The 112,844-nt window shown below is 73.4% G+C and carries 92 protein-coding genes; 42 read left to right on the forward strand and 50 right to left on the reverse strand.

What is annotated here, in order from left to right; translation table 11 throughout:
• Nucleotides 1-401: 401 nt before the first annotated feature.
• Both ACFZBB_RS06640 and ptsP read left to right on the forward strand, forming a co-directional pair.
• A complete protein-coding gene (locus tag ACFZBB_RS06640) occupies nucleotides 402-851 on the forward strand; it encodes a glucose PTS transporter subunit IIA (protein WP_391118516.1) in 450 nt (149 codons plus the stop codon).
• A gap of 90 nt (nucleotides 852-941) precedes the next feature.
• Complete coding sequence (gene ptsP, locus ACFZBB_RS06645) at nucleotides 942-2,612, forward strand: phosphoenolpyruvate--protein phosphotransferase (protein WP_391118519.1); 1,671 nt, start codon at nucleotides 942-944, stop codon at nucleotides 2,610-2,612.
• A gap of 133 nt (nucleotides 2,613-2,745) precedes the next feature.
• On the opposite strand, the gene ACFZBB_RS06650 is transcribed toward ptsP, so the two are convergent.
• Both ACFZBB_RS06650 and ACFZBB_RS06655 read right to left on the reverse strand, forming a co-directional pair.
• Nucleotides 2,746-3,729: a hypothetical protein gene (locus tag ACFZBB_RS06650; RefSeq protein WP_391118521.1), complete on the reverse strand. Its 984-nt coding sequence runs from the start codon at nucleotides 3,727-3,729 to the stop codon at nucleotides 2,746-2,748.
• A gap of 38 nt (nucleotides 3,730-3,767) precedes the next feature.
• Nucleotides 3,768-5,033, reverse strand: a complete 1,266-nt coding sequence (locus ACFZBB_RS06655; RefSeq protein WP_391118523.1) for an MFS transporter — start codon at nucleotides 5,031-5,033, stop codon at nucleotides 3,768-3,770.
• A 136-nt stretch (nucleotides 5,034-5,169) separates the two neighbouring features.
• Here ACFZBB_RS06655 and ACFZBB_RS06660 point away from each other — a divergent pair, with 136 nt between their 5' ends.
• Both ACFZBB_RS06660 and ACFZBB_RS06665 read left to right on the forward strand, forming a co-directional pair.
• Complete coding sequence (locus ACFZBB_RS06660; RefSeq protein ID WP_391118525.1) at nucleotides 5,170-6,498, forward strand: aminotransferase class I/II-fold pyridoxal phosphate-dependent enzyme; 1,329 nt, start codon at nucleotides 5,170-5,172, stop codon at nucleotides 6,496-6,498.
• 118 nt (nucleotides 6,499-6,616) lie between these two features.
• Nucleotides 6,617-8,212 (forward strand): cellulose binding domain-containing protein, encoded by a 1,596-nt coding sequence (locus tag ACFZBB_RS06665; protein ID WP_391118527.1) that lies wholly within the window; start codon nucleotides 6,617-6,619, stop codon nucleotides 8,210-8,212.
• 40 nt (nucleotides 8,213-8,252) lie between these two features.
• Here ACFZBB_RS06665 and ACFZBB_RS06670 read toward each other — a convergent pair whose 3' ends face one another.
• A complete protein-coding gene (locus ACFZBB_RS06670; protein WP_391118530.1) occupies nucleotides 8,253-10,271 on the reverse strand; it encodes an acetoacetate--CoA ligase in 2,019 nt (672 codons plus the stop codon).
• Nucleotides 10,272-10,702: 431 nt separating this feature from the next.
• Here ACFZBB_RS06670 and ACFZBB_RS06675 point away from each other — a divergent pair, with 431 nt between their 5' ends.
• Nucleotides 10,703-13,063 (forward strand): TIM-barrel domain-containing protein, encoded by a 2,361-nt coding sequence (locus ACFZBB_RS06675; RefSeq protein WP_391118532.1) that lies wholly within the window; start codon nucleotides 10,703-10,705, stop codon nucleotides 13,061-13,063.
• Between the two features lie 50 nt (nucleotides 13,064-13,113).
• On the opposite strand, the gene ACFZBB_RS06680 is transcribed toward ACFZBB_RS06675, so the two are convergent.
• Genes ACFZBB_RS06680 through ACFZBB_RS06700 form a run of 5 tightly spaced genes read right to left on the reverse strand, consistent with a single transcriptional unit; the run spans nucleotide 13,114 to nucleotide 18,056 of the window.
• Nucleotides 13,114-13,638, reverse strand: coding sequence for an NUDIX domain-containing protein (locus ACFZBB_RS06680; RefSeq protein ID WP_391118534.1), 525 nt, complete (start codon nucleotides 13,636-13,638; stop codon nucleotides 13,114-13,116).
• 9 nt (nucleotides 13,639-13,647) lie between these two features.
• Entirely contained in the window at nucleotides 13,648-14,982 is a 1,335-nt protein-coding gene (locus ACFZBB_RS06685) for an adenylosuccinate synthetase (protein WP_391118536.1), read from the reverse strand.
• Entirely contained in the window at nucleotides 14,982-15,992 is a 1,011-nt protein-coding gene (locus ACFZBB_RS06690) for a hypothetical protein (RefSeq protein WP_391118538.1), read from the reverse strand. Before ACFZBB_RS06690 ends, ACFZBB_RS06685 begins: the two co-directional genes overlap by 1 nt.
• Nucleotides 15,993-16,032: 40 nt before the next feature.
• Nucleotides 16,033-17,151: a molecular chaperone DnaJ gene (locus ACFZBB_RS06695; protein ID WP_391118540.1), complete on the reverse strand. Its 1,119-nt coding sequence runs from the start codon at nucleotides 17,149-17,151 to the stop codon at nucleotides 16,033-16,035.
• Entirely contained in the window at nucleotides 17,148-18,056 is a 909-nt protein-coding gene (locus ACFZBB_RS06700) for an NUDIX domain-containing protein (RefSeq protein ID WP_391118542.1), read from the reverse strand. Before ACFZBB_RS06700 ends, ACFZBB_RS06695 begins: the two co-directional genes overlap by 4 nt.
• 122 nt (nucleotides 18,057-18,178) lie before the next feature.
• On the opposite strand from ACFZBB_RS06700, the gene ACFZBB_RS06705 reads away from it, so the two are divergent.
• The 4 genes from ACFZBB_RS06705 to glpK all read left to right on the forward strand — a co-directional run bounded on the left by ACFZBB_RS06705 (nucleotide 18,179) and on the right by glpK (nucleotide 22,144).
• Complete coding sequence (locus tag ACFZBB_RS06705; RefSeq protein ID WP_391050082.1) at nucleotides 18,179-18,544, forward strand: Mpo1-like protein; 366 nt, start codon at nucleotides 18,179-18,181, stop codon at nucleotides 18,542-18,544.
• A 101-nt stretch (nucleotides 18,545-18,645) separates the two neighbouring features.
• Nucleotides 18,646-19,122, forward strand: coding sequence for a zinc ribbon domain-containing protein (locus tag ACFZBB_RS06710; protein WP_391118544.1), 477 nt, complete (start codon nucleotides 18,646-18,648; stop codon nucleotides 19,120-19,122).
• Nucleotides 19,119-20,306, forward strand: coding sequence for a lipid-transfer protein (locus tag ACFZBB_RS06715; RefSeq protein ID WP_391118546.1), 1,188 nt, complete (start codon nucleotides 19,119-19,121; stop codon nucleotides 20,304-20,306). Before ACFZBB_RS06710 ends, ACFZBB_RS06715 begins: the two co-directional genes overlap by 4 nt.
• A 302-nt stretch (nucleotides 20,307-20,608) precedes the next feature.
• Nucleotides 20,609-22,144, forward strand: coding sequence for a glycerol kinase GlpK (glpK, locus tag ACFZBB_RS06720; protein ID WP_391118548.1), 1,536 nt, complete (start codon nucleotides 20,609-20,611; stop codon nucleotides 22,142-22,144).
• A gap of 100 nt (nucleotides 22,145-22,244) precedes the next feature.
• On the opposite strand, the gene ACFZBB_RS06725 is transcribed toward glpK, so the two are convergent.
• The 4 genes from ACFZBB_RS06725 to ACFZBB_RS06740 form a co-directional block, all read right to left on the reverse strand.
• Nucleotides 22,245-22,856, reverse strand: a complete 612-nt coding sequence (locus ACFZBB_RS06725; RefSeq protein WP_188286157.1) for an ATP/GTP-binding protein — start codon at nucleotides 22,854-22,856, stop codon at nucleotides 22,245-22,247.
• 131 nt (nucleotides 22,857-22,987) lie between these two features.
• Entirely contained in the window at nucleotides 22,988-23,383 is a 396-nt protein-coding gene (locus ACFZBB_RS06730; RefSeq protein WP_355344056.1) for a DUF742 domain-containing protein, read from the reverse strand.
• A 32-nt stretch (nucleotides 23,384-23,415) separates the two neighbouring features.
• Nucleotides 23,416-23,838, reverse strand: a complete 423-nt coding sequence (locus tag ACFZBB_RS06735; RefSeq protein WP_188286155.1) for a roadblock/LC7 domain-containing protein — start codon at nucleotides 23,836-23,838, stop codon at nucleotides 23,416-23,418.
• A complete protein-coding gene (locus ACFZBB_RS06740; RefSeq protein WP_391118551.1) occupies nucleotides 23,835-26,510 on the reverse strand; it encodes a nitrate- and nitrite sensing domain-containing protein in 2,676 nt (891 codons plus the stop codon). The genes ACFZBB_RS06735 and ACFZBB_RS06740 overlap by 4 nt, the downstream gene beginning before the upstream one ends.
• A 166-nt stretch (nucleotides 26,511-26,676) precedes the next feature.
• Here ACFZBB_RS06740 and ACFZBB_RS06745 point away from each other — a divergent pair, with 166 nt between their 5' ends.
• Nucleotides 26,677-27,084 carry a hypothetical protein gene (locus tag ACFZBB_RS06745; protein ID WP_391050091.1) on the forward strand — a complete coding sequence of 136 codons (408 nt, stop codon included), beginning with the start codon at nucleotides 26,677-26,679 and terminating at the stop codon, nucleotides 27,082-27,084.
• Nucleotides 27,085-27,204: 120 nt separating this feature from the next.
• Here the strand turns inward: ACFZBB_RS06745 and ACFZBB_RS06750 are convergent, their stop codons facing one another.
• The 3 genes from ACFZBB_RS06750 to ACFZBB_RS06760 all read right to left on the reverse strand — a co-directional run bounded on the left by ACFZBB_RS06750 (nucleotide 27,205) and on the right by ACFZBB_RS06760 (nucleotide 34,802).
• On the reverse strand, nucleotides 27,205-32,157 hold the full coding sequence (locus tag ACFZBB_RS06750) for a hypothetical protein (protein WP_391118553.1): 4,953 nt from the start codon (nucleotides 32,155-32,157) through the stop codon (nucleotides 27,205-27,207).
• A gap of 109 nt (nucleotides 32,158-32,266) precedes the next feature.
• The gene (locus ACFZBB_RS06755; RefSeq protein ID WP_391118555.1) at nucleotides 32,267-33,181 is read right to left on the reverse strand and encodes a hypothetical protein; all 915 of its coding nucleotides are present in this window, start codon (nucleotides 33,179-33,181) and stop codon (nucleotides 32,267-32,269) included.
• 109 nt (nucleotides 33,182-33,290) lie between these two features.
• Nucleotides 33,291-34,802, reverse strand: coding sequence for a hypothetical protein (locus ACFZBB_RS06760; RefSeq protein WP_391118557.1), 1,512 nt, complete (start codon nucleotides 34,800-34,802; stop codon nucleotides 33,291-33,293).
• Between the two features lie 207 nt (nucleotides 34,803-35,009).
• Between ACFZBB_RS06760 and ACFZBB_RS06765 the strand changes: the two genes are divergently transcribed.
• Genes ACFZBB_RS06765 through ACFZBB_RS06775 form a run of 3 tightly spaced genes read left to right on the forward strand, consistent with a single transcriptional unit; the run spans nucleotide 35,010 to nucleotide 37,419 of the window.
• Entirely contained in the window at nucleotides 35,010-35,843 is an 834-nt protein-coding gene (locus ACFZBB_RS06765; RefSeq protein ID WP_391118559.1) for a 5-oxoprolinase subunit PxpA, read from the forward strand.
• A 35-nt stretch (nucleotides 35,844-35,878) separates the two neighbouring features.
• On the forward strand, nucleotides 35,879-36,490 hold the full coding sequence (locus ACFZBB_RS06770) for a carboxyltransferase domain-containing protein (RefSeq protein WP_391050097.1): 612 nt from the start codon (nucleotides 35,879-35,881) through the stop codon (nucleotides 36,488-36,490).
• Entirely contained in the window at nucleotides 36,487-37,419 is a 933-nt protein-coding gene (locus tag ACFZBB_RS06775; RefSeq protein ID WP_391118561.1) for a 5-oxoprolinase/urea amidolyase family protein, read from the forward strand. Before ACFZBB_RS06770 ends, ACFZBB_RS06775 begins: the two co-directional genes overlap by 4 nt.
• Here the strand turns inward: ACFZBB_RS06775 and ACFZBB_RS06780 are convergent.
• From ACFZBB_RS06780 to ACFZBB_RS06795, 4 genes are all read right to left on the reverse strand, one after another.
• Nucleotides 37,320-38,309 (reverse strand): GDSL-type esterase/lipase family protein, encoded by a 990-nt coding sequence (locus tag ACFZBB_RS06780; protein ID WP_391118563.1) that lies wholly within the window; start codon nucleotides 38,307-38,309, stop codon nucleotides 37,320-37,322. The genes ACFZBB_RS06775 and ACFZBB_RS06780 overlap by 100 nt on opposite strands.
• A complete protein-coding gene (locus ACFZBB_RS06785; protein ID WP_391118565.1) occupies nucleotides 38,306-39,721 on the reverse strand; it encodes a glycosyltransferase in 1,416 nt (471 codons plus the stop codon). Before ACFZBB_RS06785 ends, ACFZBB_RS06780 begins: the two co-directional genes overlap by 4 nt.
• A complete protein-coding gene (locus tag ACFZBB_RS06790) occupies nucleotides 39,718-40,839 on the reverse strand; it encodes a glycosyltransferase (protein ID WP_391118567.1) in 1,122 nt (373 codons plus the stop codon). The genes ACFZBB_RS06785 and ACFZBB_RS06790 overlap by 4 nt, the downstream gene beginning before the upstream one ends.
• 191 nt (nucleotides 40,840-41,030) lie before the next feature.
• Nucleotides 41,031-42,458: a HEAT repeat domain-containing protein gene (locus ACFZBB_RS06795; RefSeq protein WP_391118569.1), complete on the reverse strand. Its 1,428-nt coding sequence runs from the start codon at nucleotides 42,456-42,458 to the stop codon at nucleotides 41,031-41,033.
• 385 nt (nucleotides 42,459-42,843) lie between these two features.
• Here ACFZBB_RS06795 and ACFZBB_RS06800 point away from each other — a divergent pair, with 385 nt between their 5' ends.
• A complete protein-coding gene (locus tag ACFZBB_RS06800) occupies nucleotides 42,844-44,313 on the forward strand; it encodes a SpoIIE family protein phosphatase (protein WP_391118571.1) in 1,470 nt (489 codons plus the stop codon).
• A gap of 215 nt (nucleotides 44,314-44,528) precedes the next feature.
• Here the strand turns inward: ACFZBB_RS06800 and ACFZBB_RS06805 are convergent, their stop codons facing one another.
• Complete coding sequence (locus ACFZBB_RS06805) at nucleotides 44,529-46,010, reverse strand: hypothetical protein (RefSeq protein ID WP_391118573.1); 1,482 nt, start codon at nucleotides 46,008-46,010, stop codon at nucleotides 44,529-44,531.
• A gap of 226 nt (nucleotides 46,011-46,236) precedes the next feature.
• Here ACFZBB_RS06805 and ACFZBB_RS06810 point away from each other — a divergent pair, with 226 nt between their 5' ends.
• Together ACFZBB_RS06810 and ACFZBB_RS06815 are read left to right on the forward strand one after the other, a co-directional pair.
• Nucleotides 46,237-47,325, forward strand: coding sequence for a phosphotransferase (locus ACFZBB_RS06810; protein WP_391118575.1), 1,089 nt, complete (start codon nucleotides 46,237-46,239; stop codon nucleotides 47,323-47,325).
• A 302-nt stretch (nucleotides 47,326-47,627) separates the two neighbouring features.
• Complete coding sequence (locus tag ACFZBB_RS06815; protein WP_391118577.1) at nucleotides 47,628-49,571, forward strand: N-acetylmuramoyl-L-alanine amidase; 1,944 nt, start codon at nucleotides 47,628-47,630, stop codon at nucleotides 49,569-49,571.
• A gap of 208 nt (nucleotides 49,572-49,779) precedes the next feature.
• Here ACFZBB_RS06815 and ACFZBB_RS06820 read toward each other — a convergent pair whose 3' ends face one another.
• The 3 genes from ACFZBB_RS06820 to ACFZBB_RS06830 form a co-directional block, all read right to left on the reverse strand.
• The gene (locus tag ACFZBB_RS06820) at nucleotides 49,780-50,280 is read right to left on the reverse strand and encodes a hypothetical protein (RefSeq protein ID WP_355344009.1); all 501 of its coding nucleotides are present in this window, start codon (nucleotides 50,278-50,280) and stop codon (nucleotides 49,780-49,782) included.
• A gap of 128 nt (nucleotides 50,281-50,408) precedes the next feature.
• On the reverse strand, nucleotides 50,409-53,351 hold the full coding sequence (locus ACFZBB_RS06825) for an AAA family ATPase (RefSeq protein WP_391118579.1): 2,943 nt from the start codon (nucleotides 53,349-53,351) through the stop codon (nucleotides 50,409-50,411).
• 564 nt (nucleotides 53,352-53,915) lie between these two features.
• Nucleotides 53,916-54,548, reverse strand: a complete 633-nt coding sequence (locus ACFZBB_RS06830) for an ABATE domain-containing protein (RefSeq protein WP_391118581.1) — start codon at nucleotides 54,546-54,548, stop codon at nucleotides 53,916-53,918.
• Between the two features lie 50 nt (nucleotides 54,549-54,598).
• Between ACFZBB_RS06830 and ACFZBB_RS06835 the strand changes: the two genes are divergently transcribed.
• Both ACFZBB_RS06835 and ACFZBB_RS06840 read left to right on the forward strand, forming a co-directional pair.
• Nucleotides 54,599-55,252 carry a pyridoxal 5'-phosphate synthase gene (locus ACFZBB_RS06835; protein ID WP_391118583.1) on the forward strand — a complete coding sequence of 218 codons (654 nt, stop codon included), beginning with the start codon at nucleotides 54,599-54,601 and terminating at the stop codon, nucleotides 55,250-55,252.
• Nucleotides 55,249-55,974, forward strand: a complete 726-nt coding sequence (locus ACFZBB_RS06840; RefSeq protein ID WP_391118585.1) for a maleylpyruvate isomerase family mycothiol-dependent enzyme — start codon at nucleotides 55,249-55,251, stop codon at nucleotides 55,972-55,974. Before ACFZBB_RS06835 ends, ACFZBB_RS06840 begins: the two co-directional genes overlap by 4 nt.
• A 99-nt stretch (nucleotides 55,975-56,073) precedes the next feature.
• On the opposite strand, the gene ACFZBB_RS06845 is transcribed toward ACFZBB_RS06840, so the two are convergent.
• The 5 genes from ACFZBB_RS06845 to ACFZBB_RS06865 form a co-directional block, all read right to left on the reverse strand.
• The gene (locus ACFZBB_RS06845; RefSeq protein ID WP_093716245.1) at nucleotides 56,074-56,313 is read right to left on the reverse strand and encodes a DUF397 domain-containing protein; all 240 of its coding nucleotides are present in this window, start codon (nucleotides 56,311-56,313) and stop codon (nucleotides 56,074-56,076) included.
• Between the two features lie 97 nt (nucleotides 56,314-56,410).
• A complete protein-coding gene (locus ACFZBB_RS06850; RefSeq protein WP_391118587.1) occupies nucleotides 56,411-57,577 on the reverse strand; it encodes a thiolase domain-containing protein in 1,167 nt (388 codons plus the stop codon).
• 3 nt (nucleotides 57,578-57,580) lie between these two features.
• Nucleotides 57,581-58,624, reverse strand: a complete 1,044-nt coding sequence (locus tag ACFZBB_RS06855; RefSeq protein ID WP_391118589.1) for a thiolase domain-containing protein — start codon at nucleotides 58,622-58,624, stop codon at nucleotides 57,581-57,583.
• A complete protein-coding gene (locus ACFZBB_RS06860) occupies nucleotides 58,625-59,596 on the reverse strand; it encodes an OB-fold domain-containing protein (RefSeq protein ID WP_391118591.1) in 972 nt (323 codons plus the stop codon).
• Nucleotides 59,597-59,723: 127 nt separating this feature from the next.
• Entirely contained in the window at nucleotides 59,724-60,527 is an 804-nt protein-coding gene (locus ACFZBB_RS06865; protein WP_391118593.1) for a crotonase/enoyl-CoA hydratase family protein, read from the reverse strand.
• Nucleotides 60,528-60,725: 198 nt separating this feature from the next.
• Between ACFZBB_RS06865 and ACFZBB_RS06870 the strand changes: the two genes are divergently transcribed.
• From ACFZBB_RS06870 to ACFZBB_RS06895, 6 genes are all read left to right on the forward strand, one after another.
• The gene (locus tag ACFZBB_RS06870) at nucleotides 60,726-62,363 is read left to right on the forward strand and encodes an AMP-binding protein (RefSeq protein ID WP_391118595.1); all 1,638 of its coding nucleotides are present in this window, start codon (nucleotides 60,726-60,728) and stop codon (nucleotides 62,361-62,363) included.
• Nucleotides 62,364-62,372: 9 nt separating this feature from the next.
• Nucleotides 62,373-62,981 carry an isochorismatase family protein gene (locus ACFZBB_RS06875; protein ID WP_391118597.1) on the forward strand — a complete coding sequence of 203 codons (609 nt, stop codon included), beginning with the start codon at nucleotides 62,373-62,375 and terminating at the stop codon, nucleotides 62,979-62,981.
• 99 nt (nucleotides 62,982-63,080) lie between these two features.
• Nucleotides 63,081-63,650, forward strand: coding sequence for a TetR/AcrR family transcriptional regulator (locus ACFZBB_RS06880; RefSeq protein WP_355343976.1), 570 nt, complete (start codon nucleotides 63,081-63,083; stop codon nucleotides 63,648-63,650).
• Between the two features lie 116 nt (nucleotides 63,651-63,766).
• Complete coding sequence (locus ACFZBB_RS06885) at nucleotides 63,767-64,354, forward strand: DUF4865 family protein (RefSeq protein ID WP_391119276.1); 588 nt, start codon at nucleotides 63,767-63,769, stop codon at nucleotides 64,352-64,354.
• Between the two features lie 59 nt (nucleotides 64,355-64,413).
• Complete coding sequence (locus ACFZBB_RS06890; protein WP_391118599.1) at nucleotides 64,414-64,914, forward strand: carboxymuconolactone decarboxylase family protein; 501 nt, start codon at nucleotides 64,414-64,416, stop codon at nucleotides 64,912-64,914.
• Nucleotides 64,911-65,882, forward strand: coding sequence for a phosphotriesterase (locus tag ACFZBB_RS06895; RefSeq protein ID WP_391118601.1), 972 nt, complete (start codon nucleotides 64,911-64,913; stop codon nucleotides 65,880-65,882). Before ACFZBB_RS06890 ends, ACFZBB_RS06895 begins: the two co-directional genes overlap by 4 nt.
• Here the strand turns inward: ACFZBB_RS06895 and ACFZBB_RS06900 are convergent.
• Nucleotides 65,865-66,707 (reverse strand): endonuclease/exonuclease/phosphatase family protein, encoded by an 843-nt coding sequence (locus ACFZBB_RS06900; RefSeq protein ID WP_391119278.1) that lies wholly within the window; start codon nucleotides 66,705-66,707, stop codon nucleotides 65,865-65,867. The two genes, ACFZBB_RS06895 and ACFZBB_RS06900, sit on opposite strands and share 18 nt — an antisense overlap.
• Nucleotides 66,708-66,811: 104 nt before the next feature.
• Between ACFZBB_RS06900 and cpt the strand changes: the two genes are divergently transcribed.
• Nucleotides 66,812-67,357, forward strand: a complete 546-nt coding sequence (gene cpt / locus ACFZBB_RS06905; protein ID WP_391118603.1) for a chloramphenicol phosphotransferase CPT — start codon at nucleotides 66,812-66,814, stop codon at nucleotides 67,355-67,357.
• A 112-nt stretch (nucleotides 67,358-67,469) separates the two neighbouring features.
• On the opposite strand, the gene ACFZBB_RS06910 is transcribed toward cpt, so the two are convergent.
• The 4 genes from ACFZBB_RS06910 to ACFZBB_RS06925 form a co-directional block, all read right to left on the reverse strand.
• The gene (locus tag ACFZBB_RS06910) at nucleotides 67,470-68,201 is read right to left on the reverse strand and encodes an alpha/beta fold hydrolase (protein WP_391118605.1); all 732 of its coding nucleotides are present in this window, start codon (nucleotides 68,199-68,201) and stop codon (nucleotides 67,470-67,472) included.
• A gap of 28 nt (nucleotides 68,202-68,229) precedes the next feature.
• Nucleotides 68,230-69,783, reverse strand: a complete 1,554-nt coding sequence (locus ACFZBB_RS06915; RefSeq protein ID WP_391118607.1) for an AMP-binding protein — start codon at nucleotides 69,781-69,783, stop codon at nucleotides 68,230-68,232.
• A 58-nt stretch (nucleotides 69,784-69,841) separates the two neighbouring features.
• Nucleotides 69,842-70,987 carry a nitronate monooxygenase gene (locus tag ACFZBB_RS06920; protein WP_391118609.1) on the reverse strand — a complete coding sequence of 382 codons (1,146 nt, stop codon included), beginning with the start codon at nucleotides 70,985-70,987 and terminating at the stop codon, nucleotides 69,842-69,844.
• A gap of 214 nt (nucleotides 70,988-71,201) precedes the next feature.
• Nucleotides 71,202-71,564: a hypothetical protein gene (locus ACFZBB_RS06925; RefSeq protein WP_391118611.1), complete on the reverse strand. Its 363-nt coding sequence runs from the start codon at nucleotides 71,562-71,564 to the stop codon at nucleotides 71,202-71,204.
• 22 nt (nucleotides 71,565-71,586) lie between these two features.
• Here ACFZBB_RS06925 and ACFZBB_RS06930 point away from each other — a divergent pair, with 22 nt between their 5' ends.
• A complete protein-coding gene (locus tag ACFZBB_RS06930; protein ID WP_391118613.1) occupies nucleotides 71,587-71,877 on the forward strand; it encodes an Lrp/AsnC ligand binding domain-containing protein in 291 nt (96 codons plus the stop codon).
• Between the two features lie 40 nt (nucleotides 71,878-71,917).
• On the opposite strand, the gene ACFZBB_RS06935 is transcribed toward ACFZBB_RS06930, so the two are convergent.
• Entirely contained in the window at nucleotides 71,918-74,209 is a 2,292-nt protein-coding gene (locus ACFZBB_RS06935) for a tetratricopeptide repeat protein (RefSeq protein ID WP_391118615.1), read from the reverse strand.
• Nucleotides 74,210-74,498: 289 nt separating this feature from the next.
• Nucleotides 74,499-75,677: an acyl-CoA dehydrogenase family protein gene (locus ACFZBB_RS06940; protein ID WP_391118617.1), complete on the reverse strand. Its 1,179-nt coding sequence runs from the start codon at nucleotides 75,675-75,677 to the stop codon at nucleotides 74,499-74,501.
• Nucleotides 75,678-75,969: 292 nt separating this feature from the next.
• Here ACFZBB_RS06940 and ACFZBB_RS06945 point away from each other — a divergent pair, with 292 nt between their 5' ends.
• The 4 genes from ACFZBB_RS06945 (at nucleotide 75,970) to ACFZBB_RS06960 (ending at nucleotide 79,796) form a co-directional block, all read left to right on the forward strand.
• Complete coding sequence (locus ACFZBB_RS06945; RefSeq protein ID WP_391118620.1) at nucleotides 75,970-77,457, forward strand: LCP family protein; 1,488 nt, start codon at nucleotides 75,970-75,972, stop codon at nucleotides 77,455-77,457.
• Nucleotides 77,458-77,654: 197 nt separating this feature from the next.
• On the forward strand, nucleotides 77,655-78,647 hold the full coding sequence (gene dhaK, locus ACFZBB_RS06950; protein WP_391050147.1) for a dihydroxyacetone kinase subunit DhaK: 993 nt from the start codon (nucleotides 77,655-77,657) through the stop codon (nucleotides 78,645-78,647).
• 73 nt (nucleotides 78,648-78,720) lie between these two features.
• Nucleotides 78,721-79,395: a dihydroxyacetone kinase subunit DhaL gene (gene dhaL, locus ACFZBB_RS06955; protein WP_355343936.1), complete on the forward strand. Its 675-nt coding sequence runs from the start codon at nucleotides 78,721-78,723 to the stop codon at nucleotides 79,393-79,395.
• Nucleotides 79,392-79,796, forward strand: a complete 405-nt coding sequence (locus ACFZBB_RS06960; protein WP_391118623.1) for a PTS-dependent dihydroxyacetone kinase phosphotransferase subunit DhaM — start codon at nucleotides 79,392-79,394, stop codon at nucleotides 79,794-79,796. Before dhaL ends, ACFZBB_RS06960 begins: the two co-directional genes overlap by 4 nt.
• A 76-nt stretch (nucleotides 79,797-79,872) precedes the next feature.
• Here the strand turns inward: ACFZBB_RS06960 and ACFZBB_RS06965 are convergent, their stop codons facing one another.
• The 5 genes from ACFZBB_RS06965 to ACFZBB_RS06985 all read right to left on the reverse strand — a co-directional run bounded on the left by ACFZBB_RS06965 (nucleotide 79,873) and on the right by ACFZBB_RS06985 (nucleotide 87,279).
• Nucleotides 79,873-80,130, reverse strand: coding sequence for a hypothetical protein (locus ACFZBB_RS06965; protein WP_355343930.1), 258 nt, complete (start codon nucleotides 80,128-80,130; stop codon nucleotides 79,873-79,875).
• Between the two features lie 243 nt (nucleotides 80,131-80,373).
• Nucleotides 80,374-81,447, reverse strand: a complete 1,074-nt coding sequence (locus tag ACFZBB_RS06970) for a hypothetical protein (protein WP_391118625.1) — start codon at nucleotides 81,445-81,447, stop codon at nucleotides 80,374-80,376.
• A gap of 161 nt (nucleotides 81,448-81,608) precedes the next feature.
• Nucleotides 81,609-83,264: a DHA2 family efflux MFS transporter permease subunit gene (locus ACFZBB_RS06975; RefSeq protein WP_391118627.1), complete on the reverse strand. Its 1,656-nt coding sequence runs from the start codon at nucleotides 83,262-83,264 to the stop codon at nucleotides 81,609-81,611.
• Between the two features lie 343 nt (nucleotides 83,265-83,607).
• Nucleotides 83,608-86,385, reverse strand: coding sequence for a BTAD domain-containing putative transcriptional regulator (locus tag ACFZBB_RS06980; RefSeq protein ID WP_391118629.1), 2,778 nt, complete (start codon nucleotides 86,383-86,385; stop codon nucleotides 83,608-83,610).
• A gap of 384 nt (nucleotides 86,386-86,769) precedes the next feature.
• On the reverse strand, nucleotides 86,770-87,279 hold the full coding sequence (locus ACFZBB_RS06985) for an NUDIX domain-containing protein (protein ID WP_391118631.1): 510 nt from the start codon (nucleotides 87,277-87,279) through the stop codon (nucleotides 86,770-86,772).
• 188 nt (nucleotides 87,280-87,467) lie between these two features.
• On the opposite strand from ACFZBB_RS06985, the gene ACFZBB_RS06990 reads away from it, so the two are divergent.
• Nucleotides 87,468-88,610, forward strand: a complete 1,143-nt coding sequence (locus ACFZBB_RS06990; protein ID WP_391118633.1) for an O-antigen ligase family protein — start codon at nucleotides 87,468-87,470, stop codon at nucleotides 88,608-88,610.
• A gap of 76 nt (nucleotides 88,611-88,686) precedes the next feature.
• Here the strand turns inward: ACFZBB_RS06990 and ACFZBB_RS06995 are convergent, their stop codons facing one another.
• Complete coding sequence (locus ACFZBB_RS06995; RefSeq protein WP_391118636.1) at nucleotides 88,687-89,232, reverse strand: hypothetical protein; 546 nt, start codon at nucleotides 89,230-89,232, stop codon at nucleotides 88,687-88,689.
• Between the two features lie 46 nt (nucleotides 89,233-89,278).
• The gene (locus tag ACFZBB_RS07000) at nucleotides 89,279-90,040 is read right to left on the reverse strand and encodes an aspartate/glutamate racemase family protein (RefSeq protein ID WP_391118638.1); all 762 of its coding nucleotides are present in this window, start codon (nucleotides 90,038-90,040) and stop codon (nucleotides 89,279-89,281) included.
• A 348-nt stretch (nucleotides 90,041-90,388) separates the two neighbouring features.
• On the opposite strand from ACFZBB_RS07000, the gene ACFZBB_RS07005 reads away from it, so the two are divergent.
• Complete coding sequence (locus ACFZBB_RS07005) at nucleotides 90,389-91,546, forward strand: glycosyltransferase (RefSeq protein WP_391119280.1); 1,158 nt, start codon at nucleotides 90,389-90,391, stop codon at nucleotides 91,544-91,546.
• A gap of 68 nt (nucleotides 91,547-91,614) precedes the next feature.
• Here the strand turns inward: ACFZBB_RS07005 and ACFZBB_RS07010 are convergent, their stop codons facing one another.
• Complete coding sequence (locus ACFZBB_RS07010; RefSeq protein ID WP_391118640.1) at nucleotides 91,615-92,940, reverse strand: TerD family protein; 1,326 nt, start codon at nucleotides 92,938-92,940, stop codon at nucleotides 91,615-91,617.
• 195 nt (nucleotides 92,941-93,135) lie between these two features.
• Here ACFZBB_RS07010 and ACFZBB_RS07015 point away from each other — a divergent pair, with 195 nt between their 5' ends.
• The 4 genes from ACFZBB_RS07015 (at nucleotide 93,136) to ACFZBB_RS07030 (ending at nucleotide 97,903) form a co-directional block, all read left to right on the forward strand.
• Nucleotides 93,136-93,768: a DUF6643 family protein gene (locus ACFZBB_RS07015; RefSeq protein ID WP_391118642.1), complete on the forward strand. Its 633-nt coding sequence runs from the start codon at nucleotides 93,136-93,138 to the stop codon at nucleotides 93,766-93,768.
• Between the two features lie 53 nt (nucleotides 93,769-93,821).
• Complete coding sequence (locus tag ACFZBB_RS07020; protein ID WP_391118644.1) at nucleotides 93,822-94,649, forward strand: MOSC N-terminal beta barrel domain-containing protein; 828 nt, start codon at nucleotides 93,822-93,824, stop codon at nucleotides 94,647-94,649.
• Between the two features lie 94 nt (nucleotides 94,650-94,743).
• A complete protein-coding gene (locus tag ACFZBB_RS07025; protein WP_391118646.1) occupies nucleotides 94,744-95,373 on the forward strand; it encodes a hypothetical protein in 630 nt (209 codons plus the stop codon).
• Between the two features lie 118 nt (nucleotides 95,374-95,491).
• Nucleotides 95,492-97,903, forward strand: coding sequence for a right-handed parallel beta-helix repeat-containing protein (locus ACFZBB_RS07030; protein WP_355343896.1), 2,412 nt, complete (start codon nucleotides 95,492-95,494; stop codon nucleotides 97,901-97,903).
• On the opposite strand, the gene ACFZBB_RS07035 is transcribed toward ACFZBB_RS07030, so the two are convergent.
• The gene (locus ACFZBB_RS07035; protein WP_391118648.1) at nucleotides 97,873-100,464 is read right to left on the reverse strand and encodes a hypothetical protein; all 2,592 of its coding nucleotides are present in this window, start codon (nucleotides 100,462-100,464) and stop codon (nucleotides 97,873-97,875) included. The genes ACFZBB_RS07030 and ACFZBB_RS07035 overlap by 31 nt on opposite strands.
• 219 nt (nucleotides 100,465-100,683) lie before the next feature.
• Between ACFZBB_RS07035 and ACFZBB_RS07040 the strand changes: the two genes are divergently transcribed.
• Nucleotides 100,684-101,529 carry a DeoR/GlpR family DNA-binding transcription regulator gene (locus ACFZBB_RS07040; protein WP_188286022.1) on the forward strand — a complete coding sequence of 282 codons (846 nt, stop codon included), beginning with the start codon at nucleotides 100,684-100,686 and terminating at the stop codon, nucleotides 101,527-101,529.
• Nucleotides 101,530-101,621: 92 nt separating this feature from the next.
• On the opposite strand, the gene ACFZBB_RS07045 is transcribed toward ACFZBB_RS07040, so the two are convergent.
• The 3 genes from ACFZBB_RS07045 to ACFZBB_RS07055 form a co-directional block, all read right to left on the reverse strand.
• Nucleotides 101,622-103,025 carry a hypothetical protein gene (locus ACFZBB_RS07045; RefSeq protein ID WP_391118650.1) on the reverse strand — a complete coding sequence of 468 codons (1,404 nt, stop codon included), beginning with the start codon at nucleotides 103,023-103,025 and terminating at the stop codon, nucleotides 101,622-101,624.
• 128 nt (nucleotides 103,026-103,153) lie between these two features.
• A complete protein-coding gene (locus ACFZBB_RS07050) occupies nucleotides 103,154-103,861 on the reverse strand; it encodes a cytochrome b/b6 domain-containing protein (protein WP_391118652.1) in 708 nt (235 codons plus the stop codon).
• Nucleotides 103,842-104,531: a molybdopterin-dependent oxidoreductase gene (locus ACFZBB_RS07055; RefSeq protein ID WP_391118654.1), complete on the reverse strand. Its 690-nt coding sequence runs from the start codon at nucleotides 104,529-104,531 to the stop codon at nucleotides 103,842-103,844. Before ACFZBB_RS07055 ends, ACFZBB_RS07050 begins: the two co-directional genes overlap by 20 nt.
• Before the next feature lie 366 nt (nucleotides 104,532-104,897).
• On the opposite strand from ACFZBB_RS07055, the gene ACFZBB_RS07060 reads away from it, so the two are divergent.
• Nucleotides 104,898-105,305, forward strand: coding sequence for a Rid family hydrolase (locus ACFZBB_RS07060; RefSeq protein ID WP_391118657.1), 408 nt, complete (start codon nucleotides 104,898-104,900; stop codon nucleotides 105,303-105,305).
• Between the two features lie 54 nt (nucleotides 105,306-105,359).
• Here ACFZBB_RS07060 and ACFZBB_RS07065 read toward each other — a convergent pair whose 3' ends face one another.
• Nucleotides 105,360-106,589, reverse strand: a complete 1,230-nt coding sequence (locus tag ACFZBB_RS07065; RefSeq protein ID WP_391118659.1) for a pyridoxal-phosphate dependent enzyme — start codon at nucleotides 106,587-106,589, stop codon at nucleotides 105,360-105,362.
• A 252-nt stretch (nucleotides 106,590-106,841) separates the two neighbouring features.
• Between ACFZBB_RS07065 and ACFZBB_RS07070 the strand changes: the two genes are divergently transcribed.
• Complete coding sequence (locus ACFZBB_RS07070) at nucleotides 106,842-107,351, forward strand: ATP-binding protein (RefSeq protein WP_391119282.1); 510 nt, start codon at nucleotides 106,842-106,844, stop codon at nucleotides 107,349-107,351.
• Nucleotides 107,352-107,615: 264 nt separating this feature from the next.
• On the opposite strand, the gene ACFZBB_RS07075 is transcribed toward ACFZBB_RS07070, so the two are convergent.
• Nucleotides 107,616-107,936, reverse strand: a complete 321-nt coding sequence (locus tag ACFZBB_RS07075; protein WP_391118661.1) for an SHOCT domain-containing protein — start codon at nucleotides 107,934-107,936, stop codon at nucleotides 107,616-107,618.
• Between the two features lie 216 nt (nucleotides 107,937-108,152).
• On the opposite strand from ACFZBB_RS07075, the gene ACFZBB_RS07080 reads away from it, so the two are divergent.
• Nucleotides 108,153-109,082, forward strand: coding sequence for a DUF2797 domain-containing protein (locus ACFZBB_RS07080; RefSeq protein ID WP_391118663.1), 930 nt, complete (start codon nucleotides 108,153-108,155; stop codon nucleotides 109,080-109,082).
• A 594-nt stretch (nucleotides 109,083-109,676) separates the two neighbouring features.
• On the opposite strand, the gene ACFZBB_RS07085 is transcribed toward ACFZBB_RS07080, so the two are convergent.
• Nucleotides 109,677-110,909, reverse strand: coding sequence for an ROK family protein (locus tag ACFZBB_RS07085; protein WP_391118665.1), 1,233 nt, complete (start codon nucleotides 110,907-110,909; stop codon nucleotides 109,677-109,679).
• A gap of 17 nt (nucleotides 110,910-110,926) precedes the next feature.
• Here ACFZBB_RS07085 and ACFZBB_RS07090 point away from each other — a divergent pair, with 17 nt between their 5' ends.
• Nucleotides 110,927-112,273, forward strand: a complete 1,347-nt coding sequence (locus tag ACFZBB_RS07090) for an MFS transporter (RefSeq protein WP_391118667.1) — start codon at nucleotides 110,927-110,929, stop codon at nucleotides 112,271-112,273.
• Nucleotides 112,274-112,430: 157 nt separating this feature from the next.
• Complete coding sequence (locus tag ACFZBB_RS07095; RefSeq protein ID WP_391118669.1) at nucleotides 112,431-112,844, forward strand: SCO4225 family membrane protein; 414 nt, start codon at nucleotides 112,431-112,433, stop codon at nucleotides 112,842-112,844.

Here is a 112,844-nt window from a genome sequence, read left to right on the forward strand (position 1 = left end):
ACGCTGTTGAGTTCTCAAGGAACGGAAGCTTCCTTCAGACCGTTTCACCGGCCCTCCGGGCTTTCCCTTCGTCGTGTCTCCGACTTTAGCAGAAGCTATTCGGTCGGAATTACCAACCCCGTTCCGAGCACACACGTTTCCGCGGGTCTCGTCGAGGCGGTTGTGCCAACGTACTGGACTCCCCCGCCCGGAGCAAATCGACCGCGGCCGTTCCGGTCGCGGTGACAGTCACGGTGGCTGAGGGTGGCCGGATGACAGACTTCCGATCGGGAAGGGTCTTCATGTGGTCGCTTCCGCTCGGGCGGAATCCATACTTGACATGACTTAGGCTGCTCTCGCGGCCTCGCCGTCCGGTGACAGGCAGTGACGGCGTCTTGAGCTCCGCATATAGGAGGCTTCCCATGACGACCGTTTCTTCTCCGCTGGCCGGACGGGCCATCGGGCTCGCGGCAGTGCCCGACCCGGTGTTCTCCGGCGCCATGGTGGGACCGGGTACGGCCATCGACCCCGTGCGCGAGTCGACGGTGGCGGTGTCCCCGGTGGACGGAGTCATCGTTTCTCTGCACCCGCACGCGTTCGTCGTCGTGGACGACGAAGGGCACGGGGTGCTGACACACCTCGGCATCGACACCGTTCAGCTCAATGGCGAGGGATTCGAGTTGCTGGTGTCCAAGGGCGACACCGTCAGCCGCGGCCAGGAGGTCGTCCGGTGGAATCCGGCGGCCGTGGAGGAGGCCGGGAAGTCGCCGGTGTGCCCCGTGGTCGCACTCGAGGCCACGGTGGAGGCGCTCGGCGAGGTCGCGGAGAGCGGCGAGATCGAAGCGGGCGGCACTCTCTTCACCTGGAAGTAGTCCCGCGCTCCGCCAGAAGCCAGGCCAGCGGGGGCACGCAACCTAAGCGGCGGCGTCATCGACCCGCCGCATCGACCGGAGACGGGTGAGATGGAGACAACGCTGCGAGGCGTCGGTGTCAGCCACGGTGTGGCGATCGGCGAGGTACGGCACATGGGCACCGCTGTTCTGGAGCCGCCCGCCAAGCAGATCCCGGCGGACGACGCTCCGCGTGAGCAGGGTCGGGCGCGGCAGGCCGTCGAGGCGGTGGCCGCCGATCTGACCGCGCGTGGTCATCTCGCGGGCGGCGAGGCGCAGGCGGTGCTCGAGGCGCAGGCGCTGATGGCGCAGGACCCGGAGCTGCTGGCCGACGCCGAGCGCCGGATCGCGGTGGGGAGTACGGCCGAGCGCGCGGTGTACGACGCTTTCGCCTCCTACCGGGCGCTGTTGGCGGGCGCTGGTGAGTATCTGGCCGGTCGGGTCGCGGATCTGGACGACGTGCGGAACCGGATCGTGGCGCGGCTGCTGGGTGTGCCGATGCCGGGTGTGCCGGACAGCGACGAGCCGTATGTGCTGATCGCGCGTGATCTGGCGCCCGCGGACACGGCGCTGCTCGACCCTGCGTTGGTGCTCGGTTTCGTCACCGAGGAGGGCGGCCCGACCAGTCACAGCGCGATTCTGGCGCGGGCGCTCGGGGTGCCGGCTGTGGTGGCGCTGCCGGGTGCGGGTGAGCTGGCCGAGGGGACGCTGATCGCGGTCGACGGCAGCACCGGTGAGGTGTTCGTCGAGCCGAACGAGGAGAAGCGGACCGCGCTGTCCGAGGCGGCCGCGGCCCGGAAGGCGGCGCTGTCGGCGTCGTCGGGTCCTGGTGCGACGTCGGATGGGCACAAGGTGCCGTTGCTGGCGAATGTCGGCGGGCCGGCCGATGTGCCCGCGGCGGTGGCGGCCGGGGCGGAGGGCGTGGGCCTGTTCCGCACGGAGTTCCTGTTCCTGGACGACTCCTCGAAGGCGCCGACGGAGGACAAGCAGGTTCAGGCGTACCGCCAGGTGCTCGAGGCCTTCCCCGAGGGCCGGGTGGTGGTGCGCGTGCTGGACGCGGGCGCTGACAAGCCGCTGGAGTTCCTGACGCCCGCGGACGAGCCCAACCCGGCGCTGGGTGTGCGGGGGCTGCGGTCGCTGCTCGACCACCCGGAGGTGCTGCGGACGCAGCTCGCCGCGCTGGCGAAGGCGTCGGAGGGGCTTCCGGTGTATCTGGAGGTCATGGCACCGATGGTGGCGGACCGTCAGGACGCGAAGGCGTTCGCGGACGCGTGCCGTGCGGCGGGGCTGCGGGCGAAGTTCGGCGCGATGGTGGAGATTCCGTCGGCGGCGCTGCGGGCGCGGTCGATTCTCCAGGAGGTCGAGTTCCTGTCGCTCGGCACCAATGACCTGGCGCAGTACACCTTCGCGGCGGACCGGCAGGTCGGTGCGGTGTCGCGGCATCAGGACCCGTGGCAGCCCGCGCTGCTCGACCTGGTGGCGGCGTCCGCGGACGCGGCTCGGGCCGAGGGCAAGAGCTGTGGTGTGTGCGGTGAGGCGGCGTCGGATCCGCTGCTCGCGTGTGTGCTGACGGGTCTGGGTGTCACCAGCCTTTCGATGGGTGCGGCGTCGATTCCTTATGTGCGGGCGACGTTGGCGAAGTACACGCTGGCGCAGTGCGAGCGTGCGGCTGCCGCGGCTCGGGCGACCGACAGCGCCGATGAGGCGCGGCGGGCGGCGCAGGGCGTGCTGTCCGGCGAGTGAGCCGACGACGGCTACGGCGGCGGTCGGGCCGGTTGGCGGAGGGCGTTCCACCCGTGCGGGGTGGGGCGCCCTCTGCCGTTCCGTCGTCGGCCCGGTGTTCCGCGCTAGCCGGTCCCGTACTTCGTCCTCTCCCTCATGTGAGGGGTCCGAACGGACCCGTCGGGCCGATGTGGTCGACGGGAGGTGGCGGGAGGGGGAGTCCCGCGTGGTAGACGACGCCGTGCTCGGGCGGTACGGGGTCGCCGGTGGCGGCGTCGGTGCAGTAGGCGTTGAAGACCTCCGCTTCGGTGAGCGGGTGGAGGTGGCCGTCGCGCAGGGACCAGCCGCGTACGGTGTCGGGCCGTTCGTCGTCGTGGGTGGTGCGCAGGACGACGCCTCCGGTCCGGCCGGTGGCGGTGCTGGCGGCCATGACGGTGCAGAGCACGAGGGCGTCGTTCTCTGCGAGTTCGATCGTGTCGTCGGTGTCGGCGTGTACGTGGACGGCGGCGAGCAGTGGGCCGTCGTCGGCGGGGAGGCTGCACACGACGTGGTGGGTGCCGGGGCCGACGGTCTCGATGAGGCGCAGCAGGGTGTCGGAGGCGCGGTCGAAGGCGCAGTGGGCGAGGTCCTGTCCGCAGTCGGGGCAGGTGCCGGCTCGGGTGAGGGCGTCGGTGGCGCTCTCCCAGGTGGCGCGGCGGTCGGCTTCGTGGGCGAGTTGGGCGCGCAGCAGGGTGAGGGACTGGCGGGTGTAGGTGACGGAGGGGCCCGCGGCGGTCGCTTCCGCGGTGTAGTGGGTGCGGGTGGTGGCGCTGTCCGGGGGCCGGCGGGTGGTGGTGCAGTAGTCGGCGTAGGCGTCGGGGTCGAAGAGTGTGACGGCGATGTGGTGGCCCTGGGCGTGCAGGTGGCGGAGGAAGGCGTCGACGGCGTGCAGATACTGTGCGTAGTTGTCGAAGGCGAAGCTGCGGTGGTCGGTCAGGGCCGCGAAGTCCTCGTCGTCCAGGAGCAGGGCGACGACGGTGGGGGCTTCGCGGCGCAGCGCCCTGCGGTGGGCCGCGCGGTGCCGGGGCGGGCGCTGTGCCTGGTCGGTGCGGGCGTGGCGGTTCTTGCGGTGGGTGGTGCGGTTCTTGGTGCTGGACATGCTTCCCCCTCGGTGTGGCACCGGGGTCCCGATGACCCCTAGTGCTCACTCACCGTAACCGGGGGCACTGACAACGGCGGTTCGGCGGCGGTCGGGTGCGGTCGGTCGAGGCGGCGCAGGACCAGGCGGCGTTGCAGGAGCGCGGCGGCGGCGAGTACGGCGCCGAGCGCGATCCAGCCGGTCGGTCCCGTGGCGATGACGACGGAGGTCATGAGCAGCGGGCCGACGCAGCGTGAGGTGGACTGGGCGAGGCCGTGCACGCCGACGTAGCTGCCCTGTGCGTCGTCGGGTGCGAGGGCGACGGACAGTTCCCAGGAGATGGCGGACTGGATCATCTCGACGACGGTGAAGGCGATGGCGGCGGCGAGGATCGCGGCGGTCGCGGCCCATCGCGTGTGGACGACGGCGACGGCCGTGGCGGCTCCGGAGAGCAGGAACCATACGGCGACCCGGCGCAGGGAGTCGGCGGCGACGCGTGGGGTCCTGCCGTGCCGGGAGAGCCGGACCTGGAAGGCGACCACGATGACGGTGTTGACGACGAAGATGGCGGCAGCGAGGCCGTGCGGGGCGTCGGTGCGGGTGATGATCCACAGCGGCATGCCGACGCTGAGCGCGCAGCCGTACAGGAACATCGCCGAGTCGAGGGCGGCGTAGAGGAGGTAACCGCGGTCCCGCCAGGGGTTCGACCGGGCGCCGACTTCGCGGGGCGGGAGGGGAGTTGTGGCCGTGGTGGCGGTCGGTGCGGTGTGGGCGGCGACGGTTCTGCTGGCCGAGGGGGGTTCGGCGCAGCGGGCGACCAGGGCGGCGACGAGGACGAAGGACAGGGCGTCGCCGAGGAGCAGGCCGCGGTAGACCTCGCTGGTGCCGATGGCCAGGGCGGCGGAGGCGCCGAGGCCGCCGATGGTGTAGCCGACGTTGACGACGGTGCGCTGTACGGCCTGGTAGCGGGCGCGGTCGGGTCCCGCGACGCGGGCGGCGAAGAGTTTGGTGAGGACGGAGGCGGAGCGTTCGCCGAAGCTGCCGAGGGCGACCAGGGGCAGCAGTTGCCAGAAGCCGTGGGCGAGCAGGAGCAGCAGGCTGGAGGCGCCGCGCAGGAGTTGGACGGCGAACAGCACGCGGGTGAGCGGCACGCGGTCGGCGAGGCGGCCCGCGACGGGCGCGCCCGCGATGCCGGCGGCGCCGCCGAGGCCGAGCAGCAGTCCGGCCTGGCCGGTGCTGAGTCCGCCGATGAGGACGAAGTAGAGGGCGGTGACGGCGACCCAGAGTCCTGAGCCGGTCTTGTCGATGAGGTTGATCCAGAGCATCCGCCGCCCGTCCGGGCCTCCTGGTATCGGCGGTATCCGCATCGTGTCCGCTCCCCCTCGTCACCGGGTTCGTTCGCCGCTCGTCCGCCACGTACTCGCTTGCCGTACGGCTTTGTATTGGTACATACTCATGTATGTGGCAACACAATATGCGATCAGCGGTGCGACGGCCAGGGAGATTGCCGCGTCGGCCGAACGGGCGGTGACCGAAGGGCGGTTGCGGCCGGAGGACGCGCTGCCGCCGGTGCGGACGCTGGCGGACGGGCTCGGCGTGAGTCCGGGGACGGTGGCGACGGCGTACAAGGAGCTGCGGCGGCGCGGGATCGTGGTGACGCGCGGGCGTGGCGGGACGGTGGTCGCGTCGGCTCCCTCGGTGACCTCGCGGCGTCCGCCCCGGGTGCCCGAGGGGCTGCGGGATCTGGCGGGCGGCCATCCGGACCCGGCCTTCCTGCCGGATCTGGTGCCGCCGGGACGGCTGTCGCCCGGCGCGCGTTCGCACCGCGCCTCGCCCCGGCTGCCGCAGTTGGAGGAGTTGGCGCGGGCGTGGTTCCGCCGGGACGGGGTGCCCGACGGGCAGGTGACCTTCGCGCACGGCGCGCTGGACTGCGTCGCGCGGCTGCTGTCGGTGGAGTTGCGGCCCGGCGACTCGGTGGCCGTCGAGGACCCCGGTTTCCACCATCTGCTCGATCTCGTACCGGCGTTGGGGCTGCGTACGCTCGCGGTGGCGGTGGACGACGAGGGGATGCGGGCCGACGCCCTGCGGTCGGCGCTGCGGGCCGGTGCGCGGGCGGTGGTGCTGTGTCCGCGCGCGCAGAATCCGTACGGCTCGCGGGTGTCGGAGGCGCGCCGGGAGGAGTTGCTCGCGGTGCTGGCCGGGTCGCCCGAGGTGCTGGTCGTCGAGGACGACCACAGCGCGGATACGGCGGGCGGTCCGCTGCACTCGCTGACCACGGCGGGGGCGGGGGGTCCGGGGCGATGGGCGCAGATCCGTACGGTCTCCAAGCATCTGGGCACCGATCTGCGGTGGACGGCGATGGCCTGCGACCCGGTCACGCTCGCCCGGCACGACGGCCGGATGCTGCTGACGTCGGGCTGGGTCAGCCATGTGCTTCAGGAGACGGTGGCCAGGCTGATGACCGATCCGGCGACGGCGGAACTGGTCGCCGCGGCGGGGACGGCGTACACCGAGCGCCGCGAAGCGCTGATCGCGGCGCTCGCGGAGCACGGGATCACCGGGGCCGGGGTGAGCGGCCTGAATGTGTGGGTACCGGTGCGTGACGAGGCCGCGGTCGTCAACGGGCTGCGGTCGCAGGGCTGGTGGGTGGCGGGCGGGTCGCGGTTCCGGATCGGTACGGGTCCGGGAGTGCGGATCACCGTCGCGGACCTGCGGGTGCCGGAAGCGGCCGTGCTGGCCGCCGACTTCGGTCGCGTACTCGGCGACTCCGCGAGCACGTACGGGGGTTGAGGCACCGCACCGTGACAGGGGTGGTCAGTGAGGTGCCAGCGGCGCTATTGACGGGGGCGGCGCCGGTCAAGTATCCAGATCCTGGGCGGCATTGGTACAGACCAAATGGGAGTCCGGCATGCGAAGATCCCTCACACTCCTCCTCGCGCTCTTCGGCACGCTCGTCCTGTTCCTCGTTCCTCCCGCCTCGGCGGCCGGCGGCGTCGGCGCGGCCTTCGCCAAGACCTCGGACTGGGGCAGCGGCTACCAGGCGCAGTACACAATCACCAACGGCAGCGGTTCCGCGATCAGTTCGTGGAAGGTCGAGTTCGACCTGGCCTCCGGCAGCAGCGTCGGCAGCTACTGGGACGCGCTGCTGACCCAGTCCGCCACGTCCGGCGGCACGCACTACACGTTCACCAACCGCGACTACAACGGGACGCTCGCGCCGGGCGCCTCGGCCGTCTTCGGCTGGGTGGGTTCGGGAACCGCCACCCCGGCCAACTGCAAGCTCAACGGGGCTTCTTGCGACGCGGGCGGCAGTGGCGGCGGTTCCGACACCACGCCTCCGACCGTGCCCGGCGGCGTCACCGTGGGCACGCCGACCAGCTCCTCGCTGACGGTGAAGTGGAACGCCTCGACCGACAACTCCGGTTCCGTGGCCGGTTACGAGGTCTCACGCAACGGCGGCACGCCGGTCGCCGTGACCGGCACCTCGTACACCGCGACGGGTCTCGCGGCGTCCACCGCGTACTCCTTCCAGGTCCGCGCCAAGGACGGGGCGGGCAACTACTCGGCGTACAGCGCGGCCGTCAGCGGCACCACGAGCGCGACCGGTGGCGGCGGGAATCCGAGCCCCGGCGTGATCCGCACCGCGCCGTACGTGGACATGGGCGCCTGGCCGACGCCGAGTCTCACGGCGATGTCCCAGGCCAGCGGCGTCAAGAGCTTCACGCTCGCCTTCGTCACCTCGGCGGGCTGCAAGGCGTCGTGGTTCAACGCCTATGACCCGCGCCAGGCGTGGGCGAAGGACCAGATCGACGCCATCAGGGCGGCCGGCGGGGACGTGAAGGTCTCCTTCGGCGGCGCGAGCGGCATCGAGCTGGCCCAGGCGTGCGGTTCGGCCAGTGCGCTGGCCACCGAGTACGGCGCCGTGGTCGACGCGTACAACCTGTCCTACGTCGACTTCGACATCGAGGGCTCGGCGGTCGCGGAACCCGCGTCGATCGCCCTGCGCTCACAGGCGTTGGCGCTGCTCCAGCAGTCCCACCCGAGTCTGCGGATCTCGCTGACCCTGCCCGTGCTGCCCAACGGTCTCGACGCGAACGGGCTGAACGTGGTCACCTCCGCGAAGAACGCCGGCGTCAACCTGGACATGGTCAATGTGATGGCCATGGACTACTACCAGAGCGTCGACTACGGCGACGCGGCGGTCCAGGCCGCCAACAGCCTGTTCGGACAGCTCAAGTCCCTCTATCCGACCAAGTCCGACGCGCAGCTCTGGGCGATGGTCGGCGTGACGCCGATGCTCGGCCAGAACGACGACGGACACGTCTACGACCAGGCCGACGCCCGTCAGCTCGTCGCCTTCGCGCAGAGCAAGCACCTGGGCATGCTCTCGTTCTGGGAGGAGGGCCGGGACGCCAACGCGTGCACCGGCGCCACCTACAAGTGCACCAACATCTCGCAGACGCCGTACGAGTTCTCGAAGATCTTCGCGGCGTACACCGGATGACGGCGGCGCTGACGTGACCGTCGGCGCCTGAAGTGACCTTCTACGAGCGGCCCTTCGCGCGTTCGGCGGCGAGCCGCTCGTAGAAGCGCAGCACCCCGAGGTCGTCCACCGAGCCCGGGTTGACGGCCTTGTCGAGCGCGGTGCCCTGGAGGAGCCGTTTGACGGGGACCTCGATGCGCTTGCCGGTGAGGGTGTGGGGGACGCCGGGGACGGCGATGACCTCGTCGGGTACGTGGCGCGGCGAGAGCTGGGCGCGGATCGCGGTGCGGATCCGGTCGCGCAGCGCGTCGTTCAGTTCCGCGCCGTCGGCGAGCTGCACGAACAGCGGCATCCAGTAGCCGCCGTCGGGCTGTTCGATCCCGATGACCAGCGACTCGCGGATCTCCGGCAGGCGTTCGACGACCTCGTAGATGTCGGAGGAACCCATGCGGACGCCCTGGCGGTTGAGGGTGGAGTCGGAGCGACCGTGGATGACGACGGTGCCGCGCGAGGTGAGGGTGATCCAGTCGCCGTGCCGCCACACGCCGGGGAACATCTCGAAGTAACTCTCGCGGTAGCGGGCGCCGTCCGGGTCGTTCCAGAACCTGATGGGCATGGACGGCATGGGGTTGGTGACGACCAGCTCGCCGACCTCGTCGACGACCGGGCGGCCCTGCGCGTCCCACGCCTGCAAGTCGGTGCCCAGGCACGGCGCTTGGAGCTCACCGATGTGCACGGGGAGGGTGGGGACACCGCCCGCGAAGCAACTGCACACATCGGTGCCGCCGCTGACCGACGCGATCCACAGGTCTTCCTTGACCTCGTCGTGCAGCCAGCGGAATCCGTCGGGCGGCAGCGGCGAGCCGGTGGTGGCCACGCACTTGACGGCCGACAGGTCGACGTCACGGCCGGGGTGGATGTCCGCCTTGCGGCAGGCGATCACATACGCGGCGGAGGTGCCGAAGACGGTGGTGCCGGTCTGTTCCGCCACCCGCCACTGGGCGGCGACGTCGGGGTAGCCGGGGCTGCCGTCGTAGAGCACGACGGTGGAACCGGCCAGGAGTCCCGAGACCAGGAAATTCCACATCATCCAGCCGGTGGAGGTGTACCAGAAGAAGCGGTCGTCCGGGCCGAGGTCCAGGTGGAGGCCGGTCTGCTTGAGATGTTCGAGCAGGATGCCGCCCTGGGACTGCACGATGGCCTTGGGCAGTCCCGTGGTGCCGGAGGAGTAGAGCACCCACAGCGGGTGGTCGAAGGGCACGGCCTCGTACCCGGGCGCGGTGTCGTCGGCGGTCAGGTCCGCCCAGTCCAGGGCGCCTTCGGGTGCGGCCGTGCCGAGCAGCGGGATGTGCACGGTGGCGCGCAACGAGGGCAGCCCTGCCCGCAGTTCGGTGACGACGTCGGTCCGTTCGTGCCGCTTGCCGCCGTAGCGGTAGCCGTCCACGGTGAACAGCACGACGGGCTCGACCTGTTGGAAGCGGTCGAGGACGCCGCGGGCGCCGAAGTCCGGGGCGCAGGAGGTCCATACGCCGCCGACGGCCGCGGTGGCGAGCAGCGCGACGACGGCCTGCGGGATGTTGGGCAGGTAGCCGCTGACGCGGTCGCCGGGGGTGACGCCGAGGCGGCGCAGGGCCGCGGCGAGCGAGGAGACCTGGCGGCTGAGTTCGGCCCAGCTCACCGTGCCGGTCTCGTGGCTCTCGTCCAGGTGCAGCAGGGCGGGGGTGTCCGCGCGGGCCGGGTCGAGGGCCGGGCGCAGCGCGTGCTCCGCGTAGTTGAGGGTCCCGCCGGGGAACCAGCGGGCGCCGGGCATCGAGGCGTCGGCGAGCACCGTCTCGTACGGGGTGCTGAAGCGGACGTCGTACCACTCCGTGATCGCGCGCCAGAAGGCGTCGGGGTCGCGGACCGACCAGGCGTGCAGCGCGTGGTAGCTCGCGGCTGGGTCACCGGGGACGGCGGCCGGGGCGCCGTACCGCTCGGCCGTCCAGTCCTGGAACCGGGTCACCTGCGCGCGGGCGATCCGCTCGGGTCCCGGCGTCCACAGGGGCGCCGGGCTGTCGGCGGGCTCGGGCGTGGTGGTCATATGGGCGGCTCCCCGGACGGTACGCGTCGTCGCGTATCTGCGGCTGGTCCCCTGCGGGCGGAATGTCCCGCCCCGGGCCTGGGCAGGACGATGCCATGTGATCGTCTTCGGCGCCAGGGCGGGGTGGCCCACGGGTCGCGCGGCGGGGGTCGGCAAGGGCTCTGACGAGGGGTTCCGAGGGGGTGGCCCGGACAGCGAGGTGGCGACGGAAGCCCTGTTTCCGGCTTCCGCCGAGGTTCCCGCCAAGATCCCTGGGAAGATCACTCACCGGGCCCGCGCGGGCCCGGCCCCGCCGCCGGAGGGCACGGGCGCGCGGGGTGCGGTCCGGGTCGGCGGCGTCGGCGACCGGCGCGGGTCACACACCGCCTCCTCCAGGTGAACGGTGGCTGAACGAGCGGCGCGACCGGCGGTTTCGATGGAAGGGTGGGGGCATGGACGCTCGGGACCTGCTGCGGTCGGTGCGGACGGCGGGTTCCGCCGAGGGCTGGCGTGCCACACGCTCGGCCTGGCGGCGGCAGCGCACGGACGCGCGGGATCTGCCGCGGCGCGGCGCCGAGCGCGCCCGGGTGCCGGGCGCCGCGCAGGAGGTGGAGCCGCTGCCCGGCGGCGGCCGGGTGCGGTTCGCGCGCTCGGTGCTGCGGGTACGGGTGGCGATCGGCGGCGCTGTCTTCTGCGGTTGGGACGGCGCGGATCCCGACCCGTCGTACGCGCTGGCCGGCGGCCGGCCCGAGGCGGATCTGCGGGCGATTCTCGAACCGGACAAGGACGGCTGGCGGGTGGTGTCCGAGCGCGTCACCGTCCTGGTGTCGCGGCACGGCGCGGTGGAGATCCGCACGCCTGGCGGCGTGCTGCTGCGCAGGGAGCTGCCGCCGCGCTGGTGGGAGCCGACCGGCGGTGAGCCGGGGGTGGGCGCGCGCTGGGTGCAGCGTTCGGAGACCCCGGCCGACGCGCGGGTGTACGGGCTCGGCGGCCGGGCCGTCGGGCCGCGGCTGCCCGCGGGCGGCTACCGGCTGTGGAACACCGACCCGGATGGCTCCTTCGAGCCGGGCGACGACCCGCTGTACATCACCATGCCGGTGCAGCTCGTGGTCGCCGACGCGGGCTGCCATCTGGTCTTCCACGACAACACGTGGGACGGCAGGGTGACGCTGCGGGACGGCGAGGAGGGCGCGGGCTCGGGCCACGACCGGCCGGGCGGCTGCGAGCTGCGGATGGACGGCGGGCCGCTGCGCTACTGGGTGATCACCGGTACGCCGTCGCGGGTACTGAACGGCTGGACGGCGCTGACCGGCAGGCCCGCGCTGCCGCCGAGTTGGGCGCTGGGACACCACCACTCGCGCTGGGGCTTCGGCAGCGAGCGGGAGGTGCGGCGGGTCGTGGCGGGCTACCGTGAGCGCGAACTGCCCCTGTCGGTGCTGCATCTGGACATCGACCACTTCGACGGCCACCAGGTCTTCACCGTCGACAAGGGCCGGTTTCCCGATCTGCCCGGTCTGGCCGCGGAGTTGGCCGAGTCCGGGATCCGGATGGTGTCGATCGTGGACCCGGCGGTGAAGGCGGAGCCCGGTGTGGCGGTCTACGACAGCGGCACCGAGGAAGGCGCGTTCGTGCGGGACGCGCGGGGCCGGGAGGTCAACGGCGTGGTCTGGCCGGGCGACGCGGCCTTCCCCGACTTCACCGACCCCCAGGTGCGGGCGTGGTGGGGCCGGTTGTACGCCGAGCGCCTCGACCAGGGCTTCTCCGGGGTCTGGCACGACATGAACGAGCCGGTGTCCTTCGTGTCCTTCGGCGAGAACACCCTGCCGCGCTCGGCGCGGCACTCTTTGGAGGGCCGCGGCGGCGACCACCGCGAGGCGCACAATGTGTACGGCCTGACGATGGCCCGCGCGGGCTACGAGGGGCTGCGCGAACTGCGCCCCGAACAGCGGCCGTTCCTCTTCTCGCGCTCCGGCTGGGCGGGCATGCAGCGGTACGGCGGCACCTGGTCGGGCGATGTGGCGACCGGCTGGTCGGGGCTGCGCGCGTCCCTGGCGCTGGTCCTCGGGCTCGGCCTGTGCGGGGTGCCGTACTCGGGCCCCGATGTGGGCGGCTTCACCGGTTCACCGTCGCCCGAGCTGTATCTGCGCTGGTTCCAACTGGCCGCGTATCTGCCGTTCTTCCGCACCCATTCGGCGATCGACGCGGGGCGGCGCGAGCCGTGGGAGTTCGGCCCCGAGGTGCTGGAGCACGCGCGGGCCGCGCTGACCGAGCGGGTGCGGCTGCTGCCGTATCTGGAGTCGCTGGCGCACATCGCGCACCGCACCGGCGCCCCGTACGTCCGCCCGCTGTGGTGGAACGCGCCGGGTGACCGGGCGTTGCGCGAATGCGGTGACGCTTTCCTGCTGGGCGACGCGCTGTTGGTGGCTCCGGTGCTCGAACCGGGTTCGCTGACGCGGGCGATACGGCTGCCGCGCGGCCTGTGGTACGACACCGCGACCGGTACGGCGCACCGCGGGCCCGGTCAGGTGCTGCTCGACGCGCCGCTGGGCCGGATTCCGGTACTGGCGCGGGCGGGTGCGATCGTGCCGGTGGCCGGGACGGACGGCGAGGTCGAACTGGAGGTGTGGGCGCCGCGACTCGGCCGTACCGGGGGCGGTGTCGTCTTCAGCGGTGACCCGGAGGGCTGGGGCACCGCGCGGATGGAACGGTTCACCTCTCGGTGGGCGGACGGCGAGGTCGTGGTGGAGCGGGACGGCGCGGACGCCGGGGAACCGGTCGGCTACCGGGTACGGATGCGCGGCACGGCGTCGTAGGGGCCGACCGGTTACCGGGTGCGCGGCGCCGTGTCGTAGAAGCGGGTCGGTTACCGGGTGCGCGGCACCGTGTCGTAAGCGCCGTCGAACCAGCGGCGGGCTGCCAGGGTGTGCAGGGGGAAGCCCAACTCGGCCGGGCGCGGCAGGATCTGGTGCCCGTCGGTCTCGTCGGTCGGTGCGGACGGCGGCAGTTCGGCCGCGCCGCGCTCCGGCAGCAGGCCGAACAGCAGCAGATATCCGCCGTCCTCGTCGGTGAGCGCGTCGGCGAGGGTGACGTCCGCCGCCGAGGCGCGGATGCCGGTCTCCTCCGACAGCTCCCGGACGACGGCCTGCTCCCAGCTCTCGCCGAAGTCGATGAAACCGCCGGGCAGGGCGAGTTGACCCAGGCGCGGCTCGATCGTCCGGCGGATCACGACGAGCCCCGTGCCGTCGGTGTGCCGTACCGGGAGCAGGGCGACGGCGACGGGCAGCGGGTTGCGGTAGCTGACGGCCCCGCAGTTTCCGCAGGTGCGCGGCCATCCGGGGTCGGCGCCGAAGGGCGCGCCGCATGACGAGCAGTGAGAGTCCTCGGCCACGGCGGGACCTTATCGGAGAGCGGTCGTGCGGGTGGGGTGACGGGCGGGTTCCGAGGCGGGCCTACGGGTCGGGCCAGCTTCGGGGCCGAGGGGCGGCTTGCGCAGGACCTGGCGGGTCGGGGACGAGGACTCCAGCAGGACGGGGGCGCCCAGGGCCGCGCCGATCGCGTCCGACCAGCGGCGCGGGTCGCGTCCGGGTGTGTCCCACAGGGCCGGGCGGGCGCGCTGGAGGCGCGCGGTGAGGGCGGCCTGGCGGGCCAGGTCGCCGGGTGGACCCGGCGCGATGCGTTCGACGAGGGTGCCGTCGATGCCGTAGGCGCGGCAGATGCGCAGGCCGCGGGCGCGGGCGGGCGCGTCGAGGTGGGTGACGGCGAGGGCGTCCACTCCCCCGCAGACCTCCACGGCGTACGCGTGCGCGACGGCGTCGAAGTGGCCGGTACGGAAGGCGCCTTGCCAGCGGCCGTGGCCGTTGTGCGGCTCGGGCAGCAGCGGTGTCAGCTCCGGGTCCTCGGTAACGAGCGGGCCCGGTCCGTGCCGGGTGGTGTAAGTGCGCACGACGCCGAGCCGCCGTGCCTCGCCTGGTGTACCCGCCTCGGCCAGCAGCGTCTGGGCGTTGGCGAAGGTGGTGGTGGACCAGGTGGTGTACGGGTGGAAGCCGTGCCACTCGTCCAGGAGGACGCCCTGGGCGCCCTCGAAGACCACCGGGCCCCGCCGCAGGAGGTCGTGCAGCGCGGCGCCGTCGGTGAGGGTGACCGTACGGGCGAAGGCGGCGAGGACTTCCGCGCAGTCCTCGACCGGCGGCGCGGGCAGCGGGCCCAGCTCGTCCGCCAACCGGTCGCGCAGCAGGCGAAGTTGACGCAGCAGCCGGGGGCGCGACGCGCAGTCGCCGACGGTCGGCGCGTCGCCGGGGTGGGCGAGCGCGTACGCGGCGGCCTCGCCCACGCCCATCCCGCAGGAGCCGTGCCGGTCGGCGCCGCGCGCCTGCTCCCGCAGCCGGTTGGCGGCGGCGTGGTACGGGGTGGCGATCGGCGCCGCGCGGTCGACGGACAGCAGGGCGTACGGGTCGGGGACGCCGACCGTGCGCAGGTGGTCGGCCTCGGCGGCCAGCGCGAGCGGGTCGACGGTCATGAACCGCGACAGGTGGGTGCGGACCCCGCGCAGCGTGCCGGAGCCGAACTGCGCGAAGGTGTGGTGGCGGCCGTCGGCGGTGACGACGTTGTGCGCGGCCTGGGCGCCGCCGTTGAACCGGACGACCGCCTGGACCGTACCGTCCTGGCAGAGCCGGTCCACGGTGGCGCCCTTGCCCGCGTCCCCGAATCCGAGGTCGACGACGATGGTGTGCACTACAGCCTCGTGGTGGTGGCGGGACCCGTGTCGCCGTCGGTGAGGGGCGCGTCGGAGACGGCGAGGGCGCTGCCGCGGGCCGCGCCGTCCCTGCCGCGGTCGAGTCCGGCGAGCGCCTTGCTGACGCTGTCGCCCGCCGCCGAGCCGACGTCGGCCAGGTCGGCCAGGCCCGCGGCGAGGTCGATCGCCTCCTCGCCGAGGCCGACGGTCAGCGCGATGGTCTCGCAGACCGCGTCGAGGTCGTCCAGCTCGATGACGTTCTGGCCGAGCAACTTCCGCCAGATGCCCAGCACTTCGGTGTTGCCGACGTAGGACGAGCCCGCCGGGAGGATGTAGTGGACGTGGTAGGTGCGCTTGAGTTCAGCGACGATGTCGGTGATCGGGATGTCCTGCGGGATGCGCTCGCCGAGGACGTCCCACACCTCGCGCGCCTTGACCTTGCCGTACGGCATCTCGTCGCCGATGAGGAACAGGTAGCCGCGCCGCCCGCGCTTCTCGTGGCAGTCCAGCGCGGTGTGCCGGGCCATGGTGTAGAGCGCGAGTTCGTACGACTCGCTCATCTGGCCGCCACCCCCGCCCTCCAGGAGGATGTTGCCGAGGTCGTCGTCCATCCGGTTGTCGGACTCGAACTGCCCGATCTGGAGGGGCACCCGGTCGCAGGTGGCGTCGCCGACCGCGCCGAACATCACCTGCGGGTGCTCGGTGTAGCCCTTGCGCAGCAGCAGGCCGAACAGTTCGGGGAGCTTGGTCTGGAGCACCTGCGGGACGGTGCGCATCGAGCCGGTGACGTCGAAGAGCACGGCGATGGCGAGCGAGGTGGGGTGTTCCGCGGAGTCGCGGCTCTCCCGCAGGGTGATGTTCTTGGGGTCGAGTGACGGGTGGGCCTTCCAACTGCTGCGCGGGGACGAGCCGGTGACGTGGTCGCTGTACGCGAAGGCGCCGGAGCCGGACGCGGCGCGGTAGCGCGCGGCGGCGTCGTAGACATTGGTGGACCAGCTTCCGCTGCCCATGGTGGTTCCCCCTTGTGTCGTGGTGGTGGTGTCGCGGTTGTCAGATGTGCGGCATGACGAACGGGCGGAAGGTGCGCGGCCCGTAGAGCCGTTCCAGCAGGTCGTCCAGCTCGCCGAGGAGCTGCCACGCGTCCTGCGGGCGGGCGTTCTGCGAGGGCAGGACGCACGCGCGCAGGAAGGCGCGCATCGGCGCCGGTGCACGGTCGCCCATGAGCTGCCGCACGCAGAGCGCGGCGAGGTGGATGTCGGTGGCCGGGGAGGCCGGTCGGCGCTCCGGGACCTCGGGCGGATAGGCGTCCCTGTGCCGGTCGACGAGGACCGGCACATGGGTGTCGAAGGCGGTCGCGTAGCACCAGTCGACCAGGACCAGGCCGTGCAACTCGGGGTGGATGAGGACGTGTTCGGGGAAGACGGCGCCGTGCACCAGCCGGGCGCGGTGGGCCCAGCCGAGCGCGGTCAGCAGGCGGCGCCACATCCAGGCCGCGTCGCGCGGGTCGAGGCCGTCCGGGTGGGCGGCGGCGACCTCGGCGAGCGTGTGGAAGCCGGTGAGCGGTACGAGCGCGTTGACGTGCCGCTCGACGCCGTCGGTGTCGCGGTGCCGGAAGCTCTCGATCAGTTGCGGGGCGTACGCGCGGTGCCGCCGTTCGCCGACGGTGTCGAGGCGGCGCAGCACGTCGGCCTCGTGCTCCAACAGGTCGTTGTCACGGGGCCGTTGCGGGATCTTCAGTACGGCCTCGCGCCGGTCGCCGTCCTCGTCGTAGTGGGCGGTCCGCAGGACGGCGAGGTCGCCGGTGGCCAGGACCGGGCCGAGGACGTAGCGGCGGTCCGCGGTGGTGACGGTGGGAGCGGTGACCCTTTCGTCGGTGTGGTGGTGGCGGGCGGACAGCCGGGCGAAGGCCGCGGCGGCCTCCGCGGTGCGGCCGGGCGGTGCGGCGTCGGGGTGCAACAGCCGGGCGAGCCGCCGGTAGTGGCGGACCGCGTCGTGGGCGTCGACCGGGAAATCGGCGTCGAGGGCGGAGAGGGCGTCCTCGAAGGTGCGTATCGGTGCGCCCGCCGGGTCATTGCCGGGGTCGCCGAGGGGTTCGCGACTCGCGCCACGCGTCGGGCCGTTGGTCCGGTCACCGGCCGGGTCACCGAGCGGATTCGTGGTGGCGGTCATCGGACGTCGTCCTCCCGGTCGGGGCGGAGCAGCGCCGGGTGCAGCAACCGGGCATCGCCTGCCCGGTAGAGACGGGCGCGCGGACCGCCCTTGCTGCCGGGGCGGCTGTCGGTCTCGCCGGTGGACTCCACGAAGCCCGGCACGGAGAGCACTTTGCGGTGGAAGTTTCCCGCGTGCAGCGGCGCGCCCCACACCGTCTCGTAGACCGCGCGCAATTCGCTGATGGTGAAGGTCTCGCCGAGGAAAGCCGTGGCCAACGGGGTGTACTCGATTTTTCCGCGGGCGCGTTCCAGACCGTCCGCGAGGATGCGGTCGTGGTCGAAGGCGAGCCGGGGAGCGCTCCCGTGAGAAGCGGGCCGGCGGCCGGTACCACCCCCGTAGATTCCGGTCCGCCGACCCTGCTCGAAGGGACGCGGCGGCGCCGTGTCCGGTTGCCCTTTCGGGAGGATTGCTTCGACGGGGATCCAGGCGGCGCCCGCGGCGTCGCTTCCCGGCGTGGCATCGGGCAGTCCCGGCGCGAAGGCGAGGTACGCGATCGAGACCACGTGCATGCGCGGGTCGCGGTCGGGGACGCCGTAGGAGCCGAGCTGTTCGAGGTGGACCCGGCCGAGCGCCGTGGCGTCCAGGCCGGTCTCCTCGGCCAACTCCCGTGCCGCCGCCTCGTCCAGGGACTCGCGTCCCGCGCGGACGAATCCGCCCGGCAGCGCCCGCTCCCCCGCGAACGGCGGTCCGCCCCGCTCGACGGCCAGTACGTGCAGCCGGTCGGCGCGCAGGGTCAGCGCGACGATGTCGACGGTCACGGCGATCGGGTCGAAGGCGCGCGGATCGTAGGAGTCGAGGAAGTCCCGCTCCCGTCGCGCCGCCGACTCCCCCGCCGTCTCCGGCGTGTTCACCGCGTCCGTCATGATCGCCCCCGTCTCGCGCCGAACCCACCCCGCATGTTGTTCTCAGGGTGAGTCATTCTCAATACGAGAAGACCATAGCACCGACCCCTGACACCGTCCAGCGGCGGCGCTACTCTGCGGCAATGACGAAGCAGACGTTCAGCACTTTCGAGGAGTTCTGGCCGTACTACGTGGCGATGCATTCGAAGGCCGCCACCCGCTGGGTGCACCTGGCGGGCACGCTCACCGGCCTCGCGGTCACCGGGTACGGCCTGGCGCGGGGCCGCAAGCGGTACGCGGCGGCGCTGCCGCTGATCGGGTACGGAACGGCGTGGCCCGCCCACTTCCTGATCGAGAAGAACAATCCGGCGACCTTCGGGCACCCGGCGTGGTCGCTGCGCGGCGACGTCAAGATGATCACCACCATGCTCGCCGGACGGGACGCCGAACTGGCCGAGACGGCGGACAAGTGGCTGGCGGAGCAGGGCGGCACGGGCGACGACGCCTGACACCGCCTCGCACCGGTCCATTCAGGCCAGCGCTGTTCCGCCGACGGGCTGCCCGTGGCACACTTCTGACGATCCGTCAGACGGCGAGTCGGGGAGGCCGCGTGGAGCAGCACAGGCGCACACCGCCGGTGGTCGAGGGCTGGTTCACCGAGGGGACGGGAGCCGACTTCCGGCTGCTCGGCACCCGGTGCCGCGACTGCGGAAGCGTGTTCTTCCCCCGTGAGGACTCCTTCTGCCGCAACCCCGCGTGCGCGGGTACCGACTTGGACGATTTCCCGCTGTCCAGGACCGGGCACGTCTGGTCGTACACCGACGCCCGCTACCGGACGCCGCCGCCGTATCCCTCGGACCCCGAGCGCGCGTGGCAGCCGTACACCCTGGTCGCCGTCGAGCTGGCGGACGAGCGGATGGTCGTGCTGGGCCAGGCGGCGCCCGGAGTGACCCCGGCCGATCTCGCGGTCGGGATGCCGGTCGAGCTGGTGCCCGGGGTGCTCGGGGAGCCGGGAGCCGACGGTACGGGCGGCGCCGACACCGGGCGCGGCACCTGGAACTGGCGGCCCGTGGGCGGTGCCCGATGACCGCCGACATCGCGGTGCTCGGCGCCGGCATGCACCCCTGGGGCAAGTGGGGGCGGCCGTTCACCGAATACGGGGTCGCCGCCGCCCGCGCGGCCCTCGCGGACGCGGGCCTCGACTGGCGCGAGGTGCGGTCGGTGGTGGGCGCCGACACCGTACGCGGCGGCTATCCCGGATACGTGGCGGGCGCGACCTTCGCGCGGGCGCTCGGCTGGCAGGGCGCCCGCGTCACCAGCGTCTACGCCGCGTGCGCCTCCGGGGCGCAGGCCATCGCGACCGCCCGCGCGCAGATCCTGGCGGGCCTCACCGACGTGGCGCTCGTGGTGGGCGCCGACTCCGCGCCCAAGGGCTTCTTCGCCCCCGCGGGGGGCGAGCGGCCCGACGACCCCGACTGGCTGCGCTTCCGGGTCCTCGGCGCCACCAACCCCGGCTACTTCGGCCTGTACGCGCGCCGCAGGATGGCCGTGCACGGTGACACGCTCGACGACTTCGCGCAGGTCAAGGTCAAGAACTCCCGTGCGGGCGCGGCCAATCCGCTGGCCCGCTACCGCGAGCCGGTCAGCGCCGAAGAGGTCGCGGGGTCCGCGGTCGTCGCCGATCCGCTGCGGCTGCTGGACATCTGCGCCACCTCGGACGGCGGCGCCGCGCTCGTGCTGTCGAGCATGGACTTCGCCCGGCGGCACACCTGCACCCCGGTACGGATCCGCGCGGTCTCCACCGTGACCCCCCAATACCCGCGCACCGTACCGGACTTGCCGGACATCGCGAGTGACTCCGCCGTCGCCGTGTCCCCGCCCGAACGGGAGCCGCGCGCCTCGATCGCGGCTGCGGCGTACGAGGAAGCCGGGATCGCGCCGGGAGACCTCGACCTGGCGGAGATCTACGACCTGTCGACCGCCCTGGAACTCCAGTGGTACGAGGACCTGGGCCTGTGCCCGGCGGGTGAGGGCGCCAAGCTGCTGCGGTCGGGGGCGACCGCGCTGGGCGGCGCCATTCCGGTCAACACCAGCGGCGGCCTGGCGTCCTTCGGCGAGGCCGTACCCGCCCAGGCCATCGCGCAGGTCTGCGAGCTGGTGCGGCAGATACGCGGCCGGGCGGACGGGCGGCAGGTCGCGGGCGCGCGGCTCGGAATCACCGCGAACCAGGGGCTGTTCGGGCACGGCTCCGCGGTGGTCGTGGTGAAGTGACCGGGCACGGGGGGACGCGGAGCGGATCGTACGGGTTGGGCGGACGCGTACCGGGTCGGACGGGCCGGGCGAACGCGCACCGGGCCGGACCGTACCGATGTGTGTCGGGTCAAACGGTCGGGATCGGTCGCGGCTCCGCCGTGAAGTGACCTGATCGGTCAGGCTTCTTGACGCTCCGTCACCGCTGGAGAACACTTCCGGGGGCGCGGAGCCGGTCGGCGGGAGGGGCGCCGGCCACCGGCGGTCCGCGCTGCCGCCCGTTCCCGACACGGTCCCGCGCGGACCGGGCAAGGGAGACCGACATGAGCGACCAGCCCGTGAGCTACGTAGCCGCCATCGACCAGGGCACCACATCCACCCGATGCATCGTCTTCGACAGCGGCGGCCGGATCGTCGCCGCCGACCAGCGCGACCACCGGCAGATCCTCCCCAGGCCCGGCTGGGTGGAGCACGACGCGACCGAGATCTGGGCGAAGACGCAGGCCGTGGCGGCGGGCGCGCTCGCAAGGGCCGGACTGCGCCCCGACCAGCTCAGCGCCCTCGGGATCGCCAACCAGCGCGAGACGACGGTGCTCTGGGACCGCTCGACCGGACGCCCGGTGCACAACGCGCTGGTCTGGCAGGACACCCGCACCTCGGCGCTGTGCGCCGAACTCGGCGGCCCCAACGGCCAGGACAGGTTCCGCGACGCCACCGGTCTGCCGCTGGCGCCGTACTTCTCCGGGCCCAAGGTGGCCTGGCTGCTCGACCATGTGCCAGGACTGCGGCGGCGCGCGGAGAACGGCGAGATCGCCTTCGGCACCGTCGACTCCTGGCTGGTGTGGAATCTGACCGGCGGCGTCCACGGCGGCCTCCACGTCACCGACGTCACCAACGCCTCGCGCACCCTGCTGATGGACCTCGACACGCTGGACTGGGACCCGGCGATCCTGGCCGCCATGGACATCCCCGAGGCCGTCCTGCCGGAGATACGGTCCTCCGCCGAGGTGTACGGCACCGCCGTAGGACGGCTCGCGGGCGTGCCGGTGGCCGCCGCGCTCGGCGACCAGCAGGCCGCGCTCTTCGGACAGACCTGCTTCGAGACCGGCGAGGCCAAGAACACCTACGGCGCGGGCAGCTTCCTGCTGATGAGCACCGGGGCACGGCCGGTGCCGTCCAAGAGCGGTCTGCTCACCACCGTCGGCTACCGGCTCGGCGGCGACCGGCCCGCGTACTGCCTGGAGGGCTCGATCGCCATCACCGGGGCCCTCGTGCACTGGCTGCGCGACCAACTCGGCCTCATCCGCGGCGTGGACGAGATCGAGCCGCTGGCCGCGAGCGTGCCCGACAACGGCGGCGCCTACGTCGTGCCGGCCTTCTCCGGGCTGTTCGCGCCCTATTGGCGGTCCGACGCGCGCGGTGTGATCACCGGGCTCACCGGATTCGTCACCAAGGCGCACCTGGCGCGGGCCGTGCTGGAGGCCACGAGCTGGCAGACCCGCGAGGTGGTCGACGCGATGCAGGAGGACTCCGGCGTACGCATCGCCGAACTGCGCGTGGACGGCGGCATGACCGTCAACAGCCTGCTGATGCAGCATCAGGCCGACGTGCTGGGCGTGCCGGTGGTCCGGCCGGTCGTCGCCGAGACCACCAGCCTCGGCGCGGCCTACGCGGCGGGTCTGGCGACCGGCGTGTGGGACGGCCTCGACACGCTCAGGGCGCAGTGGGAGCGCGACACCGAGTGGAAGCCGCGCATGGCGCAGTCGCGACGTGAACTCGGTTACCGGCGTTGGAAGATGGCCGTCGAGCGGAGCTTCGGCTGGCTGGAGGAGGACGGCGAGGAGGGCCCCGCCAGGTAGCGATCGGCTCCGAACTGCGGCCGGTGACCGCCTCTCGGAAATACCGGGCTCAGGTGGCGGCCGGTCCGAGGAAGCGTCCGACCCCAGGCAGCCGCCGGGCTCAGGTGGCTGCGGGCTCCTTGCGCCCCGTCGCCATCTGCGCCGCGTGTTCCACCACGGTGATCAGGACGTTCTTCGCCGAGTCCCGCTCGCGCGCGTCGCACATCACCACCGGCACCGAGGCGTCCAGGTCGAGGGCGTCGCGCACGATGTCCGGCGCGTGCAACTCGGCGCCGTCGAAGCAGTTGACGGCGACCGTGAAGGGGATGCCGCGCCGCTCGAAGTAGTCGACTGCCGCGAAGCAGTCCTCCAGGCGGCGGGTGTCGGCGAGCACGACCGCGCCGAGCGCGCCCTGCGCCAACTCGTCCCACAGGAACCAGAACCGGTCCTGTCCTGGCGTACCGAACAGATACAGCACCAGGTTGTCCCTGAGCGTGATCCGCCCGAAGTCCATGGCGACGGTGGTGGTGCGCTTGCCCTCCACGCCCTCGGTGTCGTCCACCGGGCGGCCCGCCTCGCTGAGCGACTCCTCGGTGCGCAGCGGCCTGATCTCGCTGACCGCGCCCACCAGCGTGGTCTTGCCCACGCCGAAGCCGCCCGCCACCAGCAGCTTGAGCGCCACCGGCTCGTCGGCGGACGGCTTGCGGCGGCGATCCGATCGCGCGAAAGCCATGTTGTGTCTACTTCCCTGCCGGCGTTGTCAGTTGTACGTCGATCTGTCCGTCGGTTGCGCTTGGTCGTACGTCTGCGGAGAGCCTAGCCCTGTTCGAACATGACCGGCACGCCGCAGTGGATCACGATCCACTACAGCGCGCGCAGCCCGTTGATGACCTCGCGCAGGATGTTCTCGTCCACCAACTCGGCCGGTGGGACCGGCTGGTGGAGTTGTACGTGCGACGCCTCCAGCAGGTCCCCGACCAGGACGCGGACCACCCCGACCGGCAGGTCGAGGTCGGCGGCCAGCTCCGCGACGGAGACGGCCTGGACCTGACAGCGTTCGACGATGTCGAGGTGCTCGGGTGACAGCGTGTGGTCGTCCTGCGCGCCTCCGTCGTCCCCGGCCTCGGTCTCCGTGATCACCAAGGCGATCAGGTCGATCTTCGTCTCAGCGGCGTTGCTGGTGCGGCCCCTTGTCATCGCATAGGGCCGCACCACCGGTCCTGCCGCGTCGTCGTACCACCGGTCCGAATCAGAAGTCATGACACCCGTCACCCCGTTGTCAGATCATCCGGTCAGCCGCTGAGTGCCGCGCCGCCGTCGTTCCGAGCCGCGGTGCCCAGGTGGGCACCGACCCGCTTGACCAGTAGCGCCATCTCGTACGCGACCTGGCCGACGTCGGACTCGGCCGCGCTGAGTACGGCCAGGCAGCTTCCGTCGCCCGCCGCCGTCACGAAGAGGAAGGCGTCGTCCAGTTCGACCATGGTCTGCCGGACGCGTCCGGCCTCGAAGTGCCGTCCTACGCCCTTGGCGAGGCTGTGGAAGCCGGATGCGACGGCGGCGAGGTGCTCGGAGTCCTCGCGGGTCAGTCCGTCCGACGCGCCGATGGCCAGGCCGTCGCCGGAGAGGACCAGGGCCTTGCGGATGCTGGCCACGCGCGAGACCAGATCGTCAAGGAGCCAGCTCAGCTCGCGTGTCGGGCTCGATGGTGCGGTCATCGACCGTTCCCCTCAGGTGTCGTTCTCGGTGCGGATGCCGATGGGTCGTCTTGCGTGCCGTCGTTCTCGGTCACTTCCCGGCCGCGCTGCCAGCCGCGCTGGAGTGCCGCCATCCGGTCGCGGACCTCGTCCGCCGACCGCTCGCGGCCGGCGCCCTCGCCGGTCGCGCCGCCGCTGTCGTGGGCGGTGGTCTCCACCCTCAACTGCGGTGCCAGATTGGCCTGCCTGACCCGGCGGGGCAGTCCGCTGCCGCTCGCGCCGGACGCGGTCGTCTTCTTCGCGGCCGTCAAAGGCTGGGACCCGGACGGGGGTTCGGGCGTGGGCCGAGACGGGGACCGGCGCGCGGGCAGCGGCTGGGGCTCGGCCGGAGTCGGTGCCTGCGCCGGGGTCTGCGCCTGCGGCTGGCCCTGTGGGTACAACTCGCCGCGGGCCTGAGCCTGCGCCACGGCCCGCTCCGCGGCCTGTTCCAGCGCTCCCCGGTCGGCCTGCGAGGTCTGCGCGGAGGGTCCGCCGACCGGTCGGCCGCGGTCGGAGACCAGTACGGGCGCGGTACGGCGGCGTCGCGGCAACGGCAGCGGCCCGTCGAGTTCCGGGTCGCCCGCCTCGCCGACCGGCGCGCCGACCGGTTCGTCCGCCGGGTGCGCCTCGTGCTCCTTCTGCGTCTCGCCGCCGATGCCGTCCAGGCCCCACTGCCGGAAGGTGTGCTCGGTGTCGGAGGGCACCCGCGCCGGGCGGGACTCCGTGAGGTCACCGATCTTGGTCGCGCCGGTGTCGTCGCCGGTCTCGGTGAGCAGATTCGCCGGGATGAGGACGACGGCGGTGGTGCCGCCGTACGGGGACTGCCGCAGCGAGACCCTGACGCCCTGGCGCTGCGCGAGCCGGCTGACCACGAACAGGCCGAGCCGGTCGGTGTCCGACAGTTCGAATTCCGGGGTCTCGGCCAGCCGGAGGTTGGACTCCAGCAGCGCGTCGGGCGTCAGGCCGAGGCCGCGGTCGTCGATCTCCAGCACGAAGCCGTTGGCGACCGGCTCGCCGTGCAGCCGTACCGCGGTGTGCGGCGGCGAGAACACGGCGGCGTTCTCGATGAGTTCGGCGAGCAGGTGGGTGACGTCGCCGACCGCGGAGCCGGTGACGGCCAGCCGGGGCAGACGCCGTACCTCGATCCGCTCGTAGTCCTCGACCTCGGCGACGGCGGCGCGGACCACGTCCATGAGCTGGACGGGCTTGCGCCACTGCCGGGAGGGGGCGACACCGGAGAGGATGACCAGGCCCTCGGCGTGCCGCCGCATGCGGGTGGTCATGTGGTCGAGGCGGAAGAGGTCGGCCAGTTCCTCGGCGTTCTCGGTGCGGCGCTCCATCGCGTCCAGCAAGGTGAGCTGGCGGTGCAGCAGGACCTGGCTGCGGCGGGCGAGGTTGACGAAGACCTCGGAGACGCCCTTGCGCATGTCGGCCTGGCGGACGGCGGCCTCGACGGCGGCCCGCTGGAGGGTGTTGAGCGCCTTGCCGACCTGTCCGATCTCGTCGTCGGAGTACTGGAGGCGCGGCACCTCGGTCTCGACGTCGACCTGTTCGCCCGCGGCCAGCCGCCGCATGACGCGGGGCAGCCGGGTGCCGGAGACCTCCTGGGCCTCGCGGCGCAGCCCGGACAGGTCGCGGATCAGGCTGCGGCCGATCCGTACCGACACGATCAGCGAGGCGATCACCGCGACCAGACCGAGGACACCGATGACGGCGGCTTCGACGACCAGCGTGGTGGACAGCGGCCTGGCCTGCTTGCTGAACTTCGCGATGGCCTCGCCGTCGAGCTTGCCGAGGTCGGTCATCACGGTGGCGGCGGTCGCGGGCCACGCCTTCTGGGCGGCCACGACCGGCGCCTCCTCCACGCCCGCGACGATGATCGCGTCCTCGGCGGCGCGCAGCGCCTTGCCGCTGGCGCTCTGCCAGTACGTGTCGAAGGGCGCGCGGGCGTCGTCGGTGAGGGTCTTGAGGTCGACCGCGTAGTAGTTGCGCTGCTCGGCGACCGCGAAGGTGAAGGAGCGCAGTTCGTCCTTGCTGGTGTGGCCGGTGCTGATCGCGGCGGCCATCAGCGCGTCCTCGCGGCTGACCTCCTCCTGCGCCCGGTAGAGGCCGATCACCGCGCGCCGCTGGCTGTCCAGCGTGACGTCGCTGAGCGGGAGGTACTCCTCGAAGAGGTCGAAGGTGGGATCGACCAGCGAGTTGTACGCCTGGTAGGCGTCGTCGCGGGTGATCCGCTGATTGTCGACCCGCTGGCGGAGCGAGGTGAGGCCCTCGACGGCGTTGAGGAGGTCGTCGAGGCGGTCGCGGGACCGCGCGTTGAGGTCGTCGCGGACGCCGGACGCGTCGATGGTCGTCCGCATCTTGGCGATGGACGCGTCGGTGGCGTGTTCCTGCTTGTCGTAGGCGATCCGCGCCTCGGAGTCACGGGTGTTGGCCAGAAAGACCAGAGCGACCCTGCGCTCCTGCTGAAGGTTCCGTACCGCGTCGTCGGCGGGATAGCCGACGTTGTCGACTATTCGCTGGATGTCCGGCCGTCCGAACACCTCGCGCCCGGTGATGGTGGCGGCGAAGGCCCAGATGAGGGTGAGGGACACCAGTGGGATCAGCAGCAGCGCCACGATCTTCCGGCGGATCGTCGTACCGCGAAAGCGCATGGCCTCCCCAACGTCTTCCCCTGTATGGGGATCGTCTGTCGCGTTTAAACGGCGTGAGCCTACTACTGCCGATGCGGTAACTCGAAAGCCAGTGCGCAGGGTTGGGCAGGTCTGGCCGGATACGTACCCCGGAATGCATCGTGAAGATTCGGGGCAGGCACCTTGTATGGACTTCGAACAAGGGCGGGTGTGGACCGAGGACCCGGTCGGCACTCCCCGAATGCCCGATCCGGTACGAGCGGCGGCGGTGCGGGCGGTGCTGATCGTGGCCGTCGCGCTGATCCTCGCGGTGATGGCCGTACTGCTGGCCGCCGGACACTCCTGGCTGTCGGCGCCCGCGCTGATCTCCGCCGTCTTCACCAGCGTCGTCGCCACGTGGGCGGTGTTGGACGTGTGGGTGACGCGACAGGTGTGGAACCAGCGCAACGGGGTGCTCTCCAGCCCGAGCAGCGCGGCCCGTGCCCTGCGCAGGGAGCGGCGCAGGAGGCACCGTGCGGCGCGGTCCGCCGCGCGCGGCCGGCCGACGCGGCGGGTGCACATACCGCGCCATCTGCCCTGGCACCTCGGGGTCTGACTCCGGCCGCCCGCGGTTTGCCGTCGGTACCTGGTGGTCCGGCGGCGGTCCGGGAGCTGATCGCGGTCCGTACCGGCGGCGGCCAGTATCAGCGGCGGCCACCGCCGGCGGCGGGCCGGACTAGCCTCTGTCCGGCTGGAGTTCCCTGCCCGGTTCGGGCACCGCGGCGCGCGCGGGCCCGGAAACGGGCACGTCCGATTCCCCGTCTTCGCCGTCCCGCTTCGGCTCGGGCGGCCGTCGGTACATCCGGGTGGCGGTGATCTCGCCGTGCACCTGCTCGCCCTGCGGGTCGGGGACCGGAAGTCCCGGCCGCAGGTGCTCCTCGACGCTGATGTATTTCAGGCCCGCCCGCAGATCCGCGTCATTGCGGAGCCTGACCACCAGCGGGAATTCGGCGAGTGCCGTGGTGTCGAACAGTCCCGTGGTGTAAATGAGCTGTACGCCCAAGGCGTCGGCCACCGCGCGCTGCAATTCCAGGAGATAGGTGGCGTTGGCGCGACCGATGGGATTGTCGAGGAACAAGGTGCCCGCGTGCCGCTGCTTGTCCCGGCCCCGGTCGTTGCTGCGCAGCGCGGCCATCGTGCAGTAGAGGGCGATGGCGGCGGTGAGGAGCTGCCCGCCGGAGAACACGTCGCCCATCTGTCCGACCGGCACCCGCTCGGCGCGCAGCACCGCGTCCGGTTTGAGGATCTCCACGGCGATGCCGCGCGGTTCGAGCGCGGACCCGACGCCGCGCAGCAGCAGGGACATCCCGTCCCGCCGCAGGTCGGAATTCTTGCGTACGGCGGCTCTGGTGGCCTCGTCGATGACCTCGCCGAGGCGTTCGGTGAGGACCGACTGGTCCGGGTCCTCGAAGCGGATCCGCAGGAATTCCTGGCCCGACCATTCGCCGAGCCCTTCCGGCAGCCGTGACAGGCGCTGCGCCGAGCGCAGGGTGGCGAGCGAGGACTCGACCAGGCCGCGCAGCCGGTCCACGATGCTGTCGCGGTTGCGCTCCAGCTGGGTCAGCTCGTCGGTCAGCACGCGCAGCCGCGGGGCGAAGGCGGTCGCCCAGGCGGCGGCGTGTTCGGGCAGCGCGGCGGCGGGCAGTTCCCTGATCTGCTGCCGCGCGGGCGTCCTGACCTGCTCGTAGCGCACCGCGTTGGCGTGCCGGACCAGGACGTCGGAGGCTTCGCGGAGCTGGGTCTCCGCGGTGGACAGGTCGGCCGCGCAGCCGCGCAGACCGCGCCGGGCCTCCGCCGCGGCCTGCCGGGCCTCCTCGGTACTGCCGGGGTACGGCTCCGGCTCGTCCTCGTCCTGCTGTCCCGGCGCGTTGTCCCGCAGCAGGTCGCGCAGCATCGCGGCGATCTCGTCGAAGCCGCCTGCCGCGTCCTCGGCGGCGCGGTGGGCGTGGACCATGTCGGCGTGGGCGGCCCTCGCCTGCTCCAACGCGTCGGTGCGGGAGGCCAGTTCGGCGTTGGCGGCGCGCAGCAGCTCCTGCGCGTGCTCGGCGTCGCGCGGCAGCAGTCCGTCGGGCAGGTCGGTGTGCCGGTCGCCGTCCGCGGGCGCGAGCCGTTCCGCCTCGCCGCGCAGCCGTCCCAACTGCTCGCTGGCGGTGGAGGCGCGCGACTCCAGGGTCTGTACGAGCTGTTCCGCGCGGGCCGCCGCGGCCTGCCGGGAGGGGCCGTCGGCGCCGTCCGGGCCTTCGAGCAACTGGGCGGCGCGGCTGCGGACCTTGTTGGTGAGCCGGTCCAGTTCGACCAGGGCCGCGTTCTCGGTGCTCTCCGCGCGGGCCTGCTCGGCGCGCAGGTCCGCGCCGACACCGACCTTCTCGTACACCTGGGAGGCCGAGTGGTACGCCTCGCGGAGCGCGGGCAGCGACTCCGTGGCCCCGGGCGCTGCTTGCCTTTCCTGCGCGCTCTCGTCGGGGGCTCCGGCGATCTCGGACCGCTCGGCGCGCAGGACGCGGGCGGTGCGGCGGGCGTCGTCGGAGGCGCGCTGGGCGGCGCGGCGGTCCTCGTCCGCGGCGCGGGCCTGCGCCAGGCAGGCCTCGGCGCGGGTCTCCGCCTCGGCCGCGTCGGCGGCCAACTCCCGTGCCCTGCGCTGCCAGTTGGCGCGCTCGCGGAGCCGGTGGGCGAGACCGGCGAGCGCGTCGGCGCGGCGCCGGGCCTGCTCGGCGGCGGCGCGGCGGGCGTCGTTGTCCCGCGCGCTCTCGGCGGCGGCGGCCTCGGCCTCCGCGCGTTCGGTGCGCAGCGCGGCCAGCTCCGCGCGGGCCTGCTCCGCGCTCTGCCGCGCGGCGGTGACCTCCGCCTCCAGCTCGGCGAGGCGGTCCGGCGGGCAGGAGGCGCGCCACGAGGCGAGGCGGGCCGACAGCGTCCGGTCGTGCGCGAGCCGGGCCGCGAGCGTCCTGATGTCCTCCTCGCGGGCGGTGGCGCGGGCCCGCAGCTCCTGGCGTTCGCCGTCGGCGGCCAGTTCGTCGTGCATCGCCGGGTTCGGCGGGACCAGGAACACGTCCTGGTCCGCGCTGCCCGCCGCCGTCGCTGGCGGCGGCGCGAGCAGCGCCGCCGCGGTGCCGACCGCGACCGTCGAGCGCGGCAGCAGGGCGGCCTGCGCCAGCACGTCCCTGGCCCGCTGGTACGAGCCGGGTTCCGTGACCACGACGCCGTCGACCAACTCGGGGCGGGAGGCCAGCACGACCGCGTGGTCCACCGGGTCCACGGCCTGTGCGAGGTAGCGCCAGCCGGGCAGCGCCGGAATGCCGTGCTCCCCCAGGAATTCGACGGTCGCCAGGACGTCGGGGCCGGGCGGCAGCAGGCCGCCGTCGCCGAGCGCGGCGAGGATGCGCGCGTCGTCGGCCGCCGCGGTCCGCAGCTCGAAGAGTTTGCGCTCGGCGGAGGCGACGGCGCTGTCCAGCAGTTCCCGCAGCGGCTCGGCGAAGCCGTCGAGCTCCGCGGCGGTGAGGGGACCGTCTGCGGACGGCCGCGCGGCGGAGGGGCGCAGGGGCGACGCGCCGGCGCCGTCCCGCTCGGAGGCTCCCGAGCCCTGGCCGGTGCGACCCGCGGCCGTATCCGCGGCGCCGGAGCCCGTACCGCCGTGCCGTCCTGCCGAGCCGTCCCGGGCGTCACGGCCCGTACCGCCGTACGGCCCGGTCGCGCTGTCACCGGCCGAGGCGTCGGAGGTTCTGCCGGCGCGGGCGCCGACCGGGTGTCCGACGTCCGGGCCCGCTGCGGAATCCGTGCCGTCGCGCGGGCCCGGCACGCTCAGGAGGGCGGCGAGGCGCGGGTCGGCGGCGAGCGCGGTGGCCGCCACGGTCGCGGCGGTTCTGGCGGCTTCCGCTGCGGTGAGGGCGTCGGCGGCGCGGGCGGCGGCCAGTTCGGCGCGGGCCTCGGCGGAGGCGGCCTCGCGGGCGCGGGCGGCGGCGCTGTGGGCGGCGTCGGTGGCGGAACGGGCCAGGGCCGCCGCGGTCTGTTCCGCGTCGGAGGCGGCGAGGGCCGCGCGGGCCGGGTCGGCGTCGGGTGCGGTGTCGTCGAGCCAGCCCGCGCTGACCGCCTCCGCGGTCTCCTGCTCGACCTCGGCGAGCCGCTGTCCGAGGTGTCCGCTCTCGCTGCGGGCGCGCTGCGCCTCGGTGGCGGCGGCGGTCGCGTCGCGGTGCGCGGCCTCGGCCTCCGCCTGGAGCGCGGCGGACCGCTCCTCCTCGGCGTCGGCCTGCTGCTCGGCGCGTCCGGCGGCGGCGTGCAGGGCGCGTACGAGATCGGCGGCGGCGCGGGTGCGGGCGGCCAGCGCCGGGGCCGCGTCGCGTTCGGCCTCGCGGATCGCGGCGGTGACGCGGGTCAGCCGGTCGCCCGCGGCGCGCTGCCGCAGTACGGTCTCGGCCGCCTGCCAGGCGGCGTGCAGCGTACGGGCGTCGCCCAGCTCGCGGCGGAGTCCCGCGGCGCTCTTGTCCGCCGCGGCCAGCGCCAACGAGGCGTGCCGGTAGGCCAGTTCGGCGGCGATCAGGGCGCTGCCGCCGCGGGCCTGGTCGGCGTCGGTGACGCTGTGCGCGGCGCGCGCCATGTGCTCGGCCAGTTCGGCGGTCCTGCCGCGCTCCTGCTGGGCGCGGGCGGACAGGCGACGGGCCAGGGCGCGGGTGCGGCGCTCGGACTGGGCGTGGACGCCGCGGGCCTGGTCGCGAGTGGCGGCGGCCTCGACGATCCGCTCCAGCAGATCGAGCGAGCCCGCGGTGAAGTCGCGTTCCGCGGTGAGTTCCGCGCGGCGGCCGAGCTTGTTGGCGAAGCCGTGCACGAGGTCGGCGAGGCCGTCTGTGTCACGGGTGTCGGTGACGGCGCGCAGCAGGAGGTCGGTGAAGTCGGAGTCCTTCTTGACGGCGAACAGGCCCGCGGCCTCGCCCTCATCGGCGTTCATCTCCCGCTGGTAGCGGAAGAGTTCGGGGTCGAGGCCGAGGTCGCCGAGGTGTTCGTTCCACCGGTCGTGGATCTCCTCCCACACCACTTCCAGGTGCGGGTACGCCTTGCCCGCCTCGGTGACCGCGTCCCGGAAACCCTTCATGGTGCGGCGCCTGCCGCGCGCGCCGGACATGCCCTCGACCGGCGGCCGTACGCTGGCGGCCTCGGCGACCGGCAGCGAGTCCAGGCTGAGGCCGGGTCCCGGCCGGAACGAATACCACGCCTCGGCGAATTTCCGCGGGTCGGTGGAGACCTGGCGGCCCCGCCACTCGCTGACCTTTCCGACCACGACCAACTCGCCGGTGACGGTGTGCTGCCACTCCAGGGCGACGTGGCCGCAGTCCTCGGCCAGCAGGAATTTCCGCAGGACGCCGGAGCTTGCGCCGCCCAGGGTGTTGCGGTGGCCGGGCAGCATGACCGAGAAGATCAGCTTGAGCAGGACCGACTTGCCGCCGCCGTTCTCCAGGAAGAGCACGCCCGCGGGCGCCGGGCGGCGCGGCGGTCCTGCGGGCTCGTCGGCGAAGAACTCGCCCTGCGCGGGGGCGGGTTGCGGCACCGGCTCGCCGACGCCCCGCAGGTCCAGGACGGTGTCGGCGTAGCGCGCGCCCGCGGGCCCGATGGAGTAGAGGCGGAGTCGGGAAAGCTCGTACATGCGGCGGACTCTCGTGGCTCGTGGTTCAGGTCGGAAGTGGACTCGGGGCCGGGGGCGAGTGGGGGGCCGGGGCAGGTGGGGCCGGGAGCGAGTGGGAGTCGGGCCCCGGTCAGGTGTGGGCGTGGAACGGCAGACCCGCGTCCGCGGCCAGGTCGAGGCCGCTGTCGTCGGCGGCGGCAGGGACGAGGCTGGCGCTGCCGTCGCCGACCGGGACGATGCCGAGGTCGAGCAGTTCGGCCATGGCGGCGCTGCCCGCCATGTCGCGGACCTGCAACTGGTAGCGGGCGGTGGTGCGGTAGGTGCCGCCCGACTCGTCCCCGGTGCGCTGGAGGAAGCCGGAGTCGACGAGGAAGGCGACGGCCTTGCCGATGATGCCGGTGGTGGAACTGGCCAGCCTGCGGGCGTCCTTGGTGGCGCCGGTCGCGCTGCGCCGGGTGTAGACCCGCCAGGCGGCTTCCAGTCCCGGTGCGTCGCTGGCCGGGTCGGTGTTCTCACCGGTCTCGTCGGCCTGTTCCTCCAGGCGGCGGCAGGCCTGGCGGATGAAGGCGTCGATGCCGTTGACGGTGATCCGGCCGATGTAGCCGTCGTCGGCGAGGTCTTCGGGGCGCGGGAAGGCGAGCGCCGCCGCGGCGAGGTGGGCCAGGCCGTGCAGGAAGCGGTCGCCGGCGTCGGACGCGGCGCGGCGGGCGTAGTCGCCCATCCGGACGGCGAACACCGAGTCCTCGCCCGCCGCCAGGGCCATTCCGGCGCGGGGCGAGACCTCCAGCACGATCAGGCCGAGTCCGGCCGCGACCGCGTCGGCCAGGCGCGCGAAGGCGGGGTCCTCACGGTGGCGGCGGATCAGTTCCGCGTACTCCGCGTCGCGGGCGGGCAGCAGCTTGGGCTGGAGCCCGAAGCCCACGAGGCGGGCGGCGTCGGCCGCGTCGCCGGGCGTCACTCCCCCGGTGCGCGCCGGTCCGGTGCTCCCGGCCTCGTACGCCGCGGTCTCGGGCGTGTCCGCCGCCGTCTCCCGGTACTCGCTCACTTCTCGCTCTCCTCGGTCCAGGCGATGACGCCGGTCGGCACCGTCGCGTCCGCCGTACGTGGTCGCGCGCCGCCGGGTCGGAAACGGCGGGCGGGCGCCGTGCCGGGCCTCATACGGGCTCCGCGCGCGCGGCCGTCATCGCCGCCGCGTCCAGCCGCGCGGTGCCGACGATGAGGTCGGCGCCGCCGAATTCGTGGTCGTCCAGCGGCGTGCCGTCGTCCACCGCGAAGAGCAGGCGCTGTTCGCCCTGGCGGTAGGCGGTGCCGACCGGCGGGGAGGCGGCGTGGATCGCCAGCAGGGCCAGCAGATAGGGCAGTTCGGGGTCGCGGCGGCGGGCGTCGGCGAGGAGCCCTGACAGACGGCGCGGCGCGTCGTGGGGCAGGTCGAGCAGATCGAGCGCGGATTCGAGCTGTTCCTCGCTGAACCGGCTGTCGTCCGGGGTGGCGACCAGGTCGGGCTCCGGCATCTCCGCGCCCAGGTGCTCCCGCTCCAGCGGCGGGGTGAGCAGCAGTTCGACCAGGTCGGTGACGCGTACGGCGGACGGGGTGCGCAGGCCCGCGCCGCGGGCGAAGAACGCGTCGGTGACCCGCGACGCCCGCTCGACCGGGATCGGCAGCAGGGGCGCGACGAGCTGCCCGTACAGGTCGAGTCCGGCGCGCGCGGGGGGCGCGGCGAACGCCTGCCGGTCCTGCTCGGCGCGGAACAGCGGTCCGGCCTCCAGCAGCCTGGACTGGAGCTGGGTGTGCCGCCGGATGCAGTCCTTGACGATGTCGACCAGTTCGGCGGCGCGGCGCTTGTGCTCCGGCTCCTCCGCCTCGTCGCGCGCCTTGCGGATGTTGGTGAGGATCGCGTTCTCGTGCCGGTAGCGGTCGGCGACGTGGTCGAGGGCCTCGGCGATCATGTCGGGAACGGTCCGCAGCCAGTCGACCGCCCGGACGTTGCGCCGGGTGGCCTCCAGGGTGCGGCGCAGCGTCTCCGCGTACTGCACGGTGCGGTACCTGGCCTGTTCCGCGGCGAGTTGGGCGTCGGCGAGCCTGCCGCGGCTGATCAGCACCTCCAGTTTGACCTCGGCGGCGATCTGCGCGCTGGTGACGTCGGTGTCGAGCGCGCCGACCAGGACGTTGACCGCCTCGTCGGTGGTGCGCAGGTAGACGCTGCCGCCGGGGCCCGGCACCTCTTCGATCAGCTTGAAGTCGTAGTCCCGCCGCACATATCCGCCGTCGGCGCCGAACGTGCCGTAGACGGCGCGGAATCCGCGGTCGGCGCTGCCGACGTTGATCAGATTCTCCAGCACCCAGCGGGCGACGCGCTCGTGCTCGGCCTGGCCGCGGACGGGGGCCTGCGCGGCGACGCGGGGCAGCAGTCTGGCCACTATCTGGTCGTGGTCCGCGCCGGTGTCGAAGTCCATGTTGAGCGTGACCAGGTCGATCGCGGCCAGCGCGATCTCCGCCATCGCGTACACCGAGTACTCGCCCGCGAGGTTGGCCTTGCGGGTGTCGAGGTCGTGCAGCGGCGCCGTGCAGGCGAGCGCCTTGAGCCTGCGGGCCAGGCCCTCGTCGGCGGCCGGGCCCGGGGCGGGCCGGGCGGCGCCCGGCAGCGAGTACGGGATCGTGGTGGTCACGCCCCACACATTAGGCGGTGGCACCGACAACGAACGAAACGGCACGGATCGCCACGGGGCGGGCACCCGGCGCGTCGGCCCGCGGGAGTGCCATGATCGGTCCCGCGACAGGTACGGCACGGGCACGGAAGACTCGCGGGCGGCGCGCGGAGCACCTTCGGCGCCGTTCGTAGGCGGATACGAGGATACGAGGACGGGCTGATCATCATGGCGGACGCGGTCACCGGGGCGGCACCCGGCACGGCTCCTCGGACACCTCCCGGCACGGCTCCCGACGCCGACCCGGGCGCGGTCATCGATCTCAACGCCGACCTCGGCGAGGGCTTCGGCCGCTGGCGGCTGACCGACGACGAGGCGCTGCTGTCCGTCGTCACCAGCGCGAATGTCGCGTGCGGCTTCCACGCGGGCGACCCGTCGACGATGTGGCGGGTGTGCGAACTGGCGGCGGAGCGGGGCGTACGGATCGGCGCGCAGGTCTCCTACCGCGACCTCGCCGGTTTCGGCCGGCGCTCGATGGACGTGCCTCCGGAGGAACTGGCCGCCGAAGTCGCCTATCAGATCGGCGCGTTGGAGGTCTTCGCCCGCGCGGCGGGCACCACGGTGGCGTACGTCAAGCCCCACGGCGCCCTCTACAACCGGGCGGTGCACGACGCCGAGCAGGCGGTGGCCGTCGTCGCGGGCGTACGGCTCGCGGGGGAACGGCCCGTACTCGGCCTGCCCGGCTCGCAGTTGCTGCTCGCGGCGGCCCGCGAAGGGCTGCCCACGGTCCACGAGGCGTTCGCCGACCGCGCCTACACCTCGGGCGGCACGCTGGTCCCGCGCCGCGAGCCGGGCGCGGTGCTGGAGTCGGAGGACGAGGTGGTGGCCCGCTCGGTGGGCATCGCCCGCGACGGGCGGGTGACGGCGATCACCGGCGAGACGGTGCCGGTCGCGGCGCGGTCCTTGTGCGTGCACGGCGACACACCGGGCGCGGCCCGGCTGGCGGCCCGTGTCCGGGAGTCGCTGGAGGCGTCGGGTCTGCGGATCGCGGCCTTCGCGTGAGCCGGGCGGGTTCCGGGGCGGGCGCGGGGCCGCGGGTGCTGCGCGCAGGGGCGGACGCCGTACTGGTGGAGTCCGCGACCGGTGAGGAGACGGAGGCGCTGCACGCCGAGTTGCTGCGCAGGCGGGCGGCCGGGGAGCTGGCCGGGGTGACGGAGATCGTGCCCGCCGCCCGTACCGTGCTGGTGTGCGGGCTCGCCGATCCGCGGGCCTTCGCCGCCGAGGTGGCCGCGTGGGACGTGCCCGCGGTACCGCGGGGGCGGGGCGCCGCCGTGGAGATCGCGGTGCGCTTCGACGGGCCCGACCTCGCGGAGGTGGCCGGGCTGTGGCAGGTCTCCCCCGAGGAGGTGGCAGGGACTGTCACCTCGACGCCCTTCCGTGTGGCCTTCTGCGGCTTCGCGCCCGGCTTCGGCTATCTGACCGGACTGCCCGAGCACCTGCGCGTACCGCGCCGGGCCGAGCCCCGTACCGCCGTACCGCCCGGCTCCTTCGCGCTGGCCGGACCGTACGCGGGGGTGTATCCGCGCTCCTCGCCCGGCGGTTGGCAACTGGTCGGCACGACGGACGCCGTGCTCTGGGACCCCGAGCGGGAGCCCGCGGCGCTGCTGAGCCCCGGCACCGAGGTGCGGTTCACGGAGGTGCGGGGGTGAGGGACACGGCGGCAGGGCAGGCCGAGTTGGCCGTCGTACGAGCGGGGGCACTCACCACCGTGCAGGACCTCGGGCGACCGGGCCACGCGCATCTGGGGGTGCCGCGGTCCGGCGCGCTGGACGGTCCGGCGCTCCGGGCAGCGAACCGGCTGGTCGGCAATCCGGCGGAGGCCGCCGGTCTGGAGACGACGGTCGACGGCTGCGCGCTACGGGCCTCGCACGCGGTGCTGGTGGCGGTGACGGGCGCGCCGTGCGCGGTACGGGTGGACGGACGTCCCGCGGCGTGGGGCGCGCCGGTACGGGTGCCGGGCGGGGCGGTGCTCGACGTGGGGCGGGCGGAGCCGGGGCTGCGCAGCTATCTGGCGGTGTCCGGCGGTGTGGCCGTACGGCCGGTGCTGGGCAGCAGGTCGACGGATCTGCTGTCGGGGCTCGGTCCCGCGCCGCTCGCGAGGGGTGACGTGCTGCCCGTCGGCGGCCGTCGCGGGGACGTCATCAGGGGTTCCGGCGTGAGCTCTGGTGGAGACTTCGTCGGCCTCTTCGGCGAGGGCGACGTGCTGGCATTGCCCGGTCCCGGAGCCGAGTTGATCCTTCCGTTGGCGCGCGGGCCGCGTGACGACTGGTTCGCGCCGGACTCCTTCCGTACGTTGTTCGGCGGCGGTTACACCGTCTCACCCGCGTCCAACCGGATCGGGCTGCGCACGCGGGGCCCGGCGCTGCGCCGGGCCCGCGGCGGTGAACTGCCCAGTGAGGGCATGGTGCTCGGCGCTGTGCAGGTGCCTCCGGACGGCTGTCCTGTGGTCTTTCTCGCCGACCATCCGACCACCGGCGGCTATCCGGTCATCGGCGTGGTCCCCGAGGGTTCGCTGCCGGCCGCCGCCCAGTCACCGCCGGGGACGCCGGTCCGCTTCGTGCCGCTCAGCACGCGCTGACCCGGCGCCGGTGAGCGCGGCGGGGTATACGGCCGCGCCGCCGGGCCCGGCGGGACCTTGAGCGCGGCGAGCGCCGCGACCGTGGCGCGCCGCGTGTCCTCCTCCAACACCGCTGTGCCGCCCTGCCGGTGGTGGCGCAGTTCGGTGCCCGCCAGCCGGAGCAGGTCGGGCAGCAGGTCGGTGCAGCGGTCGGCGATCCACCGAGTGCCGCGGGTGGCCATCCACCACGCGGCGGCCCGTCGGCCGGGCGGCGCGCCGTCCGGCTCGGGGCGGGGCGCGGGCCCCTGGGCGAGGCCCGCGGCGGTGAGCAGGGCGTGGAAGTCGCGGGCGAGCAGCCGGTGCCCGGTCTCGCTGGGGTGCAGCCGGTCGGCGCTCAGCGCTCCGGGCATGGTCGCCCAGTGGCGCTCCGCGGCGTGGAGGTGGTGCGCGCCGTGGTACGCGGACAGGGCGTGCACGGTGTCGTTGAGCGCGCGCATCCTGCGGCCCAGCGGCCGGGCCAGCGGCCACGGCAGCCCGAGCACGGTTCCGGGGTCCGGCAGGCACGCGGTGAGCACGTCGCAGCCCTCGGCGCGCAGCGCGCCCATCACGACGTGCAGTTCGGCGGCGACCACCTGGATGTCGAAGCCGCCGCGCAGCGTGTCGTTCCCGCCGACCAGCACGGACGCGAGGTCCGGCCGGTGCCGCAGCGCCGCTTCGAGCTGCGGACCCGCCACATCGCCCGAACGGGCCCCACTCCGGGCGAGGTTGAGCGTCCGGGTGTCGTACGGGGTCGGCGCGAGCCCGTCGGCGAGCAGCGCCGCCCAGCCGCGCCATCCGCCGTCGGGCAGCGGGTCGCCGACGCCTTCGCTGAGCGAGTCGCCGAGTACGGCGAAGCGCACGGCGCCGGTCACGGCCTGACCCCGTCGGACTCCGGTGCGGCCCGGCGGCGCGCGGACGGTGCGGCAGCGCCGACGGCGGCCCGGTGCGCGGTGAGGAAGGCGTTGACGGCGGCGGGCCAGGTGTACAGCTCGGCGCGGGTGCGGGCCATGGCGCGGCGCCCCTCCTCGGGCGCGGCCAGGACGCGCTGTACGGCGGCGGCGTACTCGGCGGGAGTGTCGGCGCAGCCGCCCGCCGGGCCGATGAGGGTGGGCAGCGCGGAGCGGGAGCTGGCCACCACGGGGGTGCCGCACGCGAGGGCTTCGAGGGCGGCCAGGCCGAAGGTCTCGACGGGTCCCGGTGCCAGCGCCACGTCGGCGGTGGCGAGCAGCGCGGCGAGGTCGGCGCGCCGCGGCACGTGGCCGAGGAAGGTGACCGGCAGCCGGGCGGCCCTGGCCTGGGCGGTGAGCCGGGGCCGCAGGGGTCCCTCGCCCGCGACCACCAGCGCCGCGTCGACGCCGGAGCCGCGCAGGTGGGCCAGGGTCTCCAGTGCCATGCCCGGCCGCTTCTCGGGCGAGAGCCGCGAGCAGAGCACCAGCAGGACGGCGGCGCCGTGCCCGTGCCTCTCGCGCAGCCGCGGGTCCCGGGCACTGGGGTGGCAGCCTTCGAGGTCGACGCCGAGCGGGGCGCGTACGACATTGCGGGCGCCGATCCGCTCGAATTCGGCGGCGGCCCAGGCCGTGGTGCACACCACGCGCGTGTAGGCCAGCGCGGTACGGCGGTTGAGGGCGTCGGCGGCGCGGCGGGCGGGTCCCGAGGGCAGGCCCCAGGTGCCGAGCACGCCGTCGGCGCTCTCGTGGGACACCATCAGGGAGGGGACGCGGTGCCGCCTGGCCCACTCCCCCGTCCAGCGCAAGGTGGTGCGGTCGGAGACCTCGATCCGGTCGGGGGCGAGCGAGGCGAGCACGGCCTCCACGGGGGCGCGGCGGGCCAGTACGCGGTAGCCGCCGGTGCCGGGGATCTCAGGGCCCGGCAGGGTGATCACCCGCCCCTGCGGGGTGAGTTCGTCGGAGGCGGTGGCGCCGGGGACGATCAGGACGGGTTCGTGGCCCGCCGCCGCGTAGCCCTCGCCGAGGTGGCGCAGCGCGGTGCGCAGGCCGCCGGAGACGGGCGTGACGAAGTTGGCGAGCCGCACGATGCGCAGGGCGGACTCGGGGTCGCGGTCGAGGGGGTGCGGGGCGGTGCGGGCACCGCCACCGGGTGACGTGAGGTCGTCCTGGCCGTACATGACGTGGTCCCTGCCGTCGGTGGGGTCGGTGCCGAAGCCTGTGGCGGCGCCGGTTCGCGCGCCGCTCGCCATACCGGCCGTTCGCGTACCGGTGGTCGTACGGTCGCCCGCGCCGCTCATGCCGTCGCCGTTGACGCCGCTGCTCATGTCGGTGTTCATGCCGCTGCCGCCTCGCGCTCGCCGAGCACCTGGTGGTAGTGGCCGAGGAGTTGGTCGCCGACGGCCTCCCACGTACGGTCGGCGACCGCTGTGCGAGCCGCGCTCCCGTAGCGCTCGCGCAGCCCGTCGTCGCCGAGCAGGAACTGGACGGCCGAGCGGACGGCCGCCGGGTCGAGCGGCGGCACCAGCAGGCCGGTGCGACCGTGCTGGACGAGGTCGAGGGGGCCGCCGGCCGCCGGGGCGACGACGGGGACTCCACTGGCCATCGCCTCCTGCACGGTCTGGCAGAAGGTCTCGAACGGCCCTGTGTGGCAGAAGACGTCGAAGGAGGCGTGGATGCGGGCGAGTTCGGTGCCGGTCCTGCGGCCCATGAAGACCGCGCCCGGCAGGGCGGTGCGCAGGCTCGGCGCGCTGGGGCCGTCGCCGACGACGACCACGCGCACACCGGGCAGTTCGCAGAGCCCGGCGAGCAGTTCGACGTGCTTCTCCGGCGCGAGCCTGCCGACGTATCCGACGATCAGCTCACCGTTCGGGGCCAGTTCGCGGCGCAGCGCCCCGTCGCGGCGCGCGGGGTGGAAGCGGTCGGAGTCGACGCCGCGCGGCCACAAGTGGACGCGCGGCACGCCCTGTTCCGCCAGCGCGCTGACGGACGCGGAGGAGGGGGCCAGGGTGCGGGCCGCGGCGGAGTGCACCGCGCGGATCCGGCGCCAGGCGGCGGACTCGCCCGCGTTCAGATACGTCCTGGCGTATCCGGCGAGGTCGGTCTGGTAGACGGCGACGGCGGGGATGCGCAACCGAGTGGCGGCGGCCAGGCCGCGCGCGCCGAGCACGAAGGGACTGGCCAGATGGACCAGCTCCGTCCGGTGCGCGGCGATGGCGGCGGCGGTACGGCGGCCCGGCAGCGCGACCCGCACCTGCGGGTAGCCGGGCAGCGGGAGGGAGGGGACGCGGATGACGGGACAGGGGTCGGGACCGGGGTCCTGGTCGTGCGGGCCCGCGGGCGCGACCACGAGCGGTTCGTGGCCGCGCCGGGCGAGGTGTTCGGCCGTGCGCAGGGCGCAGTGGGCCACTCCGTTGACGTCGGGTGGGAAGGACTCTGTGACGATGGCGACACGCATACCGTGGTTGTCGCCGCATTGAGCGTTGTCAGGGCCACGTGGATCTTTCCCGAAGTGGAACGCCCCATGAGCGTTAGGGCCTGCCCGGCGGATCATGGGCGGTCCAGGTACCGAAGGGGCCGTTCGTGATCCGCCGGACACGCCCTGGGACCCGCGCCGGGTTCTCCGTGGTCCCCCCGCGGGTCGGCCGCCTACCTGGACGTACCGCCGGAACTGAGCCGGCCGCGGACGGCGGTCTGTACTTCGGCCTCTTCCGCGGGGTCGGCGGCCAGTCTGCGCAGCTGCGCCAGGACCCTCACGTCACCGGACGTCGCGCGGTGCGCGGCCAGCTCGCGGGTGCTCTCCTCACAGTCCCACAGGCACTCGACGGCGAAACCGGCGGCGAAACCGGGGTCGGTGACGGCGAGCGCGACGGCGGCGGTGCCGCGGAGCTGGGAGGACGACGTCTCCCGGTAGATGTGCCGCAGGACGGGTGCGGCCAGGCAGGCGGAGAGCCGGCCGACTCCCTCGACGAGCGCGTCGAGCCCTTCGGCGTCCGCGCCGCCGGTCTGTACGGTCCTGCGCAGCGCGCCCAGCACGTGCTCGGCGTCCTGCGGTCCGCCGTGGCGGGCGAGCAGCCGGGCGGCGGCGGAGCCGAGCGGGTCGGTGCGGGCGGCCCAGACGCGGGCGCGGGCCATCGCCTCGTCGTCCCTGAGCCGTTCCAGGGATTCGAGGGCGGCGCGTACGACGAGGTCGTCGGTGGAGACCGCGGCCGTCTCGATCAGGTCCAGGCGCCGGGGGTCGCAGCGATCGGTGAGGTGGCGCAGCGCGGCGGCGCGGGCGGCGGAGGGGCCGTGCAAGGCCGCTTCCAGCAGTTCCGCGTGGTCCTCGGGGCCCGCGACGGCGGCCAGGCAGCGGGCGGCGGGCTGGTCGCGTTCGACCTGGGGGTGGCGGGTCAGTCCCTGCTGCGCCCATTCGAGGACGGCGGTGACGCTCCAGCCGGGGGTCGGGCCCGCGGAGCGCATCTGACGCTGCCAGCGGTCGAACGAGACCTGTTCCGCGGCCTTGGCCACGCGGGTCGCGGTGGCCGGTTGCGAGGCGTCCTCGGCCCAGAGCTGCCACGGGCGGGGTTCGTAGGCCTCGCGGACGGCGCGGGCCAGTTCCGCGTCGCCTTCGGGGGTGTGCGGGAAGCGGGCGACGACGGCGGGGCCCAGCGCGCGCAGTCCCGCCTCGTCGTCGCGGACCGCCAGCTCGTCGAGCGCCCATTCCCAGCAGCCGCCGGTGGCCGCGTACCGCCGCAGCAGGTGCAGCGCGTCGCGGCGGCCGTATCCGGCGAGGTGTCCGAGGACGGACAGGGCGAGGCCGCAGCGGTGCTCGTCGGGGGCGACCAGGTCGTCCGGGTGGAAGAGGTGGTGTTCGATCCCGTCGAGCGGGCTCTCCAGGTCCGAGTAGAGGCGCGCGTAATACAAGGAGCGCGACTCGACCCGCCAGTCGAGCCGGGGATCGCGCAGCACGCACTGCTCCAAAGCGGCGAGGGCTTCCGTCCGCGGCGCCGCCAGGGCATGCAGGGGCCCGTCTCCGCGTCCTCGCTGGAGGAGGCCGAGAAGGGATCCACTGGGCGCTATGTCTGGGTCGAACATGAGGTCAGCATCCGGTGCGGGGGGTTCCATGGCAACGGGATTTCCGCTACCGGTGCCCGGCATCCTTACCGGCCGTCGTCGGTTTCATGCCTGACGGGAACGGGGGATTCCGTGGGGACGGGCGGCGGAAGCCTACCGACTCGGGGTGTGCCGTGTCGCTTCCGGGCGGCGGGCGGGTCTCGAACGGGTGGCGCGGGAACGGCCGGTGGGGTGGCGCGGAGGGTGGCGTTATGCCGCTGGGCTGGTGGCATATGCCAGAAGCACCACCGTATCGGGTATCGCGGAAACCCTTACGGCCGATCGCTCCCTGTGCAACAGTCGTTACCGGCCCTTCCGTCCGCCACGGCCGTTCAGCGCCTGCCAGCAGACACGTTCGGAGTGTGTCATGCCGTTCCCCACGCACGCGGAGCACAACTCCGCGCAGCCACCGGATCCCGGTGCGGTGGACGCCCTGATCTCTCAGGCGCGTCGCCTCAGGACCCAGGTGGATTCGGTGCTGCGCGAAAGCGCCGCCGCCGCCGAGGACCCCCAGTTGCGCTGGCAGCGCGCCCTGTGCGATCTGGCCGTGCACCAGCTCGACGACGTGGACACCCACCTCGGCCAGCTCAGGGACGGCCTGGACACCGGGTATCCGGGCGGCGACCCGCTGACCGCCGACCTGCTGGTGGACCTGCCGTCGCAGACGTCCCTGCCGCCGGGGCCCGACGCGGTCAGCGCGCTGGGCCGGGCGGGCAGCGCGGAGTGGGACCTGCTCACCGATGACGCGCAGTGGTCGGACGAGCTGTACCGGATCTTCGGCCGGAAGTCCGCCGACGGTCCGCTGACCCTGGACGAGCTGCCCTCGTGGCTGTTCTCCGAGGACCAGCAGATCCTCACCGAGATGGTGACCGGCTGTCTGGTGGACGGCCGTCCGATCGACGGCGAATTCCGTATCGTGCGCGCGGACGGCTCCGTCCGTACGGTGCACATGGTCGGCGAGCCGGTACTCGGCGCCGACGGCGACACCGTGTCCATGTGGGCGGTGTTGCGGGACGTCAGTGACCTGCGGCGCAGCCAGCGCACGCTCCGGGAGACCCGTGACTCCCTCCAGCGGCAGCGGCAGATCGCGCAGACCGAGCGTCGGCTGGCGGTTGAGCTGCAGGAGGCCGTGCTGCCGCCCTGGCGCGGCACCCTGCGGTTCCCGCAGGACGGGGGGCCCACCACGATGGACCTGGCAGCGCATTATCTGCCGTCCGGCACCAGCGCCCTGATCGGCGGCGACTGGTACGACGCGATGCAGTTGCCCGACGGGTCCTCCTTACTCACGGTCGGCGACCTCACCGGACACGGGGTGGCCGCCACCTCCGGCATGGCGATGCTGCTCGGCGCGCTGCGCGGCATGGCCGTCGCGGGCCTCCAGCCCGGCCCCCTGATGGGCTGGCTCAACGAACTGCTCGACACCTCGGCGCAGCCCGCGCTCGGCAGCGCCCTGTGCTGCCGGTACGAGCCGTCGACCCGGCTGCTGCGCTGGGCCCAGGCGGGCCACCCCGCGCCGCTGCTGTTCCGCGACGGAGCGGGGCGGGCGCTCGAATCCCCCGAGGGCGTCCTGCTCGGAGCCACCTCCGGCGCCCTGTACGGGCAGGCCGACGAGCAACTGGCCGCCGGTGATCTGCTGGTGCTGCACACCGACGGCCTCGTGCCGCGCCGTTCCGCGCTGGACACCGACACCGAGAGCGGCTCGGGACGACTCCTGGCGATGGCACCGCTGTTCGCCCGCGCCCGGACCGCACAGGACTGCGTGCGGATCGTCGCCGAGGAGTTCGGCACCCCGGAGCGCGAGGACGACGCCTGTGTGCTGATCGCCAGGATCGCCTGAGCCTTCTTTCCAGCTTCCTTTCCCGTGGATACGTTCCGCGTACAGGTCGCGCGCACGAATTCCGTACAGCATTCCTTACAGGTATTTCCGCGCGTGCGCTCCGCGGGTGAATCGCGGTCGTCTTTTCCGAGACCTCCCGAGAGCCCGGTAGGGATCTCGTCCGTGCTGTCGTACGAGCTGTCCGACCCGTTCGGCGGCAGGCCGGCCGGCCGCCGTTACACGGACCGGGTCTTCCCGGTGGTTCCCTTCCCCTTGGATTTCGGCAGTGCCGTCTCGATCTCGGTGCGCAGATCCTGGATCTTGGTGTAGCCGGAATACCGGCCGGTAAGCCGGTACATCTCGCGCAGCCGGTCCCAGGTGCGGTGCGAGGAGGTCTCCCCGATCGTGAGCAGCGCCATCCGGGCGTAGCGGTCGGCCTCCTCCGGGTCGTCGGCGATGAAGCAGGCCGACGCCAGCGACAGATAGTCGAAGATCATCGACCGCTCGTGGCCGCCACCCCGCAGGACCAGCGCCTTCTTGGCGTGGAGCTGTGCCTCGGCCGCGGCCGACGGATCGTGGTCGGCCAGGGTGCGGAAGGCGAGCGCCTGCATCCCGTGCAGGTCGGCCTCGTCAAAATTCTGCATCCAACTGGGCGCCGGTACATCGCCCTTGTCGGACACGAACAGGTCCTCGGCCTCGCCGAGGGTCCGCCGCATCGCCTGGCCTCGGCCCATGGACGCCTGCGCCCACGCCTCGATGGTGCGCAGCATGGCGCGGGTGCGCGGCAGCGCGGACTCGCCGGAGCCTGACTTGGCGAGCTTCATCAGGTCCAGCGCGTCGTCCGGCCGCCCCAGGTGCACCATCTGGCGGGCGGCCCTGGACAGCGCCTCACCGGCCCTGGGCCGGTCGCCGCCCTCCCGCGCCGCGTGTGCGGCGATCACGAAGTACTTCTGGGCGGTGGGTTCCAGGCCCACGTCGTGCGACATCCAGCCCGCCAGCACCGCGAGGTTGGCGGCCACGCCCCACAACCGGCGCTGGAGATGCGCGGGATGGGCGTAGGAGAGCATGCCGCCCACCTCGTTGAGCTGGCCGACCACGGCCTTGCGCTGAAGGCCGCCGCCGCGTGAGGCGTCCCAGGCGCGGAACACCTCGACCGAGCGTTCCAGCGACTCGATCTCCTGGGAGCCGACCGGTACCGCCTCGTACTGGTCGTAGGCGGCGGGGTCGGCGTCGAGCGGTTCGTCGAGGACTGGCGCGTCGGCCGCAAGGGCCGGGTCGGTGTGCAGCCAGTCGTGCATGGCGGTGCTGAGTACGGAACCGGTGGCGAGCGCGGCGCCCGCGCCCACCAGACCGCGTCGGTTGAGCATGAGGTCCATTCCCGTGAATTCGGTGAGGACCGCGGCGGTTCGCTCCGGCGGCCACGGGAGGCCGTCTCCGGTCTGTCTTTTCCCCGTCTGCCGGCGCCGGTCGAACCCGAGATCCTCGATGGTCACGACACGGCCGAGACGCTCGGTGAACAGCGCGGCCAACACCTTCGGCACGGGATCGCGCGGCGACTCACCGGTCTCGATCCAACGGCGTACGCGCGATGTGTCGGTCGAGAGCTGCGGATGGCCCATGGCCGCCGCCTGCCGGTTGACCAACCGTGCGAGTTCGCCCTTGGACCAGCCGGTGAGGCCGAACAGGTCCGCGAGTCGGGTGTTGGCTTCATTGCCCACGTCAAGCCCCCAGGTTCCTCGGCTGAATTGACACTATTCCCCCTGACAATGACCCCGCGACTATTCGCCAGGGTTCGCCAGGGTCCGCTACGTGGTGTGCCACCCGCAGCCGGGTGTCAGGTAGGAACGCGCCACCCCGGTCCGTCTCCGCATTCCCCAGGGTGCGGTACCGGACCGGCCGTGGCGCCCCTGAACCGTTGGCACACGAAGGGATCTGCTTCTCCTCATGTATTCGGCATCGTCCTCCGTGTCCGCACCGCCCCGGCCGTCGTACCCCGCCGTCGCGGAATCCGCCCTCCGCCCCCGCCAGGCCACCGCCGTACGGCGCGTCGGCCGGCCCGCGGGCAGCTCCCATCCGCTCAGCGGGAGACTCGACTTGACCGGCCCACAGGGCGCCCAGTTGCGCACCGCCGTCGCCGCCGTGCAGCGCATCTGCCCCGAGTTCGCCCCGGTCCAGCTCCTGCGCCGCGGCGGCCGTACGGCGCTGCTGATCGGCACCTCGGGGCGCGCTCCGGCCGTCGCGAAGTGTCTGCTCGACCAGTCCCCCGCCTGGGCGGAGCGTTTCCGCCAGGAGATAACGGCCTACCGCACGTTCGTCCGGCACCGGCCGCCGGTCCGGGTGCCGCGGCTGATCGCCGCGGACCCCGAGAGCTGTGTGCTGGTGATGGAGCGGATGCCCGGACGGGTGGTGTCGCCGCAGCGGCACCCGGTGCAGCCGCCGACCAAGGGCGATGTGCGGGCGGCGCTCTCGGCGTACTCGCGCGTCAACATGTGGCGCCCGCCCGCCGGTTCCTTCGACGCGCCGATCGACTATCCCGTCCGCATCAACCGCTACCACGAGTTGGGGCTGCTCACCGACCGGGACATGGGCGACCTCCAGCAGCTTCTGCACGGACTGGCCCATGTGCAGGGGCAGTTCTGCCACGGCGACGCGCAGTTGTCGAATGTGCTGCTGTCGCCCGCGGGTCCCTCACTGGTCGACTGGGAGCACTCGGGCTGGTATCTGCCGGGGTACGACCTGGCGGTGCTGTGGTCGGTGCTCGGCGACGACCCGGCGGCGCGGCGGCAGATCAGCCAGCAGGCGCAGGCGCAGGGCCCGGCGGCGCGGGACTCCTTCCTGGTCAATCTGATGCTGGTGCTGACCCGGGAGATCCGCACCTACGAGACGGCCGTCCAGCGCACGATGCGGGCCGTGGGACCCGTGGCGCCCGGCGCGGCCGAGGCGGGCGAGGAGCAGCGGCTGCTGCTGCGCCGCCTGCACGACGACTGCGGCATGGCCCGCAGGGCGGTGCGCGCCGCGGTCGGCACCCGGTAGGAGCGGACCGGACGGGTACACCGTGGCCGCGGTCGGCCACGAGTTCCGCGCGCCGTCCCGCGCGCCCCACTGGTCCACACCACTGACGAGGAGCAGGCCAGCACGCCGCAGCGGGGAAACTTCCGAAATACGCCGCTGACGTGCGAAGACGGCCTCGTGCACGGATGCCTGACGGATGGTTGACGGATGTTCCGGCAGCCGATACCTCTGTGGTGCCGATCGTTCGGCATCTCTTGGAGGAGGCTGCTTTGCGAGGATCCGCTCCCCCGTCCGACAGACGCCGTGGACGGCGCGCGCTGCGTATGGCCACGGCCGCCGCGGCTGCCGCCGCCCTGCTCCCGGTGTTCGGTGTCGCCCACGCGGCCGAGCCCGGCCCGAGTGCCGCGGGCTCGCTGCAACAGGCGTTCACGGACGCCGCCAAGGCGTACCACGTGCCGCAGAGCGTGCTGCTGGGCGTGTCGTATCTGGAGTCCCGCTGGGACGGCCACCAGGGCATGCCGAGTGTGACCGGCGGCTACGGGCCGATGCATCTGACCGACACCCGTACCGCCCTCGCGGACTTCCCGAGCAAGGGCATGGGGGACGGCGCGGACGACGGGCGCGGGGACGACACCCGGCCGATGATCAGTGCGGCGACCGCGCAGGCGCCCGATCTGGCCGCGCTGCCCGCCTCGTACACCACGCTGGACCGCGCGGCGACGCTGACCGGGCTGTCGGCCGGTGCGCTGCGCGAGGACGCGGCGACGAATGTGGCGGGCGGCGCGGCGCTGCTCGCCGACACCCAGAAGTCGCTGGGCGAGCCGCTGAGTTCGGATCCCGGGGACTGGTACGCGGCGGTCGCCCGCTATTCCGGCGCCGACGACACGGCGACGGCCGCGGCCTTCGCCGACGACGTCTTCGACGTCCTGAAGCAGGGGCAGACGCGGACCACCGACGCCGGGCAGCGGGTCACGCTGGCCGCGGCTCCCGCGGTGAAGCCCGCGGCGGGCCAGGCCGCCAGGATCGGCCTGAAGCAGGTCAACGCGGCGGGGACGGAGTGCCCGAGCGGCCTGGGCTGCGAGTGGATCCCGGCGCCGTACGAGGACACCGGCGGCGGGGATTACGGCAACTACGACAAGGCCGACCGGCCGAACACCGAGAAGATCGACACGATCGTCATCCACGACACCGAGGGCTACTGGGACACCGCCCTCCAGCTCGTCCAGGACCCGACGTATCTGGCCTGGCACTACACCGTGCGCTCCTCCGACGGGCACATCGCCCAGCACCTGAACACCAAGGACGTCGGCTGGCACGCGGGCAACTGGTACACCAACTCCAAGTCCGTCGGCATCGAGCACGAGGGCTTCCTGACCGATCCGGGCACCTGGTACACGGAGTCGATGTACCGCACGTCCGCGCGGCTGGTGAAGTACCTGGCGGCGAAGTACCACATCCCGCTGGACCGGCAGCACATCCTCGGGCACGACAATGTGCCGGGCCCGACGGCCTCGTACATCTCGGGGATGCACACCGACCCGGGCCCGTACTGGGACTGGGGTCACTACATGGCGCTGATGGGCGCCCCCCTGCGCGCGACCGCCGGCGCCTGGGGCGGCGTGGTCACCATCGCCCCCGACTACGACACCAACCAGCCGGTCTACACCGGCTGTGTGACGGCCGCGGCGGTCTGTCCCGCGCACGGCTCCGACGCGGTCCGGCTGTACACGGCGCCGAGCGAGGACGCGCCGCTGGTCAAGGACATCGGGCTGCACGGCGCGACCGGCGCGAGCACCACGGGCGTCAACGACGTGGGCGCGCGGGCCTCTGCGGGCCAGCAGTTCGCGGTGGCCGAGCGGCAGGGCGACTGGACTGCGGTGTGGTACCTCGGCCAGAAGGCGTGGTTCCACAACCCGGCGTCGCAGCCGACGGCCGTCAACTCGATCGGCCTGGTGATCACCCCGAGGAAGGGGCTGGCGAGCATCCCGGTCTACGGCCGCGCGTACCCGGAGGCGGCGGCGTATCCGGCGGACGTGCCGGTGCAGGGCATCTTCCCGATGCCGTACGCGATCCCGGCCGGACAGCGGTACGTGGTCGGCAATGTGGTGCCGGGCGAGTACTTCTACTCGACCTCCTTCGACACCAGCAACCAGAAGGTGGTGCGTGGGAAGCAGCTCTACTACGAGATCCAGCTCGGCCACCGGGTGGAGTACGTGATGGCCTCCGACGTGACCTTGCTGCCGTCGGTGCTGGGCGCTCCGCGCTGAGTCCGCCGGGCCCGCGGCGGCGGGCCCGAGGGTAACGGGGGGAAGGGCGGCACCGGGATTCCGGTGCCGCCCTTCGCCGTGTCCTGTCGTGTCCGTGCGCTCGAAGCGTGCGTACCTCGAAGCGTGCGTGTCTCGAAGCGTGCGTGCCTGTGCGTCCTGTCGCGTCCGTGTCCTGTGCGTCCGCCCCGCGGAAGGTGTCCGCCGGGCCTCAGCCCGCCTGGAACATCTCCGCGGGCAGCGGCTTCAGAAGCTGGTACAGATCGTCGGTGATCGGCCGGTCCCAGGTGGCGATGGTGACCTGGACGCCGTCGCTGCGGTCGAACTGGGCGCAGGCCACCCGCGACTCGGAGATCTTGATCCGGCGCACGATCAGCAGGCTGTCGCCGTGCATCACGGGGGTGTCCTCGATCCCGGTGACCTCGGCCGGTTCGTCGTTGCCGAGCGCCGCGAGGAGCTGGGCCACCTCGAAGGGCACCTGGCCGTCGTCCAGCTCGCGGGCGGGCGAGCCGACCGGGAGGTTGCCGATCAGCATCGCGGGGCCGCGTCCGCCGAACAGGTCGTAGCGCAGATAGATGCCCTGGCAACTGCCGTCGGGGCCGGGCAGCAGCCCGGCGCCGAGGTCACCGGGCCAGTCCCCCGGGTCCATCGCGAGGACATCGAAGTCCGGCCCGGTGGGCGTGGCTGCGCTACGGCGGCGGAGGAAGGACATGCCGCCATCGTACGGGTAGCGACCGCCGCCGGGGACCGGGCCCGCGCCCCTTCCGTGCCCTCGTCGCGCGACGCCCCGGCCGGTGCGATCCCGCACGGCGGCCCGCCCCCGGGCCGCTCCCCCGGCCGTCAGCGGCCGTAGGCGTCGTCGTCCGGCGGCGCGGGCGCCGCGGGGATTTTGCGCAGGGCTTCCGGCAGCCCGGTGGGGTCGGTGCCGAGCTTGCGGTAGACGGCGTTCAGGGTGCGGACGACGTCGCGCTCGCCGGTGCCGAGGGCGGCGGCGATGCGGCGGTGGTCCTCGCCCTGTGCGGCGCGCAGGGCGGCGGCGTGCTCGCGGGCGGTGAGGGCGTCGGAGTCGGCCGAGTGCGGGTGCCGCGGGCGCGACCCGGCCAGCTCCAGCTCCTGGCCGGCCCGGTCGGCCAGTCCGTCCGCGCCGCACGTCCGGGCGGTGTCGAGTCCGCGGTGGAGCTGTTCCGCGGCCCGCTCGGGCTGTCCCGCCCGGCGCAGCGCGGCGCCGTGGGCGACGAGCGAGCAGGCGAGCTGGTGCGCGGAGGGCGACTCCTCCAGCCGGTCGACGGACTCCTCGAGCAGCTTCAGCCCCTCCGGGCCGCCGGTGACCTCGGCGGCGACCCGCAGCGCGTGGCCGACGGCGGAGGCGGCGCCGAACTGGCGGGCGCGGGCGACGGCGTCCAGCGCGGTCGCCCTGGCCCGGTCGGGGGTGTCGTGGGCCTCGGCGAGCGCGAGGTGCAGTTGCCAGGGGCTCCAGGCGGGGTTGCGCATCCCGCGCGGGTCGAGCCTGCCGCCGACGCCGGTCAGTTCGGCGACGGCTTCTTTGTACCGCCCCTGGGCGAGCAGCAGTTCGCCGTGCACGGCCTGGGCGTCGGGGAAGGTGACGGCCGCGGGGAACGGCTCCCGGAAGTCGTACGCGGCGGCGAGCGCGACGGCTTCCTCGGTCCGGCCGCGGGCCAGCAGGATCTCGATGAGGACGGCAACCGAGTACCACTGGACGGGGGTGCCGCGGCCGACCCGCTCGGCCAGCCGCAGCCCGTCGCGGGCGAAGTCCTCGGCCTCCGCGAGCCGCCCGCGGCGGTAGCGCAGGTAGCCGAGCAGCAGATAGCCGAAGGACAGGTGGGCGCCGCGCCAGCCGTGCCGCTCGAAGCCCGCGATGCCGGTGGTGAACAGCTCCTCGGCGCGGCCCGGCTGGTCGGCGTACATGTAGGTCATGGCGACCAGCACGGGGACCTCGAAGCCCCAGCCCTCGTTGGCCCAGGGCAGGCCGCCGTCCAGGGCGCGGCCCGCGTGGCGCAGGACGGTGGTCGTGGGCTCGCCGCGCAAGGTGGCGTCCCAGGCGCGCAGGCCGATGATGTACCGCTCGGTGAGGTCGCGGCCGGTGAGCCGGTCGGCGAGCCTGGCCAGCCGCCGGGAGCGGCTGGGCGAGTCGGGTTCGTCGGCGCGGAAGGCGTCCCACATGAACTGTTCCGCCTGCATCCGCAGCCTGGTGCGGGCGCCGGTGGCGGTCCGGGCGGCGTGCGCGACGACGTCGGCGGCCTCGCCGAGCCGGTCGCTGTGGGCGAGGGACTGGGAGAGCCGGAAGACGATCCCGTCGCGCAGTTCGGGGTCGGTGATCGGCTCTTCGAGCGCGGCCCGCAGGTGGTTGACGGTGACCGAGGGCTCCAGGAGCTGGGAGGCGGAGCCCAGTTCGTAGAGCACGGCGGCCCGGTCCTCGGGCGGCGGGGGTTCGCGCAGGGCACGGCCCAGGTACGCGCGGGCCGCCTCGGGGGCGCCCGCGCGCAGCGTCTCCCGTGCGGCGGCGCGCAGTTGGGCGACCACCCAGGGGTCGCCCTCGGGGTGGGTCTCCAGCAGATGGCGGGCCGCGGCGGCCGGACCGAGGCCCTCGTCGACCACCGACCAGGCGGCCTGGCCGTGCAGGGCGACGCGTACGGCGTCCGGGATCGCCCGGTAGACGGCGGTGGCGATCAGCGGGTGGACGAACTCCAGGGTGCCGCTGCCGGTGACGATCCGGGCGTCGCGCAGCCGGTCGGCGCAGTCGGCGGCCTCTTCGCGGCCGAGTCCCGCGACAGTGGCGGCCAGCGTCGGGGAGATCTCCGTGCCGAGGACGGCTGCGGCCCAGGCCAGGCGGACGGTGGAGGGGCCCAGTCGTTCGAGCCGCGCGATCAGACCGCTGCCCTTGGCCGCGGCGGCCAGGTCGCGCAGCAGGTGGGCGCTGGACTCGTCGGGGCGCAGCCCCCGGTCGCGGACCTTCTCGGCCAACTCGACGGCTTCGAAGGGGTTTCCGGCGGTGACGGCCCAGCACTCGCGGCAGAACGCCTCGTCGGCGTGCGCGCCGACCGACTCCCTGATCAGGTGGCGGATGGCGGTCGCGGTGAGCGGTTCGAGGCCGATCGGGCGGTGTCCCGCCCGGCCGGGCAGGCCCCGGAACGACTCGGCGCCCGGCGGGAGTTCGTCCGGCCGGTAGGCGACGACGATGAGCAGGGCCAGTTCGTCGGCGCGCGGCGCGAAGGCGGCGAGCCAGTTGAGCGACTGCGGGTCGGCCCAGTGGGCGTCGTCCAACACCAGCACGACGGGGGCGCGTTGGACGGCGATGTGGGTGAGGACCCAGTCCAGGCCGTCGCGCAAGCCCTGCGGGTCGGGGGCGGCGCCTTCCGCCGTGCACAGTCCGAGGGCCGGGCCGACGATGCCGTACCAACTGCCGAGCCTGGCGCGGATTTCCGTCTCCGGGGCTCCGACGAGCTGGGGTTGCAGCAGTTGCCGCGCGACGTGGAAGGCGACCTGCTGCTCCTGGTCGCCGCCGCGCGCGGACAGTACGGTGCAGCCGCGTTCCGCGGCCCTGCGGCGTACTTCGGTGAGCAGTGTGGTCTTGCCGAGGCCGGCGGACGCGGCGAAGGCGATGAGACCGCCGTGCCGTTCGGCGGGGCGCGCGGCGGTGCCCCCGTCCGTACCGGCGTCGTCGGCACGTAAGCCGGTGAGATCGCTCAACGCCTCGTCCACGGCGACGAGTTCGGCGTCTCGTTCGAGCAGCGCGCGCCGATTGCGCGAGTGGCGCTGCGACATGGTCAACCCCCCTGCCTGCCGGTGGTGTGCGCCCGGCGCACGACATGCGGGGACGTGCAGGACGGACAGCCGACCGGTGGCCTCACAGCGTACGCCGTCGGCTCCGCTGTGTAAGGGGGAACGGCCGTGCCGGTTCGCCACTGGCAGGGGACGTGACCGGCACGGCGGGAGCGGCGGCGACCTGGGAGATCTCCCCGCCGCCCAGCACGGGCGAGACTGCCACGCGAAGCCGTCGTCCCACCAGGCACCGCAGCCCCCGCACCGCCCTGGAGCACCCGTGCGCCCCATATGCGCCCCCCTTACCCGCCGTAACGCGCCGTCTCGTCCGCGGGCCCTGCCGTACGCCCCTCGTGCGCGCGTCAGCCCCCGCGGGATGTCGGCGACTCTCGCTCATCGGCTCGCCGCGCGCCTCAATCCCACGCGGGCCCCAACTCGCCCCGCGCTTCAGCTCGACGCGGGCCTCAATTCGTCCCGCGCTTCAGCTCGACGCGGGCCTCAATTCGTCCCGCGCCTCAACTCGACGCGCACACCGGCTCGATGCGCGCGTCAGCCCCCTCCCTCCGGTCAACTCCCCTGCCGGGCCTGCCCCTCGCGCTGCCGCGCGTGATGGCGGGCGACGCGGGCGCGGTTGCCGCAGGACGGTTTGCACCACTCCTGGCGGGCGTGCTCCTTGACGAAGTAGCGGACGCAGCGCGGGGCGGGGCAGGCGCGGAGCAGCGTGCGCTCGGGTCCGGCGAGGAATGTGATGGCGGCGCGGGCGACGGCGGCGGCCAGCCGGTCGGCCGGAGCCGCGTCGGTGGACACGGTGTGAGCCGCCGCGGGTTCCGCGCCGTCCGGCCAGTCCAGGCGCGGGGCGACGGGGACCAGGGCGGACGCGGTGTTCAGCCGGTCGAGCGCCTGCCGGGCCGACGGCAGTCGGCCGGCGTCCGCGCGGCTGGGCGGGCCGGGAAGCACGGCGCGGGCGAAGAGCGCGCGGACCGCCGTACGCACCTCGACGACGGCGGTGCGCGCGGCCTCGTCGGCGGTGAACCGCGCCGCCGTGCTCGGCACTTCACCGAGAACGCCGCTGAGCGCGTCGGCGTGCTCGCGCACCCACCGGGTCAGCCCGGCGGGGTCCGCGAGGTCGTCGGCGACGCCGCCGTGGCCGTCGTGCCGGATGGTGACGGCGAGGTCGAGCGCGAGATGATCACCGGTCATACCCTAATGCTATCGTCGTCGTAAGCCATTAACGAATGAGGGGGGTACCTGTGTCCGACCTTCGCGAGATCCTGCGCGGTCTGGATGTGTTCGACGGCGACCTGCCGCCTTTCGACATCGCGGAACTGCCCGCGGATCCGCATGAGTTGTTCATCGAGTGGCTGCTGGCGGCCGTCGCGGCCGGGGTCCGCGAGCCGCACGCCATGACGGTCTCCACGCTGGGTGCCGACGGCGACCCCACCGCCCGCGTGCTCATCGTCAAGAACGTGTCGGCGGCGGGCTGGGAGTTCGCCTCCGACACCGGCAGCCGCAAGGGCCGCGAACTGGCCGCCCACCCCGCGGCGGCGCTCACCTTCTACTGGTCACCGCTCGCCCGCCAGGTACGGATTCGCGGCCGGGTCGAGACCGCGGGCCCCGAGGCGAGCGCGGCGGACTTCCTGGCCCGCTCCCCCGGCGCTCGCGCCGAAGCGCTGCTCGGCCGCCAGAGCGCACCCCTGACCGACCTCGCCACCCGCGACGCGGCCGTGCGGGAGGCCGCGGGACGGATCGAGCGCGACCCGGACCTGGTGGCCCCCGGCTGGGCGCTCCACACGCTGCGCGCGGACAGTGTCGAATTCTGGCAGGGCGACCGCGACCGCAGACACACCAGAGTCAGCTACGTCCGTACCGAGGGTGGTTGGGAGCGAGGTCTGCTGTGGCCGTGACCGGACCCACGACCGGCCCGACGACCGGAGGACCCGCGCTCGCGGCCGTGCTCGACGCGGGGCAGACCCGGCTGCGCACGCTGCTCGACGGTCTCGACGACGAGGCCGTCCGCGCCCCCAGCGCGCTGCCCGGCTGGACCCGCGGCCATGTCCTGACGCATATCGAGGGCGTCGGCCTCGCGCTGGCCCGGCAGGCGCGCTACGCGCTGCGCGGCAAGCTGATCGAGGTGTACGACGGCGGTCGCAGCGGCCGGGACGCGGCCATCGAGGCCGGCCACGGCCGCTCCGCACCGGTGCTGACCGCCGCGCTCGGCGACGCGCTGGACGAGATCGAGGCGTCCTGGGCCGCGGTCGGCCCGGACGACTGGGACCGGCCGGTGAGCTACCGCGACGGCACGGTGACCACGGCGGGGCTCGCCTGGTGGCGCGAGCTGGAGATCCACACGGCGGACGCGCTGCTCGGCCCGACCCCGGCGGACTGGTCCCCCGAGTTGTGTACGCACCTGGTCGACTTCCTGTCCGCGCGGGTGCCGGACGGGATACGGCTCACGCTCGGCACACCGGGAGACACGGCGGACGACACCTGGTCGTTCACGCGGGGCCAGGGCACACCCGTGCTCGTACGCGGTCGGCTGACCGACCTGGCGGCCTGGCTGGCCGGACGGGTGCCGCCGCGGGCGCTGACCGGCGATCCGCTGCCGACGCTGGGCAGTTGGCCGTAGCGGGCCCGCTGACCACGGTGACCCGCGGCGGGCGGCGGGCGGCGGAAGCCTCCCGGCCGCGGGTGGGCGGCGGCCGATGCCGTCCGCCCCGGGCTGCGCTCAGGTGAGGTCGAACTCGCCGTCCCGCGCGCCCAGCACGAAGGCGCGCCACTCGGCGGGGGTGAAGATCAGGGCGGGCCCGTCGGGGTTGCGCCCGTCCCGCATCGCGATGTAGCCCTCGACAAAGGCGATCTGTACGTCGCCGGTGCCCTGGCTGCTGGAAAGCCACTCCGCGTCCGTCAAGTCGACCTGCGGCTTCTTCCCGTTGGCCAACGGCTGTCCGATGGTGCTTTCGGCCACGTCCGCTCTCCTCCTACGTCGTCGTCCGTCCTCCAGCCTATCCACCGGATCCGGAGCCCGCACAAGTCCGCGGAAACCACCCGGCGCACGGTGTACTTCAGGTAGTGGGGGGCTCGCTGCCCACCACCCACATGGAGAAGAACTGCGACCCGCCGCCGTAGGCGTGTCCCAGGGCCCGCCTGGCGCCGGCGACCTGGTGCTGCCCTGCTTCGCCCCGTACCTGAAGGGCCGCCTCGGCGAAGCGGATCATGCCGGACGCGCCGATCGGGTTGGTGGACAGCACGCCGCCCGAGGGGTTGACGGGCAGGTCGCCGCCCAACTCCGTGACGCCGGACTCGGTGAGTTTCCAGCCCTCGCCCTCGTCGGCGAAGCCCAGATTCTCCAGCCACATCGGCTCGTACCAGGAGAAGGGCACGTACATCTCGACGGCGTCGATCTCGCGGCGCGGCGCGGTGATACCGGCCTGCCGGAAGACGTCGGCCGCGCAGTCCCGGCCGGCCCGCGGGCTGACGTAGTCCTTGCCCGCGAACATCGTGGGTTCGCTGCGCATGGCGCCGCCGTGCATCCAGGCGGCCGGTCGCGGCGCCCGGTCCGCGCCCGCGGCGTCGGTGAGCACCATCGCGCAGGCGCCGTCGGAGGACGGGCAGGTCTCGGAGTAGCGGATCGGGTCCCAGAGCATCGGCGAGGAGCGCACCTTCTCCAGGGTGATGTCGGTCTCGTGCAGGTGCGCGTAGGGGTTGAGCAGGGCGTTGCGGCGGTCCTTGTAGGCGACCAGCGAGCCGACGGCGGCGGGCGCTCCGGTACGGCGCATGTAGGCGCGTACGTGCGGTGCGAAGAAGCCGCCCGCGCCCGCCAGCAGCGGCTGCTGGAAGGGGATCGGCAGCGACAGGCCCCACATGGCGTTGGACTCCGACTGCTTCTCGAACGCGACGGTCAGCACGGTGCGGTGGACACGTGCGGCGACCAGTCCTGCGGCGACCAGCGCGGTGGAGCCGCCGACCGAACCCGCGGTGTGCACCCGCAGCATCGGTTTGCCGACCGCGCCGAGCGCGTCGGCCAGATACAGCTCCGGCATCATGACGCCCTCGAAGAAGTCGGGCGCCTTGCCGATCACGACGGCGTCGACGTCCGCCCAGTCCAGTTCGGCGTCGTCGAGCGCGCGGCGGGCGGCCTCGCGGACGAGTCCCGCGATGGACACGTCGTGGCGCGCGGCGACGTGTTTGGTCTGGCCGACGCCGACGACGGCCACGGGCTCCTTGGGCATGGGTTACTCCCCTTCCAGGACGGCCACGAGATTCTGCTGGAGGCAGGGGCCCGAGGTGGCGTGGGCCAGCGCGCGGTCCGAGTCGCCGCGGTGGATCCGGGCCGCCGCCTCGCCGAGCCTGATCAGCCCGGCGGCCATCATCGGATTGGCGGCGAGCGGCCCGCCGGAGGGGTTGACGGCCACGTCGGGGCCGAGCCGCAGCGCCCTGCGCAGGACGACCTCCTGCGAGGTGAAGGGCGCGTGCAGCTCCGCGGTGTCCACGGGCGCGTCGAAGGCCCCGGCCCGCTCGGCCGCGAGCCGCGTCGAGGGCGAGTCGGTGAGGTCGCGTACGCCGAGCGAGGGCGCCTCGATGCGGTGGTCCATGCCCCGGATCCAGGCGGGCCGCGCGCACAGCCGCCGGGCGGTGTCCCCCGCCGCGAGCACCACGGCCGCGGCCCCGTCGCCGACCGGCGGGCAGTCGGCGCGGCGCAACGGGCGTACGACATAGGGGTCGTCGGCTGCGGGCGCGGTGGTGAGCTGCGCGTTCGGGTTGGTGCGGGCGGCGGCGCGGCTGCGGGCGGCGATCCCGGCCAGCTCCCGCTCGTCGGTGGCTCCCGCGTCGATCAGCGCCTGGGCCTGGAGCGCGGCGAGCGCGACGGAGTCGGGCCACAGCGGCGCCATGTAGTACGGGTCGAGCTGCCGGGTGAGGACCGAACGCAGGTCTCCGGGCGAGGACTTGCCGTAGGAGTAGACGAGCGCGGTCTCGGCCTCGCCGGTGAGGATCCGCACCCACGCCTCGTACAGCGCCCAGGCGCCGTCGGTCTCGACGTGCGACTCGGAGATCGGCGGCCAGGCGCCGACGCCGTCCAGCGCCATGGTGAAGGAGAAGGCACGTCCCGCGAGGTAGTCGGCGGAGCCCGAGCAGGTGAAGTCGATCTCGCTGGCGGCCAGTCCGGTCTGCCCGAGCGCGTCGTGCAGGACGGGCATCAGCAGTTCGACCTCGGAGACCTCGTCGGTGCGCGCGCGGTGGCGGGACTGCGCGAAGGCGACGATGGCGACGTCGGGCATCTAGACCAGCTCCCGGTAGGTGTCGTATTCGGCGTCCGGTTCCCCGGTGGGGCGGTAGTGGTCGGGGTAGCGTCCGCCCTCGGTCCAGACCGCCTCCACCCGCAGGCCCATCCGCACCTGGTCGTACGGCATTCCGGCGATCCGTCCGTGCAGCGGGAGGTCGGCGCCGTCGAGCGCGATGTGCGCGTAGACGTAGGGGACTTCTATGTCCATGGCCTTCAGGTGGGCGCTCTTGATGTTGACGATGCAGAAGGTGGTGACCGTGCCGCGCGGGCCGACCTCGACCTCTTCCGCGGTGGCGACGCCGCAGGTGGGGCAGGCGCCGCGCGGCGGGACGTAGACCTTGCGGCAGGACGGGCAGCGCTCGCCGACGATCCGCCGGTCCTCGGCGGCGCGCAGGTAGCCGGTCTGGGCGCGGCCGGGCGAGTAGGTGTAGTCGAGGCGGGCGGGGGCGACGATGCCGGTGACGGGGTCGGCGAAGACGCCATCGTGGGCGGTGGCCGCGCCGCGCGTTCGGTCGTCGTCGTACGGCTCGAAGCAGGCGATGTCGGTGATGGCGCCCTGGCGTTGCCCGGCCCAGCGGATGGCGACGCGCATGCCGGTGCTCACGTCCTCGGGCGCGGCGGCGTCGAGCGCGTGCAGCAGGGCGGTGTCGGCGCCGTCGAGGCGGACCAGGACCCAGGCGAAGGGCGTGGTCAGCGGCTGGTTGGGGCGCGGGGCGGGATTCCAGGCCCAGGTGGTGACGGTGCCGGTGGCGCCGACCTCGACCAGGTCGCGCACCTCGGCCGCGGTGACCGGGTCGTACTCGACGGGGGGGACGAGGACGCGGCCTTCGGCGGTCCGCACGCCGAGCACGGTGCGCTCGCGCAGCCCGGTGAGGAAGGCGCTCTGCACGGGGCCGAGCGAGCGGGTGAAGGGGAATTCCACGACGAGCGGGGCGCTGAGCACGTCCGGTGTGTGGCCTGGTGTCATGGGTTGGCCTCCTGGGGTGGGGCGGCTCATCGGGGGTGGTTCGCGGTGCGTTGTCCGAGCGCGGTGGGCGTCCGGTGCCGGGGTTCAGGGGCCGGGGTTCAGGCGCCGGGGTTCAGGCGGCCGGGGTTCAGGCGCGGCGGAAGACCGGCTGCCGCTTCTCGGCGAAGGCGCGCGGCCCTTCCTTCGCGTCGGCGGTGGCGAACAGCGGCCAGCCGCGCTCGAGTTCGAGTTTCAGCCCCTCGGTCTCGGGCAACTCCGCGGTGTCGTAGACGCTGGCCTTGACGGCCTCGACGGCGAGCGGACCGTTGGCGTTGATCAGCTCCGCGGTCTCCAGGGCCCGGTCCAACGCGGTCCCGTCGGGCACGACATGGCCGATCAGGCCGATGTCGCGGGCCTCGTCGGCGCTGTACGGGCGGCCGGTGAGCAGCATCTCCAGCGCGTGGGTGCGGGCGATCTGCCGGGTGAGCCGTACGGTCGAGCCGCCGATCGGGAAGAGGCCGCGACGGACCTCGAACAGGCCGAAGACGGCGCTCTGTCCGGCGATCCGGATGTCGGTGCCCTGGAGGATCTCGGTGCCGCCCGCCACGCACGGTCCTTCGACCGCGGCGATCACGGGTTTGCGCGGCCGGTGGTGCCGGAGCATCGCCTTCCAGTGCAGATCGGGGTCGTCCTTCAGCCGGGCCCGCGCCCGCGTGGCGGTCTCGTCGGCGCCCTCCGACAGCGCTTTGAGGTCCATCCCGGCACAGAAGGCGCCGCCCGCTCCGGTGAGCACGATCGAGCGGATCGCGTCGTCCTCGTCGGCCTCGACCCAGCCGTCGTACAGCCCCACGAGCATCGGCAGCGAGAACGCGTTGCGCGCCCGCGGCCGGTTCAGGGTGAGGACGAGGGTGGCGCCCGCACGCTCCACGGTGAGGTGTTCCGTACCGCCCATCACGGTGCTCCTTCCGTCCGGTACTGGAACAGGTTGCAGTAGCCGCAGGCCGGGGACAAGGGTTTTCTGACTACTCGTCAGATTTGTTGGACGGGAACCCTTCCCACCGCACGCCCGGACCGCTCTAATGACCGCGAGCCCACCGCCACTTCACCTTCACCGACGACCGACGCGGGACCGCGCGGGACGGGAGACGCCGTGGAGTACAACCTTGCCGACCTCTTCGAGTCGGTCGTCGACGCCGTGCCGGACCGGGAGGCGCTGGTGTACGTCGACCACCCCGGCACCGGATCCGAGCGGCGGCTGACGTACGCGCAACTCGACGCGGCGGCCAACCGGCTCGCCCACCACCTCCTCGCCGCCGGCCTGCGCCCCGGCGAACACGTCGGACTGCACCTCTACAACGGGGTCGAATACCTCCAGACCGCCTACGCCTGCCTCAAGGCCCGCCTGGTGCCGGTCAACGTCAACTACCGCTATGTGGCCGATGAGTTGGTCTACCTCTACCGGGACGCCGACCTCGCGGCGCTGGTCTTCGACGCCGAGTTCACCGACCGCGTGGCCGCGGCCCTGCCGCAGGCGCAGCGGCTGCGGCATCTGATCCGGGTGGGCGGCCCGCCCGTCGCCGAGGACGCGGAATCCGCCCTGGAGACGGTGGAGTTCGCCGACGCGGTGGCCGCGGAATCGTCCTTACGCGACTTCGGCCCGCGGTCGGCCGACGACCAGTTCGTCATCTACACCGGCGGCACGACCGGCATGCCCAAGGGCGTGATGTGGCGTCAGGAGGACTTGTTCTTCTCGGGGATGGGCGGCGGCGCCCCGACCGGTGAGCCGGTCAAACGGCCGGAGGAGCTGGCGGAGCGGGTCGCGGCCGGCGGCGAGGGCCTGGTCTTCTTCCCCACCCCGCCGCTGATGCACGGCACGTCCACGCTCACCGCCTTCATCGGCTTTCACTTCGGCCAGAAGGTGGTGGTCCACCGGAAATTCGTGCCGGAGGAGGTGCTGCGCACCATCGCGAAGGAACGGGTCACCAGTGTCTCGCTGGTCGGCGACGCGATGCTCAGGCCGCTCGCCGACGCGCTGGCCGGACCGCTCCAAGGCACCGACTGCTCCTCGCTGTTCACCCTGTCCAGCTCGGGCGCGGTGATGTCGCAAACGGTCAGGGACCAGTTCCAGTCGCTGGTGCCCGGGGTGCTGATCCTCAACAACTTCGGCTCGTCGGAGTCCGGTTTCAACGGCACCGCGACGGCCGACGCGGGCCCCGACCGCGGCTTCCGCATCTCGGTCGACTCGCACATCGCGGTGGTCGACCCGGCCACGCTCGAACCGGTGACCGGCGCGGCGCCCGGCCGTATCGCGCTGCGCGGCCACGTACCGCTCGGCTATTACAACGACCCCGCCGCGTCCGCGGCGACCTTCTTCCGGCGGGACGGCGAACGCTGGGTACTGCTCGGCGACATGGCCACCGTGGACGAGGACGGCGTCGTGACGGTGCTCGGGCGGGGCTCGCAGTGCATCAACACCGGCGGTGAGAAGGTCTATCCGGAGGAGGTCGAGGAGGCGCTCAAGGCGCATCCCGACGTCTACGACGCGCTGGTGGCGGGGGTGCCGGACGAGCGCTGGGGCCATCGTGTGGCGGCGGTGGTGCAGCCGCGCGACGGGGCGGACCCGCTCACCCTTGAGGACGTGCAGGCGCACTGCCGTGCGCGGCTGGCCGGGTACAAGATTCCGCGCAGTCTGGTGGTGACCGAACGCATCCAGCGCTCCCCCAGCGGCAAGGCCGACTACCGGTGGGCCCGTTCGATCGCCGTACAGGGGGCCGGATCCGGCGGGTAGGGTCCGATCATGACCGTACATGATCACCAACGCGGCGCCGGGCGGAACTCCGGCCGCGAGTCGCCGCATGCGCCGCGCTCCTCCCTGTCCCCGCTCTCTCCCGGCCTCGATCCGGCCCGCACCGCGCTGGTGCTGGTCGACCTCATGGACCGGATCGTCGCGTTACCCCTGGCTCCGCACAGCGGGCCCGACGTGCTCACCGCCGCGTGCGGCCTCGCCACGTCCTTCCGGGAGGCGGGGGCGACGGTCGTCGCCGTCCGCGCTCAGCGCACCGGCCCCGCGGAACAGCCGCCGGGCAGCGGCCTGGTGGAGGGCGTGGCGCGGGACGGCGACCTGCTCGTCGTGAAGCGGACCGTCGGCGCCTTCCACGACACCGGCCTGCACGACCGGCTCCAGGAGCGCGGCATCGACACCCTCGTCATGGCCGGGATAGCCACCAACATGGGTGTGGAGTCCACCGCGCGGGCCGCCGCCGACCACGGCTACCGGCTGGTCTTCGCCGAGGACGCGATGTCCGGCCTCACCGCCGCCGAGCACCGGGCGACGGTCTCCCTCGACTTCCCCCGGTTCGGCACCGTCGTCTCCGCCGCGGAGGTGGAATTCGCCGGTCCCGGCTGAACCCGCCGGCCTTCGGGAACCTAGGAGTGGCGGCGGGGTGTCCCGCCGCCTTCTTTTTCACCCTGGTTTCTGTACCTACTAGTATGTACACTCAGTTCCATGGACACGGCGGAGCGGTTGATCGAGAGCGCCCAGGAGCTGCTCTGGGAGCGGGGCTATGTCGGGACCAGCCCGAAGGCCATACAGGACCGGGCGGGTGCCGGGCAGGGCAGCATGTACCACCACTTCCGGGGCAAGCCGGACCTGGCGGTGACGGCGATGCGGCGCAGCGCGGCGCAGCTCAGGGCGCAGGCCGAGGAGCAACTGGCGGGCGGCGAGACGGCCGTGGAGAAGGCGCTGGCGTATCTGCTGCGCGAGCGCGACGCCCTGCGCGGCTGCCGGGTAGGCCGGATGGCCATGGACCCGGACGTCATCGACAGCGCGGAGCTGCGACAGCCGGTGGCGGAGACCTTCGGGTGGCTGTGCGACCGGCTCGCCGGGATCATCGCCGACGGCATGGACAGCGGCGAGCTGCGGCCGGGCCTGGATCCGTACGACACGGCCGCCGCGATAGTCGCCGTCGTCCAGGGCGGTTACGTCCTGGCCCGCGCCGCCGACTCGCAGGAGCCGTTCGACCGGGCGGTGCGGGGTGCCACGGCGCTGCTGACGGCGGCGCGTACGGCGTCCTGACCACCGCCACCCGGCGGCGCTTCTCGACCCGACACCCGACAGGACCCGTCCCGCCGCACGACGGCGGCGCACCGCTCCGAGGCGGCGCGGAGGCCAACATGGGGGAGCCACCGACCATGCACGCGATGAACTACCGCGTCACCCTGCCCGCCGACTACGACATGGGGATCATCCGGCACCGGGTGGCGACCCGCGGCCACCTCCTGGACGACTTCCCCGGCCTGGGCGCCAAGGCATACCTCATACGTGAGCGCGGGGTCGAGGACTCGCCGGTCAACCAGTACGCCCCGTTCTATCTGTGGAACACCCCGCAGGGCATGAACGGCTTCCTGTGGGGTCCCGGATTCCAGGGGATCGTCAGCGACTTCGGACGGCCGGCGGTCGAGCACTGGACCGGGCTCGGCTTCGCGCGCGGACCGTCCTTCGGCGCCGTTCCGCGCGCGGCGGCCAGGCGGACGTGGCCGCTGGAACCTGGCGCCGAGCCCGCCGCCGTGATCAGTGCCGCGCTCGCGGAACTGCCGGAGCTGGCCGCACGCCCCGGCGCGCACAGCGTCGCGCTCGCCGTCGACCCCCGGCAGTGGGAGCTGCTGCGCTTCACCCTGTGGGAGCAGACGGCCCCGCCCGCCCGCGGCGAGGAGCGGTACGAGGTGCTGCGTCTTTCGGCACCGGAGTTGGACACGATCGAGACGGGACAGCAGTGGTGACCACCCCTACGGCTGATACGGCGCGTACATCCCGTACGACCCATACGGCCTATACGACGATGACGCCGAGCACGATCGACCGGGATGCGGGCTACCGGCTGCTGGCCGAAATGGCGGGCCCTTCCACCGTCGAGTCCACCCTCACCGGCCTCGACTCGCTCGCCCCCGGCTTCCCCGACTGGATCGTCACCGCCCTCTTCGGCGGCACCTACCAGCGCGAGGGGCTGGCCCTGCGGAACCGGCAGATCGCCAATCTGGCGGCGCTGACCGCGATCGGCGGGGTCGAGCCGCAGCTCGACGACCATGTCCGCAACAGCCTGCGGATCGGCATGTCCCCACGGGAGATCGTGGAGGTGATGGTGCACCTCGCACCGTACGTGGGCGTGCCGAGGGCGTTGGCCGGGCTGCGGGTGGCGGCCGGCGTCTTCGCGGACGGAGCGGACGGCGCGAGCGGCGCGGACGATTCGGGTGGCGCGGACGGAGCGGACGGCACGGGCAGGCCGGGCGATTCGGGTGGCGCGGACGACGCCGATGGCACGGCGCCGGGCGGTGCGCAATGAGCGGGCGGTCCGGGACGAGGGCGGTGCGTACGGTCCTCGGGGACATGCCGCCCGACCGGCTCGGGGTGTGCGACGCCCACGACCATCTCTTCCTGCGCATGCCCGCGCTCGCCGGACAGGAGCTGGACGATCCGGCGGCGGCCGGTGCCGAGTTGGCCGCCTTCCGGGCGCTCGGCGGAGCGGCGGTCGCCCAGTGGACGCCGTTCGGCCTCGGGCGACGGGCGGCCGAGCTGCCCGCGCTGTCGCGGACCTCGGGCGTGCACGTCGTGGCGGCGACCGGACTGCACCAGGCCGCCCACTACGCGCCCGAGCTGTTGGAGCGGCTGCGCGCGGACGGCCTGGCCGCCTTCTTCACCGCCGAGCTGACCCGGGGGCTGCTCGACGGCGACGACCCGGACGGCCCGCGCGGCACCGCGAGGGCGGGCATGATCAAGGTCGCCGGGATGTTCCACGGCCTCGACGGCCACGCCCGGCGGGTCCTGGCGGCAGCGGCCGAGGCCCACCACGCCACGGGTGCGCCGATCGGCGTCCACCACGAGCTGGGGACCGCCGCGGTCGACGTCCTCGGCGTACTCCACGGCGAAGAGGGCGTACCCACCGCCAGTGTCCTGCTCGGCCACCTCAACCGCTTCCCCGATCCGGGCGTCCACCGCGAACTGGCCGCCTCCGGCGCGTTCCTCGCCTTCGACGGCCCCTCACGCGCCCACCACGCCACCGACTGGCGGCTGATCGACTGCATGGTCGCGCTCGCCGAGGCCGGCCACACCGCGCAGCTGCTGCTCGGCGGCGACACCACGACGGCCGCCGCCCGCTCCTCGACCGGCGGCGGTCCAGGGCTGCCGTACCTGCTGCGTACGCTCCGGCCGCGCCTGGAAAGGGAGTTGGGCACGGCGGCGGCCGAGGCGGTCTTCGTGACCAACCCGGCGCGGGCGCTGTCCGCGGAGTGGCCCCTAGGGCGTGTCCGGTAGGCCGCCGGTCGCCGCGCCCTGGGCGAGGTCGGCGACCACGGCCGCGTGGTCGGAGGGCCAGACGCCGTCGATCGGGCGGTCACCGGCCCGGTGGGCGCGCTGGACGGCGCCGCGCGTGCCCCCGGCGGTCGGCATGCCGACGAAGATGTAGTCGAGGCAGGTGGGCCGGTTGCCGAAGTTGGCCGAGTCCTGCTGGGTGATGTCCCACGTGCCGTTCGGCAGCGCGGGGTCGGCGAACCGCCAGGCGTCGACCAGCACGAGCCCCGGAACGGCGGGCGCCGTCCGGTAGCCGCCCATCAGCCGGATCTCGTCGAAGTCCGGTTCCGCGTTGAAGTCCCCGGTGACGACGGGCGGATGTCCGCCGGTCGACCGCTCGGCCACGAAGGCGGCCAGCTCCCGCACCTGGAGGCAGCGGACCGCGGAGTCGGCGGCCCCGGAGTTGAGGTGGGTGGTGAAAAAGGGCAACGGGCCGCCGGGCGCGTCGATCAGCGTGTGCAGCGCCGTCTTGCCGTCGTCGGCGGCGGCGCCCGCGGGCAGCCGACGCTCGGCGGTTTCCAGGATCGGGTGGCGGCTGAGCACCGCGACGCCGACGTCGACGGTGGTGTCACCGCCGTTGCGCCCGTGCCAGCGGTCCTGCACCGGGGCGCGCGACCAGGCCCACTCCATGCCCAGCTCGTCCGCCAGCCACCCGGCCAGATTCTCGTCCGCGCTCCCCCACACCTCCTGGAGGCCCACGACGTCGGGCCGGACGTCGACCAGCGTCCGCACGATCGCGTCCCGCCGCTCGCGCCAGTTCCCGAACCGCCACCAGAGATTCCAGGTCATGACGCGGGTGGTGTCCGCCGACCCGGAGCCGCCGTCGAAGCCCGTGTCCGAGCCGCTGCCGATATCCACTCGCCGGTTCCCCTCGCCGCGCCTACCGTGTCGGGATGTCCACTGAGGTGATCATTCTCAACGGCGGATCGAGTTCCGGGAAGTCCAGGATCGCCCGCTGCCTGCAAGATGTGCTGCCGCGGCCCTGGCTGGCCTTCGGCTGCGACACCCTGGTCGACGCGCTGCCCGCCGCGATGCGCACCTCGGAGGACCCCGAGGGCGGCATCGGCTTCGGGCCCGACGGCTCGGTGTCGGTCGGCGACGACTTCCGGCTGCTGGACATCGCCTGGGCGCGGGGCATCGGGGCGATGGCCCGCGCGGGCGCCAGGATCGTCGTGGACGAGGTCTTTCTCGGCGGGCCCGACTCCCAGGAGCGCTGGCGCACCGCCCTGACCGGCCTCGACGTCCTGTGGGTCGGGGTGCGCTGCGGCCCCGAGGTGGCGGCGGCCCGCGAGGCCGCCCGCGGCGACCGCGCCACCGGCATGGCCCGCTCCCAGGCCGATCTCGTCCATCGCGGTGTGCGCTACGACCTGGAGGTCGACACCAGCCGCACGCCATCGCTGGCCTGCGCCCGTACGATCGCCGCCCGCGTCACCGGCTGACCGCCGCCGGGCGACGGCACCGGGCACCCACGACGGCCACGCCGCCGGTCGATCACGGTGTCAGGCGGCGCGGCTCCCGTCGCCGGAAGGCAACGACCGTACCTGTCGGGCCTCAGCCCCGCGCCCCGCCCGCCGGCCGACCGGCCGGGACCGGGGACAGGAAGGCCCGTACCTCGCGGAGGAATTCGTCCGGGCGGTCGTCGTGGATCATGTGACCGGCCTCGATGGTGACCAGGCGGCAGTCGGGGATGCGGTCGGCGACCCGGGCGAGCTGGTCCTGGCGCAGGTGGCTGCTCGGGCCGCCCGCGACGAGCAGGGTGGGCGCGGTGATCGCGGTGAGGTCGCGCCACCAGGCCGGGTCGGGGTCGTTGCGCTGCGCCGCGACGGCGGGCAGTAGACGCCAGTCGTACGGGGTCGGCTCCTCGGGGGCTGCGGACGGGACGGGGCGCGGCGGGTCGGCGGGGAAGGGCAGCGGGCCCTCCTCCAGTACGAGCCGCCGTACGGCGTCCGGCCGCGCGATGGCCGCCAGCGACGCGGCGAACGTGCCCAGCGAGTGGCTGACCACCGTCACCCGCCGCAGTCCCAGCGCGTCGAGGAAGCCGAGCACGTCGTCCCGCAGCAGCTCGAAGGAGTAGGTGCCGGGGTGTTCGCTCGCGCCGTGGCCGCGCAGGTCGGGCGCGTACGTGCGCCAGCCGTCGGCGGCCAGCGCGTCCGACACCGCGCGCCAGGACGTACGGTCCTCGCCCAGCGCGTGCAGCAGCAGGAGCGGTGGCCCGTCCGCTGGACCGGCCACCTCGTAGGCGAGCCGCACACCGTTCGCCTCGACGTTCAGAATCTCACCCATACGCCGAGGCTACGCCGCCGAGGGCCGCTCACAGCGGGCGTTCGCGCTCGGCCCAATAGGGCTCGCGGAGCCGTCGCTTGTAGAGCTTGCCGTTGGGGTCGCGGGGCATCTCGGCGACGAAGTCGACGGTCTTGGGCCGCTTGTACCCGGCCAGTTTCCGGCCGCAGTGTTCGAGGATGTCGTCGGCGAGCGCCGGTCCCGGCTCGTGTCCGGGGGCGGCCTCGACCACGGCCTTGACCTCCTCGCCCCACTCGTCGTGCGGGATGCCGAAGGCGGCGGCGTCGGCGACGGCGGGGTGGGTGAGGAGGGCGGCCTCGATCTCGGCGGGGTAGATGTTGACGCCGCCGGAGATGATCAGGTCGATCTTGCGGTCGCGCAGGAAGAGGTAGCCGTCCTCGTCGAGATAGCCGAGGTCGCCGACGGTGAAGAAGTCGCCGATCCGGTTGGACCGGGTCTTGGCCGCGTCCTTGTGGTAACTGAAGCCGCCGGTCTTCATGTTGATGTAGACGGTGCCGACCTCGCCGGGCGGCAGCAGGTTCCCGGCGTCGTCGTGGACGGCGATCTCGCTGATCGGCCAGGCCCGCCCCACGGTGCCGGGCTTCTTCAGCCACTCCTGCGCGGTGGCGAAGGTGCCGCCGCCCTCACTGGCCGCGTAGTACTCCTCCACGCACGGGCCCCACCACTCCAGCATCGCCCGCTTGACGTGGTCGGGGCAGGGCGCGGCGCCGTGGATCGCGTGCCGCATGGACGTCACGTCGTACCGCCCCCGTACGTCCTCCGGCAGGGCCAGCAGCCGGTGGAACTGCGTGGGGACCATGTGCGTGTGGGTGCAGTGGTAACGGTCGATGACGCGCAGCATCTCCTCCGGCGTCCACTTGTCCATCAGCACCACCGGGTGCCCGATGTGCAGGGCGGCGCCCGCGAATTGGAGCACGGCGGTGTGGTAGAGCGGTGAGCAGACGAGGTGGACGTTGCCGTCGAAGGGCTTGATCCCGAAGATCCCGAGGAATCCGCCGAGATACGTCTCCTCGGGCGGCTTGCCCGACAGCGGGCGGCGGATTCCGCGCGGGCGGCCGGTGGTGCCCGAGGTGTAGTTCATGACCCAGCCGCTGGTCCTGGCTTCGGGCGCGGTGGCGGGCTGTCCCGCGAGCAGGTCGGCGAAGGGGCGGAAGCCGTCGATGTCGCCGACCGCGTACCTCCGGCCCGCGGGAAACCCCGCCTCGTCGGCCGCCTCGCGGGCGGCCTCGGCGAAGCGCTCGTGCGCGATGAGCACCTTGGCGCCGGAGTCGGCGAGTATCCAGCCGATCTCGGGGGCCACGAAGTGGTGGTTGACGGGCACCAGATAGAAACCGGCCTGGAAGGCGGCGAGATAGGCGGTGAAGAACTCGACGCCGTTGGGCAGGACGACGGCGAAGGCGTCGCCGGGCTCCAACCCGGCCGCGCGCAGCCCGTGCACGAGCCGGTTGGACGCCGCGTGCAGCCGCTCGGCGCTCCACTGCTCGCCGTCGGGCCCGGTGAGAACGGTGCGGCCCGGGTCTTGTTCGGCCTGTGCCCAGAAGCCGTTGGGCGTGGACGTGCTCATCCGGTCCTCCTCAGCGGTCGTGTCTGCCGGAGCAGATCTGTTCTGCGTGGGCGGGCGGTCAGCGCCGGTCGCGCCCTGGGCCGGGGGCGGCGCCGTCCTGCGCGCCGCGTCCGGCGATACGGTTCAGCCGGTCCATCGCGCGCTCGAAGCCGCGCGTGAGGTCGTCGAAGACGGCCTGGACGGGGCGCTCCTCGGTCATCGCGCCGACGATCTGGCCGACCGGTGTGCCGAGCAGCGGGCCGACCTCGTAGCGCTGGATGCGGGAGACGGCGTCGGCGACCAGCAGGCCCTGGAGCGGCATCGGCAGGGTGCCGGGGCCTGACGGGTCCTCCCAGGCGTCGGTCCACTCGGTGCGGAGCTGGCGGGCGGGTTTGCCGGTGAGGGCGCGGGAGCGGACGGTGTCGCCCGAGCCCGCGGCGAGCAGCTTGCGGGTGAGGGCGGGCGAGTGCAGATCGGCCTCGGTGGCGGTGAGCCAGACCGAGCCGAGCCAGACACCCTGCGCGCCCAACGCCAGCCCGGCGGCGACCTGTTCGCCGGTGCCGATGCCGCCTGCCGCGAGCACCGGCAACGGGTCGACGGCGCGCACCACTTCGGGGACGAGCACCATGCCCGCGATCTCGCCGGTGTGGCCGCCCGCCTCGTAGCCCTGGGCGACCACGATGTCGATGCCCGCCTCCTGGTGGTGCCGCGCGTGCCGGGCGCTGCCGGCGAGCGCGGCGACCAGCACACCGTGGTCGTGGGCCCGGCGCACGACGTCGGCGGGCGGTGAGCCCAGCGCGTTGGCGAGCAGCTTGATCGGGTAGTCGAAGGCGACGTCGAGCTGGTCGCGGGCGACCTTCTCCATCCAGCCGGTGATGCGCCAGCCCGCGCGCTCGTCGGCGGCGAGTGCGGGGACACCGTGTTTGGTCAGCAACGCCTCGACGTAGGCGCGGTGTTCCGGCGGGATCATCGCCTCGACGTCCGCCTCGGTGACTCCCTCGACCTTCTTCGCGGGCATCACCACGTCGAGGCCGTACGGCAGTCCGTCGGTGTGCCCGTCCAACCAGTCGAGGTCGCGGACGAGTTCGTCGGGGGCGGAGTAGCGGACCGCGCCCAGGACGCCCATGCCGCCCGCGCGGCTGATCGCGGCGGCGACCGCGGGGAACGGCGTGAAGCCGAAGACGGGGTACTCGATGCCCAGCCGTGTGCTCAGCTCGGTCTCCATGGGGGGCAGGATGCCGCAGCCGGTGTGGAGAGGGAAGAGATTTTCTGACACGGTGTCAGATTTCTGCGACCGGCGCCCGTCACGCGGGGCCGCGACGCCCGAGCGCGCCACACGTCGGCGACGGTCCCGGCCCCCTCGTCACGACGGCGGCGCTCCCGGCCGCCCCCGTCACATCAGCGGCTGTCCCCGACCGTCGGGCCCCGCCGTACCGTCATCACCGCGGCGGCGACCGCGGTCGCCGCCAGGATCGCGGCGGCCGTGCCGAGGGCGGTCCGCACGGCGGCGCGCGGTGTGCCGTCCCCGCGAGGTAGACGCCGCCGATCACGGCGACGCCGATGGTGCCGCCGAGTTGCTGGACGGCGCTGAGCAGCCCGGCGGCCGAGCCGGTCTCCTGCCGGCCGACGCCGCTCAGCGCGGTGGTGAAGGCGGGGTGAACAGCCCGGTGCCCAGGCCCGCGACGGCGAGCGCGAACAGCAGCGCGGTCGCGTACGCGCCGGGCGCGGCGGACCGGTAGGCGAGCCGCCGCGACCGGCTCCACGGCCGCCACCGTCGCCCGCAGACTCGCCGAGCTGCGCACGCGCGGGGCGCTCTTCCTCGACGTGGACATCGAACCCGCGGGGCTGGGCGTGACCGTTTCGGCGCTGCTGCGGATGCAGATGAAGCCCGCGCATCTGGACGCGGTCGCCACGGAGTTGGCGGGGCGCCAGGAACTGGCGATGGTCGCGGCGACGACCGGGCCGACGAATCTGGTCGCGCAGGCGCTGTGCGGGGACGCGGAGGAACGGCACCGCTATCTGACCCGCGAGGTCGCGCTCGACCCGATCGCGCGGATCGAGACGGCGCCGGTCCTGCGCACCTACAAGGCCGCCGCGCCCCTCCGGATCGGCTGAGGACGGGGCCGAGGGGCCGGGACCGGATCGGACCCGCCGCTCACAACCGCTCGGGCGCGCCCTGCTGTTGGGCGGAGACACGGCGGTACAGGGCCTGCGCCTCGGCGGTCCTGCCGAGCTGTTCCAGGCAGTGCGCCTCGTCGTTGCGGCTGGTGAGGGTGTCGGAGTGGTCGGCGCCCAGCACGCGCTCGCGCGCCTCGGCGACCTCGTGGTAGACCGCGAGCGCGGTCGACCAGCGGCCCAGCCAGCCCAGGCCCACCGCTATCTCCCGCTTGCTGACGAGGGTGTCGGGGTGCTCCGCGCCCAGCACCCGCTCGCGCACCGCCGCCACGTCGCGCGCCTCGGCCAGCGCCCGGTCCCAGTGGCCTAGCCGTCCCAGATTGACCCCGAGCGCGTGCCGGGCCCGCAGCGTCTCGGCGTCGGTGGAGCCCCCGATCCTGGTCCTGGCCTCGACCAACTCCTCGTACAGCGCGAGGGCGTCGCCGCTGCGGCCGAGCCGTCCGAGGCAGATGCCGGTCTCGTAGCGCGCGGCCAGCGTGTCGGAGTGGTCGGCGCCCAGCACCCGGGCGCGCGCGGCGGCCACGTCGCGGTAGGTGGCCAGCGCCTCGGCCCAGCGGCCCGCGCGGCCCTGCGCGTAGCCGACCTCGAAGCGGGTCACCAGCGTCTCGGCGTGATCGGCGCCCAGCACCCGCGCGCGGGCGTCGGCGACCTCGACGGCCATCGCGTACGACTCGTCCGTCCGGCCGAGACGGCCCAGGTTGAAGGCCAGATTGTGCTTGCAGTGCAGGGTGTCGGGGTGGTCCGCGCCGACCGTGCGCTCGCGCGCCGCCAGCACGGCCGAGTAGATCTGGTGGGCCTCCAGGTAACGGCCGAGGCTGCCCAGCGCGTACGCGGCCTCGTGCCGGGCCACCAGCGTGTCCGGGTGGTCGGGGCCGAGGACCCGGCGGCGTACGTCCGAGATGTACTCGTACAGCCGCAGCGACTCCTCGGTGCGGCCGAGCCTGCCCAGGCAGAAGGCTGCCTCGTGGCGGCTGGCCAGGGTGTCGGGGTGTTCGGTGCCGAGCGCGCGGTCGCGGGCGGCGGCGACGGAGGTGTGCAGGTCGTACGCCTGACGCCAGTTGCCGACCCGGCCGAGGTCGATGCCCTCGGTGTGCCGGGCGGCGAGCGCGGCCAGGGTGTCGGGGCCCGCGGCGGCGACGACCACGCGGGTGGACCAGGCGCCGGTGAGTTCGTGGTGCGGCGCGTCGGGGATGCGGTGCGCGCGGGTGGAGCGCGCGGCGGAGCCCGTGGTCAGTCCGCTGGCCCAGGACGGCAGCGCCGAGGGACGCTCGGCGGCGGCCGCGCCCGCCGCCGCCCGCATGGCCTTGAGCCGGCCGCCGACGTCAGCGGCGTCCTGCGGGCGGTCCTCCGGGTCCTTGGCGAGCAGGTCGAGGATCAACCGGTCCAGTTCGGCGGGGAGTTCCGGCCGGGACATCCGCGGCGGGTCGGGCGCGGTGTCCCGGTGCCCGACCAGGATCGACCAGGCGTCCTCCAGGTCGAACGGCGGCCGTCCGGTGGCCAGTTCGTAGAGCACGCAGCCCAACGAGTAGAGGTCGCTGCGCTGGTCGACCTCGGAGACCGCGCCGATCTGCTCGGGCGACATGTAGTGCGGGGTGCCCATCGCCATGCCGGTGCCGGTGAGCCGGGAGGTGAAGCCGATGTCGTGGCCGAGCCGGGCGATGCCGAAGTCGCAGATCTTCACCGCGCCGTCGCTGAGCCGCATGATGTTGGCCGGTTTCAGATCGCGGTGCACGATGCCCTGGGTGTGCGTGTACGCGAGGGCGTCCGCGACCTGTTCCGCGATGTCGGTGATGTCGGGGACCGGCAGCGGATGGCGCCGCGCGTCGTCCAGCACCTGGAGCAGATTGCGGCCGTCGAGCAGTTCCATCACCAGGTAGAGGACGCCTTCGTGTTCGCCGAAGTCGTGCACGACGGTGACCCCGCGGTGCTGGAGGGACGCCGCGACGCGCGCCTCGCGGCGGAAGCGCTCCTGGAGGATGCGGGTGAATCCCGCGTCGCCCGCATGGCCGACCGGTTTCAGGCACTTCACCGCGACCCGGCGGCCCAGCGACTCGTCCAGCGCACGCCAGACCTCGCCCATGCCGCCGCGGCCGATCAGTTCGTGCAGCCGGTACCGCCCCTGGATGAGGGTCCCCAGTCCCTCGGGGCCGTTCCCCTGCCCGCGTCCCGGTCCGTGTCCCTGTTCGCGCCCCTGCTGGTAGGTCTGTTCGCGTCCCTGGCCGTGTCCCTGTGGATGTCCCTGGTCGTGTCCGTCGTGATGTCCAGCCGCCATCGCGTGCCGCCGCCCCCGTGGTCCTCGGTGCTTCCCCGGTCCCAGTATGGCCGCGACCGCCGACAAGCGGCACAGCGCATCAGGGCAAAACGGCCGCGGACTCGCGAACCCGCGGCCCCGCCGGGCGGGTGACGGGTGACGGGCGCCGGGCCCCACCCGTCGGACCGACGGACGGGCGACGGCTCCGACCCGCCGGACCGCCACGGAGACGCGCCCCCGCGGGGGCCGGACAGCCGGGCGCCCGCCGACGCGAGGTCGAAGGGGCCTTTCGCGATCCGCCGGACAGGCCCTAGCGGCGGACGCGCGGCATCCCCAGTCCGATCCAGGAGATGATCTCGCGCTGGATCTCGTTGTTGCCGCCGCCGAAGGTGAAGATGACGGCGCTGCGGTAGCCGCGTTCCAGCTCGCCGTGGAGCACGGCGCCCGCCGAGCCCTCCTTCAGCGGCCCCGCCGCCGCGGTCACCTCCATCAGCCAGGCGTACGCGTCCCGCCGGGCCTCGCTGCCGTAGACCTTGACCGCGGAGGCGTCCTGCGGGGTGAGGGTGCCGCGCTGGAGGGCGTCCACCATCTGCCAGTTGAGCAGCTTCATGGCGTCGAGCCGGGTGTGCGCGCGGGCCAGCCGGCCGCGGACCCAGCCGAGGTCGATGACCCGGCGGCCGTCGTCGAGCTTGGTGTCGGCGGCCCAGCGCTGGACGTCGTGCAGGGCGCGGATCGCCATGGTGCCGTGCGCGGCCAGCGTGACCCGCTCGTGGTTGAGCTGGGTGGTGATCAGCCGCCAGCCCTTGTTCTCCTCGCCGACCCTGCGGGTGACGGGCACGCGGACGTCGTCGTAGTAGCTGGCGGTCGTGTCGTGCGAGGCCAGGGTGTTGATCACCGTGCAGGAGTAGCCGGGGTCGGTGGTCGGCACCAGCAGCATGCTGATGCCCTTGTGCGGCGGCGCGTCCGGGTCGGTGCGCACCGCGAGCCACACCCAGTCGGCGGTGTCGCCGTTGGTGGTCCAGATCTTCTGACCGTTGACCACGTACGTGTCGCCGTCGCGCACCGCGCGGGTCTTGAGCGCGGCGAGGTCGGTGCCCGCGTCGGGCTCCGAGTAGCCGATGGCGAAGTCGATCTCGCCCGCGACGATCTTCGGCAGGAAGTACGCCTTCTGCTCGTCCGTGCCGAACTGCATGATCGTCGGACCGACGGTGTTGAGTGCCATCAGCGGCAGCGGCACCCCGGCCTGGGCGGCCTCGTCGAAGAAGATGAACTGCGCCATCGGCGTCATCCCGCGCCCGCCGAATTCGGTGGGCCAGCCGATCCCGAGCCAGCGGTCGGCGCCGAGCTTGCGGATCGTCCGCCGGTAGAAGTCCTTGCGTGCGGCGGGGTCGTCGTGCCGGGCGTAGGCGTTGTCCGGTACGAGACCGGCGAAGTAGTCGCGCAACTCGGCGCGCAGCCGCCGCTGTTCGGGCGTGTATTCCAGGTCCACGGCCCCTCCTGAACTCTTCGGGACTCCCGTCGGGACGCACCGGCGGTGCCGGCCGCTGCCCCGATACCGGCGCACACAGTAGAACGCGTTCCAGAAATTCGGAAGGGCCGTGCGAGGGGCGGCGACGGCCGATACCCCGGCCGGGGAACGGGGGCGGCGGGGTGCCACGGCGGCCCACGACACCCCGCCCGCGGGCAGCCGGGATTCGCCGCCGCCGTGGGTGATACTGCAATTTCGCTGGTGGGCGCCGTGTCCACCGGCCCATGGACGGACGCGAGGGACGCACACACGTATGGCCGACGGGCAGGACGACCCCCACGAGGACGACCGGACCGGGCCGCCGGGGGCCGGCGGGGAACCGGTGGCCGAAGACGGGGAACCGGTGGCCGAACGCGGGAAATCCCCTGAGGAGGACCCGCCGTCCGTGCCGGGCGCCACAGCCCTCGGCGTCCGGCGGTACCGAGGGCGGCGGACGATGCGGGTGACCGCGCTCGCCGTCTCCGTCCTGGTCCTGCTGACCGCCGCGACCGGCGCCTTCCTCTACCTCCGCCTGGACGGCAACATCCGCGACCTGCCCCTGTTCGGCGGGGTCGGCGGCGACGCGGGCACCGAGCGGCCCGACGCCTTCGGCAGGACCCCGATCAATGTGCTGGTGATCGGCTCCGACACCCGCGCGGACCCGGAGGACTGCCGCCTCGGCGGCGACTGCGGCCCGGGGCAGAACGCGGACGTGGGCATGGTGCTGCACATCTCCGCCGACCGCTCGCACGCCTCGGTGCTCAGCATCCCCCGCGACACGGTCACCGACCTGCCCGCCTGCCGCGACCCGCACGGCGGTGTCACCGAGCCCCGGCACGCCCGGATCAACTCCACGCTGCGCTACGGCCCCGGCTGTACGGTCGCGGCCGTGCACGCGCTCACGCGGATCCCCATCGACCACTTCGTGATGGCCGACTTCGCGGGCGTGGTCCGGATGTCCGACGCGGTCGGCGGCGTGCCGGTCTGCGTGGACCGCAATGTGTACGACTCCTACTCGCACCTGAAGCTGGCCAAGGGCAGGCACGAACTCCAGGGCACGGCCGCGCTCCAGTTCCTGCGCTCGCGCCACGCGTTCGGCGACGGCAGCGACCTCGACCGTACGGACGCGCAGCATCTCTTCCTCGGCGCGCTCGCCCACCGGCTGCGCGAGAACAGCACGTTCACCGACCCGGCCTCGCTGCTGGACCTCGCGGACGCGGCCACCCAGGCGCTGACCGTGGACACCCGGCTCGGGAGCGTCTCCCGGCTGGTCGGCCTGATCGACGACCTGCGCAAGGTGCCGTCGGCGCGGATCGCGTTCGTCACCATGCCCAACATGCCCGATCCGGAGGATCCTTCCCGCGTGGTCGTCTCGCACTCCGGGCGCCGCCTCTTCGCCGCCATCGCGGCCGACCTCCCGCTGACCGTCACGGACTCCAGAGCGATCGACGGCAAGCCCGACGATCCGACGGACGCCACGGGCTCCACGGATTCCCCGGACTCCACGGCGGGCGTCACGGGTGGCGACGACGGCGACCCCTCAGGGGACGCGACGCAGGACCCCTACGGCGGCGAGGCGGCCACCGCCACCCCGCGCCCGACCCCGACCCCGCCCCTGACCCACGCCTTCGGCCGTACCGCCGGTGGAAAAGCCGCCTGCGCGCGGGTCGCCACCGAGCCCGCGGTCACCGTGCGTGGCGAGACCCTGACCCCGAGCGCCGCCTTCCGCGCGACCCCCTGGATCCCGGTCTCCGCGCCCTGACGTCCCCGCTCACCCGAGCATGCGGGCGCGGAACGCGCTGTGCGGCGCGTATGCGGCGATACTGGGGGGAGACGCGACAGCCCGGCCGGAGCATGCCGTGGGCCGACCGGGCAAGGCGGTCCCCGAACCGCGTCCGGCCCCTTGACCTGGACGAGGGCTCCCGGGCGCCGCACTGCCGACCTTCTCAGGAGGTACTGATGAAGATGCTGATCAACGTCGCCGAGACCGTGGTCGCCGACGCGCTGCGCGGGATGGCGGCGGCGCATCCGGAGCTGACCGTCGACGTCGAGCGGCGGGTGATCGTGCGGCGGGGGGCGCCGTACGAGGGGAAGGTCGGTCTGGTGTCCGGCGGTGGTTCCGGGCACGAGCCGCTGCACGGCGGATTCGTCGGGCGCGGGATGCTGGACGCCGCCTGTCCCGGCGAGGTCTTCACCTCGCCCGTGCCGGACCAGATGGTACGGGCCGCCGCCGCGGTCGACAGCGGGGCCGGGGTGCTGTTCATCGTGAAGAACTACACCGGTGACGTGCTCAACTTCGACATGGCCGCCGAGCTGGCGGAGGACGAGGGCGTGCAGGTCGCCAAGGTGCTGGTCAACGACGACGTGGCGGTGGTCGACAGCCTCTTCACCGCGGGACGGCGCGGTACCGGTGCGACGCTCTTCGTGGAGAAGCTGGCGGGCGCCGCAGCCGACGCGGGAGCGCCGCTCGACCGGGTGGCGGCCGTGGCCCGCCGGGTCAACGAGTCCTCGCGCAGCTTCGGCGTGGCGCTCAGCGCCGTGACCACGCCCGCCAAGGGCGCCCCGACCTTCGACCTGCCCAGCGGCGAGCTGGAGCTGGGCATCGGCATCCACGGCGAGCCGGGGCGCGAGCGCCGGGCCATGATGACGTCCGGCGAGATCGCCGATGTGGCGGTCGACGCGGTCGTGGAGGACCTTCAGCCGGACGGACCGGTGATCGTGCTGGTCAACGGGATGGGCGCGACGCCGCTGCTGGAGCTGTACGGCTTCAACGCGGAGGTGCACCGGGCCCTGACCGAACGCAAGGTCCCGGTCGCGCGCACACTGGTCGGTAATTATGTGACCTCGCTCGACATGGCGGGCTGCTCGGTGTCGATCTGCCAGGTCGACGAGGAACTGCTGGGGCTGTGGGACGCGCCGGTCTCGACGCCCGCGCTGCGCTGGGGCTGCTGAGCGCCTGCTCTCCCGCGCCGTACCGACCGCTCCCGGCAACCGGCCGCCACCGCCGAAAGGACCGTACAACCGTATGAATGCCCTCCCCTCCCCCGGATCCGCCGGCTCCACCGTCGACGCGGACTTCGTGCGGCGCTGGCTGGACACGGCCACCGCCTCCGTCGACCGCGAGTCCGAGCGGCTGACCGAACTCGACTCCCCCATCGGCGACGCCGACCACGGCAGCAACATGCGGCGCGGTTTCATCGCGGCGCGCGACGCCGTCGAGCAGGAACCGCCCGGGACGCCCGGCGGCGTGCTGGTGCTGGTGGGCCGGACGCTGATCAGTACGGTCGGCGGCGCGTCGGGGCCGCTGTACGGCACGCTGCTGCGCAAGGCGGGCAAGGAGCTGGGCGACGAGGAGGCCGTCGGCGCGGACCGGCTGCGGGACGCGCTGCGCGCGGGGGTGGACGGGGTCGCCCAGCTGGGCGGCGCGTCGGCCGGTGACAAGACGATGCTGGACGCGCTGCTCCCGGCGGTCGACGCGCTGACCGGCGCGCTCGACGCGGGCGGCTCGCTGGCCGAGGGCCTGGCGGCCGCGGCCTCCGCGGCCGACGAGGGCGCGAAGGCCACCACGCCGCTGCGCGCCCGCAAGGGCAGGGCCAGCTACCTCGGCGAGCGCAGCGTCGGCCACCAGGACCCGGGCGCGACCTCGGCGGCCCTCCTGGTCGACGCGCTGGCCGCCACGGCGCGGGACGGTGCCGCGTGACCGCCCCGATAGTCGGCATAGTGCTGGTGTCGCACAGCGCCTCCGTCGCGGCCTCCGTCGTCGCGCTCGCCACCGGACTGACCGGCGGCGCGACCGATGTGCCGGTCGTCGCGGCGGGCGGCGGCCCGGACGGCGGGCTCGGCACCAGCTCCGATCTGATCGTCTCGGCCGCCCGGACGGTCGACCAGGGCGCGGGGGTGGCCGTCATCGCGGACCTGGGCAGCGCCGTACTCACCGTCAAAGCGCTGCTCGCGGACGAGGAACTGCCCTCCGGCAGCCGGTTGTTGAACGCCCCCTTCCTCGAAGGCGCGGTCGCCGCGGTCGTCACGGCCTCGACCGGCGCGGATCTCGACGCGGTGGCCGCGGCGGCCGAAGACGCGTACACCTACCGCAAGTTGTGATCTGAGGAGCCGGAGATGTCCGCGGGCCCCCGCCGTCCCACAAGGGTGACGGCGGGGGCCCGCGGGCTGCTGCGGGTCAGCGTCCGTAGCTGATCAGGGCGCGGACCATGCGGCAGGTGATGTCGGACGGCGGGTGGACGCCGATGCGCTCGGCGGTGTCGTGGATCCGGCGGTTGCTCGCCTGCGCCGGGTCGTAGACGCCCGAGTCGAGCAGGGCGATGACCAGGCGCATCGTCTTGAGCCGGCGGTTGTGCGCGATGTACCACTCACGCGGCCGTCCGGCGGGAAGCGGCTTCTTCGGCAAGGACAGTAGGGGCAGTGCGGCAACGGCCATCGGCATCCTCCTGAGGCGTCGGCCAACCCTCTCGAACACTGTCGATTTTACCGCCAAGCACTGACAAAGGCCGCTGCTCAGACGGGGGTTGGGGGATGTTCTTCCGACCCGCGCGAGGGCCCTTCGCACGGCACTGCGCGGCACTTCGCAGGACACTTCGCCGAGGGCCTTCGCGGTCCGCCGACAACGTGGCAGATGTGCGTGCCGGGCGCCGGGACGCCGCGGAGATCCACACGACAGGCCCTAGCCGCCGAGCAGCCGTACGGCGTGGTGGGCGGCGGCGAAGCAGCGCGGGTCCTGGTAGGTCGCGTACTCGCGCCGCGCCACCTCGGCGATCTTGATGGCGTGTTCGTCGCGCAGTTCGACCGCGGCCTCGACGATCCGGCGGCGCTCCGCGGGGTCGTGGGCGTCCACGGCCGGTGCGGCGGGATCGGGTTCGCCGCGTCCGGTGAAGATGTTGAGCAGTGTTCCCGACACGTCGCGGACCGCTTCGTAGGAGGGCAGAGCGAGCTGCGGCGGCAGGTGCGGCAGCGTCATCCGGACTGCGGCGGGCGCGGTGACGGCGTGGATGGCGGGCACCGGATTGCCGCCCGGCCGCATCAGGGTGTAGCGCCCGGCGCCGATCGCGGTCAGCTCGGCGAGCGCGGCGTCCACCGACTGTTCGAGCCGCGCGTCGGCGGCGGCGAACAGCTTGGACTTCGGTTGACGGCCGAGTGTCCTGACCGCACCCACGGCCTTCGCGCCGCGCGCGAGGGCGCTGTCCGGCGGCTGGTAGAGCGCGGCCCAGAAGGCGAGGCCGTTGGCCAGTTCGTGGAGTTGTACGGTGCTCGGCGCGCCGACGGCGGTGATGCCGCGTACGGCGTGCGCGGTACGGATCACGCCGTGGGTCAGACCGGCGAACATGCCGGGAGTCAGCCGGGGCCACCACTTGACCAGGGTCTCCAGCCAGCCCGCGCCGTCGATCTCGCGCCGGAACAGCGTCGCCCAGTCGGCGAGCCGCCGGGCCTCGCCGAGCGCGGCGCGCCAGGAGTCGGGGTCCGCCGCGTCGATGGGGGCGAAGAGGTCGGGCGGCGCGCCGAGGCCGCGGTGGCCCGCGTACCACTCGACCCAGTCCGGCACCTGGTCGCCATGGCCGAGGGCGGCCAGCGCCTCGGCTCCCATCGGGGCGTGGAGCGCGAATCCGCGCAGCTGATTGCCGGACCCGAGGAAGAACCCGGCGTGACCGAGCCGTTCCAGGGCCTCGTTGACGGCGGTGTCGTACGTGTCGTCGTGTGTGTTGTCGTAAGCGTCGTCATGACTGGGGGTGGCGTCGGGCATGGCGGGCACGGTCCCCTCGGGATTGCGCGGTAGCGGCGGGTCGGGCGCGGGCAGTGCGGTGCGGCGAGTCGCAGTACGGTGCGGTGCGGTGCGGGAAACGGGCCCCGCTCCCCCTCGAACCGGGGAACGGAGCCCGCGCACCGCTGTCGCCCTGTACCGGTTCAGCCCCTGGCGGGGGCCGGGTCGGCGAGCGAGGCGGCGGCCTCCGCGGCGGCGATCTCGTCCGCGCTGAGCGGCAGCCCGTGCGGGTTGGCCGAGGCGCCGTCGATCTTCTTGACGAGCAGGCAGGACAGCGCGCCCAGCGCCATCACCACGACGGACACCAGCAGCGTCGGGTGCATGGCGTCGATGAAGCCGTGCCCGAAGACCGCGGTGCCCGCGTCCTGGATCCGGTGCGCCGCGTCGGCGGGGACGTCCGAGGGGAGCTTCAACCCCGAGGTGTTGCCCGCCACTTCGAGGTGCTTGCCCGCGTTGTCGAAGCTCTTCACGAACCCGTCGCGGTAGTCCGCCGGTACGCTCCCGGCCCGCTGCGCCGCCTGGTCCTTGAGGGAGGAGGCGAGCCGGCCCTGGAGCACCGCGCCGACCACGGCGCCCGCGAGCACGGAACCGACCTGCCGCAGCGCGTTGTTGACGCCGGACGCTGCGCCGGTGAGCTTGGGCGGCACATTGCGCATGACCTCGGTGGCCATCGGGGTGAAGGTGCAGCCCGCGCCCATGCCCATGATGAACAGCGGTGCCACGATGCCGGTCCAGCTCTGGCCGACATCGGCCACGGACATCACCCACAGCAGGCCGCCGCCGTACAGCACGAGACCGCTCATCAGGATGTACTTGCCGCCCAGCTTCTCGGAGAGCACACCCGCGGGTCCGGCCATCACGAAGGTGCCGACGGACAGCGGCAGCAGCACGATGCCGGATTTCATGGCGCTGTAGCCGAGGATGGACTGGAGGTAGACGGTGATCGGGAGGAAGAGGCCCACGATGCCGAACGAGATCGCGATGCCGACGAAGTTCATGATCGTGAAGTTGCGGTCCTTGAACAGCGAGAACGGCACCAGGGGTTCGTTGTCCTGCTGGCCGCGCTGGTAGACCAGGAAGGCCGCGAAGACCACGGCGGAGGCGGCGATCGACGTCCAGATCCAGCCGTTCCAGTTGTACTTCTGCCCCTCGATCAGCGCGAAGGAGAGCAGGAAGAGCGTCAGCGACAGCAGGACGACGCCTGGAACGTCGAAGCGGTGCTTGACCGTTCGTTCCGCGTGGGGAATGAACAGCAGGGCGCCGGCCACCGCCAGGACGCCGAGCGGGATGTTGACGAAGAAGATCCAGCGCCAGTCGATCTTGGTGACGAGCACGCCGCCGACGGCCGGGCCCGCGGCGCCGGACACACCGGCCACGATGCCCCAGATGCCGAGCGCGACACCGCGCTTCTCGTGCGGGAAGACGTCGATGATCAGGGAGAGGGTCTGCGGCAGCAGCATCGCGGCGCCGATGCCCTGGATCGCGCGGAAGGTGATGAGCTGCGACGGGTTCTGCGACAGACCGCAGGCCAGGCTCGCCAGGGTGAACAGCGCGACGCCGTAGACGAAGAGGTTCTTCTTGCCGGTCAGATCGCCCATCCGGCCCGCGGTGATCAGGAGTACGGCGAGCGCCAGGGTGTACGCGTTGGTGATCCACAGGATCTGGTCGAGTGACGCGTTCAGGTGCTCCACCATGTCCGGAATGGCGATGTTGACGATCGTCAGGTCGAGCAGTGTCATGAAGAACCCGATGGACAGCACCGTCAGGATCGCCCACGGGTTGCCCCGCAACTTGTTCACAATTCCTCCTTGCCGTGGGCGTGGCAGGCGCTCACGGTCGCATGTGTCGTTCGAGGCGGCGACGATCAGCTCTACGGCCCCAAGAGGAGCCCTCCGCGAGCGGATGTGACATCGCCGTCGGGCGGTGAGGCAGGGATCACAGGCGTGACACCGGCGCGGCCACCGGCGGGAATCGCCGAGGTGAACGCGCGGGTGCGGGGGTGTGCTCGCCCGGCGCCCACGGGGCGGTCAGGGCGGCGAAAAGCCCCCGTGTGAAGGGGAGTTCCCCCACGGAGGCTGTTGTGGGGCAGGACAAGCCCCTGGGAAAACCGTGACAGACGCCTTCTGGCCCGTCAACCGGCGGCTACAGGTGGGTCACCTCGCGCAGCACGGCGACCTCGCGGGGTTCGAGCCCTTCGAGAATGGTCAGGGCGGTGCGGCGGACCCCGGCCGCGGCGGCCGTGTCACCGGCGGCGTGATGGGTGTCACCCAGATAGCTGAGCGTCACGACCTCCTCGGCGAGGTCGCCCAAGGCCCGGGTGATCTCCAGCGACCGTTCGAAGGCGGCGACGGCCTCCGCGTACTGCCCGAGCCCGTGGTGGGCGTAGCCCAGATTGTCCCAGGCGACCGCCTGCATCGGCCGGTCGCCCAGCACACTGTAGAGCGCCAGGCCCTGCTGACACTGCGTCAGAGAGGCGGAGAAGTCGCCGAGTCTGCCCAGCAGCCAGCCCGCCGCGTTACGGGCCCGCGCCTCGCCGTGCTGGTGCGCGACGACGTTGAACAACTCCGCAGCCTGCTGGGCGTATTCGAGCGCTTCCTGGTAGCGGCCGCGGTGTTCGAGCACCGAGCTGAGGCCGAAGTAGGTGTGCGCGAGACCGGTGCTGTCGTCGAGGTCGCGGTAGACCCCGGCGCAGTGTTCGAGGTGAGTGAGGGCGGCCGGGTAGGCGACCAGCCACGAGTAGCTGGTGCCGAGACCCCGGTGCACGCCGGAGCGCCGGGGGCCCCAGGGGTCGGGCGGCGAGGCCGGGTTGGGGCCGCGCCGGTCGGAGACGCCCATCAGGATCCAGCCGAGCCGGTCGGAGTGCACGTCGAAACCGTTGACGTCGGCCTGCGTGACGGTGGCCATCAGGACCTGCTCCTCGGCCTCCATCCACTCCGCCGCCCGCCGCGCGTCGGCGAGCGTCTCGGGCACCGCGCCCGGCTCCGGGTCCCCCAGCGTCAGCGGGATCGGCACCGGGCTCAGCAGCCTGGCCGCCGCGTGGGCGGTGTGCAGGTAGTGGTCGAGCACCCGCAGCAGGACCGTACGGCGCTCCGCCTCGCTGTCGTGCGTGGCGGTCAGCTCACCGGCGTACGCGCGGAGCAGGTCGTGGAAGGTGAAGCGGCCCGGCACATGTTCCATCACCAGGTGGGCGCGGGTCAGGTCGTACAGCGCGCGGCGCGCCTCGGCGACGGTCACCCCGGTCAGGCTCGCCGCGGCCGGGACGGTGATGTCGGGTCCCGGGTGGACCGACAGCAGCCGGAACATCCGCCGGGCGCTCTCCGACAGGTGCCCGTACGACCAGGAGAAGACCGCGCGCAGGTCGGTGGAGGCGTCACCGATGTCGAGGGTGTCGAGCCGGTGGCGTACGTCGCGCAGCGCGGCGACCAGGTCGGCGAGCGACAGCCGGGGCGAGACGAGGGCGCGGGCGGCGGCGATGCTCAGGGCGAGCGGCAGCCGGGCGCACAGCTCGACCAGTTCGGCGGCGGCCTCGGGTTCCGCGGCGGTGCGCTCGGGGCCGAGGCGGCGGGCCAGCAGGTCCAGCGACTCCACCGCGCTGAGCAGGTCGAGGGTGACGGGGGTGGCGCCCTCGGCGGCGATCAGGCCGGTCAGTTGATTGCGGCTGGTGATCACCACGGCGCAGGAGGTGCTGCCGGGCAGCAGCGGTCGGACCTGGTCGGTGTCGCGCGCGTTGTCCAGGACGATCAGGACCCGGCGGCCCGCCAGCAGGGTGCGGTAGAGCGCGGCGCGGGCGTCCAGTTCCTCGGGGACGCTCTCGGCGGGCACCCCGAGCGCGTCGAGGAAGCTGCGGATCGCCTCGACCGGCGCCAACGGGCGGGAACCGGGCGCGAATCCACGCAGATTGACGTGGAGCTGGCCGTCGGGGAAGCGCTCGGCATTGCGCTGCGCCCAGTGGATGGCCAGCGTGGTCTTGCCGATGCCCGCGGTGCCGTCAATGGCCGAGATGACGGCGGTGCCGCCGAACTGCACGGCATGGTCGAGGAGTTCGTCGAGCAGCTTGAGCTGTCTGCGACGGCCGGTGAAGTGCCGTGAGGCGGCGGGGAGTTGGCGGGGCACGCGGGCCGGGGCGGCGACCGGTCCGCCCTCCGTGGCCCGCGGTTTCTCGGGGGCGGCGACCGAGGGATCATTGGCGAGAATCCGCTGGTGCAGCAGGTCGAGCGCGGGCGGTACGTCCAGGCCCATCTCGTCGGCCAGGCGGGTGCGCAGCCCGTGGAAGGCGGCGAGCGCCTCGCTCTGTCTGCCGCCGCGGTGCAGTGCAAGCATGAGCTGGCTGACCGGCTTCTCGCGCAGCGGGTACTCGGCGACGATCGCGGACAGCGAGGCGACCACTTCCGTATGCCGCCCGAGGGCCAACTGGTGGTCGGTATAGGTCTCCTGAACCGCGAGCCGCCGTTCGTTCCAGGCCGCTGCCCTGGCCTCGATCACCCGCCCCGAGAGCCCGGCGAGCGCGGGTCCGTGCCACAACTCCAGGGCCGCGCCCAGAAGTTCCGCACACTCGGTGAGGTCGCCCGCGACGCGCGCCGACTCCGCGGCGGCCACCTGACGGTCGAATTCGGCACTGTCCAGCGCGCCTTCGCTCACCGCCATCCGGTATCCCGCGTCTCCGACGGCCGTGATGTCCCCGGTCCCACCAGGGGCGGCGACCAGCGCCGAGCGCAGTCGCGACACCGCGTTGCGGATCTGCTTTCCGGCCGTGGCGGGCGGAGTCTCGTCCCAGAGGGCGTCGACGAGGTGACTGAGCGATACGGTCCTGTTGGCTTCGAGGAGCAGCAGCGCGAGGACTCGCTGTTCCCTGGGCCCGCCGAAGGGTATTCGGGTCTGACCGGACCAGGCCTCCAAGGCGCCGAGGACCCGAAACCTCACGCCGTCCCCCTTACCGGGCTCGCCCGGCGTTGTGATCGGAAACTGCATCATAGACCGCGGGCTCCAATGAGGACCAGTTGAGGACGAGTTGAGGCCGCCGTGCCCAATGCTTGAGCCAGGCCTTTCAGTTGCGTAGTCGATGTAGTCGATTGATTAGTCGATCAGTGCGGTGAAGGCAAACAAGCTTGGCGGTCTTCCGCCACCCAACGGGGGTGTGGCGTGAAGATCGGCTCGATGGCACACGCCTCGGGTCCCGGCGGCCGGCGGCCGGGGCACGCGCGGTGCCTCCCCTGGGCGAGGCCCGGGTTCGGAACCGGCACGGGGCGGCTCCGCACCCGGGCCTCGTTCGTACCCCCGCGCGGGCCGGTGTCCTCGGTGCGGCTGTTACGGGGCCGGGTATCCGGGGTGCGCCGCTCCCGTAGCGGCGGCGGGCGCGAACCACGTGGGGTCGTCGCGCAGCGCCATTTCGATCCGGCCGCGCGCGATCGGGCCGAGCGACGGCAGTTCGTCCAGCGCGAACCAGCGCACGTCGAGCGATTCGTCGTCGTTCACCCGCGCCTCGCCGCCGACGGCCCGACAGCGCAGCACGATGTCGATGTACTGGGCGCGGTCGCCGTTGTCGTACCTCACCGGCTCGTTGGTGAAGACGCTCAGCACCTTCTCGACGACGGCGTGCACCCCGGTCTCCTCCTCGATCTCCCGGACGGCCGCCTCGGCGGGCTGCTCGCCCGGGTCGGGGATGCCACTGATGAGCGCCCATTTCCCGGTGTCCGTACGGCGGTTGAGCAGGATCCGGCCGCGGTCGTCGAAGACGACGGTCACCACACCCGGCAGGAGCAGCAGGGTGTCCCCCGCCTTCGCGCGGATGTCTCGGATGAATTCGGGAATCGCCATGCCCAGAGCGTACGAGAACGACGGTGAACGCCACACCAGCACCAGGTTTCCCAAGTGGTGCCGGGTTCCCGTACGACGTATCCACAGGTCGGGGTGTCACCCGTTACGGTGGCGACAGACAGCGCCCACGCGGGGAACGCGGGTGTGACGGTACCCCGTCGCGCCCGGGTGGCAGGGGGTACCGGGGGATGGACACGACGGCCGGCGAGACGCCGGGCGCCACGCGTACGAAGGCGGCCGGAGCGCCGCGCCCGCCGCGGCGCGAACCGCGTCCGTACAGCGGCACCACCGACGCCGTCGGCATCGCCCTCCTCGTCTGCTGCGGCGTCTGGACGCTGATCGCCGCCGCGGGCCGCGCCGCCCGCCCCGAGGGCACCCTGCTCGCGATCCTCGCGGTCAGCGCCGGATACGCGGCCGGCCGCATCCTGGGCGCACTGCTGCCGGTGCTCGCGCCCGCCGTCGCGGCCGTGGCCGTACTCGCCCTGGTCCTCGTCCCACCGAGCCGGCTGTCCGCGCACCCCGACGCGCCGCCGCTCGGCTATCCGAACGCCGACGCCGCGCTGCTGGTCCTCGCGGTCGGCGCCGCCTGCTGCGCCGCGTGGGCGGTCCAGGGCAAGGGGTGGCGGCTCGGACTGCGGCTCGTCGCGGCGGGCGCCGCCGTCACCGCGTTCGCGCTGGGCTCGGCGGCGGGCTTCGCGGCGGGGATCGCCGTCGTCCTGTATTCGCTGGCCGCCGCCCGGATGCGGCGGCGGCTGCTCGGCCTGTGCGGGCTGGCGCTGGCCGCCGCGCTCGCCGTCGGCGGCAGCTACGCCGTCGCGGTCGACGCCCTGCCGTCCGGTCTGTCCGAATCGCTGACCGGCCAGCTCACCCAGCCGCGGGTCGAGCTGTGGCACGAGGCGATCGACCTGGCCGAGCGGCACCCGCTGCGCGGGGTCGGGCCCGAGCGGTTCACCGAGGAGAACGCCGGTCCGCCCGCGGACGCCACCACCGCCGTCGCCGCCTCACCGCCGTCCGCGCCGCTCCAGCTCGCCGCCGAGCAGGGCATTCCGGGCGCGGCGCTGCTCGCCGTCGCCTTCGGCTGGCTGCTGTACGCCCTGTGGCGCTCGCCGCGCCCCACCCCTGTCGTCCTCACCGCGGGCGCCGCCCTCACCGGGCTCGCCCTGCTCGCCACCGTCGACCACGTGCTCAGCTACGCCGTGGTCACGGCGGGAGCCGGGTTCCTCGCGGGCATGGCCACGGCCCGCCCTCTGCCGGACGACGGCTGCCCGCCGGTGGCCGCATCGACGCCCGGCCCCTTGCTGCCGGACGACGGATTCGGTCCACTGCGCTGACCGGGTGGCGCGGCCTCGGGGCCCGCCCCGGATACGGGTGTGCGGGCCTGGGCGCCTCCGGCCCGCGGGACGCGGGTCAGGCGCCGGAGGTGTGGCGGCGCAGCGTCAGCAGGTCGCGGATGGTGTCCACGGCGCCCTGCGCGTCGTCTACGGTGACCGTGAAGCGGCGACCACTGCCGAGGTCGATGACCAGGCCCTGGCCACGGCGGACGACGACCGCGGTGCCCTCCTCGGGGCGCCAGCGGTAACCCCAGCCGCCCCAGTTGCGCGGGCTGACCAGGGGCGCGAGCTGGGCGCCGCTGACCTGCTCCAGCGGGATACGGCGGCGCGGCACTCCGATGTGGCCGCAGCGCACGTCGACCGCGTCGTGGTCGACCCGAACCCTGACGTGCGTGAAGGCGACGGTGCCGAACAGCACCAGCAGTCCGACGGCCACGCAGCCCACCACGGACATCACCAGCGGGGCCAGGCCCGAGGCGGCGTCGGGGCCTTCCACGGCCAGCTCGATGCCCAGCGCCATGCAGGCGGCACCGCAGGCGGCGAGCACCCATTGCATGCGGTTACGGGCCCGCCCCGTCCAGACCTGGGGCGCGCCGCTCTCCGGCCGAGGAGGGTGCGTCATGCTGTGAAGGATACGGGGATACCCACCAGAAGGCAGCCCTATGCACTCAGGCGGTGGCGGGTGTCACCAATGAGGCGCCTTCGGCGTACGCCAGCGCCGCCGCGGGGAGCGGGGCCGACCGGCCGTTGAGGACGACCTCGATCCGGCCGCCGCCGGTCGCCCGGGCGGCGGACCCCGCACGGCGCAGTGCCTGCGCGGCGACGGCGTCCGCCGAGCCGTACAGCACGGCGCCGGGGACGGCCGCGGCGATCCGGTCGGCGACGAGTTCGTAGTGCGTGCAGCCGAGCACGATGGCCCGCGCTCCGGCGGGGGTCAGCGCCGCGGCGGCGGCGACCGCGGCGGCCACGGCCACGGTGTCGCCGTGCTGCACGGCGTCCGCGAGACCGGGGCAGGGCACCTCGGTGATGTGCGCGCCGTTGCCGAAATCCGCGATCAGTCCGCGCTGGTACGCGCTGCCCGTCGTCGCGGGTGTCGCCCAGATCGCGAGGGAGCCGCCGGCCGCCGCCGCGGGCTTGATCGCGGGCACGGTGCCGACGACCGGCACGGCAGGTTCGAAGGCGGCCCGCAGCGCGGGCAGCGCGTGCACGGTCGCGGTGTTGCAGGCGACGATCAGCGCGTCGGGCCGGTGCGCGACCGCGGCCCGCGCGCACTCCAGCGCCCGCCCGGTCACGTCGTCCGCGCCGCGCGGACCCCACGGCATTCCCTCGGGGTCGGACGACAGCACCAGATCCGCGTCCGCCCGCAGCCGCCGTACGGCCGCCGCCGCCGCGAGCAGTCCGATCCCGGAGTCCACCAGTGCGATCTTCACCCCGCCACTCTAGCGACGCCCCCCGCCCCGCCGCCCGCGTCACCACCCACGGGCCGTCCATGCCCCGATGCCGGCCCCCGAACCCCCGACCGCCGACCGCCGCGCGGCCGTCAGCGGTCGGGGGTTCGGTCCGCTTCGAGTAGGGCGGGGCGCGCCGGGCGGCTGGGGACCGCGTCCATACGGAGGGGGCCATGGCCGCAGCCCGGACCGGAGCTGTCGCCGCCGCAGGCGGTTGGTACCGCCGTCGCCGCGCGGCCGTCAGCGGTCGGGGGATCCGCGGTCGGGGAGGGCGGGGCGCGGCGGGTGGCGGGGGGTGGGTGCGGCAGACTGCGGGGCGTGACGGTGTTGATGGTGATCGCAGGGGTGTCGTTGCTGGCCTGGGTGTGGCTGGTGGTCGGGCAGGGGGGATTCTGGCGGACCGATGTGCGGCTGCCGCGGCGGGGCGCGCTGGACGAGTGGCCGTCGATCGCGATCGTCGTGCCCGCGCGGGACGAGGCGGAGGTGATCGGGGTGAGCCTGCCGTCGCTGCTGGCCCAGGAGTATCCGGGGCACGCCGAGGTCTTCCTGATCGACGACGGCAGCACCGACGGCACCGGGGACCTGGCCCACGCGCTGCACGACAGGCACGGAGGTCTGCCGCTGACGGTCTCCTCTCCCGGCGAGCCGCCGCCCGGCTGGACGGGCAAGCTGTGGGCGGTACGGCACGGCATCACGCTGGCCGCCGAGCGCGGCGGCCCCGACTACCTGCTGCTGACGGACGCCGACATCGCCCACCGGCCGGACAGTCTGCGCGAGTTGACGGCCGCCGCGGTCTCCTGCGACCTCGACATGGTCTCGCTCATGGCACGCCTGCGCGTGGAGACGGGCTGGGAGAAGCTCATCGTCCCGGCCTTCGTGTACTTCTTCGCGCAGCTCTACCCCTTCCGCTGGATCAACAAGGCCCGCTCCCGTACGGCCGCCGCCGCGGGCGGCTGCGTGCTGATCCGCGCGTCGGCCGTGGCCGCCGCCCGCGTGCCCGACTCCATCCGGCAGTCGGTGATCGACGACGTGGCGCTCGCCCGCGCGGTGAAGCGTTCGGGCGGCAGGATCTGGCTCGGGCTCGCCGAACGCGTGGACAGCGTGCGGCCCTACCCGGACCTGGGCGAGCTGTGGCGGATGGTCTCGCGCAGCGCGTACGCGCAACTCCGGCACAATCCGGCGGTGTTGCTCGGCACGGTGCTGGGGCTCGCGCTGATCTATCTCGTGCCGCCGCTCGCGGCGGTCGGCGGCGCGATCGCCGGGGCCTGGCCGCTGTGCGCGCTGGGGCTCGCGGCGTGGGCGGCGATGGCGGCCAGTTACGTACCGATGCTGCGGTACTACGGCCAGCCGTGGTGGCTGGCGCCGACCCTGCCGTACACGGCGGCGCTGTATCTGCTGATGACCGTCGACTCGGCGGTCGAGCACTACCGCGGCCGGGGCGCGGCCTGGAAGGGTCGCACCTACGCGCGGCCCGACGCCTCCGTTTAGAGCGCGCGGCGTCCAGCCCGTCGGCACGGAGCCCGTCGAGACCCGCGCCAAGTCCGTTCAGTCACACCTCACTTGCGGCCCGGCGTCCAGTTCAGACCCCAGCCGTACGCGTAGTCCGTCGTGCGCTGCGGGCTCACGCCGCGCCTGGGCACCAGATAGCGCGCCTCGCGCCGTACGACGAGGTCGTCGCCCTCGCGGACCAGCAGCGCGAGGGCGCAGACGTTGGACTGCACGGTGCACTCGTCGAGGACGAAGTCGACCGGGGCGCCGTACTGCGGCTGGAGCGTGACGGTGGCGTGCAGTCCCGCGAAGCTGCGGGCGCCTTCGTAGATCGTCACGAAGACGAGGATCCGCCGGAAGTGGGCGGTGTGGTCGAGGTTGACGGTCAGATTCTCGCCGGACGCGCTGCCGCCGGTGCGGTCGTCGCCGTCGAGCAGGATGAACGGCGGCTGGTAGAGCGAGCCGAAGGCGTTGCCGAGGGCCTGCACCACGCCCTTGCTGCCGTCGGAGAGTTCGAAGAGCGCGCACAGGTCGAGATCGACGCCGCCGCCCTTGCGGAACCGCCCGCCGCGGGCCGAGTCGACCCGCCAGCTCAGATTGACCCGCAACGCGCCCGTGGCGCCGCCCTGTTTGGTGAGCGAGACCGCTGGCGCGTCCTTCGTGAGCGTGACCTTGGACAGCCGTACGGGCGCGGGCGCCGACGGCGGAACGGGCGGCGCCATCGGAGCGGGCGGTACGACGGGTACGACAACGGTCGGCTCCACAGCGACGGCACGCGTCGCCTCGGGCAGAGGGTCGGACATGGAATCGGACATGGGCTCGGGTACGGGATCGGGCATCACCTCCGGCAGCCGCTCCGGCAGTTGATCCGCCCGCAGCCCGTACGCGGCGCCCAGCCCCGCGAGCCCGGAGCCGTACCCCTGCCCGATCGCCCGGAATTTCCAGCCGCCGCCGCGCCGGTAACACTCGCCGAGGACGTACGCCGTCTCCGTGGTCGCGCCCTCGCAGTCGAAGCGCGCGACCTCCGCTCCCCCGTCGGTGACGCGCAGCCGCAGTCCGGGGATCCGGCCGAAGGTGCCGCCGTCGGAGCGGGCGACGATCAGCACGGAGGTGACGGCCGTTTCGACGGACGTGAGGTCAACCGAAAGAGTGTCAGTGACCGTGCCTGCGGCCGGGTCCGGGCCCGGCGTTCCGCCAGCCGCGTAGCGCACCGCGCCGGAGGGGTGCACGGGTGCGGCGGCGTGCACCAGATCGTCCGCATCGCGGGCCCCGGTGTCCGCCACGAGCAGCGCGCAGACGTCGGCGCGCGGGATGCCCGTACCCGCCCGCCTGGTGAATTCCACCTGGAGGACCGCCGTGGGCAGCGGCATGTTCTCGCCCTTGCGCAGCGTCATCGGATGCCCCCTCGCACGTGCGCCGAGACGTCCGGTAACACCAAGGACGCACGGCTTTTACCTGATCACATCATGAGACGCTGACCGTTTTCCCCGGATTCGCTCATATTGGGGACAGGACCGCGCAACACGCAGCGCAAACAACCCGCTAATCGGTCTCCCCAACGACCACATCGTGGGCTTAACTTATGGCTCATGAGCTCCCCCCGCGGTTCTTATGGTGGCGGCTACAGCGGCTACTACCCCTCGTCCTCGTCCTTCCCGGACACTCCGATCTACGACAGCCTCGTGGCCGAGCGAGGCACACCGCAGATCGCCCCCATCCGCGTGCCGTCCTACACCCCGTACGAGACAGGCACCGGATACAGCGGCTACCCCGGCAGCAACCTTCCCGCGCTGCCCGCGCTCCCGGCTCTGCCGTCGGGGCCGTCGGCCCCCACGCCGCAGTACACCCAGCCGCAGCCCGCCGCGCAGAACGGCTACCCGACGCCCGCGTACCAGCCGCCGCCCGCGCCGTACATCCCCCAGCAGACCGCCGCTCCGCGCGGCGGCTTCAACGGGAACGCCTTCAACGGCGGCAACGGCGGCGCTTTCAACGGCGGCGGCTCCAACGGGGCGGGCACCGGCAACGGTTACAGCAACGGCGGCGGGTACCCGGCGCAGCCGCCGCAGCCCTCCCCTTCCGGCTACGAGGCCGCGCGGCCGGTGCCGCCGCGTCCCGTGCCGCCGCGGCAGGCGCCCGGCGGCCACCCGGAGGAGCAGTATCCGCGGCGCAACCTCGGCCAGGGTGTTCCCCCGGCCGCCGGAGGCGGTTACTACCAGGGCTGATCAGGTACCTCCTGGGCCGATCGGCCCGGCACGTGTGCTGGCAGGATGGCGGTATGACCTCGACCGTCCTCAGCGCGCTGCACATCTACCCGGTCAAGTCGCTGCGTGGAATCAGCATGCGGACAGCGGTCGTGGAGCCGTGGGGGCTCACCGCTGACCGCCGTTGGATGCTGGTCGACCGCGAGCGGGGCAAGGCCGTGACACAGCGGGAACAGCCGCGCATGGCGCTGCTGGCCGCCGAACCCGTGGGGGGTGGCGGTCTGCGGCTGACCGGTCCCGGGCTGCCGCCCCTCGATGTCGCGGTGCCTGAGCCGGGTCCGCTGGAGACGGTGACGCTCTTCGCCCACAAGATCGAGGTCGTGCCCGCTGGGCAGGCGGCCGACGACTGGTTCAGCGGCTATCTCGGCCGCCCGGTGCGGCTGATGCACATGGACGACCCCGCGGTCCGGCGGCCGGTCGACCCCGGTTTCTCCGCGCCGGGCGACATGGTCAGCCTCGCCGACGGCTTTCCGCTGCTGGTGACCACGACCGCCTCGCTCGCCGCCCTCAACTCGCTGATCGCGCGGGGCGAGCGGGCCGAGGAGGGCCCGCTGCCGATGAACCGCTTCAGGCCGAACGCGGTCGTGGACGGTACCGAGGCGTGGGCCGAGGACGACTGGCGGCGGGTACGGATCGGCGAGGTCACCTTCCGCGTCCCCAAGCCCTGCGGGCGGTGCGTGATCACCACCACCGACCAGGGCAGCGCCGGACGCGGCAAGGAGCCGCTGCACACCCTCGGGAAGTACCGCAGGATCGGTTCAAGTCTCGTTTTCGGCCAGAATCTGATCCCCGAGAACCCCGGAACCCTACGGGTCGGCGACCCGTTGACCATCGTGGAGTAACGCGTCGCCGCGGCGCTCCCGCGACCCCCGCGGATCCACACGCATGAGTCGCGCCGTTTGCGGTAGTTGAACGGGTGTGAAGGGGGTTCCGTCCATGAATCGCCAGAGTCGGCAGCGTCACCGCACGCGGCTCAGGAAGCTCGGCTGGCGGTGGCGGCGCAATCCGCTGCGGCGCCGCTCCGATCTCGTCGAGGCATGGCTCGGTGTGGCCACCGTGGTGCTGCTGTGCGCGACCCCCGCGCTCGGCTGGTGGGCGGGCAGTTCGGTGGACCGGGCGCTCCAGCGGGTGGTGCGCACCGAGAACGCGCAGCGGCGGCTGGTCCCCGCCACCGTGCTGGATCCGCCGGACACGACGATGCCCGTGGTCGCCGACAAGGTCGGCACCGCCGATCCGCGCCGCGGCGATCTGCTGCGCTGGAAGTCCCCGGACGGCAAATCCGTCTACAGCGCGACGGTGCCCGGCGACATCGAGGTCTGGCGCAAGGGCGGTATCTGGCTGTGGACGGACCGCTCGGGCGAACTGGTCGCGCCACCGCTGGATTCGGCCACCGCCGCCACGCACTCCGTACTGGCGGGCACCGCGGCCGCGACGTCCGCCGCCGGATTCCTCATGATCGTACGGCAGTTGGTGATGTGGCGGCTGATGAGCCGCCGGCTGACGGGCTGGGAGCGGGACTGGGCCCGCGTCGGCCAGGACTGGGGCCGCGCGGGAGCGGGCGGCTGAGCGGCGCGACGACCGGGCGGGACCGCGGGCGGACCGGTGTTCGTCAACAGCCGCCTTCCACGCACGCTACGGTGGGTCCCCGGTCAGCAGATGCAAGAGGTGGGGGCACAGCAGCCCGATGGCACATGGCGTGGTCCAGGTGACCAATCCGAACAGCTCGCGGTGGCGCCGCCGCACGGGCGAGTACGAGTCCCTGGCCGCCGCGGTCGAAGCGGCGGCGGACGGTGACATCCTCTCGGTGAGTTCAGGCACTTACCGGGAGAATCTGGTGCTGGACCGCGCGGTGACACTGCGCTGCGCCGATGGCGCGGGGACGGTACGGATCGCCCCGGCCTCGGGCGTGGCGCTGACCGTACGGGCCGCCGCGACCGTCCAGGACCTCGTGGTCGAGGGCCAGGACATCTCGGCCGCCGCGCTGCTCGTCGAGGCGTGCGCGCCCGAGTTGACGGGCCTGCGGATCAACACCCGTTCCGCCGTGGGCCTTGAGGTGCGCGACGGCGCCCGGCCCACGGTGCGGCAGTGCACGGTGGACAATCCGGGCGGCCTCGGGATCAGCGTGCTGGACGCCGCGGGCGGGCTGTTCGAGGAGTGCGAGGTGGTCGCCGCGGGCCAGAGCGGGATCGCCGTACGCGGCGGAGCCGCGCCGCGCCTCGAGCGCTGCCGGGTGCACAACACCTCGGGTTCGGGCCTCTCGGTGACCGGCGAGGGCAGCGCCCTGGAGGCGGTGGGCTGCGAGGTCTACGAGATCCGCGGCAGCGGTGTGCAGGTCTCCGCGCGCGCCTCCGCGCACTTCACCGACTGCCAGGTGCACCGCACGACCGGCGACGGGATCTCGCTGGACACCGACGGGGTGCTGGCGATGGCCGACTGCGACATCCACGACATCCCGGAGAACGCGGTCGACCTGCGGGCGCGTTCGGTGCTGACGCTGACTCGCTGCCAGGTCCGCCGCTTCGGCCGCAACGGCCTGTCGGTGTGGGACCCGGGCACCCGCGTGGACGCCAACCAGTGCGAGATCCACGACAGTACGGGCGACTACCCGGCGGTCTGGGTGAGCGACGGCGCCGTGGCCATACTGGATTCCTGCCGGGTCCACGACGTGCCGGACGCGCTCTTCGTCCTGGACCGGGGCTCGCGCGCCGATGTCGTGGACACCGACTTCTCGCAGATCCGCAACACCGCGGTGTCGGTGAGCGACGGCGCGAACGTCCAGCTCGACGACTGCCGGATCCGGGAGGCCGCCACCGGTGCCTGGTTCCGCGACCACGGCAGCGGCGGCACTCTCGCGCAGGTCACCATCGACGACACCGCGACCGGGGTGATCGTCACCAAGGGCGCCGACCCGGCGCTCGACCGCTGCACGGTCACCAACGCGGCCGAGTCCGGCATCTACGTCTCGGCCGAGGGCCGCGGCACCTTCACCGCCGTCCGGGTCACCGGCAGCCGCGGCTACGGCTTCCACATCATCGACGGCTGCCGGTCCACGCTGACCCGCTGCCGTACCGAGCGCTGCGCGCGCGGCGGTTACGAATTCGCCGAGCCGGGCCCGGTCACCGAGGACTGCACCAGCGACCGGGCGGCGACGGAGGCCGATCCGGTGCCGGTGCCCTCGGGCGCCGCGACCGTGCAGCAGGCCGCGGCGACACAGTCGTACGGGCTGCTCGGCGGTGTTCCGGAGCAGCGCCCGGTGGCCGAGACCGCGCCGCCCGAGCAGGTCGCGCGGGACAGCGACGACGTGCTCGGCGACCTGGACGCGCTGGTCGGCCTGGACAGCGTCAAGCGCGAGGTGCGCACGCTGATCGACCTGATCGCGGTCGGCCGCCGCCGCCAGGAGGCCGGGCTGAAGGCGCCCTCCCTCCGCCGCCACCTGGTCTTCACCGGCTCCCCCGGCACCGGCAAGACCACGGTGGCCCGGCTGTACGGGGAGATCCTGGCGTCACTCGGTGTGCTCCAACGCGGCCATCTCGTCGAGGTGGCGCGGGTGGACCTGGTGGGCGAGCACATCGGGTCGACGGCGATCCGTACCCAGGAGGCGTTCGAACGCGCCCGCGGCGGTGTGCTGTTCATCGACGAGGCGTACGCGCTGGCCCCCGAGGACTCCGGGCGGGACTTCGGGCGCGAGGCGATCGACACGCTGGTGAAGCTGATGGAGGACCACCGGGACGCGGTGGTGGTGATCGTCGCCGGGTACACCGCGGAGATGGAGCGCTTCCTCGCCTCCAACCCCGGTGTGGCGTCGCGTTTCTCACGGACCATCACCTTTGGCGACTACACCGCGGAGGAGCTGCTGCGGATCGTGGAGTCGCAGGTCCTGGAGCAGGAGTACCAACTCGCGGACGACGCGGGCGAGGCGCTGCTGAAGTACTTCACGGCGATCCCGAAGGGGCCGGGGTTCGGCAACGGCCGCGCGGCCCGGCAGACGTTCGAGGCGATGGTCGAGCGGCACGCGGGACGGCTGGCGCAGGTCGAGGAACCCACGCACGAGGAGCTCCAGTTGCTCTACCCGGAGGATCTGCCAGAGCTGCCCTGAACGGGCAGCGAGGTCGGCGCCGGGGCGGACCGTACGGCCCGCTCCGGTCCTGACCGCGCCAACTCGGCGAGCAGCGCCGTGCGTTCCTCGGCGAAGGCCGGGTCGGCCTGGAAGTCCGAGTGCCCGAGCACCGGTTCCGGCAGCGGGTGGTACAGACTGCGGCCGTACGCGACGGGGTCGAGCAGCGGACCCCGGTCGACGTACGGCGCGGCCGAACTGCGGCGCTTGTCCTGTGCGTTGGAGCGGCCGCCGAGGCGGACCGGGCCGCCGATCGGGTCGGTGCGGCGCCACAGATTGCGCCAGGCGTGCATGTCGTCGTGCAGCGCGCGCAGCCGGTCGGGCCCGAAGTGGGCGGGGAACCAGCGGCCGTAGAGCCGGGCCAGCGGACAGCCGTAGGTGAGCAGGGCGACGCGGGCGCGGGTGGCCGGGTCGAGCTGCCAGACCGCGGCGGCGGCAAGGACGCTGCCCTGCGAGTGGCCGGACAGGATGATCCGGCCGCCGGTGCGCCGCGTCCAGGTCTGGATCCGCCAGCTCAGGTCGGGCACCGCGCGCTCGGCGTAGCAGGGCGGCGCGAAGGGGTGCGCGGCGCGCGGCCAGAAGGTGCCGACGTCCCACAGGATGCCGACCGTACGGCGCGCGGAGGCGTCGCGGTACGCCCGCCGGCCCAGCGCGATCAGCGCCACCACTCCGGCGCCGACCATCCAGGAGCCGAGCGCCTGCGCGGTGCCGGCGACCGCGTCGAGGACGCCCGGCGCCCCGGCGGCGGTCTCCCCCGGTGTGCCGCCCGAGCGCAGGGCGCCCACGAGAGCCCCGGCCCCCAGGGCGAACGACGCCGCGCACACCACGGCGATCAGCATCGGCGCGCTGTCGGTCAGCCCGGCGCGGGCGAGGGTCCCGGCGATCTGCCGGGTCCTGGTCCTGTGGTGCGGCTCGTCCGGGTACATCCGCTCGACCTCCGCGCGCAGCTCCCGCTCCCGGCGCCGCAGCCGCCACATCACCACGGCGGCGCACAGCATGAGCACCGCGAGGACGGCGGGGATCACGGACGCCTCCCAGGTCAGCACGGCGGGCGGCCCGGCCAGCGAGCTGCCCTTCTCGCCGGGCGTCGGACCCCGGTCCAGCCAGTCCGCGCACCGCTGCGCCACCCCGCCGGTCAGCACTCCGCCCATCGCACAGGCCAGCAGCGCGACGGCGGGCCCGGCGAGCCCGCGCAGCGCGACCCCGCGGTCGGCGGGCAGGTCATCGGGCGCGTCGTCAGGCACGTCGTCACGCACGTCGTCAGGCACGTCCTCAGGTGAATCGTCGGGCGCGTCGGCGGACCCGCGAGGGGCCGCGGACGTCGGCGCGTACTCCGGCGGAGGCGAGCGGTGCAGGAGCAGCGCCGTCACCGCGAGCGCGGCGATCAGCGCGCCCTGGAGCACGGTGAGCGCGGTGAACGTCTGCGCGGCGGGCAGCCGTCCGGCGGAGGTCCAGCCGGGCCGGTGCCAGGCGCCGTAGACGACGGCCGCGGTCAGGGCCGCCGCCGTGCCGTTGAGCAGGACCCGCGTGGTGAGCCGGTCGGTGGTGTCGTCCACGTCGTTCTCGGTACGGCGGGCCCGGCACGCGGCGACGACGGCCGCCGTGCCGAGGACCGCGAGCAGCCCGGCGAGCGTCCAGCCGGCCGCCGGGAGCGCCCGCCCGCCGTGCCCGTGGTCGTAGCGCAGGGCCGGGACGCACAGGGCGGCGGCGACGGTGAGCAGGCCGGCGGCGGTGTGGGCGGTGCGCAGCCGGGCGACGGACCGGCGGCCGTACCAGAAGCCGGGCAGCGCGAGGGCGGGGGTGCCGGAGCCGGGCGGCGGGGCCTGCCGGTCGTTCGGGCGCTGCGACTCGTACGCGTACCAGGTGCGGTGGGACAGCCACCACAGCAGGCAGGTCAGGGCGAGCGGTGCGGTGGAGGCCAGGGCGAGGCGGCGGCCGGGCTCGCTCCACCAGCCGCCGCGCTCGACGGCCGCGAAGCCGAGCCACGCCTTGTCGCGGGCGCAGGCGGCCCGGCCCGCGCACTGCCACGCGACGATGTCGAGGGCGACTTCGCAGGCGGCGGCGACCAGCAGCACGGTGAGGGTCAGCGCGATCAGCCGGACGAGGACGTCGTAGGCGCGGCGCAGCCGGTGCCGGGTGGACGGCGGCCGCATCCAGTGCGCCAGGTTGGCGATCATGAACGGCAGGAGCAGCAGCCACAGCGCGCGGCTGCCGTTGCCCGAGGTGAGGTTGGACCAGCAGTACGCCTCGGCCACCGGGCCGTCGCGGTGCTCCTCGGGGTGCTCCTCGGCGTCGGCGTCGCGGACGCGGCGGTGTATCCCGGCGATGTCGTCGCCCGCGACGCAGACGATGCGGGAGTCGTCGAGCATGAGGGCGGGGGTGGTGCCGCCGACTCCGTGGACGAGGAGTTCCAGCGCGAGCGTCTCGCACGTACCGGCTTCGGGTCCGGTGTTCGCCTCGGGGTCCGCTTCGGCTCTCGCCTCCGCTTCCGCCGCCCGCGCGTCCGTTCCGCCTCCCGCTCCCGCTCCCGTTTGTGGTGACACTGCGTCCCCCGTCCCTCGCTGTTCCCTCCGGTGGTGCCCGCCCGGCCGGCGGGCAGCCGCCAGGCCCGGCAGCCGTGCCGTAATCGTGATGTCGACGGTCGGAAGTCGTACCGGTCCGGTCACCTGACGTACACGCGATGTCGCCGCTCATGGAAAGATGACCGCAGCACGTCGGTGGACGGCATCGCGGACAACGAGACGGACGGGACGGGGTCACGGGTGAGCGACAACCAGAACCTGCTCGCGGAGCAGCGGCGGGCCCTGATCCTCGACGAGGTGCGGCGGCGCGGCGGTGTCCGGGTCAACGAGCTGACGCGGCGGCTGAACGTCTCCGACATGACGGTGCGGCGCGATCTCGACGCGCTGGCCCGGCAGGGCGTCGTGGAGAAGGTGCACGGCGGCGCGGTGCCGGTCGTCGAGGCCAGCAGCCACGAGCCGGGCTTCGAGGCGAAGTCGGCGCTTGAGCTGGGCGCGAAGGAGGCCATCGCGCGGGCGGCGGCGACCCTGGTCACGCCGGGCAGCGCCATCGCGCTCGCGGGCGGCACGACCACCTTCGCGCTGGCCCACCATCTGCTGGACGTGCCGGATCTGACCGTGGTCACCAACTCGGTGCGGGTCGCGGACGTCTTCCAGTCGGGGCAGCGGCGGACCGGCGCCCACAGCGGCGAGGCGAGCGCGACCGTGGTCATCACCGGTGGTGTGCGCACCCCGTCGGAGACGCTGGTCGGCCCTGTCGCGGACCGGGCGATCCAGTCCCTCCACTTCGACCTGCTCTTCCTCGGCGTGCACGGCATCTCCGTGGAGGCGGGCCTGTCGACGCCGAATCTCGCGGAGGCCGAGACCAACCGGCAGTTCGTACGGTCCGCCCGCCGCGTCGTGGTGATCGCCGACCACACCAAGTGGGGCACGGTGGGCCTGAGTTCCTTCGCCTCGCTGGAGGACGTGGACACTCTCGTGACGGACGCGGGCATTCCCGAGGTGCTGCGCGCGGAGATCGCCGAGCACCTGTCGGAGCTGATGGTCGCCGAGGAGCCGGAGGGCTCGACGGGCGCGGCCGACAACTGACCACCCGGCCAAGGGCGTTCAGGACCTCTGCTCAGGCCGGCCACGGACTCGGCTCAGGTCGTCCAGGACCTCGGCTCAGGCCGTCCAGCGGCTCAGCGGTATTCGGCGAAGCGTGCACGCACGGCGAGGAGCACCAGCAGACCGGCCGCGCCGAGCGCGCCCGCCGGGATCTGGGGCCAGGCCGCCAGATCGTCGTGGGCGGCCCTCGCGTGCGTGTCGAAGTCGTCGAGCTGGCGGCCCGCGAGAACGTCCAGGGTGGTGGCGAAGTCCCAGAAGTCGAAGGCCACGTCACCGCGTCCGACATTGGTCAGGACGACCGCGGCCTCGTCCGTCCTGCCCCGCGACTTCAGTGACCGCAGCCGCTTGTCGTCGGCGAGGAAGTGGCGGTAGCGGGTGAGAACGTCCTCGTACGCGGCGCGTTCGGCCGCGGTGGCGTATCCGTCGGGGCTGAGCAGTCCGTCGAGTTGCTTGACCAGACCGTCGAACTGCCGCTGATCGGCGACCCCGTAGGCCGCGTCGTGGACGAACCAACGGCTCTCGCTCGCGGCGGCCTGCGCGGCGGTGGCGCGGGCCTCGGCCAGCCGGGACCAGGGGCGCAGCCCTTCGCGGCCGGCGGCGGTCACGGCGTCGGCGGACGAGGTGAGGGCGAGGGTACCCACGAGGGTGACGAGCAGCGCGGCGGCGGTGGCCGCGACCAGCGCCAGGTTGAACAACCGCCGGTAGTCGGTGGCCAGTTCCCACTGCCACCACAGGAGGAAGCCGAGCGTCAGCAGGCCGACGACACCGATGACCAGGGCCCAGCACAGGGCGGCCGAGTGGGCCGCGGACTCCAACTGCGCCGCCTTCGCCTCGTACCCGGCGGACAACTCCGTGGCCTCGGGCAGGAGCTGGTCGTGCATGATCTGCCCGGCCTGGACGTTCATGGCCACGGCGCGCGGCGGCGGGTGGCCCGCGGTGCGGTCGGGCTGCTGTTCGTCCACGTACGCGGCCCGGCCGCTGAGGTCGTCGTAACGGCCGAGCCCGTCGAGCAGGTCCCGCACCCGGACGCTCTGCGAGCGGTCGGCGGCGAGCTGCCGCAGCAGATCGCTGATTTCGGCGCGCCGCTGCTGCGCGGTGATCAGCGCGATGAGCTGGTTGCCGACCTCGACCTGTGCGTCGGTGGCGGATCGGCCCGGCGCGAGGGTGTCGGCCCGCTGGGCGTCCAGGTCGGCCAGGGCGAAGCGCAACTGACCCGCCACGGCGGCCCGTTGGGTCACCGCGTCCCGCAGCCCCGCGGTGTCGGACCGTACGCCGATCGCCCCGGCGACCGCGACGGCGCACAGCGCGGCCAGCAGCGCCAGCGCCGTCACGGCCCTGGCGCCGAGCCGCCGCGGCCCGGCCTTCCCCCGTCGAAGGCCGCGCCGCGGCGCGCGTATCGTCTCCAGTTGCCTGACCGTTAGGGCCACCACCGCCGGCGGGTCGCCCGCCGGGGGCCGCGTCACCTGAGACGTCGTCATGCGGCGACGCTAGGCGCGTCCCGCGAAACCCCGGTGGCCCCGGAGCGACCGCCCGGTGTCCGGCCCGTAACAGAACTGCCGCGAAAGGTACGTGCGACCGCGAACCGGCCGCGCGGGCGCCCAGGAGTTCAGCGCGGCCCGCGCGTCGTGGTCTTCCCCGTCTTCCCCGGAGCACGGCCGCCGCCGCTCCCCTCCCCGTCACCCTCGGTCGGGGATTCCGGCTGCCACAGCGGGTGTTCCTCCTTGATCCACCAGCGCGGTACGTAACCGGTGCGCAGGCCGCGCCGCGCCTCGGGGTCCTTGCTGGCGAACCAGACGTGTCCGGTGATCCCGGCGGCCAGCAGGAGCGCCAGCCAGTCGTGCACGAAGGTGGCGCCGGTGCGGTAGAGCAGCGGGGACATCCGGGGGAACCACATGATCAGCCCGCTGCCGGTCATCACCAGCACCGCGCCGACGCTGAAGGCGGCGAAGAGCTTCTGGCCCGCGTTGAACTTGCCCGCCAGGCTCGGCTCGCGCCTGCGGGTGCGCAGCGCGGCCCGCAGCCAGCGCCAGTCGTGCGGGAAGAACCGGCCGAGCCCGCTCGCGTCCCGGCGGAAGGCGCGCGAGGCCAGTCCCAGGATCACCGGTACCGGGAGCAGGATGCCGGACCACTCGTGGACGGTGACGACCAGCCGTCTGCGGCCGACGATCTCCGACAGCGGCGGGAAGTACAGACAGGCGGCGGTGAACACGCACACGCCCATCAGCCAGGCCAGTGAGCGGTGCACCCAGGTCTCGGCGCGGGTGAAGCGGCGCAGCCCGGTGACGGCCCGCGCCTCACGTAGTCGGGTCATCATGGCGGCCGTTCGACTTGCCGACCCATCCGTCCACGTCATAGCCGTAGTGCTCCCAGTAGCCGGGTTCGACGTCCTTGGTGACCGTGATTCCGGACAGCCACTTGGCGGACTTGTAGAAGTACATGGGCGCGGCGTAGAGCCGTACGGGGCCGCCGTGCGCGTCGGTGACGGGCTTGTCGTTCATGGTGAGGGCCACCAGCATGTCGGGCCGCCTGGCCTGCTCCATGGTGAGGCTCTCGGTGTAGACGCCGTCGAAGCAGTTGAAGCGGATCGCTCCGCCCTCGGCCTGGACGCCCGCCGCGTCGAGCAGGGTGGACAGCCGCACCCCGGAGAAGGCGGTGCTCGGCACCCGCCAGCCGGTGACGCACTGCACATCGTGCACCATCCGCACCTGCGGCAGCGCCCGCAGATCGGCGAGGCGGTACGAGACGGGCTTGTCGACGAGGCCGCCGACGGTCAGCCGGTAGTCGTTCTCGCCCCGGTGCGGGATGGAGTTGGACACCGAGTAGAAGCGGAAACCGCCGCCGCCGGGCAGCAGTCCGGTCACCCCGGTGGGGTCCTTGGCGCTGACCGACGCCAGGATCGTGTCGAGCCTGCCCTGGACGGCGCTGCCCACGCCGACGCCGACGGCGCCGAGTCCCAGCATGCCGAGGATGACTCGGCGCCCCACGGGGGCGCCGCGCCCTTCCGATTCCGCGCCTTCCGGGGAGTCCGGAGCGTCCTGTGAGTCCGGAGCGTCCTGTGAGTCCGGGGTGTCCCACGGTTTGGGGGTGTCCGGCGTTCTGGGGGTGTCCGGCGAATTCGGGGTGTCCGGGACTGCCGACGGCGGAAGCGGTTCCGGTGACCTCACCGGGTGGGACGTGCTGTCTTCCATTCCTCGATTCGAGCACGCCGGAGGCCCGCTGGCCAGGGTCGGCGGGCCTCCGTCAGAGTTTCGTCACATCCGGGTCCGTTTATCCGCGTCCGCTGTGCGTTCCGCGAGGTCGCGGCGGGTGCGGGTGCGGGGCCGTGCGGCGGCTGTGCCACCATGCCGGTCATGGGTGACAAGGATCAGTCGGACATCGCGCACTACGAGCGGCCGGAAGGGCTGCCGCCGGTCAACGGGTACAGCCACGCGGTGGCGTTCACGGGGCGCATGGTCGCGGTGTCGGGTCAGGTGCCGCTCGAGGCGGATGGCACGCTGGTCGGCGAGGACGACGCGGAGGTCCAGATCCGGCAGGTGTTCGTCAATCTCGTGGCGGCGCTGGCCGCCGCGGGCGCGACGCCGGACCGGATCGTGAAGCTCACCGTCTTCCTCACCGATCTCGCCGACCTCGCCGCCTTCCGGCGGGTGCGGGACGAATTCCTGGTCCCGCAGAGGCTCCCCGCGTGTTCCCTGGTACGGGTCGCCGGGCTGGTCAACCCGGCGTTCCGGGTGGAGATCGACGCGCTGGCGGCGATCTGATCAGGCATCGGGTCCGGAGCCGGACCGCGCGCCGACCTCGTACCTGACCCGGCGTCAATCCGGCCAACTGCCGTCCGCCAGAAAGGCGTCGATCGCCGCCGCGTACGGCGCGATGTCCAGGCCCTGCGCCGCGAGCCAGGCGTCGGAATAGTACTTGTCGAGGTAGCGGTCGCCCGGATCGCAGATCAGGGTGACGACGCTGCCGGTGCGCCCCTCCGCGACCATCTCTGCGATGATCTTGAAGGCGCCCCACAGCCCGGTGCCGGTGGAGCCGCCCGCCTTGCGGCCGATGGCCGTGTCGAGGGCGCGTACGGCCGCGACCGAGGCGGCGTCCGGGACCTTCATCATGCGGTCGATCGCGCCGGGCACGAAGCTCGGCTCCATGCGCGGCCGTCCGATCCCCTCGATCCGTGAACCCCGTTCGCAGGAAACGGACTTGTCGCCGGTCAGCCAGCCGTCGAAGAAGCAGGAGTTCTCCGGGTCGGCGACGCAGATCCGTGTGTCGTGCTGCATGTAGTGCACGTAGCGGGCGATGGTCGCCGAGGTGCCGCCGGTCCCCGCGGTGGCGACGATCCAGGCCGGGTCCGGGTACCGCTCACGGCGGAGCTGCTGGAACATCGACTCGGCGATGTTGTTGTTGCCGCGCCAGTCGGTCGCGCGCTCGGCGTACGTGAACTGGTCCATGTAGTGCCCGCCGGTCTCGGCCGCGAGCCGCGCGGAGACCTCGTAGACCGTGCGCGGGTCGTCCACGAGATGACACCGGCCGCCGTGGAATTCGATCAGCCGCTGCTTCTCGTGCGCGGTGGTGCGCGGGAGGACCGCGACGAAGGGCACGCCGATGAGACCGGCGAAATAGGCCTCGGACACGGCAGTTGAGCCGCTGGACGCCTCGATGACCGGCTTGCCGGGGCGGATCCAGCCGTTGCACAGCCCGTAGAGGAAGAGCGAGCGGGCGAGGCGGTGCTTGAGCGAGCCGGTCGGGTGGGTGGACTCGTCCTTGAGGTAGAGGTCGATGCCCCACGACTCGGGCAGCGGGAAGCGCAGCAGGTGGGTGTCGGCGGACCGGTTGGCGTCGGCCTGGACCTTGCGGACGGCTTCCTTCAGCCAGGCGCGGTAGCCGGTGTCGGTGCGGTCGAGGTCCACCGTGCCCGTACGGCCGCCCGCCCGGTCGCTCGCCCCGGCCGCACCGGTCGCCCCCGCCGTTCCGGCTCCCTCGCAGGCTCGTCCCGCGCCGCTCGCCCCGTCCGATCGCTCGCCGGTCTCGTCCGAATCGTTCGCGTCCATGCCGTGGATCATAAGCGGCTAAACCACCGGAAAGCGGTCCAGCACTGGCCCGGGCGCCCTTTGCGCAGGCGGGCGACGGGTCCCGGAAGTTGCGGATTCGGCCACCTGGGGAGACTCTGAAATCGCATCACGGAGTGCTGTAGCAGTCACTCTACGCATTTTCGCTCAGGTGTTCCCATCGGAGCGGCGTACGTCCCGGACCCGCCCCGCGGTGTTCCGGCCCCCGCCGCGGAGGGAGTCGCAGCCGTGATCATGCAAGCCGACCAAACCGACAGAGAGTGTGCGCTCGAACTCGACGCGCATCCGTACCGGATCCAGCAGATCCGGCGCATCGTGTCCGCCCAGCTTCGCTACTGGCGCCTCGACCCGCTGATCGACGCGGCGTCGCTCGGCATCAGCGAACTGCTCGCGAACGTCCACCGCCACGCCAAGCCCGACAAGCACTGCTCGGTGCGTCTGTCGCACGCGTCCGACCGCCTCACGGTGGCCGTCGCCGACAACGACCCGAGGCTGCCGAAGCTGGCACCGGCCGCCGCGGAGCCGCTGGCGACCGCCGGTCGCGGGCTGGCCATGGTGGAGGCGGTGAGCGACAGTTGGGGCACCGATCTACTGCCCGAGGACGGCGGCAAGGTCGTGTGGTTCGTGCTCCGCACACCGATGCCGCGGCCGTCGCTGGTCCCGCTGCGTGCCGCTGTGGCCGTCGAGCCCCCGCGTGAGCGCATCGCCGCCGTCGCCGCCAGTATCGCCGTACCGGTCGCCTGACCGACCCGGTGCGCAGGCCGCCCGTCACGGCGATCCCGTACGGTGCCTGCGCGGCGATCCGCGAGGCCACGGAACCGGCCGTCGTATCCCCCGTGTGGATACGGCGGCCGGTCCGTCTGCGCGCGCCCCTCCGCCGTGCCCCGTGCCCCGCTGTCGTGTCTCGCTGTCGTGCCTGGCCGCCGTGCCCCGCTGCCTCACTCGGCGGCGACGGCCCGCAGGACGTCCGGCCGGGCCGCCCGTCGGGCGGGCCGCCGGGCAGCGCGCTCACGCCGTACCGCTCTTGCCCTCGCGCAGGTCACGGCCGAAGCGCTCGTCCAGGACCGACAGCCGGCGCCAGTACTCGTCCTCGTCGATCTCGCCCGCGGCGAAGCGGCGGCCGAGCAGGGTGACCGGCGAGTTCTCCGCGGCCTCGGTGGCCGCCTGCGACCGCCAGGGCGCCGTACGCCAGGGGCCGCCGCGCCCGCGTCCGCGCCAGACGGTGCGGCGCAGCACGGTGATCACGGTGACGACCACGGCCGCCCAGATCAGGGGCAGGAACAGGATCCACGGGCCGGGCCCGCCGTCATGCCAAGCCAGGGTGTTCATCGCCCGTCAACTCCTCGGTGGATGCCGTGTCGGGAGGTTTCTTCCGACACCACCGAGCCTCGTCCTCCACGGCCCGCCCGTCGTCGTACCGCCAGCGGCACCCGCGCTACCACCCGCGGAGTACGCGGCGGTCCCGGCACTGCTCCCGGCGGTGCGGGCACCGACGCCGGCGGTCGAGGGCGGACGCTGTCGTACCCCTGCCCTAGGGTCGGGGACATGTGGCGCTGCACGGGACTGGGCTGGGGTCAGGGCGGTCCCGAGTGGACGTGGTGGCATCCGGTGCACCGCGGCCGGTCGAGCCCGCTGCGGCTCGGCGGACCGCTGTCCCTGGCCGTCGGCGCGGACGCGGTACGCACCTGCGCGGGGGTGTGGCGCGGCGGCCGGTACGTGACGTGTCCTTACGCCGCGCAGTTGCCTCCCGACGTACGGCGCGATCAGTGCGAGCGGTGCGCGGCGCTGGACCGTTCGTATTCGGTGGCGGCCGACACCAAGGCGGACGATCCGCGGCCGTACGCCGTCTATCTGGCCTGGTTCGGCCCCGGGCTGCTCAAGGTGGGCATCACAGCGGCCGAACGCGGCGCGGCCAGGCTGCGGGAGCAGGCCGCCGTCTGCTTCACCTTCCTCGGCGAGGGGCCACTGATGACGGCCCGCCGTACCGAGGCGATCCTGGGCTCGGCCCTCGGCGTCCCCGACCGCGTCTCCGCTCCGGCCAAGCGCGCCGCCCGCCACGCGCTGCCCGACGCGGAGGCCCGCGCGGCCGAACTGCGTGGCCTGCACGCCTCGGTGGCCGGCCTGCTCCCCGACACCTTGCGGGCTCGGCCCTGCGAAGTCGTCGACCACGCCGTCCTGTTCGGCCTCTCCCCCGGCCAACTCCCGCCTCCGGCAGCCCGCATCACCGCGCTGCCGCCGGGCAGCACTGTGACCGGGACGGTCAGGGCGGCGGCCGGTTACGACGTCTACGTGCGGGTCTCGGAGCCGGAGGCGTCCTCCCTCCCGGAGGGGGCGGAAGGCTCGGGCCGCCTTCTGCTCCTCGACACCCGGCTCGCCCAGGGCTGGTCCCTGCTGCGCCCGCCGTACGGGGCGCCGACGGACGTCCCGACGGCCGTCACCGCGCCGACCAAGGAAGCCCCGCCGCCACTCTTCTGAGGGGTCGCCGCTGTGCGGTTTGTCTTGCCCGCCCGCCCACCCGTGCGGGTGCTTTTCCGTCTGCGGGTGCCGCCTGTGCCTGGTCGGTGCCGGTCCGGGGCACCTCCTCGAAATGCGGCCGCCTGCTCCCTCGTATCCGGTGCCGTTCCTGTCACCGCATTTCTGCGGGGGCACCCCGGCCCGTCCCCTCCCGGTACGTCGGCGCCCGACGGTCCGGTGGGGGTTGCCGGGGAGGAGGTTCTTCCGGCGAACCGCCCTGGGCAAGTTGCCCCCCCAGTGGGTCGGAGAACGCCCCCTGAGGGCGGAGGACGCTCGGGGCACCCTCACGGTCTTTGACACCCATCCCGGCCACCCCCACCGGCGGGCGGACGCCGACGGGCGAGGAGGGGACGGGCCGGGGTGCCCCCGCAGGGGGACGAACGGGCAAGGCCAGAAGCAGGCGCAGGTGCCCGCACGTTCGTCGCCCGAGGAGGTGCCCCGGACCGGGACCGACCGGGCACAAGCGGCACCCGCAGACGACAAAACACCCGCACGGGTGGGCGGGCGGGCAAGACAAACCGCACAGCGGCGAACCGCCAAACGAACGGGCTCCGCTCACCCGCCCAGCAGCGCCAGCGGATCATCCAGTACCGGCTGCCACGCCAACTCCGCCGCCCCGACAAGGCTGTTGTGGTCCAGAGCACAGGCAAGCAGCGGCACACTACCGCTGCGCCCCCAAAGGCTGTGATCGGCGACAACGGCCCGCAGACGCTCCGGATCGGCGTCCAGCAGATAGCGGTGCAGGCCGCCGAGAAGGATGCGATCGGGGTTGAGGACGTTGACGAGCCCGGCCAGACCGCGGCCGAGGCGGTCGATGAGGGTGTGCGCGGCGTCGCGGACGGAGGGGTCGGACGGGTCGTCGTACTCCCTGCGGAGCAGGTCGATGGACTGCTGGAGCAGCGAGCCCTCGGGCCCCGGCGCGCGACCGGCCGCTTCGAGGAAGGCCAGCGGGTCGGCCTCGACGTCGAGACAGCCGCGGCTGCCGCAGTGGCAGGGGCGGCCGTCGGGCAGCACGGTGAGGTGGCCGACCTCCAGGGCGAGCCCTGAACTGCCGGTGTGCAGACGGCCGTCGAGGACCAGGGCGCCACCGACACCGCGGTGTCCCGAGGCGACGACGAGCAGGTGCTGGGCGTCGCGTCCCGCGCCGTGCCGGTGTTCGGCGAGCGCGGCGACGTTGACGTCGTTGCCGATGAAGGAGGGGACGGGGTCGCCGTCTGGTCCCGTGATGCCGGCGCGGGCGATCTGGCTCGCGAACACCTGCCGTACGGGGGCGCCCGCGGGCCACGCGAGGTGCAGGGGGTTGAGTGCGGTGCCCTCGGGCTCCGCGACGGCGGACGGTACGGCGAGGCCCGCGCCGACGCAGACCCGTCCCGACGCGCTCAGCAGCTTCGCTCCGGCCTCCACGACCGCGGCGAGCACATGCGCGGGGTCGGCGTGCACGGTCATGGAGCCGGGCGCGGTGGCGACGATCTCGCCGCCGAGTCCGACCAGCGCAGCCCGGAATCCGTCGGCGTGCACCTGGGCGGCGAGCGCGACCGGTCCGCCTGGGGCCACGTCGAGCCGGTGGGAGGGACGGCCCTGGGCGCCGGAGGGTCCGGTGGGCCGGGTGTCGACCCGGATCAGTCCCAGCGCCTCCAGCTCCGCGGCCACCGCCCCGGCCGTGGCGCGGGTCACTCCGAGCTCCGCGGTGAGCAGGGCGCGGGTCGCCGCGCGGCCGGTGTGCACGAGGGAGAGTGCCGGGCCGAGCGCGCCCCGACCCCTCTCAAGCCTTGTCCGAATCTGTGTCACCCCTCTATTCTGACTTTGTGCCGACGCTAAACAAAATAGGGACGGCCCTCGGCCGATCCCACCACACTCCCCCACCCTCTCCTGCCCTACGCCGCCTGCGCGTCGCCCTGACCGTCTTCTTCGCCGTCGACGGCTTCCTCTTCGCCGGGTGGGTCGTCCGCATTCCCGCGATCAAGGCCCAGACCGGCGCGACCGCCGGTCAGTTGGGCCTCGCGCTCCTCGGTGTCTCCGTCGGCGCCATCGCCACGATGGTGCTCACCGGACGGCTCTGCCGCCGCTTCGGCAGCCGCCGGGTGACAGTGCTGACCGGCATCCTCCTCTCCCTGAGCATCGCCCTGCCCCCGAGGACGCACTCGGCACTCGCCCTCGGCCTCGTCCTGCTGTTGTTCGGAGTGGCCTACGGCGGCATGAACGTGGCGATCAACAGCGTCGCCGTCGACCTGGTCGCGGCCATGCGCCGCCCGGTCATGTCCAGCTTCCACGCGGCGTACAGCATGGGCGGGCTGCTCGGCGCGGGGCTCGGCGGCCTGCTGGCACCGCACCTGTCGGCCGCCACGCACCTGCTGCTGCTCACCCCGATCGGCCTGCTGACGGTCTTCCTCGCCGGACGCGTCCTGCTGGCGCACCCGCTGCGGCAGCCGTCGGCGGTCGCGGCACGCCAGATGGCCGGACCCGTACAGGCCCGTACGGAACCGCCGCTCGCGGACGGCCCGGCCCGTACGGCCGCGGCACCTGCCGACGCGGTCACCCCGACGCCGACGGACCCGGTGCACGCGCCCGCCGCGAAGACGGCGCCCGGCAAGCCCGCCAGGACCGGGCTGATCGTCCTCCTCTTCGGTCTGATCGCGGCGTGTTCCGCGTACGGCGAGGGCGCGCTCGCCGAATGGGGGCCGCTGCACATCGAGCAGGATCTGCACGGCGGGTCGAGCATCGCGGCGGCCGGTTACGCGGCGGTCGCGGGCGCGATGATGCTCGGCCGCCTTTCCGGTACCGCGCTGATCGAACGTCTGGGACAGACACGGGCGTTGGTGCTGGGCGGCCTCACCGCCTCCGCGGGGATGCTGATCGGCGCGCTGGCGCCGTCCACCCCGGTCGTGGTGGCCGGTTTCGCCGTCACCGGGCTCGGCCTGGCCAACCTCTTCCCCACCGCCATGGCCAGGGCGGGCGAACTGACCGGCCCCGGCGGCGTCGCGGCGGCCTCCACCCTCGGCTACGGCGGCATGCTGCTCGGCCCGCCCTCGATCGGCTTCCTCACCGACGCCGTCGGCCTGCCCACCGCGCTGACCACCGTCTCCGCACTGGCCGCGGTCGCGGCGGCAATCGCCTACGGCGTACGGAACAGCGCCGCGCGCGCCGAGAAGTGACCGACGGAACAGGCGCTCACCGCCACGTATCACGGCATGCTGGTCCCCGGCCGCGAGATCCACTGCCGGAAGCGTAGGGCCCGGAGACCGGGCGGAGCGAAGGCGTCGGAGCCTCACGGGCCGGAACCGTACGGGTTCGGAACCGCAAGGAGGAGCGATGCGCATACCGTCCTGGCTGACCACCGCCACCGGCCCGCTGCACCGGGAACGGATCTCCCGCGGCTATCTGTACGTCGTCGGCGCCGCGCTGGCACTGATGCTGCTGGACACCGCGGTCTTCTCGCACCGCAACGCCTCGCTCACCGCCGTACTGCTGGTGCTGCTGACGCTGCCGTGGACGCCGCTGATCTGGGCGCTCTTCGCCGCGGTCGGCGGCATGGACACCCGTGGCACCGCCTTCGGCTGGTCCGGCTGGACGCTGACCGTCGTGGCCGCGCTGATCTCCGCGGCGCTCAACGCCGTACTGCTCGGCTACGCGGCCAGGTACGCCCGCCGCCGCGCCGATGCCAGGGGCGAGCGCTCCGCCGACGGCTCGACGGCCGCGGAGACGGGCGCCCGGCCCACCCGCTGA

The sequence above is a fragment of the Streptomyces sp. NPDC008139 genome (assembly GCF_042957025.1).
Classification (GTDB): domain Bacteria; phylum Actinomycetota; class Actinomycetes; order Streptomycetales; family Streptomycetaceae; genus Actinacidiphila.

Excerpts from the sequence above, each read along its gene's own strand:
- ACFZBB_RS06640 (WP_391118516.1), top strand. The coding sequence starts at position 402 with ATGACGACCGTTTCTTCTCCGCTGGCCGGACGGGCCATCGGGCTCGCG.
- ptsP (WP_391118519.1), top strand. The coding sequence starts at position 942 with ATGGAGACAACGCTGCGAGGCGTCGGTGTCAGCCACGGTGTGGCGATC.
- ACFZBB_RS06650 (WP_391118521.1), bottom strand. The coding sequence starts at position 3,729 with ATGTCCAGCACCAAGAACCGCACCACCCACCGCAAGAACCGCCACGCC.
- ACFZBB_RS06655 (WP_391118523.1), bottom strand. The coding sequence starts at position 5,033 with ATGCTCTGGATCAACCTCATCGACAAGACCGGCTCAGGACTCTGGGTC.
- ACFZBB_RS06665 (WP_391118527.1), top strand. The coding sequence starts at position 6,617 with ATGCGAAGATCCCTCACACTCCTCCTCGCGCTCTTCGGCACGCTCGTC.
- ACFZBB_RS06670 (WP_391118530.1), bottom strand. The coding sequence starts at position 10,271 with ATGACCACCACGCCCGAGCCCGCCGACAGCCCGGCGCCCCTGTGGACG.
- ACFZBB_RS06675 (WP_391118532.1), top strand. The coding sequence starts at position 10,703 with ATGGACGCTCGGGACCTGCTGCGGTCGGTGCGGACGGCGGGTTCCGCC.
- ACFZBB_RS06690 (WP_391118538.1), bottom strand. The coding sequence starts at position 15,992 with ATGGGCAGCGGAAGCTGGTCCACCAATGTCTACGACGCCGCCGCGCGC.
- ACFZBB_RS06695 (WP_391118540.1), bottom strand. The coding sequence starts at position 17,151 with ATGACCGCCACCACGAATCCGCTCGGTGACCCGGCCGGTGACCGGACC.
- ACFZBB_RS06700 (WP_391118542.1), bottom strand. The coding sequence starts at position 18,056 with ATGACGGACGCGGTGAACACGCCGGAGACGGCGGGGGAGTCGGCGGCG.
- ACFZBB_RS06705 (WP_391050082.1), top strand. The coding sequence starts at position 18,179 with ATGACGAAGCAGACGTTCAGCACTTTCGAGGAGTTCTGGCCGTACTAC.
- ACFZBB_RS06715 (WP_391118546.1), top strand. The coding sequence starts at position 19,119 with ATGACCGCCGACATCGCGGTGCTCGGCGCCGGCATGCACCCCTGGGGC.
- glpK (WP_391118548.1), top strand. The coding sequence starts at position 20,609 with ATGAGCGACCAGCCCGTGAGCTACGTAGCCGCCATCGACCAGGGCACC.
- ACFZBB_RS06725 (WP_188286157.1), bottom strand. The coding sequence starts at position 22,856 with ATGGCTTTCGCGCGATCGGATCGCCGCCGCAAGCCGTCCGCCGACGAG.
- ACFZBB_RS06730 (WP_355344056.1), bottom strand. The coding sequence starts at position 23,383 with ATGACTTCTGATTCGGACCGGTGGTACGACGACGCGGCAGGACCGGTG.
- ACFZBB_RS06735 (WP_188286155.1), bottom strand. The coding sequence starts at position 23,838 with ATGACCGCACCATCGAGCCCGACACGCGAGCTGAGCTGGCTCCTTGAC.
- ACFZBB_RS06740 (WP_391118551.1), bottom strand. The coding sequence starts at position 26,510 with ATGCGCTTTCGCGGTACGACGATCCGCCGGAAGATCGTGGCGCTGCTG.
- ACFZBB_RS06745 (WP_391050091.1), top strand. The coding sequence starts at position 26,677 with ATGGACTTCGAACAAGGGCGGGTGTGGACCGAGGACCCGGTCGGCACT.
- ACFZBB_RS06750 (WP_391118553.1), bottom strand. The coding sequence starts at position 32,157 with ATGTACGAGCTTTCCCGACTCCGCCTCTACTCCATCGGGCCCGCGGGC.
- ACFZBB_RS06765 (WP_391118559.1), top strand. The coding sequence starts at position 35,010 with ATGGCGGACGCGGTCACCGGGGCGGCACCCGGCACGGCTCCTCGGACA.
- ACFZBB_RS06785 (WP_391118565.1), bottom strand. The coding sequence starts at position 39,721 with ATGAACACCGACATGAGCAGCGGCGTCAACGGCGACGGCATGAGCGGC.
- ACFZBB_RS06790 (WP_391118567.1), bottom strand. The coding sequence starts at position 40,839 with ATGCGTGTCGCCATCGTCACAGAGTCCTTCCCACCCGACGTCAACGGA.
- ACFZBB_RS06795 (WP_391118569.1), bottom strand. The coding sequence starts at position 42,458 with ATGTTCGACCCAGACATAGCGCCCAGTGGATCCCTTCTCGGCCTCCTC.
- ACFZBB_RS06800 (WP_391118571.1), top strand. The coding sequence starts at position 42,844 with ATGCCGTTCCCCACGCACGCGGAGCACAACTCCGCGCAGCCACCGGAT.
- ACFZBB_RS06810 (WP_391118575.1), top strand. The coding sequence starts at position 46,237 with ATGTATTCGGCATCGTCCTCCGTGTCCGCACCGCCCCGGCCGTCGTAC.
- ACFZBB_RS06815 (WP_391118577.1), top strand. The coding sequence starts at position 47,628 with ATGGCCACGGCCGCCGCGGCTGCCGCCGCCCTGCTCCCGGTGTTCGGT.
- ACFZBB_RS06820 (WP_355344009.1), bottom strand. The coding sequence starts at position 50,280 with ATGTCCTTCCTCCGCCGCCGTAGCGCAGCCACGCCCACCGGGCCGGAC.
- ACFZBB_RS06825 (WP_391118579.1), bottom strand. The coding sequence starts at position 53,351 with ATGTCGCAGCGCCACTCGCGCAATCGGCGCGCGCTGCTCGAACGAGAC.
- ACFZBB_RS06830 (WP_391118581.1), bottom strand. The coding sequence starts at position 54,548 with ATGACCGGTGATCATCTCGCGCTCGACCTCGCCGTCACCATCCGGCAC.
- ACFZBB_RS06850 (WP_391118587.1), bottom strand. The coding sequence starts at position 57,577 with ATGCCCAAGGAGCCCGTGGCCGTCGTCGGCGTCGGCCAGACCAAACAC.
- ACFZBB_RS06855 (WP_391118589.1), bottom strand. The coding sequence starts at position 58,624 with ATGCCCGACGTCGCCATCGTCGCCTTCGCGCAGTCCCGCCACCGCGCG.
- ACFZBB_RS06860 (WP_391118591.1), bottom strand. The coding sequence starts at position 59,596 with ATGACACCAGGCCACACACCGGACGTGCTCAGCGCCCCGCTCGTCGTG.
- ACFZBB_RS06865 (WP_391118593.1), bottom strand. The coding sequence starts at position 60,527 with ATGGGCGGTACGGAACACCTCACCGTGGAGCGTGCGGGCGCCACCCTC.
- ACFZBB_RS06875 (WP_391118597.1), top strand. The coding sequence starts at position 62,373 with ATGACCGTACATGATCACCAACGCGGCGCCGGGCGGAACTCCGGCCGC.
- ACFZBB_RS06880 (WP_355343976.1), top strand. The coding sequence starts at position 63,081 with ATGGACACGGCGGAGCGGTTGATCGAGAGCGCCCAGGAGCTGCTCTGG.
- ACFZBB_RS06885 (WP_391119276.1), top strand. The coding sequence starts at position 63,767 with ATGCACGCGATGAACTACCGCGTCACCCTGCCCGCCGACTACGACATG.
- ACFZBB_RS06890 (WP_391118599.1), top strand. The coding sequence starts at position 64,414 with ATGACGCCGAGCACGATCGACCGGGATGCGGGCTACCGGCTGCTGGCC.
- ACFZBB_RS06895 (WP_391118601.1), top strand. The coding sequence starts at position 64,911 with ATGAGCGGGCGGTCCGGGACGAGGGCGGTGCGTACGGTCCTCGGGGAC.
- ACFZBB_RS06900 (WP_391119278.1), bottom strand. The coding sequence starts at position 66,707 with ATGACCTGGAATCTCTGGTGGCGGTTCGGGAACTGGCGCGAGCGGCGG.
- cpt (WP_391118603.1), top strand. The coding sequence starts at position 66,812 with ATGTCCACTGAGGTGATCATTCTCAACGGCGGATCGAGTTCCGGGAAG.
- ACFZBB_RS06910 (WP_391118605.1), bottom strand. The coding sequence starts at position 68,201 with ATGGGTGAGATTCTGAACGTCGAGGCGAACGGTGTGCGGCTCGCCTAC.
- ACFZBB_RS06915 (WP_391118607.1), bottom strand. The coding sequence starts at position 69,783 with ATGAGCACGTCCACGCCCAACGGCTTCTGGGCACAGGCCGAACAAGAC.
- ACFZBB_RS06920 (WP_391118609.1), bottom strand. The coding sequence starts at position 70,987 with ATGGAGACCGAGCTGAGCACACGGCTGGGCATCGAGTACCCCGTCTTC.
- ACFZBB_RS06935 (WP_391118615.1), bottom strand. The coding sequence starts at position 74,209 with ATGGCGGCTGGACATCACGACGGACACGACCAGGGACATCCACAGGGA.
- ACFZBB_RS06945 (WP_391118620.1), top strand. The coding sequence starts at position 75,970 with ATGGCCGACGGGCAGGACGACCCCCACGAGGACGACCGGACCGGGCCG.
- dhaK (WP_391050147.1), top strand. The coding sequence starts at position 77,655 with ATGAAGATGCTGATCAACGTCGCCGAGACCGTGGTCGCCGACGCGCTG.
- dhaL (WP_355343936.1), top strand. The coding sequence starts at position 78,721 with ATGAATGCCCTCCCCTCCCCCGGATCCGCCGGCTCCACCGTCGACGCG.
- ACFZBB_RS06965 (WP_355343930.1), bottom strand. The coding sequence starts at position 80,130 with ATGGCCGTTGCCGCACTGCCCCTACTGTCCTTGCCGAAGAAGCCGCTT.
- ACFZBB_RS06970 (WP_391118625.1), bottom strand. The coding sequence starts at position 81,447 with ATGCCCGACGCCACCCCCAGTCATGACGACGCTTACGACAACACACAC.
- ACFZBB_RS06985 (WP_391118631.1), bottom strand. The coding sequence starts at position 87,279 with ATGGCGATTCCCGAATTCATCCGAGACATCCGCGCGAAGGCGGGGGAC.
- ACFZBB_RS06990 (WP_391118633.1), top strand. The coding sequence starts at position 87,468 with ATGGACACGACGGCCGGCGAGACGCCGGGCGCCACGCGTACGAAGGCG.
- ACFZBB_RS06995 (WP_391118636.1), bottom strand. The coding sequence starts at position 89,232 with ATGACGCACCCTCCTCGGCCGGAGAGCGGCGCGCCCCAGGTCTGGACG.
- ACFZBB_RS07005 (WP_391119280.1), top strand. The coding sequence starts at position 90,389 with ATGGTGATCGCAGGGGTGTCGTTGCTGGCCTGGGTGTGGCTGGTGGTC.
- ACFZBB_RS07010 (WP_391118640.1), bottom strand. The coding sequence starts at position 92,940 with ATGACGCTGCGCAAGGGCGAGAACATGCCGCTGCCCACGGCGGTCCTC.
- ACFZBB_RS07015 (WP_391118642.1), top strand. The coding sequence starts at position 93,136 with ATGAGCTCCCCCCGCGGTTCTTATGGTGGCGGCTACAGCGGCTACTAC.
- ACFZBB_RS07020 (WP_391118644.1), top strand. The coding sequence starts at position 93,822 with ATGACCTCGACCGTCCTCAGCGCGCTGCACATCTACCCGGTCAAGTCG.
- ACFZBB_RS07025 (WP_391118646.1), top strand. The coding sequence starts at position 94,744 with ATGAATCGCCAGAGTCGGCAGCGTCACCGCACGCGGCTCAGGAAGCTC.
- ACFZBB_RS07030 (WP_355343896.1), top strand. The coding sequence starts at position 95,492 with ATGGCACATGGCGTGGTCCAGGTGACCAATCCGAACAGCTCGCGGTGG.
- ACFZBB_RS07045 (WP_391118650.1), bottom strand. The coding sequence starts at position 103,025 with ATGACGACGTCTCAGGTGACGCGGCCCCCGGCGGGCGACCCGCCGGCG.
- ACFZBB_RS07050 (WP_391118652.1), bottom strand. The coding sequence starts at position 103,861 with ATGATGACCCGACTACGTGAGGCGCGGGCCGTCACCGGGCTGCGCCGC.
- ACFZBB_RS07060 (WP_391118657.1), top strand. The coding sequence starts at position 104,898 with ATGGGTGACAAGGATCAGTCGGACATCGCGCACTACGAGCGGCCGGAA.
- ACFZBB_RS07065 (WP_391118659.1), bottom strand. The coding sequence starts at position 106,589 with ATGGACGCGAACGATTCGGACGAGACCGGCGAGCGATCGGACGGGGCG.
- ACFZBB_RS07070 (WP_391119282.1), top strand. The coding sequence starts at position 106,842 with ATGCAAGCCGACCAAACCGACAGAGAGTGTGCGCTCGAACTCGACGCG.
- ACFZBB_RS07075 (WP_391118661.1), bottom strand. The coding sequence starts at position 107,936 with ATGAACACCCTGGCTTGGCATGACGGCGGGCCCGGCCCGTGGATCCTG.
- ACFZBB_RS07080 (WP_391118663.1), top strand. The coding sequence starts at position 108,153 with ATGTGGCGCTGCACGGGACTGGGCTGGGGTCAGGGCGGTCCCGAGTGG.
- ACFZBB_RS07095 (WP_391118669.1), top strand. The coding sequence starts at position 112,431 with ATGCGCATACCGTCCTGGCTGACCACCGCCACCGGCCCGCTGCACCGG.